This window comes from Spongiactinospora sp. 9N601, assembly GCF_044326295.1.
GTDB classification, from domain to species: domain Bacteria; phylum Actinomycetota; class Actinomycetes; order Streptosporangiales; family Streptosporangiaceae; genus Spongiactinospora; species Spongiactinospora gelatinilytica.
Genome location: NZ_JBIRBB010000009.1, coordinates 227,086 through 342,428 on the forward strand (window position 1 = coordinate 227,086; position 115,343 = coordinate 342,428).

85 protein-coding genes (2 of these 85 only partly in view) are annotated in these 115,343 nt (G+C 71.8%); 24 read left to right on the forward strand and 61 right to left on the reverse strand.

All coding sequences use genetic code 11. From position 1 onward, the window contains the following. The 4 genes in view from ACH34R_RS23265 to ACH34R_RS23280 are tightly spaced (at most 31 nt apart) and all read left to right on the forward strand, a layout consistent with a single transcriptional unit that may run on beyond the window. A protein-coding gene (locus ACH34R_RS23265) for a type I polyketide synthase (RefSeq protein WP_397563610.1) crosses the window boundary here: on the forward strand, nt 1-400 show its final stretch. It extends 2,684 nt beyond the left edge of the window; the window shows 400 of its 3,084 coding nt (coding positions 2,685-3,084); the start codon falls outside the window, past its left edge; the stop codon is at nt 398-400. Next, nucleotides 397-1,407 (forward strand): methyltransferase, encoded by a 1,011-nt coding sequence (locus ACH34R_RS23270; protein WP_397563611.1) that lies wholly within the window; start codon nt 397-399, stop codon nt 1,405-1,407. The genes ACH34R_RS23265 and ACH34R_RS23270 overlap by 4 nt, the downstream gene beginning before the upstream one ends. A gap of 22 nt (nt 1,408-1,429) precedes the next feature. Further along, the gene (locus tag ACH34R_RS23275; protein WP_397563612.1) at nt 1,430-3,076 is read left to right on the forward strand and encodes a (2,3-dihydroxybenzoyl)adenylate synthase; all 1,647 of its coding nucleotides are present in this window, start codon (nt 1,430-1,432) and stop codon (nt 3,074-3,076) included. A gap of 31 nt (nt 3,077-3,107) precedes the next feature. Then, nucleotides 3,108-4,682 carry a salicylate synthase gene (locus ACH34R_RS23280; RefSeq protein WP_397563613.1) on the forward strand — a complete coding sequence of 525 codons (1,575 nt, stop codon included), beginning with the start codon at nt 3,108-3,110 and terminating at the stop codon, nt 4,680-4,682. 71 nt (nt 4,683-4,753) lie between these two features. Here ACH34R_RS23280 and ACH34R_RS23285 read toward each other — a convergent pair whose 3' ends face one another. From ACH34R_RS23285 to ACH34R_RS23295, 3 genes are all read right to left on the reverse strand, one after another. Then, the gene (locus ACH34R_RS23285; protein WP_397563614.1) at nt 4,754-6,502 is read right to left on the reverse strand and encodes an ABC transporter ATP-binding protein; all 1,749 of its coding nucleotides are present in this window, start codon (nt 6,500-6,502) and stop codon (nt 4,754-4,756) included. Next, complete coding sequence (locus tag ACH34R_RS23290; RefSeq protein ID WP_397563615.1) at nt 6,499-8,328, reverse strand: ABC transporter ATP-binding protein; 1,830 nt, start codon at nt 8,326-8,328, stop codon at nt 6,499-6,501. Before ACH34R_RS23290 ends, ACH34R_RS23285 begins: the two co-directional genes overlap by 4 nt. Nucleotides 8,329-8,463: 135 nt before the next feature. Next, complete coding sequence (locus ACH34R_RS23295) at nt 8,464-11,838, reverse strand: indolepyruvate ferredoxin oxidoreductase family protein (RefSeq protein ID WP_397563616.1); 3,375 nt, start codon at nt 11,836-11,838, stop codon at nt 8,464-8,466. A 66-nt stretch (nt 11,839-11,904) separates the two neighbouring features. Between ACH34R_RS23295 and ACH34R_RS23300 the strand changes: the two genes are divergently transcribed. The 3 genes from ACH34R_RS23300 to ACH34R_RS23310 all read left to right on the forward strand — a co-directional run bounded on the left by ACH34R_RS23300 (nt 11,905) and on the right by ACH34R_RS23310 (nt 15,433). After that, nucleotides 11,905-12,462 (forward strand): Lrp/AsnC family transcriptional regulator, encoded by a 558-nt coding sequence (locus ACH34R_RS23300; RefSeq protein WP_397563617.1) that lies wholly within the window; start codon nt 11,905-11,907, stop codon nt 12,460-12,462. Between the two features lie 237 nt (nt 12,463-12,699). Then, entirely contained in the window at nt 12,700-13,521 is an 822-nt protein-coding gene (locus ACH34R_RS23305) for a hypothetical protein (protein WP_397563618.1), read from the forward strand. A gap of 1,198 nt (nt 13,522-14,719) precedes the next feature. After that, complete coding sequence (locus ACH34R_RS23310) at nt 14,720-15,433, forward strand: TIGR02569 family protein (protein ID WP_397563619.1); 714 nt, start codon at nt 14,720-14,722, stop codon at nt 15,431-15,433. 553 nt (nt 15,434-15,986) lie between these two features. On the opposite strand, the gene ACH34R_RS23315 is transcribed toward ACH34R_RS23310, so the two are convergent. Beyond that, a complete protein-coding gene (locus tag ACH34R_RS23315; RefSeq protein ID WP_397563620.1) occupies nt 15,987-16,802 on the reverse strand; it encodes a hypothetical protein in 816 nt (271 codons plus the stop codon). After that, nucleotides 16,799-17,344, reverse strand: a complete 546-nt coding sequence (locus tag ACH34R_RS23320; RefSeq protein ID WP_397563621.1) for a papain-like cysteine protease family protein — start codon at nt 17,342-17,344, stop codon at nt 16,799-16,801. The genes ACH34R_RS23315 and ACH34R_RS23320 overlap by 4 nt, the downstream gene beginning before the upstream one ends. Before the next feature lie 211 nt (nt 17,345-17,555). Here ACH34R_RS23320 and ACH34R_RS23325 point away from each other — a divergent pair, with 211 nt between their 5' ends. Next, nucleotides 17,556-17,903, forward strand: coding sequence for a hypothetical protein (locus ACH34R_RS23325; RefSeq protein ID WP_397563622.1), 348 nt, complete (start codon nt 17,556-17,558; stop codon nt 17,901-17,903). On the opposite strand, the gene ACH34R_RS23330 is transcribed toward ACH34R_RS23325, so the two are convergent. The 3 genes from ACH34R_RS23330 to ACH34R_RS23340 form a co-directional block, all read right to left on the reverse strand. Continuing rightward, a complete protein-coding gene (locus ACH34R_RS23330) occupies nt 17,890-19,101 on the reverse strand; it encodes a cytochrome P450 (protein WP_397563623.1) in 1,212 nt (403 codons plus the stop codon). The two genes, ACH34R_RS23325 and ACH34R_RS23330, sit on opposite strands and share 14 nt — an antisense overlap. Before the next feature lie 100 nt (nt 19,102-19,201). Next, nucleotides 19,202-20,050, reverse strand: coding sequence for a polysaccharide deacetylase family protein (locus ACH34R_RS23335; protein WP_397563624.1), 849 nt, complete (start codon nt 20,048-20,050; stop codon nt 19,202-19,204). A gap of 98 nt (nt 20,051-20,148) precedes the next feature. Next, nucleotides 20,149-21,075, reverse strand: a complete 927-nt coding sequence (locus ACH34R_RS23340) for a hypothetical protein (protein WP_397563625.1) — start codon at nt 21,073-21,075, stop codon at nt 20,149-20,151. A gap of 176 nt (nt 21,076-21,251) precedes the next feature. Here ACH34R_RS23340 and ACH34R_RS23345 point away from each other — a divergent pair, with 176 nt between their 5' ends. Next, nucleotides 21,252-21,860 carry a hypothetical protein gene (locus ACH34R_RS23345; RefSeq protein ID WP_397563626.1) on the forward strand — a complete coding sequence of 203 codons (609 nt, stop codon included), beginning with the start codon at nt 21,252-21,254 and terminating at the stop codon, nt 21,858-21,860. A gap of 19 nt (nt 21,861-21,879) precedes the next feature. On the opposite strand, the gene ACH34R_RS23350 is transcribed toward ACH34R_RS23345, so the two are convergent. Then, nucleotides 21,880-22,485: a TetR/AcrR family transcriptional regulator gene (locus ACH34R_RS23350; RefSeq protein WP_397563627.1), complete on the reverse strand. Its 606-nt coding sequence runs from the start codon at nt 22,483-22,485 to the stop codon at nt 21,880-21,882. A gap of 42 nt (nt 22,486-22,527) precedes the next feature. Further along, nucleotides 22,528-23,112 carry a TetR/AcrR family transcriptional regulator gene (locus ACH34R_RS23355; RefSeq protein ID WP_397563628.1) on the reverse strand — a complete coding sequence of 195 codons (585 nt, stop codon included), beginning with the start codon at nt 23,110-23,112 and terminating at the stop codon, nt 22,528-22,530. A gap of 82 nt (nt 23,113-23,194) precedes the next feature. Between ACH34R_RS23355 and ACH34R_RS23360 the strand changes: the two genes are divergently transcribed. Beyond that, nucleotides 23,195-24,139: an aldo/keto reductase gene (locus ACH34R_RS23360; protein ID WP_397563629.1), complete on the forward strand. Its 945-nt coding sequence runs from the start codon at nt 23,195-23,197 to the stop codon at nt 24,137-24,139. A gap of 6 nt (nt 24,140-24,145) precedes the next feature. Here ACH34R_RS23360 and ACH34R_RS23365 read toward each other — a convergent pair whose 3' ends face one another. The 3 genes from ACH34R_RS23365 to ACH34R_RS23375 all read right to left on the reverse strand — a co-directional run bounded on the left by ACH34R_RS23365 (nt 24,146) and on the right by ACH34R_RS23375 (nt 26,804). Continuing rightward, complete coding sequence (locus ACH34R_RS23365; RefSeq protein ID WP_397563630.1) at nt 24,146-25,399, reverse strand: cytochrome P450; 1,254 nt, start codon at nt 25,397-25,399, stop codon at nt 24,146-24,148. Between the two features lie 75 nt (nt 25,400-25,474). Further along, a complete protein-coding gene (locus ACH34R_RS23370; protein WP_397563631.1) occupies nt 25,475-26,104 on the reverse strand; it encodes a hemerythrin domain-containing protein in 630 nt (209 codons plus the stop codon). A gap of 52 nt (nt 26,105-26,156) precedes the next feature. Continuing rightward, a complete protein-coding gene (locus ACH34R_RS23375) occupies nt 26,157-26,804 on the reverse strand; it encodes an FMN-dependent NADH-azoreductase (RefSeq protein ID WP_397563632.1) in 648 nt (215 codons plus the stop codon). Nucleotides 26,805-26,896: 92 nt separating this feature from the next. On the opposite strand from ACH34R_RS23375, the gene ACH34R_RS23380 reads away from it, so the two are divergent. Continuing rightward, nucleotides 26,897-27,394 (forward strand): MarR family winged helix-turn-helix transcriptional regulator, encoded by a 498-nt coding sequence (locus ACH34R_RS23380; RefSeq protein ID WP_397563633.1) that lies wholly within the window; start codon nt 26,897-26,899, stop codon nt 27,392-27,394. Between the two features lie 98 nt (nt 27,395-27,492). On the opposite strand, the gene rox is transcribed toward ACH34R_RS23380, so the two are convergent. The 28 genes from rox to ACH34R_RS23520 form a co-directional block, all read right to left on the reverse strand. Next, on the reverse strand, nt 27,493-28,917 hold the full coding sequence (gene rox / locus ACH34R_RS23385; protein WP_397563634.1) for a rifampin monooxygenase: 1,425 nt from the start codon (nt 28,915-28,917) through the stop codon (nt 27,493-27,495). 168 nt (nt 28,918-29,085) lie between these two features. Further along, on the reverse strand, nt 29,086-29,646 hold the full coding sequence (locus ACH34R_RS23390) for an NAD(P)H-dependent oxidoreductase (RefSeq protein ID WP_397563635.1): 561 nt from the start codon (nt 29,644-29,646) through the stop codon (nt 29,086-29,088). Beyond that, nucleotides 29,643-30,590 (reverse strand): pseudouridine-5'-phosphate glycosidase, encoded by a 948-nt coding sequence (locus ACH34R_RS23395; RefSeq protein WP_397563636.1) that lies wholly within the window; start codon nt 30,588-30,590, stop codon nt 29,643-29,645. Before ACH34R_RS23395 ends, ACH34R_RS23390 begins: the two co-directional genes overlap by 4 nt. A 30-nt stretch (nt 30,591-30,620) precedes the next feature. Next, nucleotides 30,621-31,532, reverse strand: a complete 912-nt coding sequence (locus ACH34R_RS23400) for an EamA family transporter (protein WP_397563637.1) — start codon at nt 31,530-31,532, stop codon at nt 30,621-30,623. A 108-nt stretch (nt 31,533-31,640) separates the two neighbouring features. After that, entirely contained in the window at nt 31,641-32,312 is a 672-nt protein-coding gene (gene upp / locus ACH34R_RS23405) for a uracil phosphoribosyltransferase (RefSeq protein ID WP_397563638.1), read from the reverse strand. After that, nucleotides 32,309-32,986, reverse strand: a complete 678-nt coding sequence (locus ACH34R_RS23410) for an HAD family hydrolase (RefSeq protein WP_397563639.1) — start codon at nt 32,984-32,986, stop codon at nt 32,309-32,311. Before ACH34R_RS23410 ends, upp begins: the two co-directional genes overlap by 4 nt. Beyond that, on the reverse strand, nt 32,986-33,906 hold the full coding sequence (locus ACH34R_RS23415) for a shikimate dehydrogenase (protein WP_397563640.1): 921 nt from the start codon (nt 33,904-33,906) through the stop codon (nt 32,986-32,988). The genes ACH34R_RS23410 and ACH34R_RS23415 overlap by 1 nt, the downstream gene beginning before the upstream one ends. Continuing rightward, on the reverse strand, nt 33,899-34,705 hold the full coding sequence (locus tag ACH34R_RS23420) for a 4'-phosphopantetheinyl transferase family protein (RefSeq protein WP_397563641.1): 807 nt from the start codon (nt 34,703-34,705) through the stop codon (nt 33,899-33,901). Before ACH34R_RS23420 ends, ACH34R_RS23415 begins: the two co-directional genes overlap by 8 nt. Nucleotides 34,706-34,791: 86 nt before the next feature. Further along, on the reverse strand, nt 34,792-36,477 hold the full coding sequence (locus ACH34R_RS23425) for a class I adenylate-forming enzyme family protein (protein ID WP_397563642.1): 1,686 nt from the start codon (nt 36,475-36,477) through the stop codon (nt 34,792-34,794). A 3-nt stretch (nt 36,478-36,480) separates the two neighbouring features. After that, on the reverse strand, nt 36,481-38,340 hold the full coding sequence (locus ACH34R_RS23430) for an AMP-binding protein (RefSeq protein WP_397563643.1): 1,860 nt from the start codon (nt 38,338-38,340) through the stop codon (nt 36,481-36,483). Nucleotides 38,341-38,363: 23 nt separating this feature from the next. After that, nucleotides 38,364-39,686, reverse strand: a complete 1,323-nt coding sequence (locus ACH34R_RS23435; RefSeq protein WP_397563644.1) for an aspartate aminotransferase family protein — start codon at nt 39,684-39,686, stop codon at nt 38,364-38,366. Next, nucleotides 39,683-40,732: an HAD-IIIC family phosphatase gene (locus tag ACH34R_RS23440; protein WP_397563645.1), complete on the reverse strand. Its 1,050-nt coding sequence runs from the start codon at nt 40,730-40,732 to the stop codon at nt 39,683-39,685. Before ACH34R_RS23440 ends, ACH34R_RS23435 begins: the two co-directional genes overlap by 4 nt. Beyond that, on the reverse strand, nt 40,729-41,880 hold the full coding sequence (locus ACH34R_RS23445) for an acyl-CoA dehydrogenase family protein (RefSeq protein WP_397563646.1): 1,152 nt from the start codon (nt 41,878-41,880) through the stop codon (nt 40,729-40,731). Before ACH34R_RS23445 ends, ACH34R_RS23440 begins: the two co-directional genes overlap by 4 nt. Nucleotides 41,881-41,894: 14 nt before the next feature. Continuing rightward, the gene (locus ACH34R_RS23450; protein WP_111167523.1) at nt 41,895-42,146 is read right to left on the reverse strand and encodes an acyl carrier protein; all 252 of its coding nucleotides are present in this window, start codon (nt 42,144-42,146) and stop codon (nt 41,895-41,897) included. 11 nt (nt 42,147-42,157) lie between these two features. Continuing rightward, nucleotides 42,158-43,042, reverse strand: coding sequence for a 3-hydroxyacyl-CoA dehydrogenase family protein (locus tag ACH34R_RS23455; protein WP_397563647.1), 885 nt, complete (start codon nt 43,040-43,042; stop codon nt 42,158-42,160). An 18-nt stretch (nt 43,043-43,060) separates the two neighbouring features. Continuing rightward, nucleotides 43,061-48,541, reverse strand: a complete 5,481-nt coding sequence (locus ACH34R_RS23460; protein ID WP_397563648.1) for an SDR family NAD(P)-dependent oxidoreductase — start codon at nt 48,539-48,541, stop codon at nt 43,061-43,063. A 47-nt stretch (nt 48,542-48,588) separates the two neighbouring features. Beyond that, nucleotides 48,589-49,821, reverse strand: a complete 1,233-nt coding sequence (locus ACH34R_RS23465; protein WP_397563649.1) for an MFS transporter — start codon at nt 49,819-49,821, stop codon at nt 48,589-48,591. Then, nucleotides 49,818-51,134: an acetyl-CoA carboxylase biotin carboxylase subunit family protein gene (locus ACH34R_RS23470; RefSeq protein ID WP_397563650.1), complete on the reverse strand. Its 1,317-nt coding sequence runs from the start codon at nt 51,132-51,134 to the stop codon at nt 49,818-49,820. The genes ACH34R_RS23465 and ACH34R_RS23470 overlap by 4 nt, the downstream gene beginning before the upstream one ends. A 24-nt stretch (nt 51,135-51,158) precedes the next feature. Continuing rightward, nucleotides 51,159-55,010, reverse strand: coding sequence for an amino acid adenylation domain-containing protein (locus ACH34R_RS23475; protein WP_397563651.1), 3,852 nt, complete (start codon nt 55,008-55,010; stop codon nt 51,159-51,161). A gap of 9 nt (nt 55,011-55,019) precedes the next feature. Continuing rightward, a complete protein-coding gene (locus ACH34R_RS23480) occupies nt 55,020-56,354 on the reverse strand; it encodes an MFS transporter (RefSeq protein ID WP_397563652.1) in 1,335 nt (444 codons plus the stop codon). Then, nucleotides 56,351-57,805: an FAD-dependent oxidoreductase gene (locus ACH34R_RS23485; protein WP_397563653.1), complete on the reverse strand. Its 1,455-nt coding sequence runs from the start codon at nt 57,803-57,805 to the stop codon at nt 56,351-56,353. Before ACH34R_RS23485 ends, ACH34R_RS23480 begins: the two co-directional genes overlap by 4 nt. Beyond that, nucleotides 57,802-59,904, reverse strand: coding sequence for a molybdopterin oxidoreductase family protein (locus tag ACH34R_RS23490; protein WP_397563654.1), 2,103 nt, complete (start codon nt 59,902-59,904; stop codon nt 57,802-57,804). The genes ACH34R_RS23485 and ACH34R_RS23490 overlap by 4 nt, the downstream gene beginning before the upstream one ends. A 34-nt stretch (nt 59,905-59,938) precedes the next feature. Continuing rightward, the gene (gene aroF / locus ACH34R_RS23495; protein WP_397563655.1) at nt 59,939-61,012 is read right to left on the reverse strand and encodes a 3-deoxy-7-phosphoheptulonate synthase; all 1,074 of its coding nucleotides are present in this window, start codon (nt 61,010-61,012) and stop codon (nt 59,939-59,941) included. Nucleotides 61,013-61,098: 86 nt separating this feature from the next. After that, nucleotides 61,099-61,728: a DsbA family protein gene (locus ACH34R_RS23500; RefSeq protein ID WP_397563656.1), complete on the reverse strand. Its 630-nt coding sequence runs from the start codon at nt 61,726-61,728 to the stop codon at nt 61,099-61,101. Further along, nucleotides 61,725-62,792, reverse strand: coding sequence for a histidinol-phosphate transaminase (gene hisC, locus ACH34R_RS23505; RefSeq protein ID WP_397563657.1), 1,068 nt, complete (start codon nt 62,790-62,792; stop codon nt 61,725-61,727). Before hisC ends, ACH34R_RS23500 begins: the two co-directional genes overlap by 4 nt. Before the next feature lie 241 nt (nt 62,793-63,033). Beyond that, the gene (locus ACH34R_RS23510) at nt 63,034-63,237 is read right to left on the reverse strand and encodes a MerR family transcriptional regulator (protein WP_397563658.1); all 204 of its coding nucleotides are present in this window, start codon (nt 63,235-63,237) and stop codon (nt 63,034-63,036) included. After that, on the reverse strand, nt 63,234-63,755 hold the full coding sequence (locus tag ACH34R_RS23515; protein ID WP_397563659.1) for a hypothetical protein: 522 nt from the start codon (nt 63,753-63,755) through the stop codon (nt 63,234-63,236). Before ACH34R_RS23515 ends, ACH34R_RS23510 begins: the two co-directional genes overlap by 4 nt. A 100-nt stretch (nt 63,756-63,855) precedes the next feature. Beyond that, nucleotides 63,856-64,779, reverse strand: coding sequence for a hypothetical protein (locus ACH34R_RS23520; protein WP_397563660.1), 924 nt, complete (start codon nt 64,777-64,779; stop codon nt 63,856-63,858). 167 nt (nt 64,780-64,946) lie between these two features. Here ACH34R_RS23520 and ACH34R_RS23525 point away from each other — a divergent pair, with 167 nt between their 5' ends. Continuing rightward, nucleotides 64,947-65,099 carry a hypothetical protein gene (locus ACH34R_RS23525; protein WP_397563661.1) on the forward strand — a complete coding sequence of 51 codons (153 nt, stop codon included), beginning with the start codon at nt 64,947-64,949 and terminating at the stop codon, nt 65,097-65,099. A gap of 84 nt (nt 65,100-65,183) precedes the next feature. Here ACH34R_RS23525 and ACH34R_RS23530 read toward each other — a convergent pair whose 3' ends face one another. The 5 genes from ACH34R_RS23530 to ACH34R_RS23550 form a co-directional block, all read right to left on the reverse strand. Next, on the reverse strand, nt 65,184-68,285 hold the full coding sequence (locus ACH34R_RS23530; protein WP_397563662.1) for a BTAD domain-containing putative transcriptional regulator: 3,102 nt from the start codon (nt 68,283-68,285) through the stop codon (nt 65,184-65,186). 354 nt (nt 68,286-68,639) lie between these two features. Then, nucleotides 68,640-72,935 carry a hypothetical protein gene (locus ACH34R_RS23535; RefSeq protein ID WP_397563663.1) on the reverse strand — a complete coding sequence of 1,432 codons (4,296 nt, stop codon included), beginning with the start codon at nt 72,933-72,935 and terminating at the stop codon, nt 68,640-68,642. Nucleotides 72,936-73,049: 114 nt separating this feature from the next. Next, complete coding sequence (locus ACH34R_RS23540) at nt 73,050-73,436, reverse strand: hypothetical protein (protein WP_397563664.1); 387 nt, start codon at nt 73,434-73,436, stop codon at nt 73,050-73,052. Between the two features lie 262 nt (nt 73,437-73,698). Continuing rightward, nucleotides 73,699-74,643 carry a methionyl-tRNA formyltransferase gene (locus ACH34R_RS23545; RefSeq protein WP_397563665.1) on the reverse strand — a complete coding sequence of 315 codons (945 nt, stop codon included), beginning with the start codon at nt 74,641-74,643 and terminating at the stop codon, nt 73,699-73,701. A gap of 66 nt (nt 74,644-74,709) precedes the next feature. After that, nucleotides 74,710-75,807, reverse strand: coding sequence for an alpha/beta hydrolase-fold protein (locus ACH34R_RS23550; protein ID WP_397563666.1), 1,098 nt, complete (start codon nt 75,805-75,807; stop codon nt 74,710-74,712). A 36-nt stretch (nt 75,808-75,843) separates the two neighbouring features. Between ACH34R_RS23550 and ACH34R_RS23555 the strand changes: the two genes are divergently transcribed. The 7 genes from ACH34R_RS23555 to ACH34R_RS23585 all read left to right on the forward strand — a co-directional run bounded on the left by ACH34R_RS23555 (nt 75,844) and on the right by ACH34R_RS23585 (nt 94,588). Next, a complete protein-coding gene (locus tag ACH34R_RS23555; RefSeq protein ID WP_397563667.1) occupies nt 75,844-76,899 on the forward strand; it encodes a FecCD family ABC transporter permease in 1,056 nt (351 codons plus the stop codon). Continuing rightward, entirely contained in the window at nt 76,896-77,954 is a 1,059-nt protein-coding gene (locus ACH34R_RS23560; protein ID WP_397563668.1) for a FecCD family ABC transporter permease, read from the forward strand. The genes ACH34R_RS23555 and ACH34R_RS23560 overlap by 4 nt, the downstream gene beginning before the upstream one ends. A 32-nt stretch (nt 77,955-77,986) precedes the next feature. Continuing rightward, nucleotides 77,987-78,802 carry an ABC transporter ATP-binding protein gene (locus tag ACH34R_RS23565; protein WP_397563669.1) on the forward strand — a complete coding sequence of 272 codons (816 nt, stop codon included), beginning with the start codon at nt 77,987-77,989 and terminating at the stop codon, nt 78,800-78,802. Between the two features lie 93 nt (nt 78,803-78,895). Then, nucleotides 78,896-79,960, forward strand: a complete 1,065-nt coding sequence (locus tag ACH34R_RS23570) for an iron-siderophore ABC transporter substrate-binding protein (protein ID WP_397563670.1) — start codon at nt 78,896-78,898, stop codon at nt 79,958-79,960. A 2-nt stretch (nt 79,961-79,962) separates the two neighbouring features. After that, nucleotides 79,963-81,735 carry an ABC transporter ATP-binding protein gene (locus tag ACH34R_RS23575; RefSeq protein WP_397563671.1) on the forward strand — a complete coding sequence of 591 codons (1,773 nt, stop codon included), beginning with the start codon at nt 79,963-79,965 and terminating at the stop codon, nt 81,733-81,735. 54 nt (nt 81,736-81,789) lie between these two features. Beyond that, complete coding sequence (locus ACH34R_RS23580) at nt 81,790-92,901, forward strand: amino acid adenylation domain-containing protein (RefSeq protein WP_397563672.1); 11,112 nt, start codon at nt 81,790-81,792, stop codon at nt 92,899-92,901. After that, nucleotides 92,888-94,588, forward strand: coding sequence for an ABC transporter ATP-binding protein (locus tag ACH34R_RS23585; protein ID WP_397563673.1), 1,701 nt, complete (start codon nt 92,888-92,890; stop codon nt 94,586-94,588). Before ACH34R_RS23580 ends, ACH34R_RS23585 begins: the two co-directional genes overlap by 14 nt. Before the next feature lie 22 nt (nt 94,589-94,610). Here the strand turns inward: ACH34R_RS23585 and ACH34R_RS23590 are convergent, their stop codons facing one another. Beyond that, nucleotides 94,611-95,108 carry a MarR family winged helix-turn-helix transcriptional regulator gene (locus ACH34R_RS23590; protein ID WP_397563674.1) on the reverse strand — a complete coding sequence of 166 codons (498 nt, stop codon included), beginning with the start codon at nt 95,106-95,108 and terminating at the stop codon, nt 94,611-94,613. Nucleotides 95,109-95,241: 133 nt separating this feature from the next. Between ACH34R_RS23590 and ACH34R_RS23595 the strand changes: the two genes are divergently transcribed. Further along, nucleotides 95,242-96,195, forward strand: coding sequence for an alpha/beta hydrolase (locus ACH34R_RS23595; RefSeq protein ID WP_397563675.1), 954 nt, complete (start codon nt 95,242-95,244; stop codon nt 96,193-96,195). 120 nt (nt 96,196-96,315) lie between these two features. Continuing rightward, nucleotides 96,316-97,101, forward strand: a complete 786-nt coding sequence (locus ACH34R_RS23600) for an FMN-dependent NADH-azoreductase (protein WP_397563676.1) — start codon at nt 96,316-96,318, stop codon at nt 97,099-97,101. Between the two features lie 332 nt (nt 97,102-97,433). On the opposite strand, the gene ACH34R_RS23605 is transcribed toward ACH34R_RS23600, so the two are convergent. The 10 genes from ACH34R_RS23605 to ACH34R_RS23650 all read right to left on the reverse strand — a co-directional run bounded on the left by ACH34R_RS23605 (nt 97,434) and on the right by ACH34R_RS23650 (nt 107,966). Further along, a complete protein-coding gene (locus tag ACH34R_RS23605; RefSeq protein WP_397563677.1) occupies nt 97,434-98,642 on the reverse strand; it encodes an FAD-dependent monooxygenase in 1,209 nt (402 codons plus the stop codon). 109 nt (nt 98,643-98,751) lie between these two features. Continuing rightward, complete coding sequence (locus ACH34R_RS23610) at nt 98,752-99,078, reverse strand: antibiotic biosynthesis monooxygenase family protein (RefSeq protein ID WP_397563678.1); 327 nt, start codon at nt 99,076-99,078, stop codon at nt 98,752-98,754. A gap of 164 nt (nt 99,079-99,242) precedes the next feature. Further along, nucleotides 99,243-100,871 carry a flavin-containing monooxygenase gene (locus tag ACH34R_RS23615; protein ID WP_397563679.1) on the reverse strand — a complete coding sequence of 543 codons (1,629 nt, stop codon included), beginning with the start codon at nt 100,869-100,871 and terminating at the stop codon, nt 99,243-99,245. A 57-nt stretch (nt 100,872-100,928) separates the two neighbouring features. Then, nucleotides 100,929-101,573: a phenazine biosynthesis FMN-dependent oxidase PhzG gene (gene phzG / locus ACH34R_RS23620; protein WP_397563680.1), complete on the reverse strand. Its 645-nt coding sequence runs from the start codon at nt 101,571-101,573 to the stop codon at nt 100,929-100,931. A 32-nt stretch (nt 101,574-101,605) separates the two neighbouring features. Next, entirely contained in the window at nt 101,606-102,469 is an 864-nt protein-coding gene (locus tag ACH34R_RS23625) for a PhzF family phenazine biosynthesis isomerase (RefSeq protein WP_397563681.1), read from the reverse strand. Next, nucleotides 102,466-104,370: an anthranilate synthase family protein gene (locus ACH34R_RS23630; RefSeq protein ID WP_397563682.1), complete on the reverse strand. Its 1,905-nt coding sequence runs from the start codon at nt 104,368-104,370 to the stop codon at nt 102,466-102,468. Before ACH34R_RS23630 ends, ACH34R_RS23625 begins: the two co-directional genes overlap by 4 nt. Continuing rightward, nucleotides 104,367-104,990 carry an isochorismatase family protein gene (locus ACH34R_RS23635; protein ID WP_397563683.1) on the reverse strand — a complete coding sequence of 208 codons (624 nt, stop codon included), beginning with the start codon at nt 104,988-104,990 and terminating at the stop codon, nt 104,367-104,369. Before ACH34R_RS23635 ends, ACH34R_RS23630 begins: the two co-directional genes overlap by 4 nt. 29 nt (nt 104,991-105,019) lie before the next feature. Continuing rightward, nucleotides 105,020-106,192 (reverse strand): 3-deoxy-7-phosphoheptulonate synthase, encoded by a 1,173-nt coding sequence (locus tag ACH34R_RS23640; RefSeq protein ID WP_397563684.1) that lies wholly within the window; start codon nt 106,190-106,192, stop codon nt 105,020-105,022. A gap of 100 nt (nt 106,193-106,292) precedes the next feature. After that, the gene (locus ACH34R_RS23645; RefSeq protein WP_111170293.1) at nt 106,293-106,781 is read right to left on the reverse strand and encodes a PhzA/PhzB family protein; all 489 of its coding nucleotides are present in this window, start codon (nt 106,779-106,781) and stop codon (nt 106,293-106,295) included. 120 nt (nt 106,782-106,901) lie between these two features. After that, entirely contained in the window at nt 106,902-107,966 is a 1,065-nt protein-coding gene (locus ACH34R_RS23650; protein WP_397563685.1) for a winged helix-turn-helix transcriptional regulator, read from the reverse strand. Between the two features lie 696 nt (nt 107,967-108,662). On the opposite strand from ACH34R_RS23650, the gene ACH34R_RS23655 reads away from it, so the two are divergent. Both ACH34R_RS23655 and ACH34R_RS23660 read left to right on the forward strand, forming a co-directional pair. Beyond that, on the forward strand, nt 108,663-109,556 hold the full coding sequence (locus ACH34R_RS23655) for a sigma-70 family RNA polymerase sigma factor (RefSeq protein WP_397563686.1): 894 nt from the start codon (nt 108,663-108,665) through the stop codon (nt 109,554-109,556). A 42-nt stretch (nt 109,557-109,598) separates the two neighbouring features. Beyond that, nucleotides 109,599-109,994 carry a VOC family protein gene (locus ACH34R_RS23660; RefSeq protein WP_397563687.1) on the forward strand — a complete coding sequence of 132 codons (396 nt, stop codon included), beginning with the start codon at nt 109,599-109,601 and terminating at the stop codon, nt 109,992-109,994. 127 nt (nt 109,995-110,121) lie between these two features. Here ACH34R_RS23660 and ACH34R_RS23665 read toward each other — a convergent pair whose 3' ends face one another. Further along, on the reverse strand, nt 110,122-110,661 hold the full coding sequence (locus tag ACH34R_RS23665) for a sigma factor-like helix-turn-helix DNA-binding protein (protein WP_397563688.1): 540 nt from the start codon (nt 110,659-110,661) through the stop codon (nt 110,122-110,124). A gap of 372 nt (nt 110,662-111,033) precedes the next feature. Here ACH34R_RS23665 and ACH34R_RS23670 point away from each other — a divergent pair, with 372 nt between their 5' ends. Next, nucleotides 111,034-111,552 (forward strand): hypothetical protein, encoded by a 519-nt coding sequence (locus ACH34R_RS23670; RefSeq protein ID WP_111169896.1) that lies wholly within the window; start codon nt 111,034-111,036, stop codon nt 111,550-111,552. Nucleotides 111,553-111,647: 95 nt separating this feature from the next. Here ACH34R_RS23670 and ACH34R_RS23675 read toward each other — a convergent pair whose 3' ends face one another. The 3 genes in view from ACH34R_RS23675 to sigJ are tightly spaced (each overlapping or abutting the next) and all read right to left on the reverse strand, a layout consistent with a single transcriptional unit that may run on beyond the window. Further along, nucleotides 111,648-113,336: a cytochrome bc complex cytochrome b subunit gene (locus tag ACH34R_RS23675; protein ID WP_397563689.1), complete on the reverse strand. Its 1,689-nt coding sequence runs from the start codon at nt 113,334-113,336 to the stop codon at nt 111,648-111,650. After that, nucleotides 113,333-114,448, reverse strand: coding sequence for a Rieske 2Fe-2S domain-containing protein (locus ACH34R_RS23680; RefSeq protein WP_397563690.1), 1,116 nt, complete (start codon nt 114,446-114,448; stop codon nt 113,333-113,335). Before ACH34R_RS23680 ends, ACH34R_RS23675 begins: the two co-directional genes overlap by 4 nt. Beyond that, on the reverse strand, nt 114,445-115,343 hold the 3' portion of the coding sequence (gene sigJ, locus ACH34R_RS23685) for an RNA polymerase sigma factor SigJ (RefSeq protein WP_397563691.1). Its footprint extends 64 nt past the window's final position; 899 of the gene's 963 nt are visible here — the last part of the coding sequence; its start codon lies beyond the right edge, outside the window — the gene reads right to left on this strand; its stop codon occupies nt 114,445-114,447. Before sigJ ends, ACH34R_RS23680 begins: the two co-directional genes overlap by 4 nt.

The following is a 115,343-nucleotide window of genomic DNA, read 5'->3' on the forward strand; positions in this document are numbered from 1 at the left end:
GATCGACCCGCCGCCGCGCGGCGGTGTGCCGGCGGGCGGCCCGGTACCGGTCCGCGACGACGCCCAGCCGGACGCCGGCCCTGTAGCAGTGGCCCAGCCTGTGAACCCCGCCGCCACCGACCCGATGGGCCAGGTCACCGCGCTGTGGGAACGGGCCCTCGGCATCGACGGCATCGCCCCCGACGACAACTTCTTCGACCTCGGCGGCGACTCGCTGCTGCTGATGCGGCTCACCGCCCAGGTACGGGACCTGCTCGGCACGGACCTCTCGGTACGCCGCCTGTTCCTCACCCAGCGGCTCACCGTCGCCGGTTTCCTCACCGAGGCCGCCGAGGTCGCCGAAGCCGCCAAGGTCGGCGAAGCCGACCCCGCAGTGCCCACAGGAAAGGACCACGGATGACCGACGCCATCGCCCCCCGGCTGCGCCTGATCGAGATCGTCTCCGCCGCCTGGATCTCCTCCGCCGTCTCCGCGCTCGCCGAACTCGGGGTCGCCGACCACCTGGACCGCCCCCGTACCGCCGCCGACCTGGCCGCCCTGACCGGCGGCGACGCCGACGCGCTGGCCCGCTTCCTGCACGCGGCCGGTACCGCGGGCCTGTTCACCGCGCTGGACGACGGCCGCTTCGCGCTCACCGAGGTCGGCGAGGTGCTGCGCGACGACCACCCGCAGAGCATGCGGCAGATGTGCCGGCTGACGGGAATGGAGGAGTTCGCCCGGACCTGGGCGCATGCCGCGCACACCGCCCGCACCGGCGAGCCCGCCTTCGACGCCGCGCACGGACGTCCGGTGTGGGAGTACATGGCCGACCCGGCGAACGCCGCGTTCTCCCGCGTCTTCCACGGGGCCATGGCCGAGTCGGCCGCCGGGCAGACGGTCAGCGCCCTGTACGACTTCCCCGAGGGCGCCCACGTCGTGGACGTCGGCGGCGGGCGCGGCGCGATGCTGGCCAGGCTGCTCACCGAGCACCCGCACCTGACCGGGACCGTGCTCGACCTGCCCAACGCCGTGCGCGGCGCGGACAAACTGCTGGCCGACGCAGGGGTGGGCGCGCGGGCGGCCGTCGTGGCGGGCAGCTTCTTCGACGAGGTGCCGGAGGGCGGCGACGTCTATCTGCTGTCCCGGGTGATCGGCAACTGGAACGACGAGAACGCGGTACGCATCCTGCGGACCGTCCGCGCGGCGATGCGGCCCGAGGCGCGGGTGGTCATCGTCGGCCACATGCCCACCGGCGAGGACCGCACGCACTACGTCCGCGCCCTCGACCTCTACATGTTCGTGCTGCTCCAGGCCCGGCTGCGCACGCCGGAGCAGTACCAGGAGCTGTTCGCGCGCTCCGGCCTGGAACTCTCCCGCGCCGAACTCCGCCCGGACGGCGAGTCGCTGGTCGAGGCCGGACCGGTCTGACCCTCCAGTCGAAAGGAACCGCATGCCCATGCCGAACGGCTTCGTTCCGTGGCCCGCCGGGGAGGCCGCCCGCTACCGCGCGGCGGGCTACTGGCGGGGCGAGCCGCTGGGCCGGCTGCTGCGCGCGGCGGCGGCCGAGCACGGCGGCAGGACCGCCCTCGCGGACCCGCACGCCCGGCTCACGTTCGCCGGCTGGGACGCCGCGGCCGACCGGCTGGCGGCCGGCCTGACCGAGCTGGGGGTGCGATCCGGTGACCGGGTGCTCGTCCAGCTTCCCAACCGGATCGAGTTCGCGGTGCTGTGCTTCGCGCTGCTGCGGATCGGCGCGCTGCCGGTTCTGGCCCTCCCCGGGCACCGGGAGAGCGAACTGCGGCACCTGTGCGACCTGTCCGAGGCCGTCGCGTACGTCACCGTGGACGAACTCGACGGGCACGACCACCGGCCCGCCGCGCGCACGTTGCGCGCGACCTGCCCCTCGCTGCGGCACGTGGTGATCGTGGGCGAGCCCGGCGGGGCCGGCGTCGCCTACCGCGACCTGGCCGAGGGCCGCGAACCGGCGGACCTGCCCGACCCCGACCCGTCCGCCCCGGCGCTGCTGCTGCTGTCCGGCGGCTCCACCGGCCTGCCCAAGCTGATCCCGCGCACCCACGACGACTACGCCTACAACGCCCGCACGATGGCCGCGATCTGCGGGCTGACCGCCGAAGACGTCCATCTCGCGGTGCTGCCCATCGCGCACAACTTCCCGCTGGCCTGCCCCGGCCTGCTCGGCGCGCTGGGCGCGGGCGCGGCCACCGTGCTCGCGCCCAACCCGAGCCCGCCCGAGGTCTTCCCGCTCATCGAACGCGAGCGGGTGACCGTCACCGCGCTGGTGCCGCCGCTGGCCGCGCTGTGGACCAGGGCCGTGGAGTGGGTCCGCGCCGACCTGTCCAGCCTGCGCCTGATCCAGGTCGGCGGGGCCCGGCTGCCGGTGGAGACCGCCCGCGCGCTGCCCGGCGCGCTCGGCTGCGGCCTTCAGCAGGTGTTCGGCATGGCCGAGGGACTGCTGTGCGCCACCCGTCCCGGCGACCCCGACGCGGTGGTGACCACCACCCAGGGCCGTCCCGTCTCGCCCGGCGACGAGATCCGGATCGTCGGACCCGGCGACGTGGACGTGCCGCCGGGGGAGACCGGGGAACTGCTCACCCGCGGGCCGTACACGCTGCGCGGCTACTACCGCGCCGCCGAGCACAACGCCCGCGCCTTCACCCCCGACGGCTACTACCGCTCCGGCGACCTGGTCAGGCGGGTGGCGAGCGGTGACCTCGTGGTGGAGGGCCGGGTCAAGGAGCAGATCAACCGGGGCGGCGAGAAGATCTCCCCGGAGGAGGTGGAGCGGCACCTGCTCGCGCACCCGGCCATCGCCCAGGCCGCGGTGATCGGGGTTCCGGACGACGTGCTCGGCGAGCGGGTCTGCGCCTTCCTGCTGCCCACGCCGGAGTACCCCGCCGGACCCGGCGACCTCGCCCCGGCCGCCCTCGCGGACTTCCTGCGCGCCCGCGGGCTGGCCGGCTTCAAGCGGCCCGAGCAGGTGGAGACCGTCACCGCCTGGCCGCTCACCGGCGTCGGCAAGATCGACCGCCGTGCCCTGGCCGCGATCGCGGTGGATCGCGCCCGGACCGCACGCTGACTCACCAGAGCCCACATTCGAGGAGCCGGAAATGTCGCATGCCCAGCACTATCAGAGCAGTTCGGTCCCGGTCCACGGTGATCCGATGGCCGCCGCCGTACGGGTGGCCCGCGGGGCCGGGGGCCTGCCCTTCGTCCTGTACGAGCGGCACGGGACCTGGTCGGTGGCGCTCGGCGCGGCGGTGGAGATCGCCGTCACGCCGGACGCCGTACGGCGGAAAGGCCCAGGCGGTGAGCGGGTCGTCCCCTGGCGCGGTCATCCCGGCCCCGCCCTGCGCGAACTGACCGCCGATCTGCCGGTCGAGGACTGGACGGCGTACGGCACGGCCGCGTTCGAGCTGGCCTACGCGGGCACTCCCGCGCACGCCGAACTGCCTCCGGACGCCGTCCTGCTGCGGCTGATCGTGCCCCGGACCGAGGTCCGCGTACACGGCGACACCGCCGTCGTACGGGCCCTCGATCCCGGCGACCGGACCACCGCCGCGGCCGTTGCCGCGCTCGCCGACACCGCCGAGGAGGCCGGGCCCGAGCTGGTGGCCGTCGATCCCGAGGCGGGCGACGGCGAGTTGTACCGCAAGGCCGTCCACACCGCCGTGCGCGAGATCCAGGACGGCGGCCTGCGCAAGGTGATCCTGTCCCGGGTCGTGCCGGTGCCCGAGCCGGTGGACCTGCCCGCGACCTACCTGCACGGCAGGCGGCGCAACACGCCCGCGCGGTCCTTCCTGCTGGGGATCGGCGGGCTGCGCGCGGCGGGCTTCAGCCCGGAGATCGTGGTGGCCGTGGACACCGCCGGCCGGGTGAGCACGCAGCCGCTGGCCGGGACCCGCGCGCTGACCGGCGAGCCGGAGCAGGACGCCAGGCTGCGCGGGGACCTGCTCGGCGACGCCAAGGAGGTCTACGAGCACGCCGTCACCGTCCACACCGCCTTCGAGGAACTGGGCGAGGTGTGCGCGGCGGGGTCGGTACGGGTGCGTGAGTACATGGCGGTCAAGCCGCGCGGCTCGGCGCAGCACCTCGGCTCGGAGCTGTACGGCACGCTCGCCCCCGGCAAGGACGGCTGGGACGCGCTCGCCGCACTCTTCCCCGCCGTGACCGTCTCGGGCATCCCCAAGCCCGAGGCGTACGACGCCATCCGCAGACTGGAGACCGAGCCGCGCGGGCTGTACGGCGGGGCGGTGTTCACCCTCGCCGCCGACGGCGGCTTCGACGCGGCCCTGGTGCTCCGCTCGATCTTCCAGTGCGCCGGCCGGACCTGGCTGCGCGCGGGCGCGGGCGTCGTCGGGCAGTCGCGGCCGGCCCGGGAGTTCGCCGAGACCTGCGAGAAGCTGCGCAGCGTCGCGGGGAGCGTCGTGCGCGCCGCCCCGCCGGACGTGCTCGGCCTGGACCTGATGCGCCGGGACATCGCGGAGGCCCTGCGGGTGCCGGAGTCGGCGGTCGATGACGAGACGAGCCTGATCGTGCAGGGGCTGGACTCGGTCGGGCTGATGACCGTGGTCAGCAAGTGGAGCGCGTACGGCGTGCGGCTCAAGCTGGCCGACCTGGCCCGCGATCCGCGGCTGGCCGCCTGGGCGAGGCTGGTCCGCGACCGGCAGGCCGCGGCGGGCTGAAGCCGCTCGATCCGCTCGATCCGGTCGCCCGTGGCCCGGCGGACGCGCCGCGGGCGTCCGCCGGGCCACGCTCAGCGGCCCGCTTCGGCGGGGGCGAGCCGCCAGTCGTGGGCGCGGGAGCGCTCGCGCCAGAAGTCGGCGTACCGGCCGCCGCGGGCGAGCAGTTCGTCGTGCGTGCCGGTCTCGGCGATGCGGCCCCCGTCCAGGACGAGGATGCGGTCGGCGCTGACCACCGTCTGGAGCCGGTGCGCCACCACCACGAGGGTGCGGTGGCCGGACAGCGCGTCGAGCGTCTGCTGGACGGCCGCCTCGTTGGCCGGGTCGAGGGAGGAGGTGGCCTCGTCCAGCAGCATCACCGGGGCGTCCTTGAGCAGGGCCCGGGCCAGCGAGACCCGCTGCCGCTCGCCGCCGGACAGGGCCGTGCCGCCCTCGCCGACCTGGGTGTCCCAGCCCTGCGGCAGCCGCTGCACGATCTCATCGACCCTGGCCAGCCGCGCGGCCTCCGCCACCTCGGCGTCGGTCGCGCCGGGACGGCCCAGCCGGACGTTCTCCCTGATGCTCGTGTCGAACAGGTAGACGTCCTGGAAGACCAGCGAGAAGTGGTCCATCATCGACTCGGCGGGGATCTCCCGGACGTCGGTGCCGCCCAGCAGCACCGCGCCCTCATCGACGTCCCAGAACCTCGCCAGCAGCCGGAGCAGCGTCGTCTTGCCGGAGCCGGACGGGCCGATCACCGCCGTCGTGGTGCGGTCGGGCAGCGTCACGGACACCCCGTCGAGCACCGGTCCGGTGGCGCCCTCGTAGCCGAACCGCACGTCGCGAAGTTCGAGCGAGGCATCGGCGGGCGGCGGGCCCGGCCGGGCCGGCTCGGGCAGCGGACGGGCCGCCAGCACCGCGTCGATCCTGGCCAGGGCGTTGCGCGCGGACCGCAGGCTGCCGCCCAGCTCGGCCATCCCGGACACCGGCTCGGCGAACCGCACCACCAGCACCAGCAGCGCCACCACCTCGGCCACGCCCACCGAGCCGCCCAGGCCCAGGGCCGCGCCGACGACCACCACGGCCGCCACCGCGAGGTGCACCACCGCGATGAACGCCGTACGCCCCGGCGCCATCGCCGCCGACTGCCGCCGCCCCGCGGAGTCCTGTTCCTGGAGGGCCGCCTCCAGCAGTGCCCGGCCACGCTCCCCGCTGCCGGTGCTGCGCAGCACCGGCTGGGTGCGCACGAACTCCACGACCCGGTCGTTGGCCTCGGCGGCGGCGGAGTCCACCGCCTCGTCGGCGCGGGCCACCGTGCTCACCGCCCAGCGGTAGGCGAGGTACATGAACGGCGCGCCGAGCGCGGTCGCCAGGGCCAGCCGCCAGTCCAGGAAGGCCATCGCCACCACAACGGTCAGCGGCGTCACCACCGCCGTGCACAACGGCTGGAGCAGGTGCGCCAGCAGCGACCTGACCTGCGGCACGCCGCGCGAGGCGAGCTGGCCGAGCCGCCCCACCTGCTCGCCGGAGAACCAGCCGAGCGGCAGCGCCGAGACATGGTCGCCGAGCCGGTGGTAGAGGCGGTGGGAGGCGGTGAGGGCCACCCGGAAGGCGAGCATCTGCTGGGCGTAGTAGGCCACGGCGGTGGCCAGCGCCACGGCGGCCAGCGCGCCCGCCCACGGCCACACCCCGGCGACGTCGCCCGCCAGCAGCCGCTGCAACACCGGCACGACCAGCACGAACGCCACGCCCTGGAGCACGCTGTAGCCGAGCAGCACGACGAGCTGGAAGGTCAGCGCGCCGCGCAGCGCGGGGCCGACCACATGGTAGAGCCGCCTGATCACGGGGTCACTCCGATCTGCTCGTACGTGCCGCCGAGGCGGCCCGCCGCCCGGCCGTCGGCGTCTTCGGTGTGCCGCCGGTAAGTCCGCCACATCGAGGCGTACAGGCCGCCCGCGGCGACCAGCGCGTCGTGGCGGCCCTGCTCCACGACCCGGCCCTGATCCAGCACGATGATGTTGTCGGCCCCGACGATGCTGCCCAGCCGGTGCGCGATGACCAGCACCGTACGCCCGGCGATCAGCCGGGTCAGGGCCCGCTGCACGGTCGCCTCGGACTCGGGGTCGGCGTACGCGGTGGCCTCGTCCAGCACCAGGACCGGGGTGTCGGCGAGCAGCGCCCGCGCGATGGACAGCCGCTGGGCCTCGCCGCCGGACAGCAGCGCGTCCTCGCCGATCAGCGAGTCCAGGCCGCGGGGCAGCGTGTCGATCCGCTCGCGCAGGCCGACCGCCGCGACCGCCTCGGCGAGGTCGGCGTCGGTGGCCCCCGGCCGGGCCAGCCGCAGGTTGTCGGCGACGGACGCGCGCAGGAACCGCACGTCCTGGAGGACGAAGCCGATGTGCCGGTACAGCTCGCCGGGGGCGATGTCCCTGACGTCCACGCCGCCGAGCAGCACCTGGCCGCGCTGCGGGTCGGCGAACCGCGGCAGCAGCCCCGCCAGCGTGGACTTGCCCGCGCCGGACGGCCCGACCAGGGCGGTCACCGTGCCCTCCGGCAGGACCGCGCTCACCTCGTGCAGCACCGGCGCGTCCGCGTCGTACCCGAAGGTGACCTCGCGCAGCTCCACCCGGTTGCCGGACGGCGAGCGCGGCGCGGCCGGCTCGGGCAGCGGATCGACCGCCAGCAGCTCGCCGACCCGCCCGGCCGCCTGCCGGGCCGCGCGCAGCGAGTTGCCCGCGAGACCGACCGCGAGCACGGGCGCGGTCAGGCCCAGCCCGAGGGTCAGGAACGGCACGACGTCGATGGCCGCCGTCCAGCCCTGGCCGACGAACACCGTGCCCGCGAGCGCGACCACCAGCAGGGTCGCGGCGGGGGACAGGATGCCGGTGCTCACCGACTGGATGCGCAGGATCGGCCGGTTGGCGGAGCTGAAGGTCTCCAGGTAGTCGTCGGCGGCGGCGGCGAACCGGCTGTGCGCCCGCTGGGTCTGCCCGAACGCCTTCACCACGGCGATGCCCTGCACGAACTCCACGACCGCGCTGTTCAGCCGTCCCATCGCCGCGCCGATCGCGCCCATCCGCGACCCGGCCACCCGCATCATCGCGCGGTAGCCCACCAGGTAGCAGGGGATGCCGACCAGGCACACCAGGGTCAGCCGCCAGTCCACGAACGCGAGGTAGACGGCGGCGGCCAGCGGCGTGGACACCGCCACCACGAAGTCGGGCACCGCGTGCGCCACCAGGTAGTGCATGTCCTCCACGTCGTCCTGGAGGGTGTTCTTGAGCCGCCCCGCGCCGCGCTCGGCGATCCAGCCGAGCGGGGCGCCGGCCAGCCGTTCGGCCATCGACCGGCGCAGCCGCAACTGGAGGTCCATGTCGGCGGCGTGGGACAGCGACACGGCGGCCCCGTGGCACAGGAACTGCGCCACGACGGCGGCGACCGTCACCGCGACGATCGTCCACACCCGGGCCGGATCGGGCTCGGCGGCGCTGAGCGCGACCGCCAGCAGGTACACCGCGACGAACGGCACCAGCGAGGCGAGCCCCGCGGTGGCCGCGAGCACGGACGCGGCGATGACCTTCGGCCGCACGGCGGCGGTCAGCGCCCCCAGCGTGCGCGGCGCGGCGCTCCCCGGGGGCGCACCTGCGGGCGGGGCTGTCTGCTCGGGCATGCGGACACTCCTCGGACTCCTCGCGGAACACGGCGGTTCCGTGACCCGGCCAGTTTGCAACAGCATGTCATTAATAAGCAAGGTTACCCTTGCCTGCTGCCGTGCCCGCAGGAGGAGCGCCGTAAGGCGGGGGTGCTATCCGGTGATCGCGACTCGCGAGGTCAGGTCCGCGCGCAGGGCGGCCAGCCGTTCGCGGTAGCGCTCGACGTTGCCCAGCTTCACGTCCTCGTAGCCGCGGACTATGTCCGGCAGGCCGGCGATCTCCACGGCGACGTCGAAGGTCCGCTCGTCGAGGCGGTCGGTGAGCACGTTGAGCAGGTCCAGGTACTCGCGGACCAGCTCGCGTTCGACGACCCGGACCTTCGCCCTGCCGAACGGGTCGAGCGCGGTGCCCCGGAGCCTGCGCATCGCGTACAGCGCGTGGAAGCCCGGCCGGAACCAGCCGCCCAGCCTCAGCTTGCGGGACATGCCCATACCGCGCAGCAGCGGCGGGTGCAGGTGCCAGGAGGCTCGGGCCTCGGTACCGAACAGCTCGGTGACCTGGGCGGAGACCGTGGGGTCGAGACAGAGCCTGGCGACCTCGTACTCGTCCTTGTAGGCCATCAGCTTGTGCAGGTTGCGCGCCACGGCCTCGGTGAGCACCGTCGATCCGGGGGACACGGCGGCCTCGCGGCGGCGGACGGCCTCGACGGCGGCCAGGTACCGGGAGGCGTAGGCCGCGTTCTGGTAGGCGGTCAGCTCGGCGACGCGGATGCGCAGCACGCGGTCGAGTCCGGGCGCTTCTTCCGCGTCCTCGGCGGTGAACGCGGCCGGGTCGGCGACGTACCGCCGTCCGGCGCGGAACGCCCGCAGGTTCACCGCCACGGCCACCCCGTTGGCGGTGATGGCGTCCTCGATCGCGGTGGCGGGCAGCGGCAGCGCGCCCGCCTGGAAGGCCACGCCGATCATCAGCAGGTTCGCGTACTGGTCGTCGCCGAAGAGCCGGGTGGACAGCTCCCGCGCGTCGAGCGCGTGTCCCGCGCGCACCTGGTCCATGACGGCGGCCGTGGTGTCCGGTACCGAGGGGAAGGTGGCGGTGGGATCGCTGACCATGCGGCCGGTGGGCACCCGCGAGGTGGATACCACCGCGAACGTCCGGTCGGGGGAGGCCACGGCGAGGTTGCGGGGGTCGGCCGCCACCAGCAGGTCGCAGCCCAGGTAGAGATCGCACTCCCCGGCGGCCAGCTTGTTGGACCCGCCGCCCTCGCGGCGGAGGCGGACGTCGGAGACGACCGCGCCGCCCTTCTGCGCCAGGCCGGTCTGGTCCAGGGAACGTACGTCCCAACCGGCGATGAGCCCGGCCGTCGCCAGGATCTGGGAGGCGGTGACCACGCCCGTGCCGCCGATGCCGGTCAGCCGCACGCCGAACTCCGCGCCGGACACCACGCCCTCCGGGTCCGGAAGGTCTGCGGTGTCCGGGGCCTCGGGCCGGCCCTTCGGCCGGGTGCCCGCCGGGACCCGCACGGACATGAACGCCGGGCAGTCGCCATTCAGGCAACTGTGGTCGAGGTTGCACGAACCCTGGTGGACGGCCGTCTTGCGGCCGAACTCGGTCTCCACCGGCTGAACCGACAGGCAGTTGGACTTACGGCCGCAATCGCCGCAGCCCTCGCACACCCGCTCGTTGATGAAGATCCGCGTCTCCGGCTTGGGCGTCTTGTCCCGCTTGCGCCTGCGCCGCTGCTCGGTCGCGCACTCCTGGTCGTGCAGCAGCACGGTCACGCCGGGGGTGGCGGCCAGCACCTCCTGCGCCTGGGCGATCCGGGAGCGGTCCCAGACGGCGACGCCCCGGGGCAGCCGGACGCCTCGGTACCTGGCCTGGTCCTCGGTGGTCACGATCACCTTGGCCACGCCCTCGGCGAGCAGGATGTCCACGATCTGCGGCACGCCCATGCCGCCGGTCGCCTGCTGGCCGCCGGTCATGGCCACGGCCGAGTTGTAGAGCAGCTTGTAGGTGATGTTGACGCCGGCGGCGACCGCGGCCCTTACGGCGAGCGAGCCGGAGTGGTCGAAGGTGCCGTCGCCGAGGTTCTGCACGTAGTGGTTCCGGTCGAGGAACGGGGCCATCCCGATCCACTGGAGCCCTTCGCCGCCCATCTGGGACAGGCCGGTGACCGTGCCCACCTGGGCCTCGTCCATCAGCAGCACCATCGCGTGACAGCCGATGCCGCCGCCGACCAGGGAGCCCTCCAGCGGCTTGGTGGAGGTGTTGTGCGGGCAGCCGGAGCAGAAGTACGGCGTGCGCGGGACCAGCGGCAGCTCGATCCGGCGGGATCGGAGGTTCTTGGTGGGGATGCCGTGGGCGGTCAGGCGGCGGCGCAGCTTCGGGGTGATCGCGTCCACGTCCAGCTCGCCGTACGCCGGGATCAGCTCCGCGCCGCCGGGCTCGGACTTGCCGGTGAGCACGGGCGCGGCGGGGGTGCCGTACAGGATGTCGCGGACGGCGCTCTCCAGGAACGACCGCTTCTCCTCGATGACCAGGATCTCCTCCAGGCCCTCGGCGAACTCGCGGACCACCGTCTCCTCCAGCGGGAACGGCATGCCGACCTTGAGCAGCCGCAGCGGCGACCCGGCCAGCTCCGATTCGGCGATGCCCAGCCGTTCCAGCGCGGAGAGGAGGCTGAGCCAGGTGCGTCCGGCGGCGACGATGCCGAGCCGGTCGGCGCGGCCCCGGCCGGCGATCCGGTTCAGGCCGTTGAGCCGCGCGTACTCGCGTGCGATGCGGAGCCGGTTGGTGACCAGGTCGCGTTCGAGCGGGCCGAGCGTGGGCTGGAGCAGGTGGGCGGTGGGGACGTGCTTCTTCGCGCCGTCGGGCAGCAGCGGGAGCGGCCGGTCGGCGGCCAGATCGACCGTGGAGGAGCCGTCGGCCACCGCGGTCACGATCTTCAGCCCGGTCCACAGGCCGGAGGCGCGGGACAGCTCGACGGCGTGCAGGCCGAGGTCCAGGATGTCGCCGCTGTCGGCCGGGTAGAGGAAGGGCGTCGCCAGGTCGGCGAAGGAGAAGTCCGACGAGCAGGGGACGCTGGAGGACTTGGCGCCGGGGTCGTCCCCGACCAGCAGCACCACGCCGCCGTTCGGGTGCGCGCCCATCAGGTTGCCGTGCCGCAGCGCGTCCGTGGCGCGGTCCAGGCCGGGCGCCTTGCCGTACCAGATGCCGAGCACGCCGTCCCGGGTGCTGTCCTGGAACGTGCCGGCGAGCTGGCTGCCCTGCACCGCCGTGGCCGCGGACTCCTCGTTGAGCCCGGGGACGAAGGTGACGTCGGCGGTGGCCAGGAGTTCGCGCATGCGGCCGAGTTCGAGGTCGTACCCGGCCAGCGGCGAACCCTCGTAACCGGAGACGAACGTGCCGACCCGCAGACCCGCCGCGGTGTCGCGGCGGTGCTGGTCGATGGGCAGGCGCGCGAGCGCCTGGATGCCGGTCAGTTGGACCCGGCCCACTGTGGCGACATATCGGTCGCTGGAAATCGCCATTTCGGCCCGCTTTCGTATGCCGACTGTGCACCCATTTAGGGCGTTCGGCGGCCTATGGCGCAAGAGTTGGCCGATAAGGTGGGCCAATGGCTCGATTTCACTGCCGTCCGTCCCGCCGCGACCGGGCAACTGGCCATGCCTGACGCCCTCGACGAGCTGGACCTGTCGATCTTGAACCTCGCCATCGACCGGCCCCGGGCCGGGGTGCGGGAGTACGCCCGCCTGCTCGGCGTGGCCAGGGGCACCGTGCAGGCCCGGCTGGACAAGATGGCCCGCATCGGCGTGATCGCGGGCTACGCGCCGACGGTCTCCCCGGCGGCGATGGGCTTCACCGCATTCGCGTACGTGCGGCTGAACCTCTCGCAGGGGGTGCTCGACCAGGTCACCGAACACCTGGCCGCCATCCCCGAGGTCATCGAGGCCGACTCGATCGCCGGGGACAGCGACCTGCTCTGCCAGGTGGTGTCCACCGGGCCGGAAAACCTCGAAGAGGTGATCCAGCGCATCGTGGCCGTCCCCGGCGTGATCCGCAGCCGTACCGAGCCGGTCCTGCGCCGCCGCATTCCCCGCCGCATCAAGCCCTTGATCGAACGCGTCGCCCGCGACCTCGCCCGCCGACGCTGACTTTGAATTACCTAAACCCTGCGGTGGGGCCGGGGTCGTTCAAACGCTGGAAATATGCGCGACAAAAAACGGACACCGATATTGTCAGAACGGCCATGGAGGAACACACTCGGTGAGCAGAACACCCCGCGCCCCCCACGTTTGGAGCCCTTCGTGGACCGATCCGTCACCGCAATCCGCAGACGTGGATTATCGACGATCCGCCGCCTCGCGTCCGCCGCCGTGGCATTACTGGCCGTGCTATTCCTGGTGACCCCGCCCGCCACCGCCGCGGCCGTTCCCTCGCCCAAGGAGTACGTCTCCTACCTGGACCTGGAATGCTTCGCCACCGACCCCTACCAGCCGCCCGCCACGAGGCTCACCATCCAGCATCTCAACCCCGTGTTCAGCGGCCTGCCGGCCGAGACCGTCACCCTCGGCCCGCGTGAGCAACTGTGCACCCCGGTCGCCAAGAACCGTGTCATCCCGCCGAAGACGGTCCTCGACTACATCAGCTTCACCGACCTCGCCTGCTACCGGACCACCGGGGCCGCGATCAACAAGTCGCTCGTGCTGAGCCACCTCAACCCGGTGCTCGCCGACCTGCCGCGCCAGCAGGTGAACGTCACCGGCCTGCAACAACTCTGCGTACCCGTGCTGAAGAACAACGCCACGCCGCCCACCAAGGAGGCGCTGGAGTTCATTTCGCACATCGACCTCGCCTGCTACGCGATCACCCCCAACACGCCGATGAACCGGGCGCTCAACCTCACCCAGCTCAACCCCATCGTCGCCCGCGCGATCCGGCCCCGTGACACCCGCGTCACCGAGGCGCGCCAGCTCTGCGTGCCCGTCCAGAAGAAGGGCGACGAGATCCCGAAGGAACTCCTGGAGGTCATCCGGTGGATCGACCTGGAGAAGTACGACATCGTCTCCGGCACCGCCATCCAGAACGTGCCGCTGACCCTGCAACACATCAACCCGGTCCTCCGCGGCCTCCCCGCTGAGCGCGCCACCCTCCTCGGCCGCAGCCAACTCGCGGTCCCGGTCGCCAAGAACGGCGCCTTCCCGCCCGGCTGAGTTTCCGGCCCGCGGGCGACTTAATTACAGCCCGCGATAGACCACCCAATACCGGAACGCGCCGAATTAATAAGGCGAACGCCGGCCGGCGTTCGCCTTTCGACGCATTTGCCGAACGCTCTACGGTATTGCGACGGCGACCAATAGAGCTACGCCGGGGCGACTGGCACGGAGACCGGCGAGGGAAACGGCGTGGGGCCGATGGGGTACGGCGGGACGAACACATGCGGGGGTCGATGCGCGGATCGGTGTCGGACACGATGTGGTGAGCCGCGTCGGAGCCGGTGGTGTCCGGCGGGGAAGACCGGCTGGGGTACGGCGTGGGGCACGGTGAGGTGCGCGGTTCCGGAGCCGTTCGAGGTACGGCGGGGTGAGCGGCATAGGGACCGACGCAGGGGCTCGTGTGGAGACCGGCGTGGGCCGGTGAAGGTTACGGCGCGCGAGCAGACCTGGGAGTCGATGCGGGGAGCGGCGTGAGGGCCGGTGAAGGGATGGTGCGGGGCACGGTGAGGTGAGCTGCGTCGGAGCCGGTGGCGGTACGGCGGGGCGAGCGACACGGAAACCGGCAGGGGACCAGTGCGGGCCGCAGGCGGTACGGCGAGGCGAGGCGCACGGGGACCGGCTGGGTGTAGGGCACGGGCCCGAGCCGTTTGGGGTACAGGGGCGAGCAGCTTGGGGGCCGATGCAGGGACTCATGTGGAGACCGGCGTGGGGACCGGTGGGGGATCGACGTGGGGCCGGTACAGGGATGGCGTGGGGAGCGGCGGGGCGAGCGACGCGGAAACCGGGGGACCGGTGCGGGATGGTGCGGGATACGGCGTGGGGCCGGTGGAGGTACGGCAGGGGGAGGCACACGGGGGGCCGGCTGGGGGTAGGGCGTGGGGGATGGTGAGGGGTGCGGCGCTGGAGCCATTTTGGGGAGGGCGGGAGAGTGGATGCGGGAATCGGTGCGTGGATCGGTCTAGGACGCGCTGAGGTGGGCCGCGTCGGAGCCGCTGGCGGTACGGCGGGGCCGGTGCGGGGTGGTGTGGGGATTGTGAGGGGAACGGTGTTGGAGTCGGTGGGGGACGATGGGGGGATGGTATTGCGGGCGGTGGGTGGGCCTCCGGGGAGTGTGCTTGCGGCGTTTGGGCTGACAGGAAGCGTTCGGCCGCTTGCCGGAGGGCAGGGGGAGAGCTTCCGGGTCGGGGACGCGGTGGTGAAGCGGGTGGATATGGCGGAGGCCGAGTACTGCGCCGGGGTGCTGGCGGGCGTGCCCTCCTCGGCCGGGTTCCGGGTTCCGCGGCCTTGTCGGGCGGAGGGCGGCGGCCATGTGGTGGCGGGATGGGCGGCCTTTGAGTACGTACCGGGTACGTCGGGGCCCGCTGGTGAATGGGCGGCGCTGGTCGCCGCAGGCCGGGCCTTTCACCGTGCCCTACGCCATCTGCCCCGGCCGGACCTGCTCGACCGCCGCCACCACCAATGGGCGGTCGCCGACCGGATCGCGTGGGGCGAATCCGCCCCGGTGGCCTCGGCCGATGTGGGCTGGCTGCTGGAGAGGTTGGAGAGCATCCGGCGTCCCGTTGACGCGCCGAGTCAACTCATCCACGGAGACCTCACCGGCAACGTACTGTTCCACCCGGGCCTGCCCCCCGCCGTGATCGACTTCTCGCCGTACTGGCGGCCGGTGGGGTACGCCGACGCCATCATCGTCACCGACGGGCTCCTGTACCACGACGCCACCCCGGCGTTGATCGAGGAAGTGCTTCCCGGCCGCGACGGACCCCAGATGCTGATCCGGGCGATCATCTTCCGGCTGATGGCACTGGCCGTTCACGAAGGCCCCGGCGGGACCCTCCCCCAGGATGAGCCGGCCCACTTCGCCCGCGTCACCCACCTGGCGGAGCAGGCCGCCGCCCACCACGCCCCCTGACACCGGCCGCCCTGCGGCGCGGGCCGCCCCACGGTGTGGGCGGGGCGGCCCGCTGGGATAGGTGTCGGACTGCACGCGAGGACGCGTTGTGCGCGGATATGCGGATATGGGGATTTGTCCGGGCTTGTGGGTCCACCGGTTCGACCGGATCCATCCGATGGATCTAGTGGAACGCCCAGGGTCTACTGGGTCGCCGGGATCCGGCTCCCCGGCGTCTGCCCCGACCTGCCGGTTCTGTCGAGCCTATTCGGCGATGCGAGGTTTCTCACCCTCGCCGGATCTGCGGGTTTGCCGAGTGCCGGTTGGTTCGGTGGCGGGTCTCCGGGTTTGTCCCGGTCTGCCTGATCTGTCGGGGCTGCCGGGGTGCCGGAGGTTTTGGATCTATCGGTTTGTCGGGATCTATGGGTATCAGGGGTCGCCGGTATCAGGTTTCCCCGGCGTCTGCCCGGTCTGCCCGGTCTGCCCGGAGCCTGCCGGGTCTAGCGGGTACCAGATCAGCCGGTATCTGGTTCCCTGGTGTGCCGGTTCGTCCGGTGTCGGGCTGTCCTTGGGCCTACTTGGGTGCTTCAGGGGTGCGGCGTTTGCGGGTGATGGCTATGCCGGTGGTGAGGCCGGCGGCCAGTAGGGTCCCGGCGAGGATGGCCGGGGTGGGTGAGGTGTTGTCGTGGGTGGTGGGGGCGGTGGCGGTGAAGCCGCCGAGCTTGCCTTCCCGTTGGTAGGGCGAGCCCGCCTGTTTGTCGGCGTACCGGCCGTGGACGAGGGTCTGGTACTCGGCGAGCGACAGGCCCTGGGAGCCGATCGAGGCGGTGGCCTCGGGGTTGAGCGGGGTCACCCGGCCGTCGGCGAGCCGGTACCACGCGTGGATCTGGGGCTCGGTGAAGACCTGGCCGCCGGTCCCGGACTGGGCCGGGTAGGTCGCGTCGTACGGGCTGGAGACGATGTTGACGACCTGCCAGTCGCCCTGGACGCCCTTCTTCAGCCACAGGGACGCCTGCTGCCCGGTGGCCGACCGCGCGCCCGTCGCCAGGTAAACGAACTTCGCCACCGGAGCGCCCGCGTCGCCGCGCACGAACTCCGGGCTCAGCGAGTACACCGGGTGGACCGAGCCGGTGAGCTGCGGGGCCTTGGCCGCCGCCGCGGAATCGCTCACCTCGCCGCTGGTGAACTTACCGGCCTGGTGCCGGTCCAGGCGGACGAAGAACCGCGCGAGCCGGTCGTACGTCGCCGGCTGCGCCGCCGAGGTACGGGCCGCGGAGATGTCGGCGGCCGAGGGCGCGCCGGGGGGCGGCGACGCCGCCATTGCGGCCCCGCCGGACAGCACGGTCACGCCGACCGCGAGCAGGCACCCGCCCAGGAACGACCTTCTCACCGCACACCTCCGATCTGCGAGAGCGCCTCGGCCCAGCGGAACTCGTAGTTGCTGCGGTATTCGCTGTACCTCATCTCGCTGTACGTCGGGCTGGACGGCCACGGGTCGCCGAACGAGATGGACTGGGAGGCGTCGTCATAGCCGTAGATCACCTGGGAGTGACCACCGCCCGCCGTCCAGTAGATTCCGGTCTGGATGGGCTTGCCCGCGTCGATCTGCGACTTGACCGACGCGTACGACAGCGCGCCGCCCACCACACCCGGCGAGATGCCGAGCGCCTGGAACCCCCGCTGCACCCACTGGAGGTAGCCCGGCTGGTTGGGGCAGTAGCCGCTCTGCGGACGCCCGCGGGAGATGTTGCAGAAGCCGTTCTGGTCGATGTTGCCCTTGCCGAGGAACTTCGCGATCGTCAGACCGCTCGCGGCCCAGCACCACTGGTTCTGCTGCTGGACCTCCTGCTGGATGTTCAGCTCGCCGGCCCAGGCGGCCCCGGGGGCCATGGTGACGGCGACACCGACGGCCACCGCGGCGAGCCCGGACACCGCGCCCCGCCTTAATCGAGCGGCGCGCGCGCCTTCGCCCTGCGCTTTGATTCGCATTCTCCCTGCCTTTCCTCTGTAGCCGGTGGTACTTCACTTTCATAGTCACCTGACTTGACAGGGGAGGGTAATCTCACTTGGCCCATAATGCGAGGTTAGGATCGCTGGCGCTCGGAATGCTGAATACCTGCTCATACTTTTTCGGAGAGAGTGTATGGAGATTCCCCGCCTCGACGACCTGATCCGGCTGTTCGAGGACGTACCGGAAGGGCCGGACGGCGGGGCCGTCACCTGGCCGTTCGGGCTGCATTCGTTCGCTCTCGGCCGGGGTTCGGCCGGTGTGCTGTTCTCCATCGACCCGGCGGCGGGAGAGGCGTTCGTCAGCCTTTACGCCGATGACGCGGAAATCGCCACCCTCGGAAACCTGTGCGGCCTTATCCGGCTTTCCTTCGACCGGGAGGACGGGCGGGAAGGGCTCACGATATGGCTGGAAGACGCGGGACCGATACGCCTTCAGACCAGGCCGGCGATCCGCCTGACATGGGAGTTCAGGCGGTGGTGACGGGGAGGGTGAGGGGGCGGAGGACGAGGCCGGTGGTCCAGGGGATGGTGTCGGGTGGGGTGGTGAGGCGGAGGGTCGGGCGGTGGGCGGCCAGGGTCCTGATGGCCTCGGTCAGCTCGATCTTGGCGAGGGCCGCGCCCAGGCAGCGGTGCGGGCCGTAGCCGAAGGCCACGTGGGGGCGGTGGGCGTGGCCGGCGAACCGGTGGATGTCGAATCTCGACGGGTCGGGGAAGGCGCGCGGGTCGTGGTTGGCCGCGTTCATCAGCGGGAGCACGACCGTGCCCGCGGACAGGGGGCCGCTCGGGATGTCGGTGTCCTCGGTCATCCGGCGCATGAAGGGGTTGGCGGGCGGCCCGTCATAACGTAAGACCTCTTCCACCGCCGTGGCGGTCAGCTCCGGGTCGGCGACGAGTTCGGCCCACTGGGCGGGGTGCAGCAGCAGCCGCAGCACGCCCCGGGAGATCATCGCGGCCGTCGTCTCGTACCCCGCCGTGATCAGCGAGTACACGGCGTTGACCACTTCGGCCTCGGTCAGCCGGTCGTGCTCGTCGCTGGCCGCGATCAGCATGTCCACCAGGTCGCCGCCGGGCCTGCGGCGGTGCTCGGCGACCAGCTCGGCCGCGTACCCCATCAGGTCGGTGTAACCCTGGTAACGGGCCTGCTCGGTGGCCGTGGACGTGCTGAGGAACATGTCGGTCCACCGGATGAACTGCGTGTGGTGGTCCGCGGGCACGCCCAGCAGTTCGCAGATGACCCGGCCGGGGATCTTCATCGCGTACGCCTGGACCAGCTCGAACTCCTCGCCGAGGCCGTCCAGCAGGGCCCGCGCGACCGTGGCCACGCGCGGTCGCCACGGTTCGGTGTGCCGTGGGCTGAACGGGCCGGACAGGATGCGGCGGTAGCGCGTGTGGACCGGCGGGTCCTGGTTGATCAGGGAGACCGGGTCGTCGTCCATGGCGGTGCCGCTGACCATCCGGGGCAGCCCCGGCCCGCGCAGGTCGCGGCTGGACGTGGGCGCGCTCAGCACCGCCCGCACGTCGTCGTACCCGACGGCGACCGGGACGCTGTCGCCGCTGGGCATGGTCGCGGGCGCGAGCGGCCCCGACTCCCGCCTGCGGGCGAACTCCGGAGACGGTGTCCCCACCGGGCCGGGCACGATGTCCGGCCAGGTCGCTTCCCGATCAGGTTCGCCGGTCATCGCCAGCCCTCCACGATCCCTGGACGCACACAGCACGTCACCCTGCGTGGAACGTACGAAACGCGGCGACGCCCGTCAACACCGAGGTGGTCCGTGACCGTCAGCAGGGGCCGAGGTCGTGCCAGACCCACCGGGCGGCGGCCGGGTTGTCGAGCTTGGTCCACCAGCGGGCCTGGTACACCCGGCCGCCGTGGGAGACCCGCCGGTCCTTGGCGTAGACGGTGTGCGGGCGCCAGGCCGGGGCGGTGCACGCGGGCGGGTAGGGGCCGCCGGTCAGCGCGGGCAGGTCGAAGGACCAGCCCGCCTTGCGCCACTGCGGGATCACCTGCTCGTAGGCGGCCAGGGTGGGGCCGCGGTCGCCGCCGCCGTCGTGGGACAGGATGACGGCGGTCGGGCGGAGCTGGGCGTTGAGCCGCTGGATGATGACGTCGCTCGGCGAACCGTCCCAGTCGGTCGGGTCCACGGCCCAGCCCAGCGACGTCATGCCGAGGCTCGCGGCGGTCTGCGGGGTCGCGCCCCAGGCCCCGTACGGCGCGCGGAAGTACCGGATCGGCAGGTCCGGATCGCCCGCGGCGGCGCGGATCTCGTCGTTGGTGGCGGTCAGGTCGGCCTGGATCTGCTCAGGTGTCCAGGTGGACATGAAGTCGTGCTTGTAGCTGTGATTGCACAGGGCGTGCCCGTCGGCGGCGATGTCGCGCACCAGGCCGGGATCGGCCTTGGCCTGGCCGCCGATCAGGCAGAACGTCGCGCGCACGCGCAGCCGGCGCAGCAGGTCCAGCAGCCCCGGGGTCCAGGCGGACGGGCCGTCGTCGAAGGTGAGCGCGACGACCTGGCCGCTGGTGCGGGTGGCCTTGACGATCTCGCCGGTGGGGCCGTCGGCGTACGCGGGCGCGGCCGGAGTCAGAAACAGGGCGGTGGTCGCACATAACGCGAGTACGCGCAGTCGCATGGCGAGGGCCTTTCGCTGGGGGGACCGAGGCGCTCTGAATAGGAAAGCTTCCTAACTATAAGCGGCCAAGCGATCTCCGGCCAGGGGCCCGCGGGCCTTCAGGTGGTGCAGTGCTTCTGCGCGTCGGTACGGACCTTCCTGCCGGTGAACTCCTCAAGAACGGCCAGGTTCTCCGGGGCGTAGTTGGTCGCGGTGATCTTGTCGGCGTCGGGGCCGCCCAGCTTGCCGGTGTAGGGGGCCGACTTCTCCAGCCAGTACGCCGTGCGCAGGAACTGGGTCAGCACCAGCTCGCGCAGCTTCGGCTCGTTCTTGATCGTCGCCCAGTAGGCGGGGTGCCGGTCCCTCGCCACCCGCAGGTACAGCAGCAGGTATCGCAGGTTGGTGGCGGCGATGTCGCGTGCGTTGCTCGCCCCGACACCTTTGATGTACTCCTGGAGCACCGTCACCGCGGGCAGCCCGGTCAGCCCGGCGTTCAACTCCGCGAGCACGCCCTGGAGGTGGTACTCGCCCTGGGTCCGGTCGCGCAGGTAGATGCCGTCCATGGAGTCGCTGTACCGGTCCTTGATCAGCGGCAGGATCTCCTTGCGCGGGAAGCCGTCGTGCAGCGGGATCGCCGTGTCCTGCCGGGAGGCGTTGATCCAGGCCGCGGTGTGGACGTTCCACCGGGTCCGCGACGGGTCGAGGTCCCACATGTGGGTCTCCTCGTGGATGGCCACCATCATCGACTCGGCGAACGCCTCGAAGCTGTTCTTGCGCACGAACTGGTTCCAGTACGGGTCCCTGGCCTGGGCCACGGCCAGCGCCTGGCCGCTGGGCCAGCGCCGCTGGTACACGGCCTGGAGGGTCTGCATCCAGTTGGCGGACGTGAACCTCGCCCTGAGGTCGCTCACGTCGGCGGTGGGCTGCGACGGTTCCTCGTAGCAGTACGGCTCGGCGGCGGCTGCGGACGACGCGGCGGCCGGCGCCGCCACTGGCGACAGCGCGAGGAGTGCGGTCATGAACGACAGGACGCGAGTTCGACTCACCGGAACCTCATTCCCCGAGCGGGCGTGCCACCGGCAGGCAGGGCACGGGTGGCCACCGCTCGTTTCGGCATCACGGTGGATCGTATGGGCGTCACTTTCCGACGCCTACTCTCACTTGCGGTATAACATCCGGTTAACCCTCGGAGTTGTCCCCCGGTATGCGCGAAGATGAGGGCATGCGCCAGGGAAGTTACCACTATCAGGCGGTCCGCGAGCGTGGACTGGGCCGGCGGTGGCGATTAGCGGTCAAGAAAGAGCGGCTTTGCCTGGTGGTGTCCGGCAGTCCGTACAACAACGCGCCCGGCACCGAGTACGTCTGGATCGTGCCCGCGGCGCCCGGGGGCGACGGGCTGGCCGTGGAGGCGCTCGAGCACGCCGCCCGGAGCGACCTCGACGAAGAGGAACTCGACGAGCCCGACCAGGACTACGTGCGCCGCGTCCTGGACTTCGTGCGGTGGGGCATCTGGGGCAAGGAGCCCTTCTACGCCGCCCCCGAACCCGTGCTCGTCGCGCATCGGGCGGCGCTGGACCGGCCGGCCCGGTTCGACCAGGGGGACATCGTCCACGATGGCCGGAACGCCTTCATCGTGGTCTCCGGGCGGGCCTTCAACACCGTTCCGGAGACCGGCGTCATCTGGACCGTGCCGCTCGGCCCCGGGAACACGGTCCAGCCCGACCGGGTCACCACCCTCGACACCGGCCGCCTCGACACCTCGCGGCACCGGATTCCCCCCGACGATCTGGACGCCCTGCTGAGCATGATCGAGGGCATCCTCGACGCCTGACCGCCCGGCGCCGCCGGGATCAGGGCGTCAGCCACCGCCGGGCGAGATCGCGTACGGACTCCAGCCAGGGCTCCGGCCGCTGCCCGGCGGCGATCGCGTCGGCCGCGCCGTGCAGCACGGTGAACAGAACGGTGGCCGCGATGCGCGGATCGACCTGGCGCAGCGCGCCGTCGTCCATGCCGCGCCGCAGCGCCTTGGCCATGGCGGGGATGATGTCCTGCCCCATGTCCACGTCGGCGGGCGCGGGGGCGGGGGCCACGGTGTGCCTGCCGCCGGTGTGGAAGACGGCGGCGTGCAGCCCGCCGGGCTTGGCGATGGAGTCGAGGGCCGCGGCGAACTCGGCGTCGAGGACCGCCCACCAGTCGATCGGGCCGGTGGCCTCGGCCAGTTCGTGGAAGCGGTCCACATAGCCGCGCAGCACGCGTTCGCGTACCGCGGCGAGCATGTCATCCCAGGAGGAGAAGTACACGTAGAACGTGCCTTTGGCGGCGTCGGCCTCCGAAGTGACGGCCTGGACCCAGTTGGTCACCTCTTGCCCGGAGTCCAGGAGCCGGATGGCGGCGTCGATGAGTTCGCCGCGCCGGGCCTCAGGAGAAAGGCGGCGGCGGCTCCTGGAGGTGGCCACCGCAACAGGTTAGCCGACCTCCCGCCCCCCACCAGGGCCCCGCTACGGGCGCAGCGAGTCGATCACCAGGCCGAGCAGCCGTTCGGCCCGCTCCGGCGGGTCACCGGGCTCCGCGGACAGGAACACCCCGAACAGCAGCGAGGTGATGTCGTCGGGGTCGACGTCCGCGCGCAGCGAACCCGTCCGGGCCCCCTCGGCGAGGATCGCCGCGATGGCGGCGGTGATGCGCTCCCGGGTGGCCGGTGTGGCGATCCGCCCCGAGGCCCAGCCGGCCCGCAGCGTGTCGATCATTCCGCGCTTCGTCGCGACGAAGCCCGCGTAGCGCTGGATCCACTCGCGCATCGCGATCTCGGGCGGGAACCGCGCGAGCAGGACGGGCACGGCGGAGGTGACGTCGTCGAGTTCGGCGGCGTAGACCGCTTCGACCAGCGCCTCGCGGGTGGGGAAGTGGCGGTAGAGGGTGCCGATCCCGACGCCGGCCTCGCGGGCGATCCCCTCCAGCGGGACGGCGCCGTCGGCCGTCGCGAAGGCGCGGCGCGCGACGGCGATGAGGTTGTCGCGGTTGCGGCGCGCGTCGGCACGGGCGGGGCGGGCGGCGCCAGGAGGCGCCGGTTCTTCGGAAGCCAAAACGGAGGTACCTCCGGTAGTGCTATGGTCGGCGTTACGGAGGTCCCTCCGTTTTCTCTCTCTTACGAGAAGGGTAGCCCCCATGCTGGGTACCGGCACCTCGTCCACCGATCTCACGGCCATCGGCTTACCGCGCGCCGGGGGCGCGGGCACGCTCGCCGGGCACACCGTCTCGCGCATCGGGTTCGGGGCGATGCAACTGGAGCGGCTGCACGCCGACCGCAGTGCCGCCCTCGCGCTCGTCCGCCGCGCCGTCGAGCTGGGCGCCGATCACATCGACACGGCGCAGTTCTACGGAAACGGCTTCGCCAACGAGGTCATCAGGGAGGCGATCCGGCCCGGGGACGGGGTCCTCGTCGTGACCAAGGTCGGCGGCGACCCGAACCCAGGCGGCCATTTCCCGATCCGCCCCGCGCAGCGGCCCGAGGAACTGCGGGCGAGCGTGGAGGACAATCTCAGGAGCCTCGGCCTCGACCGGCTGCCGGTCGTGAACCTCCGGCGGCTCGACATGGGCCCGGGGCTGATCGCCGAGGGCGACCAGGTGGTCGGCCTCGACGATCAGCTCGCCGTGCTGACCGCGATGCGCGACGAGGGCAAGATCGGCGCGATCGGGCTGAGCAACGTGACCTTCAGCACGCTGCGCCGGGCGCTCCCCGCGGGCGTCGTGTGCGTGCAGAACGCCTACAACCTGCTGGCCCGTGGCGATGACGACATGCTCGTGGCGTGCGCCGCCGAGGGCATCGCCTGGGTTCCGTTCTTCCCGCTCGGCGGCACGTTCGCGCTGCTCCCCAGCGTGACCGACGAACCGGCGGTCCGCGAGGCGGCGCGTTCCCTGGGCCGCACCCCGGCGCAGGTCGGCCTGGCCTGGCTGCTCAGGCGTGCCCCCAACGTGCTGCTCATCCCCGGTACGGCCGACGCGGGCCACCTCGCGGAGAACGTCGCCGCGGGCTCGATCACGTTCGACGCCGCGACGCTCGCCGCGCTCAACGCCGTCCCGTCCCGCTCGGCCGACGTGCCGCTGCGCTGACCGGGGTCAGCGGGTCAGGCCCGCGTGGGTGACGAGGAGTTCGCCGACGCCGCGCAGGTTGATGTGGTCGCGGTACGGGGGCGGGTCGGTGACGAGGGCCGGGGCCTGGAGGCGGCGGGCGAAGGCGGTGAGCGCCAGTCGGCCCTGTAGCCGGGCCAGCGGCGCGCCGAGGCAGAAGTGCGGGCCGAAGCCGAAGCCCAGGTGCCGGATGTGCGTACGCCCGGGGTCGAAGCGGTCCGGGTCCGGGTTGGCCGCCGGGTCGCGGTGCGCCGCGGCCAGCAGCAGGATGACCAGCGCGCCCTCGGGCACCTTCGCCGCGCCGACCCGCATGTCCTCGGTGGCGACCCGGGCGGTGAGCTGGACCGGCGGGTCGTAGCGCAGGACCTCCTCCACGACGGCGGGCGCGGTGGCGGGATCGGCGCGCAGCGCGGCGAGCCGGCCGGGGTGCCGTAGCAGGGCCAGTACGCCGTTGGCGATCAGGTTGACCGTCGTCTCGTGCCCGGCCACCAGCAACAGCACGATCGTGGCGACCAGCTCGTCATGGCCGAGCACGTCGCCGCCGTCCTCCACGGCCAGTAGCTCGGAGATCAGGTCCTCCCGGCCGGGACGCCCGCGCCGGTCGGCGACCAGCTCGTTGACGTACCGATGCAGCTCGACCATGCCGTGGATCGACTCCGCGGCCTCGCCGTCGCCGTCGTCCGGGCCGGAGAACCCGTCGAGCATCCGGCCGAGCCCGGTCGACCAGCGGTGGAACAACCGCTCGTCGGCCGGCGGGACGCCGAGCATGCGGCAGATGACCGTCACCGGCAGCGGGTACGCGAGGCCGGACAGCATGTCGAACGGCTCCCGCCCGGGGACCTGGTCCAGGAGGTCATCGACCAGCCGGGCGATGGAATCCTCCATCCGGGCGATGGTCCGGGCGGTGAAGGCGCTGCTGACCAGGCGGCGCAGCCGGGTGTGGTCGGGAGGGTCCAGGGACAGGAACCACGGCTGCCGTACCGAGGGCGGGGCGTCCGGAGGATAGTGGTCGCCCGCCTGGCCGGGCGGGTCGAGCCGGCGGCGCTCGGCGCTGAGCCGCGGGTCGCGCAGCAGTGCCTCGCAGTCGCGAAAGCCGGTCACCACCAGCGAGGAGATCTCCTCGACCCACACCGGGCCGAGGGCGCGGAACTCGGCGTAGACGGGGTACGGGTCGGGCCTGGACATGGGCGAGAGCAGCCTGCCGACCAGCTCGAAGCCGGATGTCTCGCGGTCGGTCGCCATGGGGTCCGCCTCCTTGGGACGAGCGTTACTGACCTTGGGTCATTAATACTGACCCAAGGTCAATAAGTCAACCGCTCAGATGAAGCCGAGCCGGGCCAGGGGCTCGACCAGTTCGCGCTCCTCGTAGGACAGGTGGGACAGCAGGGTGTCGGTGAGCAGATCGACCGCCGATCGCAGGTGGTCCTGACCGTCGGTGGCGGTCATATGGGCCACCAGCGCCCGGTCGATCTCCTCAAGGACTCCGTGGATCGCCTGGTGCTCCTGCTCAAGCCGATCGACCACGGGCGCGAGCCGCGGGTCGGCGCGCCGCAGGTACGGGAACAGCGCCTGGTCCTCCAGGGTGTGGTGGGCGGCCACGACGCGGCAGTAGGAGGCGCAGTAGGCGCTGAGCCGCCAGGCGTCCTGCCGCATGGTCATCGCGTTGATCTCCGAACGCGCGGTCGCCGGGTCCGTGGCCCCGGCGATGACCTGCTCCATGAGCGCGCGCACCTGGGCCAGCTCGTGGCGCAGGTGGTCGTGGACGTCGATGAGGTGCCGGCCGCTCGCCTGCTCGTGCCGGGTGTAGCGGCGGCCCGGCTCCGGCGCGGGCCCGGTGGGGCGGGCGGCCTCGTCCCAGATGCGCCGGTCGCTCAGCCGTACGCCGTCGTCGGGTGTCGGCGAGACCGCGAACGGCGTGCGCGCCACCTTCCCCGGCATCCGGAGCATGGGCGACCCGCCTGCGGCCGGTGCGCGCCGATCATGCCCGCGATCGGTCATCTCAGGCGACTCCGGCCGCCACCTGCGCCGCCAGGAAGTCGCCGTGCCGGCGGGCCGAGCGATGGGCCGCCTCCAGCGACTCGGCGGCCAGGCCGCGGAAGGGGGCCAATGCGGGGTTGACCTCGGCCAGGGTGAGTTCGGCCTCGCTGACCTGGAGGTTCAGCCCGAAGACGTCCCGGAGCATGCGGACCAGCCAGGGTGTGGAGTGGTCCCAGCCCCACCTGGGCGTGCCGGGCCCATAGCCGCCGCCGCGCGCGGTGACCAGTACGGCGGGGCGGCCGGTGAGCGGGCCGGACGCGCCGGGGGCGAGGCGGGGGTCAGTGAGCACCAGGTCCATCCAGGTCTTGAAGTGCTGGGAGGGCCCGAAGTTGTAGAGCGGGACCGCGAACAGGTAGGCGTCGGCCTCGATCAGCTCGTCCGCCAGCTTCGCGGCCAGCGCGCGGGCCTGGTCGGCCTCGTGCGGCGGCGCGGCCGGGGAGCCGGCCAGGCTCTGCCAGGCCGAGGCCGGGACCGGGTCGGCCCGCAGGTCCCTGCGGGTCAGAGTGCCTTCCGCGTGTGCCTCGCGCCAGACGCTCAGCACCGTGTCGGCCACTCCCCGGGTGACCGACCCCTCCGCGCGGATGCTCGCATCGATCCTGAACAGGCGCATGCCGGTTCCTCCATCATCGCCGAAGTGTGTGGTCGTACAGATATGTTGTATAGCAGATGATCGGCGAAACAGAAAATGGTAGGATGAAACGCATGGCGGACGAAACTCTGGTCGAAGGGGATCTCGGCTGGATGCTCGGCGCGTCCTTCCGTGGCTACGCCAAGGCGGCGGGCCATGTGCTGGGCGGCATCCCCGGCGGTCCCCGCGGCTACCAGCTCCTCACCGAGGCCACCAGTGACACCCCCGCCAACCAGGGCACGCTCGCGCAGCGGCTGGGCATCGACCGCACCGTCCTGACCTACCTCATCGACGACCTGGAGAAGGCCGGGCTGGTCGAGCGCCACCCCGACCCGGCCGACCGCCGCCAGCGCCGCATCGTCGCCACCGCCAAGGGCCGCGCCCTGCGCGAAGACCGCCACACCGCGCTGCGCACCATGGAGACCCACCTGCTCGCGGTCCTCGGCGACGACGCGGGCACCTTCCAGGCCCTGCTGTGCACCCTCGCCCGCCACCTCAACTCCGCCGACCACCACCTCGACCTCTGCACCCTCGCCGAAGACCTCGAAAGGTCCTCGCCCACCCCCCGGTAGGCGGGTCGTGGCCGGCCTGCTGGAACGTTCCAATCGTGAGAGCGGGCCCGGTGTGGTGGCGCGCTTCGCGCGACCGCACCGGGCGGGGGTGGGTGAGGTCAGGTGGTGGGGTCGCCGAACCAGCGGGAGAGGTGGGTGTTCAGGTCGTGCTGGTCGTCGCCGATCCAGGCGATGTGGCCGTCGGGGCGTAGCAGGACGCACGGGACATCGAGGGCCGCGGTCGGGTCAGAGAGGTGATCGACCCGGTCTGACCAGCCGCCGGCGGTCAGCCGCTCGGTGCGGTCGAGGAGCAGGCCGCGCCCGTGATGCAGCAGGCCGTACAGGTGGCCCTGTTTCAGGTCGATGTCGGGCATGCGGCGGCCGAGCAGGTCGGGGCCCTCGCCGAAGTCGTAGCGGATGCCGATCGCGGTGATCTTCTCCATCAGGTGGCGGTTCACCTCCTCGAAGTCCATCAGCTCGGTGAGCAGCCTGCGTACGGCCTGCGGGCCCGGTTCGGTGGACTGGAGTTCCATCTGGGCGCGGGTGTTGTCCAGTACGGCAGCGGCGACCGGATGACGTTCGGCCTGGTAGGTGTCCAGCAGTGTTTCCGGGGCCCAGCCGCGGATCTGTGCGGCCAGTTTCCAGCCCAGGTTGAACGCGTCCTGGACGCCCAGGTTGAGGCCCTGCCCGCCGAGGGGCGGATGGATGTGCGCCGCGTCGCCGGCCAGCAGCACCCGCCCGGCCCGATAGCGTTCGGCCAGCCGGGTGGCGTCCCCGAAACGGGACAGCCAGCGCGGGGAGTGCACACCGAAATCGGTTCCGGCGATGGCACGCAACTGTCGCTGGAAATCCGCGAGGGTGGGCGGTTCGGCACGGTCGCCGATCCCCGCGGCGGGGACCAGCACGCTGTAAATCCCTCCGCCGAAAGGCCGGAGCCAGAATCGCTGATGGGACTGCTGGATTTCGGCCACCTTGGCGACGATCTCCTCCTGCGGCACGCCCACTTCCATCTCGCCCATCAGCGTTTCGGTCCGTGAGGGCTCGCCGGGGAAGCCGACGCCGAGCAGTTTGCGCACCGTACTGCGCCCGCCGTCACAGCCGACGAGGTAGCGCGAACGCAGCTTTTCCCCATCGGCCAGTTCGACGGTCACCCCTTCGTCGTCCTGCGCGAAACCGGTCACCGCGCTCCCGCGCCGGACCTGCGCGCCCAGTTCGGTCGCGTGCTCTTCGAGCAGGCGCTCGATGACCGGCTGCGGGAGGCCCAGCAGATACGAGTAGGCCGAATCCAGGCCCGTGGGCGCGGGTTTGGGGATGGCGGCGAAGAAACCGGCGGCCGGACGCCGTCTGCCGTGCGGGAGAACGCGATCCAGCAGCCCGCGCATCGCCATCAGCTCAAGGCTGCGGATATGCAGACCGACGATGCGGACGAACGACGTGGGCTCGGTTTCCTTTTCCAGAATGAGCACGCGCACATCGTGCAGCCGTAGTTCGGCGGCGAGCATCGCACCGGTCGGCCCGCATCCGGCGATCATCACATCGAACATGGAGGTGTTGCCTTTCGGGAGTGCCTTTGTCGGCAGGGCGCTCCCGGCGACACCTACGTCGATCGCCCGGCCGTGACGGCAAGGGGGAGCACCCACATCGCTACAGCGTTCATGGGTCTCACCTCCTTGGGCGGCGTCACGGCCAACGGCAAGCTACAAGCCCGGACATCATCCCGTCCAGCCCTTTTTCAGCGCGGCGGCGACACGTACCACGCGGCGGGCCTGGTGGCGGGCGGCGTCGCGGGTCTGGTCGCCGACGGGGACGGTGCCCTTGACGGTGGCGTGCGAGGTGCCGTACGGGTTGCCGTCGGCGAACTTCACCGGGTCCGTGTAGCCGGGGGCGACGATCACGCCGCCGAAGTGGTGGATCGACGTGTAGAGCGCCAGCAGTGTGGACTCGTGGCCGCCGTGGTGGGTCGAGGTGGTGACGAAGCCGCTGTAGACCTTGTCCGCCAGCGCCCCGCGCCCCCACAGGCCGCCGAGCCCGTCGATGAACTGCTTGAGCTGCGCCGAGACGTTGCCGAACCGGGTCGGGGTGCCGAACACCACCGCGTCCGCCCACTCGACGTCCTCCGGCGTGGCGGCCCGTTCCGCCGGGCGCTCGGCCAAGCCGAGCAGCCGCGCCTCGGCGCCCGCCTTCTCCGCCGTCTCGGCGATCTCCCTGGCGATCTCGGCGCAGTGCCCGGTCGCGGAGTAGTAGATGACCGCCAGCCGCACGGGGGCGTTCATGGCACCGGTACCAGGTCACGGACGTGGCGGGCGTAGGCCGCGGCCAGCCGGCCGCCGGCCTCGGCGGTGCTGATCAGCACCGCCATGTTGGCCTCCGCCGTACGCCCGCCGGTCAGCTCGTCCACCGCCCGCATCAGGTACTTGGTGATCGCGTTGCCGGTCACCCCGTCCCGCCGCGCGGTCACCAGCGCCTGCTCGATGGCGGCCTCCGCCTCGTCCCGGTCGATCGCGTCCTCCTCGCGCGGCGGGGTCGCGATGACCACGCCGCCCGCGCCGCCCAGTGCCCAGTGGAAGTCCACGGTCCGCGCGATGACGTCCTCGTCATCGATCCGGTGCGGCGCGCGCAGCCCGCTCGACATGCAGTAGAACGCCGGGAAGTCGTCCGCCCGGTACGTGATCAGCGGCACGCAGTGCGTCTCCAGGAACTCCAGGGTGAGCTTGAGGTCCAGGATGTTCTTGGCCCCCGCGCACACCACGGCCACCTTGGACCGGGTGAACTGGACGAGGTCGGAGGAGATGTCCATCGTGGTCTCCGCGCCGCGATGCACGCCGCCGATGCCCGCCGAGGAGAAGAACGTTATCCCGGCGAGTTCGGCCGCGACCAGCGAGGAGGCGACCGTCGTGGCGCCGGTGCCGCCCCGGGCGAGGATCACCGGCAGGTCCCTGCTGCTGACCTTCGGGATGCCGGGGGTGGCCGCGAAGCGGTCGATGTCCCGCGCGCCCATGCCCACGATGATCCGGCCCGCGTCGATGCCGATGGTGGCGGGGACCGCGCCACCGGCGCGTACCGCGTCCTCGACCTTCCGGGCCGTCAGGGCGTTGTCCGGGTAGGGCAGCCCGTGGGTGATGACGTTGGACTCCAGCGCGACGATCGGGTCCCCGGCGGCCAGTGCCGCCGCCACCTCTTCACCGAGTTCGATCGGAAGGGGGGTGTGGGTTGTCACGCGTCACCTCCTTTTATTCGTGGTTCTGTTTCATCCGGCGCGCTGGGAAACGGGCCCGTCCGCCGAGACCGGCTCGCTCGTCCGTTTCTTTCTGGGCTGCACCAGCACGACCGCGAAAATGATGGCCAGCGCCCCGATGATCTGTACCGGGCCGAGCGCCTGGCCCAGAATGAAATAGCCCAGAGCGGTGGCCGCCAGCGGGCTCACGAAACCCAGGAACGGCATCACCAGCGCGGGCAGCCGTTCGATTCCGCGAAACCAGATCGAGTAGGCGAACAGCGCGCCGACGACGCCCAGATAGGCGAATCCGATGGCGTTCTCGCGGGTGAGCGTGGTGGGCAGGTCCTCGGCCAGCAGGGTGACCGGCACCAGGACGACGCCGCCGACCGACAGTTGCCAGCCGGTGAACGTGAGCACCCCCATCCCGGGCGGCCGGCCCCACCGTTTGGTGAGGACGATCCCCGCGGCCATGCTGCACGCGCCGACCAGGCCGGCCAGCACGCCCATCGTGTCCAGCGCGGCCTCCGGCTGGAGCACCAGCAGGCCGACGCCGGCCGAGCCGACCGCGCAGGCGATCAGGTGATGCGCGCGGATGCGGTCCTTCAGCAGGAGCGCGCCCAGGATCAGCACCAGCAGCGGCTGTACCGAACCGACCAGGGCGGCCACCCCGCCGGGCAGGTGGTAGGCCGCGACGAACAGGAAATAGAAAAAGGCGCCGATGTTCAGCACCCCGAGGACGATGGTCCGTAACCACCAGATGCCGTGCGGCGCGGCCCGGCCGATGGCCAGCAGCAGCAGCCCGGCGGGTAAGGCGCGCATGGTGGAGGCCAGTAATGGGCGATCCGGCGGTAACAGCTCGGTGGTAACGATATAGGTGCTTCCCCAGACGGCGGGGGCGAGGGCCGTCACGACCGAGGTCGAAGCGATCCGGTCTTTGAGCATCGCGTCACCTGAAATCCATGGTGGAGTGGTTATCGGTACCTTTATGCGCGGCCGGTGATCCCGGAAAACGGTGATCCGGAAAACGGTGATCCCGGAAACCGGGGCCGATCAGGCCGGTGCCGGCACCGGCATGACCGCCGTACCGAAATAGCGGTCCCCGAAGTCGCCGATGCCGGGGACCATGTAGGCGCTCTCGTTCAGCCGCTCCTCGATGGAGGACGTCACGACCCGCACCCGCGGATGGGCCTGGGAGAGCGCGGCCAGGCCCTCCGGGGAGGCCAGCAGGTTGACGAAGACGACGTGCTCTTCGCGGACGCCGTGGTCCAGCAGGACCTCGATGGCCGCCGCCGCCGATCCGCCGGTGGCCAGCATCGGCTCCAGCAGCAGTACGTGCCGGCCGGCGATGTCGGGGGGCAGGTGCGTGTAGTACAGGTGCGGAAGCTTGGTGGTCTTGTCGCGCTGGATGAGGATCTTGCCGATGCGGATGCCGGGGTACATCGCGCGCAGTTCGGGTTCCATGCTCTCCCCGGCCCGGATCACCGGCACCGCGCACACCTCGGCGGCCGGTCGCAGCCCGGCGTAGGTCGCGCCGACCGGCGTGGTGACCTCGTGCGGCTCGACGGGGATCAGGTCCATCGCGGCCTCCAGGAGGAGGCGGATGATCCGGTTGGAGTAGTGGACGAAGTCCGCCTGCGTGGCGTGCCGGTCGCGGATGACGGTGTGCAGGGCCCGCAGGTGGCCGGTCTGCGGGAGCAGGGTCACATTGTCGGGAATCTTCACGGTAGCGGGCTCCGTATCTCGGCGCCCGCGTACCGGACCACCTCACCGAACGTGTCGGCGATCAGCTCGGGCCCGGCCGTGGCCAGCAGCTCCCGCCCGTGTACGCCGTACGTCACCGCCACCGACCTGATGCCCGCGGCCCGCGCCATCAGCAGGTCGTGCGTCGTGTCGCCGACCACCAGCGCGTCCTCCGGCGAAGCGCCCAGCGCCTCCAGGATGATCACGCTGGACTCCGCGTCCGGCTTGGGCTGCGTCACCTGGTCGGCCCCGACGACCATCTCGAAGTGGTCGCGCAGGCCCGCGGCGGTGAGTATGTCCACCGCGCTGCGGTGGAACTTGCTGGTCGCCACGGTCAGGGTGATGCCGAGCCCGGCCAGCCGGGTCAGGCCGTCCGCCACGCCGGGGAACACCAGCGCCGCCGCCTTCGGCAGGATCGTGCCCCGGAAGTGCGCCTGGTAGCCCGCCACGAAGCCGGCGATGGCCGGATCGGTGAGCGGCACTCCGGTCAGGTCGCTGAAGGCGCGTTCGAGGGGCAGGCCGATCGTCTTGCGGATGGCGGCGGCCTCCCGCTCCGGCAGGCCCGCGCCGGTGAACGTCGCGTTGAACGCCGCCACGATCGCGTTCGGCGTGTCGATGAGCGTTCCGTCCAGGTCGAAGATCACGACTTTTGCCATCAGCGGTGTCCATCCGCGGACAGGGACAGCGCGCGAGGCCGTGCCGTACGGGACAGGAAATGGGCGAGCATGCGTTCGGCGTCCGCCCGGATGCCGGTGAAGTGACGGAACGCCTCGGCGGCCTGGTGAACGAGCATGCCGCCGCCGTTGATCGTGCGGCAGCCCAGCTTCGCGGCCTCGTGCAGCAGCCGCGTCTCGGCGGGGGCGTAGATGAGGTCGGTCACCCACTGGCCGGACCGCAGCAGCCGCGGCGAGAACGGCACGCCGGGGTGGGCGGCCATGCCGATGGGCGTGGCGTTGACCACTCCGTCGGCCCGCGAGATCAGCGCCGCCAGGTCGGAGGTGAGGCCCGCGTGGACGCGCGATCCGCCGAACCGGCCGTCCATCTTGCGCGCCAGCAGCTCGGCCCGCCGGGGCTCCACATCGACCACGGTCAGCCGCTCGGCACCCAGGTTGAGCAGGGCGTACGCCACCGCGGCCCCCGCGCCGCCCGCGCCCACCAGGACGACGTCACCGAGGCCCGCGCCGGGCAGCCCGTGTTCCAGCCCCCGGGCGAACCCGGCCCAGTCGGTGTTGTGGCCGATCGCCCGCATGCCGCCCGAACCGCGCACCCCGTCGAAGACGACGGTGTTCACCGCCCCGATGGCGGCGGCCTCGGGGGACAGTTCGTCCAGGTGGTCCAGTACGGCCTGCTTGCAGGGATGGGTGATGTTGAGGCCGGAGTACCCCATGCGCAGGGCCTCGGCGAGCAGGTCGGGGGTCCGGTCGGGGCCGAGCCCGAGTTCGTCGATGTCGATCAGCCGGTAGACGAGCCGCAGCCCGTGCCGTTCGGCCTCGTGCTCGTGCAGGGCCGGGCTGAGCGAGCCCTGGATGCCCGCTCCGATCAGCCCCGCGAGCACCGAGTGCGTGCCCTCAGCCATCGTGATCACTCCTTGCCGTGAACGTGGACGTCGCGTCGAGTTCGACGAGGTGGTGGGGCGGTTCCCCGATGACCGCGAGAGCCGCGACCGCGGGGCCGAGGAACCGCCCGGCGGGCCCGCGCAGCGTCACCATGGACAGGCTCTCCGGCTCCGGGCCCTGTTCCCAGCGGATCACGCGGGGGTCCTCCCTCGGCCCGGTCACCTCGATCCTGCGCATGGGCACCCGCAGGCCGTCCCCGGTGGCCTTGAGCAGCGCCTCCTTCCTGGTCCAGTACGTCAGCAGGGCCGCGCGCCGCCCGGCGGGCGGCAGGTCCCGGTAGGCGGTCTCCTCGCCGGGGGCGAGGACCATGCCGGCGACCGCGTCGCCGTCCAGCAGCGCGGCGCCGTCCTCGACGTCCACGCCGATCGGCGTACGGCGGGCGACCGCGCAGACGACCAGCGCGTCGGTGTGCGAAAGGGAGATCTCCAGCCCGGAGCCGCCGGGGATCGCGGGCTTGCCGTGCGGCTTGCCGCAGGTGGCGCACCGGCGGTCCACGACCACGCGTTCGGGCGGCAGGCCCAGGTGGTGGCCCGCCGCGGACCGCATCAGCGCGGACCCCAGGACGAACCGGTCCCGGGCCGCGGCCCGGCGCATCGCGGCGAGCCGCGACGTCTCCTCGGCGCTCATCGCGTTCCTGGCGAGGTACGCCGCGGCGAGGTCGGACCGCACGCGCGACCACCACACCCACACCTCCCCCTGCGCCGGCAGGCGTCCCGGGGGCGCGGCGCCGGCGGGCGCCGGCAACTGGATCTGCGCCATATACGTCTCCTATCCGTCGTCCCCGGCGTGGGCGCGGGCGGGCGGGAAAGTGCCCGCGCCCACGGTCCGGTGGCGGGGTGAACCCGTCAGACGGTCACCACGGCCCGGCCGGCTACCGCCGTCCGTCCGGGGCCCGTCCGCTCGACCAGTTCGTCCAGTTCGGCGTACCGCTCGCGGAGCTTGCGCTTGAGCACCTTGCCGGTCACGCCGACGGGCAGCGCGTCGATGATCTCCAGCACCGTGACGGCGGGGTGGCCCGCGGTCTTGAGCGCGGCGTTCGCCGCGTCCAGGACCTTCTGCGGGTCCGCGCCGCCGGCCTCGGAGGTCGCCGCGGCCACGGCCACCGTCTCGCCGCCGAGCCGGGCGGCGACCACCGCGACGTCCTGGATCTCCGGGACCTCGGCCAGCAGGGTCTCCTCCATCAGCACCGAGTACCCCGGCCCCTCGGCCGTCTCGATGGTGTCCACGGCCCGGTCCACGTGGTAGAAGTTGTCGTCCGCGTCCCGGTAGACCATGTCGCCGGGGCACCAGTAGCCGCCGAGCCGGCTGCGGTAGGTGGTGTCGGCGTCGTTCCAGTAGCCGGCGGTGATCGCCGGGCCGGCCGCGCCGAGCAGGCCGATCTCGCCGACCTCGCAGGGCGTGCCGTCCTTGCGCAGCACGGCCACCTCCGAGACGCCGACCGGCTTGCCCACGCAGCGGTCGTTCCGCTCCGAGGCGAGGGTGGTGACCTTGAGCAGCACCGCCCAGCCCAGTTCGGTGGTGCCGAGCCGGTCCAGCCAGGCCGCCGGGGGCAGGCCGGGCGCGCGCTGCGCGAGCACCTTGCGGATGTGCTCGTAGTGGACGGCGTCGGCAGTGGTCACCCAGTGGCCGACCGAGTCCAGCGCGCCGGGCTCCAGGTCCAGCCCGGCCAGGTCGCTACAGGTGTGCCCGAACCCCATGACCGCGCTGGGCCGGTAGGTGCGGATGGCCTCGACCAGCTCCTCGGGGGAGGGGTCGAAGGCCGGGATGATCGGGGTGCCCGCGAAGATCGCGTAGGTGGAGTAGTGGATGTTGCCGAGGTGCGACTGCGGCATCGCGGCGAGCATGACGGCGCCCGGCACGAGCGTCGGGTCCTCGGTGGTGAGCCGGAACTTCGGCCCGGCGACGCTGGAGCGGTGGGTCTGCGTGACCGGCTTGGGCAGGCCCGTGGTGCCGGACGAGTGCATGATCGACACCGGATCGTCCGGGGCGTGCTTCCAGCGCGCCTCCTTCGGCAGCTCGGCGGCCGGAGGCGCGGGCAGCTCCTCGCTGAGCTGCACCCACTGGACGCTGCTCAGGTCGCCCAGCTCGTCGCCGAGCCGGGCCAGGTGCTCGCGGTCGGTGTAGAGGCCGACCGGGGTGGTCTTGCGGATCAGCGAGACCGCGATCTCCTGCGGCGACTTGCTGTTGACCAGCAGCGCGATGGCGCCGATCGAGGCGAGCGCGCAGTAGTGGACGAAGTAGGCGAAGGAGTCGCGCATGTAGACCGCGACCCGGTCGCGGGGCTTGACGCCCTTGCCCAGGTACCAGACCGCCCAGCTCTGCGCCAGCTCGTCCAGTTCCAGGAGGTTGAAGTCGGTCTGCTCGGAGCCGTCCGGCATGGTGATCGGGCGGGCCGAGCGAATGAACCGGGCCTCCGGGTGCGGGTTGAACTCGATGGCCGAGGCCAGCAGGTTGCCCCCGCCGACATCGGGCTTCGCGGCGAACTCCCGGCGTTGCTCCATGTTCAGCAGCGCCTTTTCTGACAACGTCATGACTTACCTTCCAGAAGCGGGATTGACGGACTCCAGCGAGCGGGCGCGTTCGCGCAACACGGTCCGGTCGAGCTTGCCGACGCCGATGACGGGCAGCGCGTCGAGGACCTCCAGGCGTTCCGGCAGCTTGTGCCCGGCCAGCCCGCACGAGGTGAGGTACCTGCGCACGTCCCGGAGGTCGGGAGGCCGCGGACCGGCGGGCACCACGAAGAGGCAGACGGTCTCGCCGTACACCGGATGCGGCGCCGGCGCCACACCGGCCGCCGCCACCTCCGGCATCTGCCTGACGAACTCCTCCAGTTCCTCGGCGCAGACCTTCTCTCCGCCGCGGTTGATCAGGTTCTTGACCCGGCCGGTGACCTGGACGTTGCCGTCCGGAAGCAGCTTCACCAGGTCGCCGGTGCGGTAGAAGCCGTCGGCGGTGAACGCCTTGGCGGTGGCCTCCGGATCGCGGTAGTAGCCGGCGATGGTGTACGGCCCGCGGGTCAGCAACTGGCCCACCTCGCCGGGCGGCACCGGCCGCTCGTCCTCGTCCACGATCCTGATCTCGTCGTGCGGCGTGGCCGGGCGGCCCTGGGTGGTGAGGATGGTCTGGAGCGGGTCGTCCAGCCGGGTGAAGTTGGTCAGGCCCTCGCTCATCCCGTACACCTGTTGCAGCGTGCAGGGCAGTACCTTGACCGCCTGCTCGGCCAGGTCCGGGTCCAGCTTGGCCCCGCCGACCTGGAGCACCTTCAGGCTGGACAGGTCGTACCGCTCGCCGCGCAGCACCCCCAGCCACTGGGCGACCAGGCCGGGCACGGCCGCCGTGTGGGTGACCCGCTCGCGCTGGATCAGCTCCAGCGCCCGGCGCGGGTCCTCCGGTCCGGCCAGCACGACCGTGCCGCCGGCCGAGAGCGTGCCGAGGATGCCGGGGTAGGCGAGCGTGAAGGTGTGGGTGCCGGGGAGCGCCGCCAGGTAGACGGTGTCCGCGTCCACGCCCGCGACCTCCGTGGTGCTGCGCACCACGTAGCCGTAGTCCTCGTGGGTGCGGACCATCACCTTCGGCGGCCCGGTGGTGCCGCTGGACAGCAGCATCAGCGCCGGGTCGGCGGCGTCCGCGCCGGGCGGCGGGACGTCGCCCGGCCCGGGTTCGGGGGCGCACAGCCGGACCAGGTCCGACGGCCCCTCGCCACCGCTGATCAGCACCGTGGCCAGCTTCGGGTGCCGGTCGCGCAGCGCGGCCACCATGGCGGGGTGGTCGGCGCGGCGCTGCCGGGCGGGCACGGCGATGGCGGTGGCCTGGGTGAGTTCCAGGATGCGGTCCAGCTCGTACGCGCGCAGGGTCGGCAGCGTCAGCACCGGCGGCGTGCCGAGCCGCATCAGGGCCAGCACCAGCACGACGTACTCGATCGTGTTGGGAAGCTGCACGACCACCGGCTCGGGCCCGGACACGCCGAGTTCGCGCAGCCGCCCGGCCGCGCCCTCGACGGCGGTGGCCAGCTCGCCGTAGGTCATCCGGCGGGCCCCGTACACCAGCGCCACCGCGCCCGGACGGGTGACCGCCTGGCGCAGGATCACCGCGTCGAGCGTCTCGGGACGCCACAGCCCCAGCTCGCGGTACCGGTCGGCGGCGGGCACCCGCGGAATGTCGAGCCGGGGCCTGTCGCTCGCCTGACGGACCAGCTCGGCCAGTTCCTCCAGCCGGTAGTCCTTGGCGTCCCACAGGTCCACCCTGACCCCGAACCCGCGGTCCAGCTCCAGTTCCAGCTCGGTGGTCTCCACCGAGCTGAGTTCCAGGTCGGCGCGCAGCCGGGCCTCGGGCGTGATCTCATCACGCGTCACGCCGAGGCTTTGCAGCACGTCGCGGAGGACGTCAACACTCATGACGGTTCGACTCCCGCTCAGCGTCACAGCCGGGCCAGCGAGTCCTTGACCGTGGCCACCACCGAGTCCAGGACGTCGGGCGTGTGCGCGGTGCTCAGGAACCACGGCTCCAGCGGGTTGGGGTGGAAGTACAGGCCGGCCCGCTGGCACAGGATCTGGAGCCGGCGGTGGGCGGCGAAGTCGATCAGCGGGACGGCCGCGTCGTAGTCGGACTCGGTCTCCTGCGGCCGGGTCAGCAGCGCCACCGACAGCACCGAGCCGGCCCGGGTGATCCGCACCGGCCGCCCGGCCTCGGCGAAGACGTCGGCCAGCCGCTGCTCGGCGTACGAGGACAGCACGTCCAGCGTGCCGTACACCGACGGGTCGCCGGTGAGCTTGGTCAGCATCGCCACCACGGCGGACATCGCCGCGTGGTTGCCGGCGAACACCCCGGCGTGGAACGCCTCGTTGCGGGCCAGCGGGGCCATCAGCTCCCGGCTGCCGCCGAACGCGGCGACCGGAAAGCCGCCGCCCAGCACCTTGGACACGATCGTCAGGTCCGGCTGCACGCCGAGCACGCCCTGCGCGCCGTGCAGGCCGACCCGAAAGCCGGTGATGACCTCGTCGAACACCAGCAGCGCGCCGTGCCGGGCGGTCAGGTCGGCGATCTTCTCCACGAAGCCGGGCAGCGGGTGGACCATGCCCGCGTTGCCGCAGATCGGCTCCAGGATCACGGCCGCGATCTCGGTGCCGTGCGCGGCGAACAGCGCGTCCAGCGCGGCCTCGTCGTTCCAGGGGAGCTGGTAGGTGAAGTCCAGCGCGCCGGGGATCATGCCGGGCGCGCCGGGCACCGCGCCGGTCGGGTCGGAGCCGTTGTTGGTGATCGCCGACTTGCGCAGGACGGTCTCGCTCCACCCGTGGTAGTGGCCCTCGAAGGTCACCACATGGGCGCGGCCGGTCAGGAAGCGGGCCAGGCGCAGCGCCGAGGTGATCGCCTCGGTGCCGGAGTTGGCGAACCTGACCTGCTCGATGGACGGCACCGTGGCCGCGATCAGCTCGGCGGCCTGGTGGTCCAGCCGGTGCGTGATGCCGGTGATCGCGCCCAGCCGGAGCTGCTGGGCCACCACGCCGAGCACGTCCGGGTCGGCGTACCCGAACAGGTGCGGGCCGTACCCCATGTTCACGTCGATGAGTTCATTGCCCTCGACGTCCCACAGGCGGCAGCCCGCCGACCGGTCCAGCACCAGCGGGTCGGTGACGCCCATGTTGCGCATGTTGCTGCTGCCGCCGCCGGCGATGACCGCCCTGGTGGCCTCCAGCAGTTGCTCGCTCGTCGCATGCGTGAGGTTGACAGAGGTCTGCGTCATGAGTTCGAACTCCTCATCGGAATGGTGACCTGCACGTGGTCGGGGTCCGCCGGGATGGCGTCGAGGTCGGCTTCGAACAGCACCAGTTCACCGCGGCGTTCGGCCTCGGTGAACCGGTTGAACTTGTAGGTGATGAGCATCTGGCGGTTGCGCCCGGTCTGGACGAACTCGCCGAGCAGCCGCGCGCCGGCGTCGCGGGCCAGCCGCTTGATGTGGTTGATCAGGATGGTGCCGACACCACGCGACATCACCCGGCAGGACATGAGCAGCAGCTTGATCGTCCAGTCGGCGTCCGACTTCTCGATCAACGCCAGGCCGATCGTGCCGTAGGGGCCGTACCGGTCCTCCAGCGCGGCGGTGAGCAGCAGGTGCCGGTCGGAGTCCAGGAAGGACTCCAGCTCGGCGTAGGAGTAGGTGTAGCCGGTGGTGTTGAGCTGGTTGGTGCGCAGGGTCAGCTCTTCGGCCCGCTGGAGGTCGTCGCGCACCGCCTCCTTGATCGTGAACCGCATGTCCAGGCTGCGCAGGAACGCCTCCTGGGCGCCCTCGAAGTCGGCCTCGGCGGTCTTCCGGTGCTGGTCGGCCTGGTACATCTCGCGCCGCCGCCGCGAGTCGGCGGTGACGAACCGCTGGGTGAACTCCGGCATGCCGGGAATGTCGGCCACCTGGACGGCGTCCAGGACCAGCACCTCCGGCAGCGAGAACGCGACCTCCTCCCGCTCGAACGGCTGGTCGTCCACGAACGCCAGCGCGTCCACGCCGATGTTGATGTCGGCGGCGATGGCCTTCAGCGACGCCGACTTCGGCTGCCAGCCGATCTGCGGGTACAGGAAGTACTCCTCCAGCCCGAACTCGCGCAGTTTGGCCAGCGTCGGCTCCGGCTCGTTGCGGCTGGCGATCGAGTGCAGCACGCCCCGCTCGTCCAGGGCCTTGAGGGTCGCGACGGCCTGCGGGAAGGGGCGCACGTCGTCGCCCTCCAGCAGCACGCCGTCCCAGAGGGTGTTGTCCAGGTCCCAGACCAGGCACTTGACGGGCTTGCGGTCGCTCATGATCGCTTCTCCTCGTACGGCACCAGGCGCGCGATCATGGTCTGCTGGATCTGGGTGCTGCCCTCGATGATCTCCATGACCTTCGCGTCTCTGAACAGTCGCTGCGGGGAGCCGTCCGGGTCGCAGCCGTAGGCCCCGTGGATCTGCACGGTGTCCGAGGCGGCCCGGAACGCGCTGGTGGAGGCGAAATACTTGGCCATCCACACGCCGGCGACGGCAGTGGGCGCGCCGCCCTGTACCAGCTCCCCGGCCTGGAGGCACAGCAGCCGGGCCGCGGACACGCCGGTCGCCATGTCGGTGATCAGCCGCTGCACGAGCTGGTGGTCGAAGACCGGGCCGCCGAAGGCCCGGCGCTCCCTGGCGTGGCCGAGGGACAGTTCCAGGCACGACTGGGCCAGGCCCACCGAGCCCCAGGCCACGCTGTACCTGCCCACGTCCAGGGCCGCCGCGGCGATCGGGGCCAGCCCGAACCCCGGACGGCCGAGCAGCGCCGAACGGGGCACCCGGCACTTGTCGAACCGCACCTCGGCCAGCATCGAGGCCCGGGTCCCGAGCATGCCGTCGATGGGGACGACGGTCAGGCCGGGGGTGTCCCGGCCGACCACGAAGGCGCTGTGCCGGCCGTTGTGCCGGGCGAACACCAGGAACACGTCCGCGCCCTGGCCGTAGGTGATCCACCGCTTGGTGCCGGAAAGGAGGTATCCGTCCCCGTCGTTCTCGGCGACCGTGGCGATCTGGGCGACGTCGCTGCCCGCCTCGGCCTCGCTGAGCGCGAACGCGCCGACCTGCTCGCCGGTCGCCAGTCCGGGCAGCCAGGCCCGGCGCTGCTCCGGGTTGCCCCACCGGGTGACGGCCTGGCTGACCATGCTGTGCACGGTCAGCACGCTGCGCACCGAGGAGCAGCCGAACCCGATCGCCTCGTTGAGCAGCCCGAACTCGGTCATGTCCAGCTCGGTGCCGCCGTACTCGGCAGGGATCAGCGCGCCCAGGTAGCCGGCCGCGCCCATCGCGGCGACGACCTCGCGGGGCACCCGGCCCTCGCGGTCCCAGGCGTTGGCGTACGGCGCGATCTCGTCTTCGGTGAACCGCCGGTGGCTTTGCAGGATCTTGTTCTGTACGTCGGTGAGTGAATGCACACCCGCGCGCATGACCCTCTCCCGCGTCAGGTGCCCGCGGGCACGGCCGACTTGGCGGTGACCAGGCGGGCCACCGCGTCGATCGACCGGAAGTTGTCGAACTCCAGGTCCTCGTCGCCCACGGTGATCTGGAACTCCCGCTCCACCATGTAGATCAGTTGCATGACGAACAGCGAGTTGGCGTAGCCGGAGGCGAAGATGTCCTCGTCGTCGGCGAACTCGTGGTCGGCGATGTAGCCGCGCAGAAACTCCCTGACCTTGGCCTTGACCGTTTCCATGGATTGCTCTCCTACTGGTAGACGTGGAAGCCGCGACCGCTCTTGCGCCCGTGCAGACCGGCGTCGACGAGCTGCTTCAGCAGCGGGCACGGCCGGTACTTGCTGTCGCCGAACGCCTGGTACAGGCCCTCGATGGACAGCAGGATCGTGTCCAGTCCGATGAGGTCGGCGGTCTCCAGCGGGCCCATCGTGTGACCGAAGCAGCCCTTGAAGATCCGGTCGACCTCGGTGGCGTCGGCCACCCGCTCGTGTACGAGGTAGGCGGCCTCGTTGACGGTGAGCATCAGCACGCGGTTGGAGACGAAACCGGGGGAGTCGGCGACCACGACGCCCTCCTTGCCGATGGCGGCGAGGAGGTCGAGCATGGTCTGCACGGTCTCGTCGGAGGTGTGGAAGCCCCGGATGACCTCCACCATCGGCTTGAGCGAGACGGGGTTCATGAAGTGCGCGCCGATGATCTTGCTGGGCCGGTTGGTCACCCCGCCGACCCGGGTGATCGGGATGCAGGAGGTGTTCACCGCGAAGACCACGTCGGGCTTGCACACCTCGTCCAGCTCCTCGAAGACCGGGCGCTTGAGGTTCCAGTCCTCGGTGACGTTCTCCACCACGAAGTCGGCGTCGGCGGCGTCGGCGAGCCGGGTGGTGAAGCGGATGCGGGCCAGTACCGCGGCCCGGTCCACGGTGGGCGGCGCGGCCAGCCCGCGCTGCGCGCCCAGCATCCTCTGGAAGCGCAGGTTGCGCTCGATGGTCTGCCGGGCCCGGTCCAAAGCCTGGTCGGTGACGTCCACGAGCACGACGTCGAAGCCCGACTGGGCGAAGACCTGGGCGACCTCGCTGCCCATCACCCCGGCGCCGATGACGCCGATCGTGCGGATGCCGCTGTCGTTGTCAGGCATGCTGCCTCCAGTCCGTCGTTACGTGTTGGCGACCGCGCCGGCCGTGCGGAGTACGTCGGCCAGGCCGGCCACGGTCAGTGCGTCGAAGATCGTGCCGATCGGCAGGTCCACGCCGAAGCCCTCGCGCAGCCGCGGCGCGAGCTGGAGCCCGAGCAGCGAGTGGCCGCCCAGCTCGAAGAAGTTGTCGTGGACGCCGACCTTCTCCACGCCGAGCAGTTCCTGCCAGACCTCGGCCAGGGACTCCTCCAGCGCGTCGCGCGGCGCCTCGTAGGGCACCAGCAGGGCGGGGCGGGGGTGCAGCGCGCCGGTCGCGGCGTCCTCGCGGCGCTCGGTCGCGTCGGGGGCCGCGCGGCCGGCCGCCGCCTCCCGAAGTACCGCGTCCAGCGCGCGGGTGCTGACCATGACCTGCGGGGCCGCGCCCGAGGTGAGGATCTTGACGAACGCCGCGGTGCCCTCCTCGGCGCTCATGCCGTGGTCCAGCGCGGCGCGCAGGAACCCGGTGGACTCCGGGCGGTCCTCGTCCGGCAGCGGCGGCAGGTCGTACAGTTCGACCCGGCCGGGCGTGGCGTCGTGCGCCACCCGCAGCCGGTCGTCCAGGTCGTGGACCCGCTTGAGCACGAACCGGTCGGCGTGGACCAGCACGTTCCCGTCCTCGTCGGTGATCGTCACATCGGAGGTCACCGTCTCCTTCCTGGCGCGGTCGCCGTCCAGGTACTCCTGGAAGCTGTAGAGGGAGGCGGTCAGCGGGGCGAACATCCGCAGCCGCCCGTAGTGGATCGGGATGCGGAACTCCTCGGCGTGGTGGACGCCGACGAACGCGGTCGCGATGTCCATCAGCGCCGGGTGCAGCGGCAGGTCACCGACCTCGCCGCGGTAGGGGGCGGCGAGGTCGAGCCGGGCCAGGAAGCGGCCGTCCCCGGCGTACATCCGGCTCAGGCACTGCGAGCGCGCGCCGAAGCCCATCGGGCCGGTGCCGTCCGGGCGGCCGAGGTCGCGCATGCCCGCGCGGGCCGCCTCGACGTCCAGCCTGGGCGGGCGCTCGCCGGTCGGCTCGCCGACCCGGCCCGTGGAGTGCAACTGCCAGCGCGGCGCCGCGGAGCCGTCGTCGTGCGCGCTGACCACCGAGAACGTCGTGCCGTCCGGGGTGCGCTCAAGGACGACGCGGACCTCCTTGGCCGCCGCGTCCGGCACCACGATCGGGGTGTAGAAGGTGACGCCGGTCAGCTCCACGCCCTGCCCGGCGTGGCCGGCCGCGTGCGCGTAGGCGGCCCTGACCAGCTCCAGGTGGCCGACGCCCGGCACGACCGGGCGGCCGAGCATGCGGTGCTCGTCCACCAGCCAGGACCGCTCGGGGTGGAAGTGCGCCACGTACACCGACAGGCGGTCATCGCCCAGCCGCCGCTCCAGGAACGGGTGGTCCACCGGCCGCGTGGCCGGGGCGATGGACTTGGCCGCCATGCCGATGTCGCGCCAGGCGTCCCAGTTCACCGACACGGTCTCCGGCTCGCGGTGGGCGAGCGCGTCCAGGAAGGAGTTGGCCGCGGCGTAGTCCACCTGGCCGACGCCGCCGGTGACCGCGATGCCCGACGAGCAGTGCAGCACGAAGTCCAGCGGCTGCCCGGCGCACGCGGCGCGCAGCGCCAGGGCCCCGGCGACCTTGGGCGCGAGCACCTTGGCCGCCGCGGTGGGGTCCTTGAGCTGGATCAGCCCGCCGCCGGGCACGCCGGCCGCGTGGACGACGCCGTGCAGCGCGCCGAACCGCTTGACGGCCTGCCGCACCACGTCGGTGACCTGGGCGGCGTCGGTGACGTCGGCGGCGGCGAACAGGACGGTGCCGCCGCGTTCCTCCAGCCCGCGCAGCGCCCTGATCCGCTGGGAGCCGGCGGCCAGGGCGTTCCATTCGGTGCGCGGCGGCAGCGGGGTGCGGCCGACCAGCACCAGGTTGGCCTGGTAGTGCTCGGCCAGGTGGGCGGCCACGGACAGGCCGATGCCGCCCAGCCCGCCGGTGATCAGGTACGTGCCGCCCTGCCGGAACCGCGGCCCGTCGCCGGGGCCTTCCAGGTCGGCGGGCCGGAACGTCTGCCGCAGGTGCAGCCGCCCGCGGATCGCCACCACCTCGGCCCCGGTACCGGCCGCGACGCCCCGGCCCAGCTCGCGCAGCAGTGCTTCCGCGCTGCCCGGACCGGGCTCGGCCAGGTCGATGCTCCGGCAGGTGATCGACGGGTTCTCCAGCGGCCACACCCGGACCGGGCCGAGCGCGAGCGCCTTGGCGGGCTGCGCGTCGTCGCCCGGGACGATGGCGTGCATCTCGCTGGAGACGACCGTGACCTCCACCGGTTCGGTGAGCCTGATCCCGCCGAGCGCCTGGGCGAGCGCGATCAGGCCGGTCAGGCCGTCGCGGGTGGCCGCTTCGACCGCCTCGGCGGCGAACGGGTCGGCCGGGCGCGGGCCGGTCAGCCACAGGTGGGCGATCCTGGCCGGTACACCGCCGCCGGACTCCAGCGCGCGCAGCAGCGCCGCGTAGTCCGCGGCGCCGGCCGGATCGACGGTGAAGGACCCGTCCGGGAGTTCGGCGAACCCGTCGCCGGGCCGGACCAGCACCGGGGTCGCGCCGCGCTCGGCCAGCAGTCCGGCCAGCCGCTCGCCGACCCCGGCGGCGTCGGCGAACAGCAGCCAGCGCTGCCCGGTCGCCGCGAGGGGCGGCGCGGGCGGCAGCGACTCCCAATGCGGGGTGTAGAACCAGTCGGCGGGCTTTCGCCGCCCGCCGTCCGGTTCGGCCGGGCCGCTCTGCCGTACGGCGGGGCCGCCGGAGGGCCAGTACCGGCGGCGCTGGAACGGGTAGGTGGGCAGCTCGGCCTTACGCCGCTGGGGCTGGACCCCGTCCCAGTCCGTGTCCACGCCGCAGACCCACAGCTTGGCCGTGGTCGCCGCGATGGACTGCGTGTCGGAGACGGTGTCGCCCGAGCCCGGCAGCGAACCGAGCACCAGCGAACCGGCGTCGGCGGTGCGCGGCCGGGACTGAAGGGCCAGCGAACCGAGCGACTGGCCGACGCCGACCTCCAGCAGCAGCCGGCCGGGCTCCTCCCACAGGCGGCGCACGCCGTCCCAGAAGCGCACGGTGTGCCGCAGGTGGCGGGCGTAGTAGGTGGGGTCCTGGGCCTCGGCGTCGGTGATCCAGTCGCCGGTGACGTTGGACAGGTAGCGCCGGGCCGGGCGGTTGCGCGGCACGGCGGCGACCAGTTCGGTGAACCGGTCGATGATCGGGTCCATCATGACGGAGTGGAAGGCGTGCGTGGTGCGCAGCCGCCGGGCCGCGACGCCGTCGGCCTTCAGCCGTTCCTGGACCTCCGTGATCGCTCCGGGCGGCCCGGCGAGGACGCACAGGTCCCGGCCGTTGACCGCGGCGAGCGACACCTCCGGCCCGAGCAGGGCCGCGACCTCCGGCTCGGGAAGCTGCACGGCCAGCATCGCCCCGCCGGGCAGCTCGTCGATCAGCTTGGCCCGCTCGGCGACCAGCCACAGCACGTCGGAAAGGGTGAAGACCCCGGCCAGCGTGGCGGCGACGAACTCGCCGAGGCTGTAGCCGAGCAGCCCGTCCGGCGTGATGCCGCGCGCCGCCCAGGTCCGGGCCAGCGCGTACTCCACGACGAACATCGCGGGCTGCGCGTAGCGGGTCTGGTCCAGCGCGGACGCGGCGTCCGCCCGGCCGAGCAGGGCCCGCAGGTCCACCTTGCCGGAACCGCCGCCGGTGGCGCGCTGCCGGTGCGGCGGGAACAGCACCGGGCGCAGGTCGAGCCCCGCGCGTTCGAGCAGGACGGCGAAGCAGTGGTCCAGGTGCTCGCGGAACACCGGGTCGCGCTCGTACAGCTCCGCGCCCATGTGCTCGTACTGCTCGCCGAGTCCGGGCAGCAGGAACCCCACCTTGCGCTCGGTGGCGGGCACGGTGAAGGTGAGCACTCGCTGCGGCGTGCGGTCGCGCAGCGCGGCCACGGCGTCGTCGCGGTCGCGTACGGCGAGCGCGCGCCGGTGCGGGAAGGCGTGCCGGCCGGTCTGGAGGGTGCGGGCCACCTGGTCCAGCGGGACCTCGGGGTGACCCTCCAGGTGGTCGGCCAGCCGGTCGGTGGCCGACTCCAGCGCCTCGGGACCGGCCGCCGCCAGCGGCAGCACCTGCCACCCGTCGGCCGTCTCGGCAGGCGCGGGCGGTTCCGGCGCCTCCTCCAGGATGACGTGCACCCCGGTGCCGCCCATGCCGAAGGAGCTGACCCCGGCCCGGCGCGGCCCGTCGGCGGCCCACTCGGTCAGCGCCGCGGCCACCCGGAAGGGCGACTCGGCGAACCGGATGCGCGGGTTCGGCCGGTCGAAGTGCAGGCTGGGCGGGATCTCCCGGTTCTCCAGGCTCAGGATGGCCTTGATCAGCCCGGCGATGCCCGCCGCCGCGTGCGTGTGCCCGATGTTGGTCTTGACCGAGCCGATCAGGCGGGAGCCCGCCGTCCAGCCCGCCGCGCGGTAGGCGCGGGTCAGCGCGTCGATCTCGATGCGGTCGCCGAGCGGGGTGCCGCTGCCGTGCGTCTCGACGTACCCGATGCTGTCGGGGTGTACGGCGGCGCGGCGCAGCGCGGCCTCGACGATCCGCGACTGGCCCGCCACGCCCGGCGCGGAGAACCCGACCCGCTCGGCCCCGTCGTTGCCCATCGCCGAACCCTTGATCACCGCGCGGATGCGGTCGCCGTCGGCCAGCGCGTCGGACAGCCGCTTGAGCACGACGATGCCCGCGCCCTCGCCGATGACCGTGCCCTCGGCGTCGGCGTCGAACGCCCGGCAGTGGCCGTCGGGGGAGTAGATCCCGCCCTTGTGGTACTGGTAGCCGGGCACCTCGCCGGAGCGGATGGTCACCCCGCCCGCCAGGGCGAGGTCGCTGGAGCCGTTCTGGAGCGACTCGCAGGCCATGTGGACCGCGACCAGGGCGGTGGAGCAGGCGGTCTGCACCGTCACCGAGGGGCCGTTCAGGTTGAGCTTGAAGGAGATCCTGGTGGCCAGGTAGTCGTCGTCGGTGGACACCCCGGCCAGGAACGCCTCGGCCGGCTCGGTGAACGTGCCGAGCAGGCCGCGGTAGGCGTTCTTGTAGGCCCCGGCGAAGACGCCGACCCGGCCGGGCGGGCTCTTGGGGTCGTGCCCGCTGTCCTCAAGGGCCTCCCACGCGCACTCCAGCATGACCCGGTGCTGCGGGTCCATGAGCGTGGCTTCCTTGGGGTTCAGCGCGAACAGCCCGGCGTCGAAGGCGTCGGAATCGGCCACGACTCCCGCGGCAGGCACGTAGTCGGGGCTTTCGATCAGGTGCGCCGGCGCGCCGGCGGCGGCGAGTTCGGCGTCGGTGAAGACCGTGACCGGCTCGGTACCGGACCGCAGCATCCGCCAGAACTCGGCCGTGCCGGTGGCTCCGGGGAAGCGGCAGGCGGTGCCGATCACCGCGATGTCGTGAGCGTCAACGTTTTCGGGCATGACGAAGGCGTCCCTCCGGCCTTTGGCGGGGTTTTCGGCGTTTACGGCTAGGTGGTCTGGCCTGTCAGGGCGTTCTCGGGCGTGGGCTGCGGCCTGCGGATGGCCGTGACGACGACGAGGCTGGCCGCCACCGACACGATCGCCAGCGGGATCCAGACGCCGTGGCCGAGCTTCACCAGCAGCCAGCCGCCGACGACCGGGCCGATGGCCGAGCCCAGGCCGAAGACGAAGTGGAAACCGCCCAGGTAGTGGCTCTTGGCCCGCGCGGGGGCGATCAGGGCGGGGTAGGCGAAGATGGCGGGGCCGCCGATGATCTCGCCCACCGACCACACCAGGGTGCCGATGACGATCACCGCGGGGCCCATCGGCAGCGCGTACACCGCGATGCCCGCGCCCATCAGCGCGAAGCTGATCCCGATCGTCACCCGCATCGGCCAGCTCTGGGTGACCTTGGTGGTGAGCAGTTCAAAGGCGATGACGATGAATCCGTTGAGCGAGACGGCAACCGTGTACCAGACGATGTCCACCCCCGACGCCTTCACGTCCAGCGGCAGGGTGGACAGGTACTGGCCGTAGACGACCGTGTGGACCAGCGTGGAGATCAGGTAGACGAGGTACCTGCGGTCGCGGAGCACGTCCAGGTAGCTCCCGGACGCCTCCCCGCCCTCGTCCGCCGCCGGCCGTTCGGCCGCGCGGCCGGGGAGCGTGAACAGGGCCACCGCGGCGAACACCAGCGCGATCAGCGCCTCCCCCCAGAACAGCAGGTCGTACTGCTGGCGCTGGAGGTTGTAGAGGCCGAAGCCGATCAGCGGCGCGGCCGTCGCGCCCAGGTTGATCCCGAAGCGGGACATGGCGAAGACCATGACCTGCCGGTCGTCGGGGGTGAGCTGGGACAGGAGGGTGGCCGAGGCCGGGCGGAACATCTGCGCGGTCAGCCCGGCCAGCGCGACCGCCGCCAGCAGCACGCCGTAGCTGTTCAGGTACAGCAGCGAGGCGATCATGACGCTGGACCCGGCCATGCCGATCACGACGGTGTTCCTGGTGCCGAGGCGCGCGGCCAGCGACCCGCCGAGCAGCGTGCCGACCATCGCGCCCGCGCCGTACGCGCCGAGCGCGAAGGCGGCGGCGTCCGGGGAGTACCCCAGGGTGGTCAGGTACAGCACCAGGAAGATGTTGAGGAAGCCGCTGAGCCGGTTGACGAAGATCCCGGCCAGCAGCGTCTTGACCGCGAGCGGCGACTCCCGCCAGGTGGCCAGGACCGAGCCGGTGCCCGCGCTCATCGCGGGCCTTCTAAGGGGCGGATCTCGACGGTCAGCGCGGCCCGGACCCGCTGTTCGAGTTCGTCCAGCCCGGCCAGGGTGGGCGCGTCGATGAGGAAGCTCGCCACCCGGTCGGCCGAACTCAGCAGCGGGCCCAGCGTCGCGCCGCGGTCCTGCTGCACGAACACCGCGCGCAGCGCGGGCGGGTCGCCGGGCTCGCCCGGCCGCAGCTCCGGCCAGGGCGCGGTGTCGCCCACCCACTCCGGGGTGACGCCGGGCCAGTCCAGCCGCACGTCCAGCAGTTCGCCGGGGGTGTGCTCGGGGTAGACCTCCCGGGCGTGCCGGGCGAGCGGCGGGTAGATCGCGGTCTCGCCCAGCGCGATCCGGACGACCTCCGGTTCGATCGGCCGGCCGGTGGCCAGGTGGTAGAGCACGGTGATGCCGTCGCCCGGGGTACGGGCGGCGACCTCCATCAGGTATGGCGTGCCGTCGTCGGTCAGCCGCCACTCGGAGTGCGCGATGCCGTCCTGGAAGTCCAGTTTCTCCAGCATTCGCCGGCTGGCGTCCAGCAGGGCGTTCCGCTCCCGGCCCGGCTGCGCGGTGACGGTGTGGGCCAGTTCGACGAAGGTGTCGGCGTCCTGGTCGGTGGTGCGCTTGAAGGTGACCGAGGCGAAGATCACCTTGCCGTCCTGGACCAGGGTCTCCACCGAGTACTCCGGCCCGATCACCTTCTCCTCGACCAGCAGGGTCTCGTAGTCGGGATATTCGGCCAGCCGCTCGCGTAACTCGGCCTCGTCGTGCGCGGTCCACACGCCGGAACTGGAGTGCCGCGAGGCGGGCTTGACCACGACCGGGTAGCGGGCGGCGGCGGGCTCTCGGCCGCCCGGCGGGAGCACCTGCGAGGCCGGGCTGAACTCGGGCAGGTAGAGCCGCTGGAGGTACTTGCTGCGGCAGGCGCGGGTGGCGCGCAGGCCGGGCGAGCGCAGCCCGAGGGCGTCCGCCACCACGCCGGTCGGCTCGACCATGGTCTCGCCCACCGCGCAGATGCCCACGATCGTGTGCTCGTCGAGCCAGCGCCGCACGGCCGCGATCGAACCGGGCAGGAAGGAACCGTCCTTCTTGACGTCACCCTCGACGAAGGCGAAGTCGGCGACCGCCGTGGCCGGGTTGCCCGGCTCCGCCGCCGCCGCCAGCGCCGCCGCCCGCCCGCTCGCGGGGGTCATGACCAGGATCTTCAGGCCCCTGGCGCGCAGCTCCGAAAGGTACCGCGGGTTGCGGCTGATGACGTGGAAGGACCCGGTGAGGACGAACGCCTCCGCTTTCTGGAGTGGCACTGTGGCCTCCTCTCGATGGGTGCGTCAGTGGATGAGCCGGTCCCTGACGGCCTGGATGAGTTCGTCCAGGCCGGGGCCGGTGAGCGTGCCGTAGTGGTCGGCCGCCAGGTCGACCAGGACGGGGGAGCGGCATTCGATGAACGAAGGCTCGTCGCCGCGCGCCCGCAGCACCGTCACGGGGGCCGCGACGGGCCGGGCGGCGAGGTCCGCCGGGGTGTACGTGAGGTTGTACGTCAGGTGGACGATCCGGACGATCCGCCGGATGAGGTCGGCCCCCAGCGCGGGGAAGGCCCGCGCGGTGAACGCGACGAAGCCGTCTTCGTCGTGGACCGCGTCCAGGCACTCCTCCAGCATGGGGCCGCTGACCGAGGCGGCGAAGACCGACCACAGGATTGTCACGAACACGGGGTCGCGGTAGCCCGGACCGTCGGGCGGCCGGCTCGTCACGCGCGGGCTGCCCGGCGCGACGAGCAGCAGGTCGGCGACCTTCTCCCCGGCCCGCTCAAGCCGGTGCGCCACCTCGTACGCGACCCGCGCGCCGAAGGAGTAGCCGACCAGCGTGTACGGCCCGGCCGGCTGCACCGCGCGGATCAGCTCGATGTCGGCCGCCGCCATCTCCGCGATGGACGCGTACGGCGTCTCGCCCTCGTTGATGCCGTGCGCCTGCACGCCGTACACCGGCCGGTCCAGCCCGGCCCGCCCGGCCAGGCCGCGCAGGTTCATCGGGTAGCCGCCGAGACCGGGCCACATGTAGACCGGCGGGCCGCCGCCCGCGCTCTGGAGCGGGATCAGCCGGGACACGGCCCGCCGGTCCGCGCCGATCCGCAGCGCGAGCTGTTCGACGGTCGGCGCCTCGAACACCACCTGGAGCGGCAGCGCCCGGCCGAACTTCTCATTGAGGGTGTTGACCAGGGCCATCGCCACCATGGAGTCGCCGCCGATGTAGAAGAAGTCGTCGTGGACGGAGACCTCCTCCACGCGCATGATCCGCTGCCACACCTCGGCGACCCGCCGTTCGGCGGGGGTGCGCGGCGGGACGACCTGCCGGTTCGCGTCGGCGGCGGTGGTGAGGTCCAGCGCGGCCAGCGCCCGGGTGTCGATCTTGCCGCTGGGGGTGAGCGGCAGCCGTTCCAGGATCTCGACCCGGCCGGGGACCATGTACTCGGGCAGCAGCGCGACCAGGTCGTCCCTGATCAGCTCCCTGGGGCCCTTCATGTGGACGCTGTCCTCGCGCATGCCCGTGTCGCGGACCTGCTCGTCGCTGACCCGGCCGCCGACGCAGAAGTAGGACGGGCCGGTCCGCAGGCCCGCGCCGCGCAGGATGGCCGACAGGCGGGTCGCGGACGGCAGGTCGTGGCCGGTCTTGGAGCTGTACCCCGACGACATGAAGCCGAGGTTCAGGTCGTTCATCTGGAGCCGTTGCAGCGCCCTGCCCAGGTCGATGTAGCCGAGCCAGCCGGGCCCCCGGGTGGCGACCATGGAGATGCCGAAGCCGGCCAGCCGGTACACCCGCTGGTTGATCGCGATCACGTGCCTGCGTTCCACGACCTCCGGCGAGACGAAGGAGAACTCGCCGCCCGCGAATCGGTACAGGCCCGCGGGCAGCCCGCCGACGCCGCCAGGGTGGGCCTGGACGTAGAAGTCAACGGCGTGGTCGCCGGGCCGGTCCGGGTCGTACCGCACCACCTCGAACGTGCCGAGGTAGTCGTGGCCGGGCCCGCACTCCAGGTGCGCCATGACCCCGGGCGTGTGGCCGGACGGGCGTACGTCCAGCCCGTGGCCGGGCAGGATCTCCTCCAGCATGCCGACCATGTGGCCGGTCTCAATCTCCAGGACCTCGCCGACGTTGTTGTGGTAGACGGGCTCGATGGCAGGCCGCTTGCCGGCGAAGTGCAAGCGCAGCACGGGCCGCTCCGCGTCGGGGCGGGGCTGGATGCGCACCAGCCGGTGGTGTACCGGGTGGTAGTAGTAAAAGCCCGGGTCGAGTCCGGCGATCCCGGCGAGTTCCAGGTAGAGCTGGGTGGCGTACAGCGCGCCCGGTGAGGCGTAGCCGTATTTCGGCAGCAGCCGTTCGCCGCTGTGGAACTGCCCGAAGTACCGCAGGATCGCGCCGAGTTCGGCCAGGTCCAGCGCCGCAGGGGAGCGCGGCGGCGCGGCGGGCGTACGCCGGGCCAGCAGCCGGGCCAGGTCGTCCTTGGTGACCCGCCCGCCCTCGTAGAACCGGTACGTCTTGCGGGCGAACACCCGCCGCCACTGCTCGGCGGTGGGCTCGCGGCCGGGCAGGTCCACCGCGGGGCGGCCGGCCACCTCGGCGTCCTCCCGGCAGCCGCCGTTGGAGAGCTGGGCCCGCACCTGGAGCCTGCTCGCCTTGGACAGGTGGTGCGCCGAGTGCCGGTCCTGGTCCATCAGGGCCGCCTCCTGGGAGTCCAGCTCGACGAAGGCGACGAGCTGGTCGGCGGCGGTGCGCGGGTCCTGCCGGACGATGACAGCGGCATTGCGCACCCAGTCGTGCGCCTCGATGGTCCGGCTGACCTCGTCCAGCTCCACCCGGAAGCCGCGGACCTTCACCTGGTTGTCCACCCGGCCGACGAACTCGGCGGTGCCGTCGGCGGTCCAGGTGGCGAGGTCGCCGGTCCGGTACAGCTTGGGGGAGCCGTGATCCAGCGGGAACGGGTTGTCGATGAACCGCTCGGCGGTCAGGCCGGGGCGGTTCAGGTAGCCCCGGGCGAGCTGGACTCCTCCGACGTACAGCTCGCCCACCTCGTCGATGGACACCGGGGCCAGGTCCTCGTCCAGGATGTAGAAGCGGGTGTTGTGGACGGGCTTGCCGATGGGCACGGTCTGCGGTCCGTCGGCGACGTCCTGCCTGGTGACGACGTGTGCGGAGGCGTTGATGGCGCACTCGGTGGGGCCGTAGAGGTTGGTCAGGTTCGCGCCGGGCAGCGCGTCCAGGCAGCGCCGGGCCAGCGGCCGGGACAGCGCCTCGCCACCGCTGAAGACCTGCCGCAGCGAGCCGCAGGCGGTCAGCCTGCCGGTCTCCAGCAGCGCCTTGAGCAGGGTGGGCACGCACTGGAGGGTGGTGACGCCGTGCTCGATGATCGTGTCGATCAGCCGCTCCGGGTCCCGGTACAGGCCGGGCTCGCCCATCACGACCGTGCTGCCGCAGCCGGTGGCCAGGATCTCCCACTGCGCGGCGTCGAAGCTGATCGGCGTCTTCTGCAACACGACCCGGTCGCGGTCCAGCCGGTGGACGGTGTTCAGCCAGCGCATCTGGTTCACGATCGCGCGGTGCTCGATCATCACGCCCTTGGGCCTGCCGGTGCTGCCGGAGGTGTAGATGACGTACGCGAGGCCGCCGGGCCGGGCCGCGCCGCGTAACTCCCACTCCTCGACGGGCTCGCGGCGGGCGGCGAACCGGGCCGCGCCCGCCGGGGTGACCGCGCGTACGTCGGTCAGCTCGGCGAGCATCGACGACAGCGCGTCCTGGGCCACGATCAGCTCGATGCCGCTGTCGTCGATCATGTACCGCAGCCGCTCGGCCGGGTAGTCCGGCGACAGCGGCACATACGCGCCGCCCGCCAGAAGAATGCCCCATACCGCGACCGTCATGTCGATCGACGGATGGGCGAAAAGTCCCACTCTGGCGTCCGAGGCGACGCCGAGGCCGCGCAGGTAGACGGCCATGCCGGCGGCCCGCTGGGCCAGCTCGCGGAAGGTCAGCCGCCGGTCGCCCGAGACGACCGCGACGGCGTCCGGCTGCGCCCAGACCTGCTCCCACAGCAGGTCGGGGAGGCATTCGCCGCCCCTGGGCACGGTCGTATGGTGGTCTTCTGCGTACGGCAAGCCCGCACGATGCACGATGGCCTCCTTGGTCATCCAGGTGTCCTAGACCTTGGCGTGCGCCAGGCTGGGCGAACGCTCGGCGGCCAGGGCGGTGCGCAGGTAGTACCACCAGGTGATCGCCATGCAGGCCGCGTAGAAGAGCAGGAACGCGGCCAGCGCCGGGCCGAGCGTGCCCGCCGCCTGGCGGGAGAAGGTGAAGCCCAGGTTGATCAGGACGCCGCCCGCCGCGCCCACCGCCCCGACGATGCCCACCGCCGCCGCGGCCTGCCGCCTGGCGGCCCGCACGCTGCCGCCGGGCCGCGCCCGCTCCTGCGCCGAGAAGATCAGCGGGATCATCCGGTAGGTGGCGCCGTTGCCCAGCCCGGCCAGCACGAACAGCCAGATGAAGGCGCCGAAGAACAGCCAGAAGGTCGCCTCCCGCAGGCTGACCAGCACCCCGGCCACCCCCGCCGCCATCGCGGCGAACGTCCACAGGGTCACCCGGGCCCCGCCCAGCCGGTCGGCCAGCCACCCGCCGAGCGGCCGGGACAGTGAACCGATCAGCGGGCCCAGGAAGGCCAGGCCCACCCAGCCCGCCCGGCCCGCGAACTCCTGCTGGACCAGCAGCGGGAAGGTGAACGAGAAGCCGATGAAGGACCCGAAGGTGCCGATGTAGAGGAAGGACATCACCCAGGTCTGCCGGGCGCGCACGGCCAGCCTGTAGGAGACCCCGTCCGGTTTGGCCGAGGTGAGGCTGTCCATCCGCAGCCAGGCCGCCGCCGCGGCGACGATCAGCAGCGGCATCCACATCAGGGCCGCGTACGCGAGCTGGAGGCCGGTGCCCAGGTGGATGACCACCGGCACGACGAGCTGGGCGACGGCCACCCCCAGGTTGCCCGCGGCGGCGTTGATCCCGAGCGCCACCCCCTTCCTGCTTTCGGGGAAGAAGAAGGAGATGTTGGCCATGGAGGCGGAGAAGTTCCCGCCGCCGAGGCCCATCAGGGCCGCGGTCAGCAGGAAGAACCAGTACGGCGTGCGCGGGTCGCTGACCGCGACCGCGAGCATCCCGGTGGGCACCAGCAGCACCAGCGCGCTGACGGCCGTGAAGCCGCGCCCGCCGAACCGCGGCACCGCGAACGTGTAGGGGATGCGCAGCGCCGCCCCGACCAGGTTGGGCACGATCAGCAGCCAGAAGGTCTGCGTGACGTCGAAGCGGAACCCGGCCTGGCCGAGGTAGGTCACCACGACGCTCATCAGGATCCACACCGAGAACCCGAGGTTCTCCGCGAGGATCGACAGCGCCAGGTTGCGGACCGCGATCGGCCTGCCGGTACGCCGCCAGAACGCCGGGTCGTCGGGCTCCCAGTCGTCGATCCACCGACCGCCGTGCCGATTCATGATGCCTCCCGTTCCCGGCCGGCCAGCCAGCCGGCGATGCCGCGCAGCAGCGGCACGCAGGTGCCGCAGCCCGTGCCTGCCCTGGTCCTGGCGGACAGGTCGGCCGCGTCGGCCGCGCCCGTCCGCCAGGCGGCGGTGAGCTGGGCCTTGGTGACGTGGTTGCACCGGCAGACCGTCGCGGTGTCCGCGAGCGCCGCCGGATCCTGCGCCGGGGCGGCGGGCGGCAGCGCCCGGCCCAGCAGCACGGCCAGCCGGTCTTCGGGCACCGGCACGTCGTTGGTGTAGTAGTAGGCGGCGGACGCGGCGGCGTCGGGCAGCCCGAGCATGATCGCGGCGCGCACCCGGTCGTCGCGCAGCACGAGCTTGGCGTACCGGCCGCGGGCCGGGTCGGACAGCCGCAGCGCCTCGTCGATCTCGTCGTCGGGGTCGGTGGTCGTCTCGCCCATCGCGGTCAGGTCCACGCCGCGGGCCTTCAGCCGGGTCACCACGGTGGTGCCCCGGTACCTGGCCTGCGGGTCCGTGCCGGTCAGCAGCCCGGCCAGTACGTCGGCCTGCTCCCAGGCGGGTTCCACCAGCCCGGGTGTCGCGCCGGGGTGCCGGGCGACGTCGCCGATCGCGTACACGGCCGGGTGGGCGGTGCGCAGCGTGTCGTCCACGACGACGCCGCCCGCCACCGGCAGCCCGGCGGCCTCGGCCAGGCCGGTCCGTGCCCGCACCCCGGCCGCCACGACCACCAGTTCGGCGGGGACGTGGCTGCCGTCGTCGAGTTTGAGCCCGTCGCCGGGCAGGTAGCGGGCGGCGGTCCGGCCGATCCGGAACCTGACCCCGTGCCGGGTCAGCGTCTTGGCGAGGACGGCTCCGGCCTCGGTGTCGAGCTGGCGTTCCATCAGGTGACCCACCGGGTGGACCACGGTGACCGCACAGCCCCGGACGGCCAGCGAACGGGCCGCCTCCAGGCCGAGCAGGCCGCCGCCGATGACGGTGATCGGCACGCCGGGCCGGGCGCCGGCGGAGATCCGCAGGCAGTCGGCCAGCGTGCGGAACGCCACCACGCCCCGGGCGGGCGTGCCGTCCTCGCCGGACAGGCCCTCGGTGGGCGGGATGCGCGGCTCCGCGCCGGTGGCCAGCACCAGCGCGTCGAAGGGGATCTCTGTCCCGCATTCGGTGGTCACCGTGCGGGCGGCGGTGTCGATCGCGCGGGCCTCGACGCCTTCGCGCAGGTCGATGTGGTGGTCCTCGGCCCAGCCCGGCGGGTACAGCGTCACCGACGCGGCGCTCATCGTGCCGGCCAGCACACCGGACAGCAGCACCCGGTTGTAGGCGGGGCCGGGTTCGGCCCCGAGCACGGTCACGCTTACTCGCTCGCCGTCCGGGTCGCGCCGCCTGATCTCGTCGGCCAGCCGCATCCCGGCCATGCCCGCGCCGACGATCACCACCGCGCGCGGGCTCACGCCGCACTCCCAGTGTCAGGCGGTACGGCGGCCTCCAGTCGCACGGCGCAGACCTTGAACTCCGGCATCCGGCTCACCGGGTCCAGCGCCGGGTTGGTCACCAGGTTGGCCCGGTGGTCGCCGGGAAAGTGGAACGGCAGGAACACCGTGTCCACCCGGGCCGTGGGCGTGAACCGTACCGTGGCGCGCACCTGCCCGCGCCGCGAGACGACCATCGCGGGGTCGCCCTCGTCCAGCCCGTGCCGCCGGGCGGTGTCCGGGTGGACCTCGACGAACATCTCCGGCTCCGCCGCCACCAGCGCGTCGATGTTCCTGGTCTGCGCGCCGGACTGGTAGTGCGCCAGCACCCGGCCCGTGGTGGCGGTCAGCGGATAGTCCGCGTCGGCGGGCTCGGCCGCCGGCCGGTGGGTCACCGGGACGAACCGCGCCCGCCCATCGGGGTGGGCGAAGCGGTCCAGGAACGGCCGCGGCGTCCCGGGGTGGCCGGTGTCCGGTACCGGCCAGTGCAACTGCTCCCCGGCCCGCAGTCGGTCGTAGGTGACGCCGTGGTAGTCGGCGACGCCGCCGCGGGCGGCCTCGCGCAGCTCGGCGAAGACGGTCTCGGGGTCGGTGGGGAAGCGCTCGGCGGGCTGCCCCAGGCGGGTGGCCAGGCCGTGCAGCACCGCGAGGTCCGAGCGCACGCCCGGCGGCGGCGCGACGGCGCGGCGGCGCAGCAGTACCCGGCCCTCCAGGTTCGTCATGGTGCCCCCCTCCTCGGCCCACTGGGTCACCGGCAGCACGACGTCGGCCAGGGCCGCCGTCTCCGAACGCACGATGTCGGCGACGACCAGCAGGTCCAGCGCCGCGAGCCGGTCGCGCACCCGCGTGGAGCGGGGCGCCGACACCGCGACGTTGCTGCCGAACACCAGCAGCGCGCGCGGCCCGTCCGCGGTGCCCAGGGCGTCCAGCAGCTCGTAGGCCGACCGGCCGGGACCGGGCAGCGTGCCGGGATCGACCCCCCAGACGCGGGCGACGTGCTCGCGGGCCGCGGGGTCGCGGATCGAGCGGTACCCGGGCAGTTGGTCGGCCTTCTGCCCGTGCTCCCGGCCGCCCTGGCCGTTGCCCTGCCCGGTCAGGCAGCCGTGGCCGGAACCGGCCCGGCCGGGCAGGCCGAGGGCGAGCGCCAGGTTGATCCAGGCGCTGACCGTGTCGGTGCCCTTGGCGTGCTGCTCGGCCCCGCGCCCGGTCAGGATGTAGGCGTTGCGGGCCCCGGCCAGCCGTCCGGCCACCGCGCGCTGGTCGGCCACCGCCACACCGGTGACCCGCTCCACCCGCTCCGGCCACCAGGCCGCCGCCGCGCGCCAGGCGTCGGCGAACCCGGTGGTGCGTTCGGCCAGGTAGTCCTGGTCGAGATGGCCGTCCTCGACGACGCAGTGCAGGATGCCCAGCGCCAGCGCCAGGTCCGTGCCGGGGGCGGGCCGCAGGTGCAGGGCGGCCCGTTCGGCGGTCGGGGTGGCGCGCGGGTCGATGACGATCAGCCCGCCCGAGTCGGCGCAGGGGGCCAGGTGCCGCATGAACGGCGGCATGGTCTCGGCCGGATTGGACCCGGCCAGGACGATGGTGTCGGCCGCGCGCAGATCGGCGACCGGGAACGGCAGTCCCCGGTCCATGCCGTACGCCCGGTTCGCCGCGGCGGCGGCCGACGACATGCAGAACCGGCCGTTGTAGTCGATCTGCGACGTGCCGAGCGCGACCCTGGCGAACTTCCCGAGCAGGTAGCAGACCTCGTTGGTCAGCCCGCCGCCGCCGAAGACGGCCACGCCGTCCGGGCCGTGCTCGGCGCGCAGCCGGGTCAGCTCGGCGGCGATCAGGTCCAGCGCCGCGTCCCAGCTCGCCGGTCGCAGCCCGGTGCGATCACGGACCAGCGGCGTGGTGAGCCGCGCGGGCGAACGTAACAGGTCGGCGGACGTCCAGCCCTTCACGCACAGGGCGCCGTCGTTGACCGGGAAACGCCTGGCCTCGATGCTCGGCGGCCCGCCGGCGGTGGTGGCGATCCCCATTCCGCATTGCAGGGCGCAGTAAGGGCAGTGCGTGGGGGCGACGGTGGTCGTACCGGTCACGATGGCCTCCAGGGCGCATCCGGGGGTACGGACTTTAGGCGATGCCGGCGACCGTCGCGTCGCGGACGTCCACGTCCATCACCACGCTGACGTCCCGGCCCAGGCCGAGGACCAGCATCTCCAGCCGGCCCATCAGCTCGTGGAAACCGGACGGCCGCAGCGCCTGCGCGCCGTCGCAGAGCGCCTGCTCCGGCTGCGCGTGCACGTCGATGAGCAGCGCGTCCGCGCCCGCCGCCACGGCGGCCAGCGAGACCGGCGCGACCAGGTTGGGCCGGCCGGTGGAGTGGCTGGGGTCCACCATGACCGGCAGGTGGGAGCGCTGCTTGAGCAGGGCGACGGCGGAGATGTCCAGGGTGAAGCGGGTGGCGTGCTCGAAGGTCCTGATCCCGCGCTCGCACAGGATCACCTGGTCGTTGCCGGCCGCGAGGATGTACTCCGCGGCGGACAGCGTCTCGTCCACCGTGCAGCCGAAGCCCCGCTTGAGCACCACGGGCCGCCCCGTCTCGCCCACCTCGCGCAGCAGCTCGAAGTTCTGCATGTTGCGCGCGCCGATCTGGAACGCGTCGGCGATCTCGGCGACGCGCTCGACGTGGCGGGTGTCCACGACCTCGGTGAGGATGGGCAGGCCGGTCTTCTCCCTGGCCTCCTGGAGGAGGTCAAGGCCCGACCACTTCAGGCCGTGGAAGGCGTACGGCGAGGTACGGGGCTTGAACGCGCCGCCGCGCAGGCCGACCACGCCGTTGCCGGCGGCGACGGCTCCGACCACGGCGTCCATCTGCTCGCGGCTCTCCACGGCGCACGGGCCGGCGAAGACCGCCAGCCTGCCGTCCCCGATCCGCGCCGGGCCGATGGACACGACGGTGCCTTCCGGCCGGATCTCGCGCCTGGTCAGGCGTACGCCGCCGCCGGCGCGTACCGTGGCGACCGGGCGCGGCAGCCCGGCCGGGGCCGTGATCTCGGCCGTCTCGGCCGCCGCGATCACCGGGGTGGGGCCGAGCCGGAGCAGCGACGGGCCGCCGCCGCGCGCGGCCAGCAGCGCGAGCCATTCGTCCAGCTCGGCGGGCTGCGCGGAGGGCTGAAAGACATAGAGCATCTCGGAACTGGGCATGGCGTGGCCTTTCCTGCCAGGGCGGGGAAACGCAGAAGGGGCAGGCGTCGGGCCTGCCCCCTCGGGGTCCGTGGAGGTGCCGGGGTCTAGGTGAAGTCGAACCCGCCCGTCCGCGAACGCTTGAGCTCGAAGAACTTGGGATAGGAGGCCAGCTCTCTGGCCGCGTCGAACAGGCGGCCGGCCTGCTCGCCCCGGGGGATCGCGGTCAGCACGGGCCCGAAGTAGGCGGTGCCGTCGATGTGGATGGTCGGGGTGCCGACCTCGTCGCCGACGGGTTCCATGCCTTCGAGGTGGCTCTTGCGCAGGGCCTCGTCGTACTCCTCGGACGTGGCGGCCTCGGCCAGCTCGGCGGGCAGCCCGACCTCGGCCAGCGCCTCGGCGACCACTGCGGTGAGGTCGCCGTTGTCCTGGTTGTGGATACGCGTGCCCATGGCCGTGTAGAGGTCGCGCAGCACCTCCTCGCCGTGGTGGCGGGCGGCGGCGATGCACACGCGCACCGGCCCCCAGGCCCGGTCGCACAGGTCGCGGTACCACGGTTCGAGCTCCCGGTGCTCGTTGAGCACCGAAAGGCTCATCACCCGGAAGCGCAGGTCGATGTCGCGGATCCGCTCGACCTCCAAGATCCACCGGGAGGTGATCCAGGCGAACGGGCAGACCGGGTCGAAGTAGAAGTCGACCCGCGCCCTCGTCGCGGTGTTCCCGGAGTCATCGGTCATAGTGCTCCAATCAGCTTCAAAAACGCGTCGCCGGCCTCGGGAAGGCCGATCGTCACCCGCACGCCGTCGCCGGGGTAGGCGCGGACATGTACATTTTCCGCCGCGCAGGCGGCGGCGAAGGCGGCGGTGCGCTCTTTCAGCGGCGCCCAGACGAAATTGGCCTCGCTCGGCGCGACCGGCACGCCGTGCGCCAGCAGGGCGGCGCGGACCCGCTCGCGCTCGGCGATCGTCTGGTCCACCCGGGCCATCAGCTCGTCGTGGGCGCGCAGCGACGCGCGGGCGGCCACCTGGGCCAGGTGGCTCACGGTGTACGGCAGGCGGGTCTTGCGTATCTCGGCCGCCACCGCCGGGTGGCCGACCAGATAGCCCACCCGCAGCCCGGCCAGCCCGAACGCCTTGCTGAACGTGCGGACCACCACGACGTTGGGGTGGGCGGCGAGCAGGCCGAGGCCGTCGGGCACGCCCGGGTCCCTGACGTACTCGTGGTACGCCTCGTCCAGGACCACCAGGCAGTCGCGCGGCACCCGGTCCAGGAAGCCCTTCAGCTCCTCCTCCCGCACGGTGGTGCCGGTGGGGTTGTTCGGATTGCAGACGACGACGATCCGGGTGTCCGGGGTGATCGCGTCGGCCATCGCGGCCAGGTCGTGCCGCTCCTCCTGAAGCGGCACGGTGACCGGACGCAGGCCGGCCAGTTTGGCGAGGGTGGGGTAGGCGTCGAACGAGCGCCAGGCGTAGAGGATGTCGGTGCCCGGCTCGCCCGCCGCCTGGAACAGCATCTGCAGGACGCCGACCGAGCCGCAGCCGACCGCCACCTGATCGGTCTCCACCCCCAGCCAGGCGGCGATGTCGGCGGTGAGGGCGGCCACGCCGTAGTCGGGGTAACGGTTGACCTCGCCGGCCGCCTCCGCTATCGCGGCCACCACGGAAGGCAGCGGCCCGAACGGCGACTCGTTGTTGGCCAGCAGAATGGGCGCGCGGTCGTTATCCAGGCCGGCGGGCGCGGCCCGATGGCCGCTGACCTCGGTCAGCACGGAACGCAATCTGGGTAATATGACGCTCATCATCGCTCCTTGGAGCGGAATTGGCTCCCTGGTGGAAATGCGGGGCTTTTGGGGCCCCGGCGGGGAGGCGGGCACAATGGTGCCACGGGAAAAGTGTGACACTACGCCGGGCGGCGGGTCAACACCCTCTTCAGGGTTATTTGCGGGTTTTGTTCGGAGGGCTGCCGGAGAAATGCGGATATCCCGCCCGGCAATTTCGCCGGGCGGGTCGAGCGTGCCGCGCTAGCCTATTTCTCTATTTCGATCAGTGTCCGCCGGTCCGCTGGCGTGATTCGTGCATGATGCCGAATATCTCGTCCAAGTCGTATTCCGCGCGGCCCGGCGTGCCATATCTCCGCAGTTTCCCGCGGCTGGCCCATTTCCTGATGGTGGCCTCGGTCACGCCCGCGGCCAGGGCGGCGAGTTCGGTCGGCACGGTACGCGGCCTGCGTGCGCGCGCGTTCGTCATGCCACGTACTCCTGGCGCTCGTGCCGCTCTGGGCGGGCCAGGCGGGAGCTGAGCGACAGCCACTCGTGCGGCTGCCAGACGTGCCCGGAGCCGCAGCCGACCCGGCCGCCGGAGTCGGGGCGCAGCGCCACGACGGCGGTGCATCCCGGGCGCGGGCAGGGGCCGAGGCCCCGCGCCCGGCCGCGCCGGGGGTCCAGCGCCTCGTTCGCGCCTTCGGCCAGCTCGGCGATCTCCTCGGCGAACTCCCCGGCCGCCGGGTGGGCGGCCAGCCAGTCCAGCCGCCCCGCGAGGAAGCCGGCCAGGGCGGGCACGTCCCGCTCGGCGGGCGCGGGGACCCCGCAGCCTTCGGCGGCCAGCGCGCACCAGGACGACAGGGTGTCCCGCATCCGGCCGCGCGCCTCCACCACCGTCTCATCCAGTGTGATGCCGGTCGATGATCTGGTCGAGCTGATTCGTTCGGTCAGGCCGGTATGCGCGGGCGTCAGCATCCGCTCGCATTCCTTGTACAGCCCGGGCAACGTGCGCAGGCTCGTTCTCAGCGAGTTCAGGCAGGGCGCGCAGAGGCGCGTGTCCGGGGTGGCTAGGTCAGTGCAGATTGCCGATTCGCAGTGCATGCGATCACTCTCCGTGCTGCCGCGGTCGTGGGTTTTCGATCCTTTGGCCCAATCCGAGGTTGAGAGCCGCCCGCCCGATGCCGAGGGCGAACCTCCGGCTGATCGTGCCGACGCTGAGCAGTTCGACGAGGACGAACCTCGCCGGGAAGGGCGGAGCGCACCGGTCGCCCCGCAGCAGGGTCTTGAGGTCGCCGATGTCGGGGGCGGCGCGGTGGCCGCGCGGCCGGCCTCTGGGCCGGCCGTTGGACGAGGCGCAGCCCGTCCGGTTCCGCCGGACGAAGTCCCGGTGCTGGTGCTCGGGGAGCAGCCGGAGATCGTCCACGTACACGGTCGCCGCCCGCTCCACCACCGCGGCGGGCAGGTCCTGCCCGCTCGTGTTGACGATCACGGCTCGCGGCGACGCCCAGTCCACCCGTAGTTCGACGCCCGCGGTGTCGATGACCACCAGGTTGGCGCCGAACAGTGCCTCGTTGACGTTGTTGCCGACGCTGAGGCTGACCCCCGCCATGAACAGGTCGTCCAGTGTGCCCGGCGCGACGGATCGGTCCGCCGCGTCCCCCAGTACGCACGCGGCCACGTGGGCGACGTTCTCCAGGCGTTTGGCGAGCATCGTCATGTGCACCGTCGCGCTCTCCCGCGACCCGACGATGCAGATGGTCGCGGCGGTCGGCCCGACCAGCCGCCGGGCGACCGCGGCGGTCAGCCCGGCCCGCTGGATCCGGTGTACCGCGCGCCGCGACAGGACGAAGCTGACCGCCATCGCGGGATCCTCGACGATCAGCACCTCTTGTCCCCTGTACGATCCGGTCGCCGCCGGCGGCTGCCCGCCGTCGCCTGCCAGGAGTTCCTCGACGAGCGGAGTGACGGGCTCGAACGCGTCCAGCGCGCCGTGCACGTCATCGCCGTTGAGCCAGAGGGCCGAAGTCATCCGTCCTTCCTCACAGCCGGGGGTGCTCCCCTCACACTGCTCAGGACGGCTACCGATCCGCTTCCTCTCCGCTTTCTCCCCGCGCGAAGCCGGTCAGGGCCGATCGCGTAGCGGCAGGCGGTCGAATACAGGCATCAAGCAGTGAACGACCTCGGGAGGATGCAGCGATGACCATTCACAGGACCGCCGCCATATTCGTGACCGCCCTGTCCTGCGCCGCCTTCGCCGCCCTCGTGCCGGCGCAGGCCGCCTCCGCCGACACGCACTGGGGCGGCACTTCGGGCGACACCACCACCGTCCCCGCGGATACCCACTGGTAAATCCTGGTAACCCTGGAAATTCTGGAAACCCTGGAAATTCTGGAAAGAAGACGGACGGGCTCGGTACGCGGTCCGTGCTTCCGGTCAGCCGTCCACCGGGAGCACGGATTTCACCTTGCTCACCTCGTTCAGCATGCCGCGCGCCTCCGGCGAGCCGTCCGCGGTCAGAAAGTCGATGGCGTCGTTCAGCTCCAGGCGGGCCAGGGTGAGATCGCCGCCGGTGACGTAGGAGTCGGACAGCAGCAGCGCGGCCTTGGCCGCCCACACGGTCGAGCCGAGTTCCAGGAAGGTCCGCCTGGCCGCCACGATGTGCCGGTTGGCCTGGGCGGCGTTGCCCCTGGCCAGCGCGATCTCGCCGAGGGAGTAGAGGGCCTTGCCCTCGATCAGGCGTTCGCGCATGTTCCTGGCCAGCTCGATGGCGTGCGCCATGGTGGTCTCGGCGCTGTCCAGCCGGCCCTCGCGCAGGCGGACCATGCCGAGGCCGTACAGCGCGTGCGCCTCGCCCAGCCGGTCGCCGCTGTCGCGTACGACGCGCAGCACCCGGTCGAGCTCGTGCCGGGCCTGCTCCAGCTCGCCGGTCATGACGTGCAGCTCGGCGTACGTGTGCAGCACCTGGGCCTCGACCCGGACGCAGCCCTGCTCGCGGCAGATCCGCAGCGCCTCCTCAAGCAGCTTCTGCGCCCGGTCGGTCTCGCCGAGCGGCAGCCAGTGCTTGGCCCGGGTGCGCATCACGTGCGCCGCCCCGATCCGGTCGCCGACCCGTTCCAGCAGGTCCAGCGCCCGGTCGTACTTGGCGATCATCTGCTCCCTGTCGCCGCGCAGCCCGTCCACGTTGGCGTAGTTGCGCAGGACGAGCGCGTAACCGTGGTCGTTGCCGACCGACTCGAACAGTTCCAGCGCGGTGCGGAAGTTCTTCTCGGCCTCGGCCAGCCGTCCCTGGGACATGTGCAGCGTGCCCATCGAGTACGTCATGGCCGCGATGCCGGTGACGTTGCCCGCCTTGAGCACCGCGTCCAGGGCGGCCCGGGTGACCACGTACCAGTCGTCGAAGTACGCCTTGGCCTCGAACAGCGTCACGCAGGTGAGGGCCAGCTCCCAGGCCAGTTCGTCGAGCCCGGCGTCGGCCGCCTGCCGTACCGCGGCCACCAGCGCCGCCCGCTCGCTGTCCCACCAGTCCATGGGCGAGCCCATCAGGTCGGCCGGCTCCGCGTCCGGGGGCCGCCAGCGGGCCGCGCGGCCGTGGATGATGGTGAAGTCGCCGCCGTACTCCTGCCGGTGCGCCTCCTGCGCCAGGGCCAGCCACATGCCGAGCACGCGTTCCAGGGCCTTGGCGCGGGCCTCGCCGCCGTCGGTCTCGGCGAGCTTCTCCCGGGCGTAGACGCGCACCAGGTCGTGGAAGCGGTAGCGCAGCACCCGGGCGTTGCGGTAGTCCACCGACTCCAGCACATGCGCGTCGACCAGGCGTTCCAGCACGTCTTCCGCGCGCATCAGGTCGATGTCGAGCAGCGCGGAGGCCGTCCACGACGGTACGTCCGGGGCCTGGATCAGGGCCAGCAGCCGGACCAGCCGCTTGGCCGCCTCGTCCAGGCTGTGGTAGGTCATCCCGATGCTGGAGCGCAGCTCCCAGCCGCGGTGCTCCAGCTCGTCCAGCCGCCGCACCTCGTTGCGCAGCCGCTCGACCAGCCGCCCGATCCGCCAGGTCCGGCGGGAGGCCAGCCGCGCCCCGGCGATGCGCAGCGCCAGCGGCAGGCCGTCGCACATCTGGTACAGCTCGGTGACCGCGCCCTCTTCGGCGGTGACCCGCTTGACGCCGAGGATCTTCGTCAGCATCTCCACCGACTCGTCCGGGGCGAACGCGTCGATGCCGATGTGGTAGGCCCCCGGCAGGCCGGTCAGCCCGTGCCGGCTGGTGATGATCACCGCGCAGGTCGAGCTGCCCGGCAGCAGCGGGCGTACCTGCTCCTCGTTCACGGCGTCGTCGAGCAGCACGAGCACCCGGCGCGCGGCCAGCGTGCTGCGGTACAGCTCGACGCGTTCCTCCAGGCTCTCGGGGATGGCGTTGCCCGCGACGCCGAGCGCGCGCAGGAAACGGGCGAGCTGCCGGTAGGTCCGCTCGGCGCTCACCGGGCCCTCCAACTGGGCGTACAGCGCCCCGTCGGGGAACTCCTGATACAGCTCGTGCGCCACCCGGATGGCCAGGCTGGATTTGCCGACGCCGCCCCGGCCGGAGATCGCCACGATCGGGACCGCGTAGTCGGCCGCCTGCGCGCCGGGCCCGCGGGTGAGCAGCTCTTTGATCTCGGCGATCTGCCCGGCGCGGCCGGTGAAGTCGGCGATGCTGGCGGGCAACTGCCAGGGGGAGGCCCAGACCTGGAAGTCCTTGGCGGCCTCGGGCTGCGGGGGCGTCTCGATCGGCTCCTGCCTGGCCGGCTGCGGGAGGTCGAGAGACGGATCACGGGTGAGGATGGCCTGGTGGAGGGCCTGCAACTCCTGGCCGGGCTCCACGCCGATCTCCTCGATCAGGATGGCCCGGGCGCGCTGGTACGCCTCCAGCGCCTCGGCCTGCCGGCCGGACCGGTAGAGCGCCAGCATCAGATAGCCGTGCAGCTTCTCGCGCAGCTCGTACTCGGCCACCAGCGGGCCCAGCTCGGCGGTGAGCCCTTCGTGCAGGCCGAGCTTGAGCTGTAATCGGATCAGCTCCTCGATGGCCGCCGTGCGCCTCTCGTCGAGCGCCGCCGCGGCCCGGCGTACCAGGCCGCTCTCCAGCCCGGCCAGCGCCGGCCCGCGCCACAGCGCGAGCGCGACGCGCAGCGTCCCCACCGCCTCCGCCGGGTCGCCGGTCTCCATCTGCCGCTTGGCGAGGTCGAGCTTGGCGTCGAACATCAAAGTGTCCACGTGCTCCGCGTCCAGTTGCAGGCAGTATCCGGCGCTCAGCGTACGGATCGCCCCGGGCAGCCCCGCCTCGGCGAACAGCTTGCGGATATTGGACATGCACACCTGGATCTGCCCACGCGCGGACTGCGGCGCCTCCTCGTCCCAGACCGCCCGGATCAACTGATCGACGGTGGTCACCTTGCCGTGGTTGAGGCCGAGCACCGCCAGGATCACCTGCTGCCGGAAACCACCTATATTGAGCGAGCGACCTTGCGCGATGAACTCAAGCGGCCCCAGCAGACGAAGTGTCATGGCTACCTCTCCCCAACGTGCCGAAGTGATCCTTTGGGCGGATGGATATGCCGATCGATCGCTCCCCTATGTCATCGGCTCAGCCCAACACCGCCGGGCTCCTTCACGAAGAGATAACCACGAGGCCCCCGCATTGCCGGATCCGCCGATCCGGCGCCGCTTTCTTGTTCATTACACCACTATCCTGGTGCGTTCCGATACCTCGTTGTGGCGTCCCGGAGTATTTCGACGATCTTCGTAGCGTGTACATCCATTTCAGAGGTTCAGAAACAGGGGTTTCAAGCATCGCCGCACCTCGGCGCCTGGCCGCTACCGGCCACGCCGACGCCCGTTCCTCACTTCGTGTTCCACGGTTCAGGAACAGGTCGCCGTGAAGGCTTCACCCGCAGGTATGTACTGGGCATGCTCTTGTGCGGTCAGAGAACGGCCGGCCAAGGCGCATATCTCGGTATATGGATCATGAGGAGGCCGAAGCCGCCACGTCTGCGTGATTCCGTCTCGGGTGGTCGAGGTGAGGGTGGTCGTGTCCGCGCTGAACGCCAGGGCCACCGGAGGCTCCGATTCGTCGTTGGTGAGCGGGGTGGGGATCTCCCGGCGGGTTGCGGTGTCCCACAGACGTATGACGCCATTGTCGTCGCTGGTGGCCAGGTAGTCGCCGGCGGAACTGAGCGCCGCCGCGCTGACATGGCCCGGATGTGCGAAGGGGTTGCCGGTCCGTCGCCAGGTCCTGGCGTCCCAGGCGTGGATGGTTCCTACATCCGCGCTGTTGTGCTCCACCGTCAGCAGGGTCTTGCCGTCGGCGCCGAAGGTCAGGACGTCGTGGCCCGCCGAGCCGGTCACGGTGGCGATCCGGCGCATCGTCGCACTCTCCCACAGCGTGAGCGCCGACCCGCCGGCGGCGAGCGTCCGCCCGTCCGGGCTGAAGGCGGCCGAGGTGAACGCGTTCTCCCGGTCGTGCAGATCGTCGACTACTTTCCGGTCCCATAGGTCGATGACCTCCAATCCATCGCCGTCGGAGCGCTGCGTGGCGTTGTAGACGAATGCGGCGAGCGCCAGATATCTGCCGTCCGAGCTGATCGCGGCGGCGTTCGGTACACCACCGAGGTCATCGAGCCGGAACGGGCGGTTCTTCAGCCGGCCGGTCGCGATATCGAACACGCGTTGGACTGTAGGGAGACGGCCTGCATCGTCGTAGAGTTGATGCTCCGCGACGGCCAGGCTTTTGCCGTCCCGGCTCAGGGTGGCGATTCTTCCGCCCACCGATTTCGGCAGGACGGTCCTGCTGATCTGCCGCCATTGCCCGATGTCCCAGATCCGCGCGGTGTTGTCATCGCTGTTGCTGACCAGGTGGCGGCCGTCGGCGCTGAACGCCATGTCGGCGACGCCCCCGGTGTGCCCGCGTAGGATGGCTCCGCTGGGAGCGTGAGTGCGCAGGTCGAACATCCGTATCGAGCCGTCACTTCCGCCGACGGCGAAGGCCCGCCCGTCGGGGGCGAACGCCACCGACGCCACGTCGCCTGGCAGCTTCAGGGCGCCGCCGATCGGGCGCCGGGTGGCGACATCGTGGACGCGGATGATTCCCTGACCATGCTCGTAGTCGTCCTTCCAGGTGAGCAACCGCGTGCCGCGCCGGTTGAACACCACGCCCTCCACCTCCAGCGGCGGCCCCAGCGCCCGGCGGTGCCGGTGATCCCAAAGTTGCCAGGTGCCGAGCGTGCCGGTGGTGCCGATCCCGACCGCCAGCGTCTTCCCGTCCGGACTGAGGACGGCGGCCGGGTCGATCCCGGTACGCAGGCCCCCGGCCCGGCGATCGATCGCTCGCCACGTCCGGGTGTCCCATATCCGGCTGCCCTGGTGTTGGTCGACGCTGGTCAACCGGGTGCCGTCCGCGTTGAAGGCGAGGGCGTGCAGGTCGCCGCGGTGACCGGTGAGCGGCCCGGCCACCCGCCGCCGGGTGGCCACGTCCCAGATTCGGACCACTCCGTCGCGCTCGCCGTCGCCGTCGCCAGTGGCCAGCCGGGTGCCGTCCGGGCTGAAGACGACCGGCCAGGCGCCTCCGGCGTGCCCGGTGAGCGTTCCTTGCGGCCGGCCGCTGGCAGTGTCGAAGAGCCGGACCGTTCCATCGAATCCCCCGGTCGCCACCATCGCGCCATCCGGGCTGAAGGTGATCGCCGAGAACCCGTCAGTGTGGCCGTTCAGGACCCGATTCGCCGGAGTGGTCAGCGCCGCGATCATGCTGTAGCGGGCCTCATCGGTATGGGCGTGCCGCCAGCCCTCCGCGGCCAGCAGCCCCGACAAGATCGGATCTTGTCCCCGCAGCAGGTCGCCGCGGGCCGACAGCAACCGCGACAGCGTCTCCTGACGACGGGATTCGGCGGCGCTCGCGTTCATGATCGCTGCTCCCGCTGCCGACAGCGCCACGATCGAGAGTACGACGAGGCTGGCTGCGGTCCACCGCCGCCGGCGCCCCGCCCGTGCCTCGGCTCGTGCACCGGCCTGGAGGAACTCCGCCGCCGCGGCCGGAAGCGGCGCGAAGTGCTGCGGGGCTTCTCGCCACACGAGACCCGCCTTCTGGGCAAGGGCCAGGCGCGTCCCCTTGTACAGATAGGCGGGGTCACGGCCATTGGCCTGCCATTCGGCGGCGTCCTCGACCACTTGGCCGTAGAGCACCCGGTCGGCCTGGCCCTCCTCCAGCCAGCCGCGCAGCCTCGGCCAGCCCGCCACCAGGACGTCGTGGGCCAGTTCCATTGTCCGGTCGCCGACTACCACGAGGCGCTGCCCGGTGAAGACCTCCAGCACTTTCTCTGTGTCGCGGACCCTGCCGGGCGCGAGCCCGTGGATCGCCTCCTCGCGCGGGATCCGCCGGCGCACGTGCTGACCGTCCTCCTGGGTCGCGGTCAGCCGCAGCAGGAGCGTCCTGGCCGCGTGCCGCTCGCTGGGGGTGAGGCCGGCGTAGGCGTCCTCGGCGGTGGCCTCCACAGCCGAGGCGATCCCCCCGGCAAGGTCATAGCCGCGCCGGGTCATCCGGCCGGCTTCGCGGTTGTCCCAGGTGCGCACCATCGCCTGCGACAACAGCGGCAGGGCGCCCACCTCCAGCCTGTGGCGTTCGCGACCGGCCAGCTCCGCCAGGATCTGCTCGGCCAGCCCCGCCTCCAGCGGGACGCGGGCGGCGGCGGCCGGGCCGGTGATGGCCCGGTGCAGCTCTTGGGGGGACATCGGCCCCAGTACGTGGGCACGTTCCTCAAGCGCCTGCGCCAGTTCGGGATGGATGGCGCACCGGTCGACATAGTCTCCGCGCACCGCCACGAGCACCACGCCCGCCGGGTCGCCGCCCCGGCTCACCGGCAGCGTGGCGATCGCCTGCAACGCCGCCACGAACTGCGCCTGCTCCTCGCCATTCTCCGCCTCCTCGCCGATGGGGCGAGAGAACGCCTCCTCGAACTGGTCGACCACCACCAGTAATCGCCTCGGGTCCGGCGCGGGGGGCGCGCCCTGCTCCGCCCGCCGTACCGCGTCGGCCACCAGTACGTCCCGAGCGTGTTCCGCGGCCGACCACGGATCTCGCGCGAGCTGCTCCCACACCCGGCCGGGCTCGGCCCCGCAGCGCACCGCGAGTTGTACGGCCAGCTCCCGCAGCGGCCGTACAGCCGGGGTGAACACCAAGTACGGCCAGTGGCGCGCGGCGGGCACACCGGGCAGCAGCCCGCGCGGCAGGCCGGGGAGCAGCCCGGCCCGCAGCAAGGACGACTTTCCCGCCCCAGACGCGCCGGTCAGCAGAACCAGCCCGGGATCGTGTACCCGCGCGGCCAGCATCGCGGCCAGACGTACCGTGGCCTGCCCACGGCCATGGAACACCGTCGCGTGCTCGGGGCCGAACGGCAGCAGCCCCTGGTAGGGGCACCCTGCGAGCCACGGCGCCTCCCCGCCGCCCGGCAGGCTCCGCCCTTCGCCTGTGACCGGCGGCTCCAGGCGGTCGTGCAGGGCCTGGACCTGCTCGCGCAGCAGGCCGAGCAGCATCAGTTGCTGGTCGATGCGGTGCCGGTCGTGGCGGTGCTCGGCGTCCTGACGTCCCAGCGTCCGCTGGATCTCCTCGGCCGCCAGGCCGAGCTGGTCCAGCAGCGGAGCGAAACCGCCCACCGCCCCGCCCAGCTCGGCGAACCCCAGTGCCAGGCGCTCGGCCAGGTGCGCGTCGCCCGCTCGTACCGCCTCCTCCAGCACCACGCGGGCGGCGTCCACCTCCGTGAGCACGCGGGCTAGCTGGCCGGTCACCTCCTCCGCGCGGCGGTCACCGGTCCGTAGCGCCGCCTCCAGCCCGGCGGCGAGCTCGCCTTCGACCACGAACATCGGTGGCGTCACCTGTCCGCTGCGTTCGCGCGCCGCCTGCAAGGCGCTGCCCAGCATGTCGCTTAGCAGGTTGGCGCCCACCGACCCCAGAATCCCGGTGCTCACGATCAGTAGTTCCTCGCCCGCCACGGCCAGTGGCGCCAGAGCGCTCGCGCACATGCCGAGCAGCAGTGCCCGCGGAGCCACCCGTGCGGCACCGTGGCCCACCTGCCGGGCCCAGTTCCGGATGCCGCCCTGCGCCCGGCGCCGGGCCACCGCGCGCCGTTCGCCGCCCTCTTCCTCCATGCCCATGGCCTGCGCCGCCATCCGAACCACCATCCCAAAGCGGGTGCGTGCATCAGCCGATACCTATTCCACCGGCCGCGCCGGGAACCTGCCACCCGCGCCGAACAACCGAACGATTCCGGCTTCGTCTACCGCTCAGCGCGTCAGGGCACCGCGCAGCTCGCCCAGGAGCGTGGCGGCGTCCGGGCGGCAGGTGAGCACCACCATGGCGGGCAGCACGGGCAGGTTCGCGCAGAGGAACTCCAGCCGGCTCAGCGACTCCTCGTCCAGCCAGTGCGCGTCACCGACGGCCGGCAGCAGCGCCTTCTCTCCGTGCTCAGGTTCGGTGGCATTGATCAGGAGCTGGTACAGGGCCTCGGTCAGGCCGATCACCGAGCCTGGCCCGGTGTGCGGCAGGCCGAGCGGCACCCGCGCGAACGCCACCGTGCCGGCGAACAGCCGCTGCTGATCCCGGCCGCCGTAGAACGTCGTCGTCTGGTCGAGCAGGTTGCCACGGGTCGTCAGGGGCGTGATCCTGTACACGGCGTTCTCCGTACACGCGCGCCAGCAGTTCGGATTTTCCGATCTCCGCCGGACCCTCTATCACGATCACGGTCCCGGCCCTTCTGCGCACGCGGTCGAATGACGCTGAAATGGAATTCAGCTCATCGTCGCGTTCGTAGATGCCGTCGTCCGCGGCGGTGTGCCTGGGCAGGCGCAGCGCCTGCAATGCGTGCTGTTCGTCGAGGACGACCCGTCCCGCGACGTGGCCGCCGCGACGGAATTATTTCAACCCGCATTCGGGTCATGGGTGGCGGGAAAGGTAACCGCCCATTGTGGTGAACACCTCGGTGGCGGGGAGATCGGTGTCGTCGTCGGTGCGGACGCGTTCGATCACCAGGCCGTGGCTGCGGCCTCGGCGGGCTTCGGCGCCCGCGACGATGACCACGCCGGCGCCCTCGCGGATGAAGACGCGGCCGGGGGTGCCGCCGTAGACGCCCTGGGAGACGGAGGCGGAAAGAATGCGGATGCGCCGGCCGCGGTAGTAGGTGAAGGCGTTGGGGTAGGGGTCGGACTGGGCGCGTACCAGGCGTTCGATGTCCTCGGCGGGCCAGGTCCAGTCGATGTTCCCGTCCTCTTCCGCGCGTTTATGGAAGAAGCTGGCCTTGGAACGGTCCTGGGGGGTCCAGTCGGTACGGCCGGAGGCGATGAGGGAAAGGGCCTCGGTGACGATCGGGGCGATGAGATCGACGGTGCGGTGGAAAAGGTCGGTCGTGGTGTCGCGGGGGCCGACCGGAATGGCGCGCTGGACCACGATGTCGCCGGCGTCGAGTTCGGCGTTCATCATGTGGGCGGTGACGCCGACCTCTTTCTCGCCGTTGATGAGCGCCCAGATCAGCGGGGAGAAGCCCGCGTAGGCCGGCAGCAGCGAGTCGTGGACGTTGAGGATGCCGCGGCGGGGGAGGGCGAGGAATTCCGGCGGGATCCAGGTGCGCCAGTTGTTGGCGACGATCAGGTCCGGGGCGAGGTCCTTGAGGGTGCGCAGGAGGTCGTCGTCGGGGCGGTTGCGGATCACGGTCGGTACGCCGTGCGCCTGCGCCAGGTCGGCCACCGAGTCGTCCCAGATCTTCTCGTACGCGTGGTCGCTCCGGGGGTGGGTGACCGCCAGCACCACCTCGTGCTCGGAGCCCAGTAGCGCCGCGAGAGTGCGATGTCCCCAGGTCTGGTAGCCGAACATGACGACCCGCATCGCTGTTCTCCTCAATGGTGGACGAAGTTAAGGCCCGGCACATCGAATTAGGTGAGCCTAACCTAATTAGTTCCGGGCTTCCAGTCCGAGCGCCCAGGCCACGTCCCTGAGCAGGGCGTGCCGCCAGCTCGCCCGGTCGTGGCCCGCCGCCGACCGCGACACCCGCACGGTCGCCCCGGCCCGCCCGGTCAGCGACTCGACCGCCTCGCAGTGCGGCAGCATCCGCCGCTCGTGCGCGCCGACGTCGAAGGCGGCGCGCAGCCCCGACAGGTCCGGGCGGCGTTCCCGCAGGTAGGCGGCGATGGCACCGCCGGTCGGGCCGCCCATCGGGTCCGGCAGGCCCGCCGCGCCGGGCGTCCACCAGAACGACCCTGACTGGCAGGCGATGCCCGACAGCAGGCCGGGGAACGCGAGCGCCGCGTACATCGCGCTCAGCCCGCCGAGGCTCTGCCCGGCGGCCACCAGCCGGCCGGGGTCGGCGGGCACGCCGGTACCGGCCAGCAGCGGCAGCAGTTCGTCCCTGATCGCCGTCCACAGCGCGGGCGCGCAGCCGAACTCGGCCTCGCGGTCCCTGGCGGGCAGGAAGACCAGCGTGACCGGGGGCAGCGCGTCGTCGGCGACGGCCGCGTCGAACGCGGTCATGGCCGGGTGCAGGTGCAGCCAGTCATCGCCGTCGAGCAGCAGGACCACCGGCCCGCCGCCGCCCGCCGGGTGGACCCGCACGGTACGGCGTCCGCCGAGCCGCTCGCTCGCCCAGCGCAGCCGGACCTCGGGCAGCGGCAGCACGTCGGCGGGGCCGGCCGCGGGCCAGTACGGCTGGGCGGGCGCGTCCGGGACCGCCGCGATGGACCGGTCCCCGCCCGCGCCCACCGGGTTGAACGGGTCGGCGTACGCTGCGTCGCCGGTGCGGATCTGGTACGTCACCCGCAGCCCGGCGGGCATGGCCACCTCGGCGTACCAGCAGTCCGTGCCGCCCCACCGGCGCATCGGCACCGGCTCCGACCAGCTCTCGAAGACGATCTCCGCCGCCGGACCCCGCCACAGGAACAATGCGGCCCAGCCGCCGTCACCGTGGGGCACCGCCGCCGGTGTCCGCGCCGCCGCCCAGAACGCGTCGCTGCCAGGCTCGCCGCCGAGCCCGAACCTGGCGAAGGTGTCCCTCATGCCCCCAGTGGTACCAAAGGGATAACGTACCTCGCCATGGGCACGACTGTGGAGAAGCGCCCCGCCCCCGGGGCCACGGCTGCTCACCGGCGGCGGGTCGTGGGCGCGGGCGCGCTGGTGGCGGGGCTGCTGCTCGCCGCGGCGCTGTCGCTGGCCGTCGGCGCGCGGGCGCTGAGCCCGGCGGAGGTGTGGCAGGGGCTGTTCGGCGAGCCGGGCGCGGACCAGCGGCTCACCGAGATCACGCTCATCGTGCAGACCGTGCGGGTGCCGCGGACCGTGCTCGCGGTCGTGGCGGGCATCGCCCTGGGGATCAGCGGGGCGCTGATCCAGGGGTTCACCCGCAACCCGATCGCCGACACCGGGTTACTCGGGGTGAACGCGGGGGCGTCGTTCGCCGTGGTGACGATGATCCTGCTGTTCGGGCTCGCCAGTCCGTTCCAGTACGTCTGGTTCGCCTTCGTGGGGGCGGCGGTCGCCGGGGTCATCGTGTTCGGGCTGGCGAGCATCGGCCGGGGGGCGGGCAGCCCGCTGACGCTCGCGCTGACCGGGCAGGGCGTCACGGTGTTCCTGGCCGCCATGACCACGGCGGTCGCGCTGTCGGACAAGGCGTCGCTGAACGCGCTGCGCTTCTGGAAGGCGGGCTCCGTGGCGGGCGTCGGGTTCGACACCATCTGGCCGGCGACCGTGTTCATCGCCATCGGGCTGGCGCTGGCGCTGATCATGCTCCCCGCCATCAACCTGCTCAACCTGGGCGATGACGTGGCGCGCGGGCTGGGCGTGAAGATCGGCCTCAGCCGGACCATGGGCGTCGTCGCGATCACCCTGCTGGCGGGCGCGGCGACGGCGGCGTGCGGGCCGATCGCGTTCCTCGGCCTCATGGTGACCCACGTCGCCCGGTACCTCACCGGGCCGGACTACCGCTGGCTGGTGCCGTACGCCGGGCTGCTCGGCGCGCTGGTCCTGCTGGTCTGTGACATCGTGGGGCGCGTGGTGACCCGGCCGGGCGAGTTGCAGGCGGGCGTGGTCGTGGCTCTGGCCGGTGCGCCGTTCTTCGCGGTGCTGGTGTGGCGCGGAAAGTTCAAGAACGCATGAGCGAGACGAAGATGGCCCCCGGTGTGCGGCTCGGGCGCGCGTCGTTCGTGTGGCGGCCCTGGATGGTGCTGGTCACGCTGCTGCTGGCGGGGGCGGCGTTCCTGGTGTTCTGCCTGTCCATCGCGGTCGGGGACTTCCCGATCGGGCTGCCCCAGGTGATCGCCACGCTGTTCGGGCGGGGCGAGCGGGTGGACGAGTTCGTGATCATGGATCTGCGGATGCCGCGCGCGCTCGCCGGGCTCGTGGTGGGCGTGGCCCTCGGGGTGTCCGGGGCGATCACGCAGTCCGTCGCGCGCAACGCGCTGGCCAGCCCCGACGTGCTGGGGATCACCGGTGGCGCGGGCGCGGTCGCGGCCTTCCTGGTGACGGTGTCGGGCGGGGCCGCCGCGGCGATCACCACCTCCGTGGGGCTGCCGGCGGCGGCGCTCGCGGGCGGTCTCGGCACAGGGCTGCTGGTGTACTTCCTGGCGTGGCGGCGCGGGATCGACGGCCTGCGGCTCATCCTGATCGGCATCTCGGTGAGCGCGGTGATGGAGGCGATCACGGTCTGGCTGCTGGTCACGGCCGACATCCGGGACGTGGCGCGGGCCCAGGCGTGGCTGGTCGGCTCGCTGGACAGCAGGTCGTGGGGCGAGGTCTGGATCGCTTTGTGGGGCACGCTCGCCCTGATGGCCGTCGTCGGGTACGTCTCGTTCCAGTTGCGGCCGATGCACTTCGGCGACGACATCGCGGCCGGGCTGGGGGTGCGGTACTCGATGGTGCGGGCGGTCCTGCTGCTCAGCGCGGTGCTGCTGGCCGGTGTGGCGGTGAGCGCGGCGGGCCCGGTCCCGTTCGTGGCGCTGGTGGCGCCGCAGGTGGCGATGCGCCTGGTGCGGTACCCGACGCCGCCGCTGGTGGCCTCCGGGCTGGTCGGCGCGCTGCTGCTGATCGGCTCTGACCTGGTGGCGCGTACGGCGCTGCCGATCACCCTCCCGGTCGGCGTGGTCACCGCCGCGATCGGCGGCCCGTTCCTCGTCTACCTGCTGGTACGCGCGAACCTGAAGAGGGGGATGTGAAGGCTAGGCTTGCCTAAGTAGAGTGGGTAGGCGTGACCGTTCAACACATCGCCGACGTAGCGCCGCTGGCGGCCGAAGGCATCACCGTCGGGTACGGCGGCCGGCCCGTCATCGACGACCTCGACGTGGTGATCCCGCCGGGGGTGATCACGACGATAATCGGCCCCAACGGCTGCGGCAAGTCCACCTTGCTGCGCACGCTTTCCCGGCTGCTCAAGCCGGCCAAGGGCACGGTGGTGCTGGACGGCCAGGACATCGTCAAACTCAAGACCAAAGACGTCGCCAAGAAGCTCGGCCTGCTCCCGCAGGCCCCCGTCGCCCCCGAGGGGCTGACCGTGGCCGACCTGGTCGCCCGGGGCCGCCATCCGCACCAGAGCTGGCTGCGGCAGTGGTCGTCCGACGACGCCGCCGTGGTCGAGCGCGCGCTGGCCATGACCGGGGTGTCCGACCTCGCCGACCGCCCGATCGACGCGCTGTCCGGCGGGCAGCGCCAGCGCGTGTGGATCTCGATGACCCTGGCCCAGGGCACCGACCTGCTGCTACTGGACGAGCCGACCACCTACCTGGACCTGGCCCACGCGCTCGAAGTGATCGACCTGGTGGACGACCTGCACGAGTCGGGCTGCACGGTGGTCATGGTGCTGCACGACCTCAACCTGGCCACGCGCTACAGCGACAACCTGATCGTGATGCGGTCGGGGTCGATCCTGGCGCAGGGGCATCCGCGTGAGGTGATCACCGCCGAACTGCTGCACGAGGCGTTCGGGCTGCGGGCCAGGGTGATCGACGATCCGGTGAGCGACCGGCCGCTGATCGTGCCGATCGGCCGCACACACGCCTTCCAGTAAAAGTAAGGTTAGCCTTACCTAATGTCAGCGTGTTACGGTTTGCCTGCCCTCAGTAGGGTTCGCAGCGAAACGCACTAAAGCAAGGGATTCCGGATGCTTCTCCAACGAACGACAGTCGCGAAGGCCGTGCGGCGGGTCGCGGTGGCACTGTCCGTCGCGACGCTCGGCGCGGGCCTGCTCGCGGGGTGCGGTTCCGGCTCTGGTTCCACCACCGCTCAGCCGAGCGGAAAGGCCACTCCGGCCGCCACCCCCGGTGGCGCGTTCCCGGTCACCGTTGAGCACGCGTTCGGGTCCACCGAGATCACCAAGGCCCCGGAGCGGGTCGTGTCCGTCGGCTACACCGACGACCAGGCCATCCTGGCGTTCGGCGTGAAGCCGGTCGGCATGGTCGACCAGTACCCCAACCCGCCCGGCAAGACCCCCGACATCAACACCCAGTGGCCCTGGGTGAAGGACAAGTGGGGGGACACCCGCCCCGAGGTCATCATGACCAACGGCGACTCGGGCCCCAACTACGAGAAGATCGCCGCGCTGCGCCCCGACCTGATCATCGCGGTCTACTCCGAGATCGACCAGGCCGCCTACGACCGGCTGTCCAAGATCGCCCCGACGGTGGGCCGCACCAAGGGCGAGGCCGAGCCGTTCAGCGCGCCCTGGCAGGACAACGCGCTGCACATCGCCAAGGCGCTGGGCAAGGCCGACGAGGGCGCCAAGCTGGTGGCCGACATCGACGCCAAGCTGAAGGCCGCCGCCGAGGCGCACCCCGAGTTCGCCGACCAGACCGCCGTCGCGGTGTCCTGGTACAAGAACTCCGTCGCCCCCTTCACCACCACCGACGTGCGCGGACGCCTGGTGTCGGGGATCGGCTTCAAGGGCGCCACGGAGATCGACAAGATCGCCGGCGGCAAGTTCTACACCGTGCTGTCCCCCGAGCGCATCGACCTGGTGGACGTCGATCGCATCTTCGTCATCGCCGACAAGGCCGACCAGGACGCGCTGAAGAACTTCAAGCTGTTCGCCAACCTGGCCGCGGTCAAGGCGGGCAAGGTCTCGTACCTGCTGGACAGCGAGGGCCCGGCGATCGGCGCGGCCATGTCGCAGAGCACGCTGCTCTCCCTGCCGTACGCCATCGACGAGCTCGTCAAGTCGGCAAGCTGACCATGCAGCCGCCCCCCGCCCCGGCCACGCTGCGCACCGCCACCGGCCGCGAGGCCGCGCGGTGGGTCGCGGCACACTGCCGCGAGGTGCCGTGGCTGACCACCGCGACCGTCCTCACCTCGGTCGCCGGGGCGGCGCTCCAGGTCGTGCCGGTGTTCCTGCTCGGCCGGGTGGTGGACGGCGTGGTGGCGCGCGAACCGCATTCGATCCTGGTCACGATCGGCGCGCTGCTGGTGGTGGCCGCGCTGCTCGGCGCGGCGGCCACCGCCGCGGCCACGTACCTGATCGGGAAGCTGGGCGCGGACCTGCTCGCCAGGCTGCGCGAGGCCGCGGTCCGGGCGGTGCTGGGCATGCCCAGCGCGCGGATCGAGCAGGTCGGGGCCGGTGACGTGCTGTCCCGGGTGGGCGACGACGTGGCCGTGGTGTCCAGGGGCATCCAGAAGGCGATCCCCATGTTGTTCTCCTCGGCGGTGCTGGTCGCCATCGCCACCGCCGGCATGTTCGGGCTGGACTGGCGGCTCGGCCTGGCGGGGGCGGGCGCGCTGCCCGCGTACGCGCTGGCCCTGCGCTGGTACCTGCCCCGGTCCGCGCCGCTGTACCGCAGGCAGCGGGAGGCCCAGGCCGACCGCGCGCAGGCGCTGATCAGCGGCCTGAACGGGATCGGCACCGTGCGGGCCTACCGCCTTGAGGGGGCCTTCCGGGAGAAGGTCACCCGCGAGTCCTGGCGGGTGCGCGACCTCGGCATCGAGGTGTTCCGTTTCTTCGGCCGGTTCGTCGGCCGGGAGAACCGCGCCGAGTTCATCGGGCTGGTGCTCATCATCGTGGTCGGGTACGCGCTGCTGGAGGCCGGTGCGGCGAGCCTGGGCGAGGTCGCGGCGGCCCCGCTGCTGTTCCACCGGCTGTTCGGCCCGCTGGGCCTGATCATGTTCACCTTCGACGAGGCGCAGAAGTCCGGGGCGAGCCTGACCCGGCTGGTCGGGGTGGTACGCGAGCCCACCGAGGCACGGCTGGTCGGCAGCGTCGCGCCCACGGACACCGGGCCGTACCCGGTGACGGTCGAGGGGCTGACCTTCGGCTACCCCGACTCCGAGCGGCCGGTCCTGCACGACGTCGATCTGGAGATCCCCGCGGGCGGCTCGCTCGCGCTGGTCGGGGCCACGGGCGCGGGCAAGACCACGCTGGCCACGCTGATCGCGGGCATCGGCACCCCGCAGACCGGCTCGATCCGCATCGGCCCGACGCCCATCGCCGACCTGGACGAGGCCGGGGCGCGGGTCCTGGTGGGCATCCTGACGCAGGAGACCCATGTGTTCGCCGGTCCGCTCGCCGATGACCTGCGGCTGGCCGCGCCGCACGCGACCGACGCCGAGCTGATGGACGCGCTGCGCGTCGCCGGGGCCGGCACCTGGGTCGCGGCGCTGCCCGACGGGCTGGACACCATGGTCGGCGAGGGCGGCGAACGCCTGGACGGCACCAAGGTCGCCCAGCTCGCCCTGGCCCGGCTGATCCTGGGCCGGGCGCCGGTGGTGGTGCTGGACGAATCGACGGCGGAGGCGGGCAGCCAGGGCGCCGCCGAGCTGGAACGGGCCACGCTGGCCGCGTGCCGGGGCCGTACCGCGCTGTTCGTGGCGCACCGGCTGACCCAGGCGATGGCCGCCGACCGGATCGCCGTACTGGACGCGGGGCGCGTCGTGGAGCAGGGCACGCACGAGGAACTGGTCGCCTCGGGGGGCCGGTACGCCCGGCTGTGGCGGGCGTGGCGGGAAAGCGGTTAGGATCGCGAATTAGGTTAGCCTAACCTAATAGCTTGGAAGGAACGGCTGTCTTCGATGGCTTCGACGACCGAACCCGGCACTCGTCTCCTACCGCTCACCTCCGCCAACCTGACCGACCTGCGCCGGCGCGCCGGTGACCACCCCGACGCCGCGTTCGCGCGGGCGTGCGCCATCGGCCTGGCGTACTGGGCGACCGGCGAATGCCCCGACGGCCTCGACCTCACCCCCAAGACCCCGTTCGCCGACGTCCTCGGCTGGGCCGCCGGCGGCGGGCTCCCCACCTGGGAGATCGGCGCGGACGGCCGGAGCATCTCCGTTCCCGAGGGGGTCGCGCCGGACGAGGCGCGGCTCGCGCTGGACGACCTGGCCGCCTTCCCCGACCGGCCGGTCGGCACCATCCGCCCCGACAGCGTGGCCGCCCGGCTCGCCGTCCTGGCCGAGTGGAACGACACCCAGGCCGCCCGGGACCGCCCGACCATCGTGGAGATGTTCCGCGAGCAGGCGCGTACCAGGCCCGACGCCGTCGCCATCGTGGACGAGAGCCGGTCGCTGACCTACCGCGAGGCCGCCGCGCTGTCCAACCAGCTCGCCCGTCACCTGATCGACCGCGGGCTCACCGCCGAACAGACCGTCGGCATCTCGCTCGGCCGTTCCGCCGAGATGGTGATCGGCCTGCTGGGCGTGCTCCAGGCCGGAGGCGCGTTCGTGCCGCTCGACCCGCGCTGGCCCGCCGCCCGCCGCGCGGCCGTCATCGACGACGCCCGGATCACGATCCAGCTCAACGCCACCGGCGAGCAGGAAGCGGGCGAACCGGACGCCTTGGCCGTCGATCTCGGCGACTGGCGGTACGGCTCGTACCCCGCCGAGTGGACCGACGTCGCCATTCCCGGCCCGGCCCTGGCGTACGTGATCTTCACGTCCGGCTCGACCGGACGCCCCAAGGGCGCGATGATCCGGCACGAGGCGATCAGCGAGCGCCTGCTGTGGCAGTCCGGCGAGATCCTGGGCTTCGGCCCGGACGACGCGTCGCTGTTCAAGGCCCCGCTGTCGTTCGACATCTCGATCAACGAGATCTTCCTGCCGCTGGTGCGCGGCGGCAGGCTGGTGATCCTGCGGCCCGGCGGCGAACGCGACCCGCACCACCTGCTCGGCGTGATCGCCGAACAGCGGGTCACCTTCACCTACCTGGTGTCGTCCATGCTGGACGTACTGCTGGAGATCGAGGGCGGCTCCGGGCGGCTGGACAGCCTGCGGCACGTCTGGTGCGGCGGCGAGGTGCTGACCCCCGAGCTGTACGAGCGGTACCGCACCCGCCTCGGCATCCCCCTCTACCACGGCTACGGCCCCGCCGAGGCGACGATCGGCGTCTCCCACGTCATCTACCGCGGCGCGGCCGAACGCCTCACCACGTCCATCGGCAGGGCCAACCCCAACACCCGGCTTTACGTGCTGGACGACGAACTGCGCCCGGTCCCGGCCGGCGTCGGCGGCGAGCTGTACGCCGGCGGGTTCCTGCTCGGCCGCGGATACGTCAACGCGCCTGGCCTGACCGCCTCCCGCTTCGTGGCCGACCCGTTCGCCGCGGACGGGTCCCGGCTGTACCGGACCGGCGACCTCGCCCGGTTCGCCCCGGACGGCTCACTGGACTTCCTGGGCCGGGCCGACAACCAGGTCAAGATCCGCGGCATGCGGCTGGAGATCGAGGACGTCGAGGCCGGCCTCGCCGAGCACCCCCGCGTGCGGCACACCTGCGTGGTGGCCAAGAAGAACACGGCGGACGGCACGTACCTGGTGGGGTACGTGATCCCGGCGACCGGGAGCGAGGACCTGCGCGCCGACGAGGTCAAGGCGTGGGCCGCCGAGCACCTGGTCGAGTACATGGTCCCCGCGCACATCGTGGTGCTGCCGGAGTTCCCGCTCACCCCGAACGGCAAGCTGGACCGGCGCGCGCTGCCCGAGCCGGTGATCGAGACCGCCGCCGTCGTCCCGCCCGCCACCGAGAACGAGCGCCTGGTGTGCGCGGCGGTCGCGTCGGTGCTGAAGCTGGAGCGGGTCGGCGTGGACCAGGACTTCTTCCTGCTCGGCGGGGACAGCATCCTGGTGATCTCGCTGCTGGCCGCGCTGCGCGGGGCCGGCCTGTACGTCACCGTGCGGCAGATCTTCACCAACAGTACGATCGGCGCGCTGGCCGCGGTGGCGAGCCGCGAGGACGTCGCCACCGCGGATCACCGCGACATCGCCACCGGCCCCGTCACCGGGTCGCCCATCGTGCGGTGGCTCGGCGAGACCACGGACGCGATCGACGGCTTCGTGCAGTCCGTCGCGCTGAACACCCCGGCGGACCTGACCCCCGATGCCCTCACCGAGATCCTGAACGCCCTGGTCAGGCGGCACGACATGCTGCGCGCCCGGCTGGTTCGCGGCGACCTCTGGGGCTTTGACGTACCGGCCGCGGACGGGGCCGTCGCCGGGTGGCGGGAGAGCGACCGGCCGCTGGACGAGTGCGTCGACCTGGCCATCGACGGGCTAGACCCGGACGGCGGCGTGATGCTGCGCGCGGTCTGGCGGCGCGCGGCGCGGCAGTTGGTGCTGGCCGTCCACCATGTGGTGGTCGACGGCGTGTCCTGGCGGGTCCTGATGGAGGACCTGGCCACGGCCTGGCGGCAGGTCGGCGCGGGGGAGCCGATCGAGCTGCCCGCGCCCGGCACGTCGTTCCGGCGCTGGACGCAGTTGCTGGAACGGGCGGCGGCCGACGCGGACCCGGCCTACTACCGGCGTCCGCTCCCGGGGCCGGACGTACGGCTGGGCAGGCGTGAACTGTCGGCGGCCGACACCGTCGCGCGGGAGCGGGTGCTGGCCGTACCGGCCGATCCCAAGGTCACCGCCGCGCTGCTGGGCGAGATCCCGGCGCGGTTCCACGCGGGCGTCAACGACGTACTGCTGACCGGGCTCGCCGTCGCCCTCGCCCGGTGGCGGCGCGACCTCGGGCAGGAGCAGACCTTCGCGCACATCGAACTCGAAGGCCACGGCCGCGAGGGCCGGTTCGTGGCGGAGCCGGCGGAGCCCGAGCTGTCACGGACCGTCGGCTGGTTCACGACCCTGTTCCCGGTGGTCGTGGACCCGGGCCCGGCGGCCGACTTCACCGCGCCGGAGTACCTGGCCGCCGCGCTCAAGGCGGTCAAGGAAGACCTCGCCCGGGTGCCGGACAACGGCGTGTCCTACGGCGCGCTGCGCTACCTGGCCGGCGTCCGGTTCGACGCGCCTGCCCCGCAGGTGCTGTTCAACTACCTGGGCCGCTTCGACGCGGGCGAGGAGGGCGACTGGCGGCCCGCCGGCACGACCGGGCAGCTCGGCGAACGACGCGACCCGAAGATGCGCCTGCCGCGCCCGCTGGAGTTCAACGCCATCGCCGAACCCGGCCCGACCGGCGAATACGAGCTGGTCACGAACATCTCCTGGCCCGAGGGGCTGTTCACCGGCGAGGACGTCGCCACGCTCGGCGAGTACTTCCTGGCGGCCCTGACCGGCCTCGCCGCGCTGGAGCACGGCGGCCACTCGCCCAGCGACTTTCCTCTCGTGCGGCTGACCCAGGCCGACGTGGACGCCCTGGACGGCCCGGCGCTGCGCGACATCCTGCCGCTGACCCCGTTGCAGGAGGGCCTGTACTTCCACTCGGTCTTCGACGACGACTCGGCGGGCAGCTACGTCGAACAGCAACTGCTGACGCTGGACGGCGACGTGGACGCCGACCGGCTCGCGGCGGCGGCGACCCGGCTGCTCGCCTTGTATCCGAACCTCGCCGCCCGGTTCGTCGCGCTCGCCGACGGGCGGGTGGTGTCGGTGCTGGAGAGCGGCGCGCGGGCCCCGTTCACGACGCTGGACCGGCCGGGCATCACCGACGAGGAGATCCGCGACCTCGCCGAGCGGGACCGCCTGTCCGGGTTCGACCTGGCGGCCGGGCCGCTGATGCGGTACACGCTCGTCCGCACGGGCCCCGGCCGGTCCGTATTGGTGCAGACCGTGCATCACATCGTGGCCGACGGATGGTCCGTGCCGCCGATGCTGCGCGCGCTGCTGGCGGAGTACCACGCGCCGGGGTCGGTGTACCCGAGGGGCGGCTTCGCCGACTATGTGCGCTGGCTCGCCGAACGCGACGCCGCCGCGAGCGACGAGGTGTGGCGCGACCGGCTCGCCGGGCTGCCCGGCCCCTCGCTGGTCGCCGAGGGGCACACGCCGAGCGGCCGGTTCGCCGACACCGCCGTGGTGCCCGACGCCGACATCGACGGGGCCGCCCGTACGGCGGGCGTGCCGCTGAGCGTCGCCGTGCACGCGGCGTGGGCGGTGACGCTGGGCACGATCCTGCCCGGCACGGACGTGGTATTCGGTTCGACGGTGTCCGGGCGGGACGCGGACGTTCCCGGCATCGAGGACATGGTGGGCCTGTTCATCAACACGATCCCGGTGCGGGTCCGGTGGGCGGGCGGCACCACGGCGCGCGACCTGCTGGCCTCGGTACGGGACCATCAGGGCGCGGTGCTGCCGCACCAGCACGTCTCGCTGACCAGGATCGGCCGCCAGGCGGGCGGCGGGCCGCTGTTCGACACGCTGGTGGTGTTCGACGTCGCGGCCGACGTGGCCGGGCTGCGCCGTCCCGGCGACGAGTTCGCGATCACCGGCATCGGGAACGAGGGCGCGCCGCACTACCCGCTGACGCTGGTGGTGGAACGCGCCCCCGGCGGCCGGCCGCGGTTCAACCTGATCTACGACGGCGAACTGCTGCGGGAGCCGGGCGCGCGGGCCGTGCTGGACACCTTCGTCCGGGCCCTGACCGGCCTGCTCACCCGGCCGGACGCCTTGGCCGGCTCTTTGGTGCGGCCCTCCGCCCGGATCACGCCGATCACCCTGGGCGGGCTCTTCGACGCCGCCGCCGGGCGCGACCCGGCCGCCACCGCCGTCACCCAGTGCGCGCTGGACGGCACCACCCGGTCCCTGACCTACGGGGAGCTGGCGGAGGCCAAGGACCGGCTGGCCGCGACGTTGCGCGCGGCGGGTGTCGGGCCGGGGGAGCGGGTCGCCGTCGCCGTGCCGCGATCGGCCGAGCAGGTCGTGGCGCTGGTCGGGATCGTCAGCGCGGGCGGCGCTTACGTGCCGCTGGACCTCGCGTACCCGGACGAACGGCTCGCGTACCTCCTCACCGACTCCGCGCCCCGGGTCGTGCTGGTGGCCCCCGACCAGCGGGACCGTTTCACGGAGCTGGTGTCCAGGGCGGGCGTGGGGGCGCGCGTTCTGGTCCAGGGCGACGAACCGCCTTCGGCTGCCGCCGGGCCCGAGGCCGGGTGGCACGATCCGGCGTACGTGATCTACACCTCCGGCTCGACCGGGCGGCCCAAGGGCGTGGTGGTCCCGCACTCAAGCGTGGTGACCCTGCTCGCCAACACCCGGCCCGATCTGGACTTCGGCCCGCGCGACGTGTGGGTCCAGTTCCACTCCTACTCGTTCGACTTCGCGGTGTGGGAGCTGTGGGGGGCGCTGGCGCACGGCGGCGAGCTGCTGGTGCCGGAGTACGCGCTGACCCGCTCCCCGGTGGACTTCCACCGGCTGGTCCGCGAGCGCGGCGTGACCGTGCTGAACCAGACCCCGTCGGCGTTCTACCAGTTCATCGAGGCGGACCGGCACGTCGGCGAGCCGCTGCCCGCGCTGCGCCTGGTCGTCTTCGGCGGCGAGGCGCTGGACCTCGGACGGCTGCGCGGCTGGGTCGAGCGGCACGGCACCGGCTCGCCCGCGCTGGTCAACATGTACGGCATCACCGAGACCACCGTCCACGTCACGCACCGGGCGCTGACCGACGCCGACTTCGAGGGGACCGCCAGCCCGATCGGCGGCCCGATCCCCGGCCTGGTCACCCACCTGCTCGACGACCGGCTCCGCCCGGTCCCGCCCGGCCGGGTCGGCGCGATCTACGTCGCCGGCGCCCAGGTCTCCCTCGGCTACCTGGGCCGGCCGGGGCTCACCGCGAGCCGGTTCGTGGCCGACCCCTTCGCGGGCGACGGCTCCCGGATGTACCACACCGGCGACCTCGCCCGCCGCACCCTGGACGGCTCACTGGAGTTCGTCGGCCGGGCCGACGACCAGGTGCAGCTCAAGGGCTTCCGGATCGAACTGGGCGAGGTGGAGTCCGCGATCCGACGCCTCGACGGCGTGGTGGACGTCGCCGTCACCGTCGCCGAAACCGGCGACCACCTGACGGCCCACATCGTCGGCCACCCCCCATCCGACCTCCCCGCACTCCTGGCCACCACCCTCCCCTCTCACATGATCCCGGCCCAAGTCCTCCCCATCCCCGCCCTCCCTCTGACCATCAACGGCAAACTGGACCGCCGATCCCTCACCCACCGCCCCACCTGGGAAGGGGAGCCGGGCCCCGGTGCCCCCGCCGGGCAGGCAGCGGCCGGGAAGGTCGTCCCCGGCCCGGAGGACAGGGACGGGAAGCAGGGGACCGATCCCCGCGCCGCACGGCAAGCCACACCGCCCGGGTCCGGAGCCGCGCCGTTCGCAGCCGAGGCCGCCGCTGCGCGGCAGGCCGGCGTTTGGGGCGGGGGGCCTGGGGCGGAGCCCGCCGCGCGGCCGGTCGGGGCCGAATTCGCGGCGGGGGCTGCCGCCGCGCCGAAGGGCGCGGGCGGGGCCCATTCCGCCGGTCGGCCGCTTGCGGCCGAGGCAGTGTTGGCGGGGATTTTTGGGGAGGTGTTGCCGGGGGGTGAGGTGGGCGGGGAGACGGACTTCTTTGCCGCTGGAGGGGACAGCATCGTGGCGATAGCCCTGGTCAACCAGGCCAGGGCGCGGGGGTTGGCGATCACGCCGCGGGATGTGTTCCTGTACCGGACGCCGCGGGCGCTCGCCGGGCGGGTGGGGGTCGAAGTGCCGCGCGTACCCGAACCCGTCCGGCCCGCGGACGGGCCGCTGACGCCGACGCCGATCATTTTGCGGCAGCGTGAGATCGGCGGCTCGCTCAGCAGGTTCGCCCAGGCCAGGGTGCTACCGGGGCCCGGGTTCGCCGAGGCCGAGCGGGCCGTGAACGCCGTTGTGGCCGCGCACCCCGCGTTGCGGATGCGCCTGCGGGCCGAGCACGGGGTCTGGGCCCTGCGTACCGAACCCGCCCGTGCCGTGACCCTCGTCCGGGCGGACACGGACGACCCCGCCGCCGCCGCGGACGAGGCCGCCGACCGGCTGGACCCCGAGGCGGGCGAGGTGGTCGCGTTCACCTGGCTGGACGCGACCCGCACACTCGTCGTCACCGCGCACCACATCGCCATCGACGCGGTGTCCTGGCTGATCCTGCTGGACGACCTCGCCACCGCCATGCGCGGCGCGCCCCTGCCGCCGCCCACCACCTCCTACGCCGAGTACGCCGACGCCCTGGCCACCGCGTCCGCGCACGACATCGACGGCCTCGGGCACTGGATCCACACCCTCCAAGCCCCCGCCCCGCTGCCCACGACCGGCGGGCGGCACGAGATCACCGTGGACCTCCCGCCCGCCCTGACCGCGAGCGTGACCCGTACCGCGCCCGGCGTACTCGGCACCGGCCTCACCGAACTCCTGTGCGGCGCGCTGCGCACCGCCCTGACCCACATCCAGCCCGACCCCACCGACCTGGCGATCGACCTGGAACGGCACGGCCGGGTCCCGATGCTCGAACACCACGACTACACCCGCACCCTCGGCTGGTTCACCGCCATCGCGCCGGTCCGGCTCACCGCGCACACCGACCCCGTCGCCGCGGCCCGCGAGGTCACCGAACGCCAACCCGACGAACACCGCCACATCGCCTACGGCCGCCTCAGGTACCTCAACCCGCAGACCGCCCCCCTCCTCAAAACCCGCCCCCAGGTCCTGTTCAACTACCTGGGCCGGGCCACCGAGGCCCAGGCCCTGCCCATCACCGGCGGCGACCGGCACCGGCAAAGCCCGTACGCCGTCGAGGTCAACGCATGGCTCGACGCCGAAACCCTGCGCGCCACCTTCACCCTCGCCGAGGGCGTCCCCGACGAGCTGACCGGCCACTGGCTCGACGCGCTGAAGCAGATCGCCGACGCCACCGCCGTACGCACCGCACCGGTCACCCCCCTCCAGAAGGGCCTGTACTACCAGGCCCAACTGACCGGCTCGACCGGCCACTACGTCGCCCAGAGCTACTTCGCCTTCGACCGGCGGCTGGACACCGCCGCCCTGGCCGAGGCGATGGCCTACGTGATCGCCCGGCACCCGGTCGTCGGCGCCGGTTTCGCCACCGCCGACGACGGGACCCCGGTGCAGGTCCTCGCGGCGGGCCGCCGGGTGGACGTCCGCACGGCCGTACTCTCGTCAGACGCCGACGTCGAAGAACTGCGCGCCCGCGACCGCGCCACCGGCTTCGACCCCGCCGAACCGCCGCTGGTCCGGCTGACCGTGGTACGCCTGCCGGACGACCGTGACGGCCTGCTGCTCAGCTACCACCTGCTGCTGTGGGACGGCTGGTCACGGGAGATCGTGCTGCGCGACCTGTTCGACGCCTACCAGGCCGTCCTCGACGGAGATCCACTCGACCCGGTCCCCGCCGCCCCGAGTTTCGAGGACCACACGCGGGCGCTCGCCGCCAGGGACGCCTCGGCCGCCGAACGCTTCTGGGCCGGCCACCTGACCGGCCTGTCCGGCCCGACGCTGCTCGCCGGGCCCGCGCCCACGCTCTCGGAAGACCTGCCGCCCGCGCTCGTCCGCACCCTGTCCGCCGAAGACTCCGAACGCCTGCGCACCACGGCCAAGGCCCACGGCGTCACCCTCAACTCCGTCCTGACCGGCGCGTTCGGCCTGCTGCTCGGCGCACGGACCGGCCGCGGCGACGCCGTGTTCGGCGTGACCGTGTCCGGCCGCGAGGGCGAGGGCCTGGCCGAGGTCGTCGGCGTACTGCTCAACACGGTCCCCATGTGGACCCGCCCACGGCCCGTTGACACGGTGGCGGAGTACCTCTCCGCCGTGCAGGCCGACCGGGTCGCCGCGATGGAACACGAGCACCTGGGGCTCGGCGAGATCCAGCGCGCCGGCGGGCACGACACCCTGTTCGACAACCTGTTCGTGCTCCAGAACTTCCTGGACCTCGACGCGTTCGCGCGGATGAACGCCAGGCACGGCATCACCGCCGTGCGGGCCGACGACTCCACGCACTACCCGTTCACCTGGGTCGTCACGCCCGGCGACCGGCTCACGGTCAAGCTGGAGTACCGGTACGGCGACGCCGCCCACGCCCACCGCCTGCTGGACGACTACCTGCGCGTACTCGGCGACCTGGCCCGATCCACCGGCCCGCTGGGCGCGCTGCCCGGCCTCGCCCCCGCGCCCGCCCCGGGGCCGCGCACGGACGTCGGCACCGACACCGTGGTGGACCGGTTCGACCGGGCCGCCGACCGCCATCCGGAGCGGGTCGCGCTGGTGGCGGACGGCCGGAGCATGACGTTCGCCGCGCTGCGCGACCGCAGCCGCGCGGTGGCGGGCGTGCTCGCCGGGCGCGGCATCGGCCCGGAAAGGACCGTGGGCATCGCGATCCCGCGTTCGCTCGACTCGATCGTGGCGCTGTTCGCGGTGCTGCGGACCGGCGCGGCGTACGTCCCGCTGGAACTCGACCACCCCGACGAGCGGATCGACGCCATCGTCGCGGACGCCCGCCCGGACGTGATCCTCACCGTGAGCGCGGTGACCCCCCGCCTGACCGGCGACCTGATCGAGCTGGACCGCCCGCTGCCGCCCGCCGACCCGTACGTCACGTTCGCGCCCGGCGACCCCGCCCGGCTGCGCCATCCCGCGTACACGATCTACACCTCCGGATCGACCGGCCGCCCCAAGGGCGTGGTCACCGAGTACGCCGGGCTGACCAACATGCTGATCAACCACCAGCGCCGGATCTTCGAGCCGGTGCTCGCCGAGCACGGCCACCGGGTCTTCCGGATCGCGCACACGGTGTCGTTCGCGTTCGACATGTCGTGGGAGGAGCTGCTGTGGCTCGCCGACGGCCACGAGGTGCACATCTGCGACGAGGAACTGCGCCGCGACGCGCCCCGGCTGGTCGGGTACTGCCTCGCGCACCGGATCGACGTGATCAACGTGACCCCCACCTACGCTCAGCAACTGGTGGCCGAAGGGCTGCTCGACGACCCCGCGCGGCGGCCCCCGCTGGCGCTGCTCGGCGGCGAGGCGGTCACCCCGGCGCTGTGGCGGCGGCTGGCCGAGACCCCGGGGACGGCCGGCTACAACCTGTACGGGCCCACCGAGTACACCATCAACACCCTCGGCGTCGGCACCTTCGAGTGCGCGGACCCGGTGGTGGGCGTGCCGATCGACAACACCGACGTGTACGTACTTGACCCATGGCTGCGGCCGGTGCCGGACGGCGTGCCCGGCGAGCTGTACGTGACCGGGATCGGCATCGCCCGCGGCTACCTCGGGCAGCCCGGCCAGACCGCGCACCGGTTCGTGGCCTGCCCGTTCGGCCGTCCGGGGATGCGCATGTACCGCACCGGCGACCTCGTCGCCCGCCGCCCCGACGGCAACCTCACCTACCTGGGCCGTACCGACCAGCAGGTCAAGATCCGCGGCCACCGGGTCGAGCCCGGCGAGGTCGAGGCGGCGTTCGCGGCGCATCCGGCGGTGCGGTTCGCCGCCGCGGTCGCCCAGTCCGACCCGCAGGTGGACGGCGCGTACCGGCTGGCCGCCTACCTGGTGCTGGCCGGCTCGGACCTCGCGGCCGTCGCCGCCGAGGTCGGCGCCGGGCTGCCCGACTACCTGCGCCCCACGCACTACGCCCAGGTCGATCACATCCCGCTGACCGTGAACGGCAAGGCCGACACCAAGGCCCTGCCGCCCGCCAGGCCGCTCGGCGCGCTGACCACGGGCGGTGAGCGCGGCCCGGCGACCGAGACCGAGACCGTGGTGTGCGAGTACTTCGCCGAGGCCCTGGACCTGGACGACGACGAGGTGAGCGCGGTGAGCGACTTCGGGGCCCTCGGCGGGCATTCCATGCTGGCGGTACGGTTGGTCGGGCTGCTCCGCCGCGAGTACGGCCCCGTGATCACCATCCGCGACCTGCTCACCCTGCGAACCCCCGAAGCGATTGCCCGGCACCTCGATGACCACTCCTGACCGGCCAGAGCCCCGCACCGGGGCGGCCATCCTGCGGACCGCGCTGCGCCGCAACGCCGGCGCGATGGCCTGGGGCACCCTGCTCATGGGCATGTACCAGGCGGGCGAGACCGCCTTCCCCATCGCGCTCGGCCTGATCGTCGAGCACACCATGCGGGAGCGCGGCCTGGGCTCGCTGGCCCTGTCGATCGCCGCGCTGGCCGTGATCATCACGACCGTTTCGCTGTCGTGGCGGTTCGGCATGCGCATCCTGCAGAAGGCCAACACGACCGAGGCGCACCGCTGGCGGGTGCGGGTCGCGGCCTGCGGGCTCCAGCCGGTGGCCAGGAAGACCGGCCTGAAGTCCGGCGAGGTGCTGACCATCGCCACCGAGGACGCCGACCAGACCGCCGACATCATCGAGGTGGTGCCGCTGCTGATCAGCTCACTGGTCGCGGTGCTGATCACGGCGGTGGCGCTGGGCATCGCCAGCGTCCGGCTCGGCCTGCTGGTGATCGTGGGGACCGTCGCGATCCTGTCGATCCTGAGCGTGATGTCCAAACGGATCGGCGACGGCACGCGCGAGCAGCAGGCCCGGGTGGCGCGGGCCGGCGCGAAGGTCGCCGACCTGATCAGCGGCCTGCGCCCGCTGCACGGCTTCGGCGGCAACCACGCGGCCTTTCTGTCCTACCGCAGGCTCAGCGCCGAGGCCAGGAACCAGGCGGTCGCGGTCGCCAAGGTCAACGGCGCGTACGCCGGTACCGCGCTGACCCTCAACGCGATCCTCGCCGCCGCGGTCACCCTGACCGCCGGCTGGGAGGCGCTGAGCGGCGACATCACCATCGGGCAGCTCGTGATGGCCGTGGGGCTGGCGCAGTTCATCATGGAACCGCTCAAACTGTTCTCGGAGATGCCGAAGTACGTGGTGGTGGCGCGGGCGTCGGCCGAGCGGATGGCGCTGGTGCTGGCCGCGCCGCCGGTCCTCACCCCGGGGTCGGCCCGGCCGTCCGGGGACGGCGGGCTTGAGCTGGACGGCGTGCGGTACGGCGCGCTGCGCGACCTGAAGTTCCATGTGTCGGCGGGCGAGTTCGTGGCCATCGCCGCCTACCAGGCCCGGGAGGCGGCCGACCTGGTGTCCATCCTGGCGGCGAACGTGCCGCCGGACGCGTACGAGGGCGTGGTGCGCGTCGGCGGCCACCCGCTCACGGACCTGTCGATCGACGCGGTACGCGAGCATCTGCTGGTCAACCCGTACGACGCGGAGATCTTCGCCGGCACCCTGCGCACCAACATCGACCCGGCCGACGCCGGCCGCATGATCCCCGAGGCCGTCGAGGCGTCCATGCTGACCGACGTCGTCGCCCTCCACCGCGACGGACTCGACCACGCCGTCCGCGACCGCGGCGCCAACCTGTCCGGCGGCCAGCGCCAACGCCTCTCCCTGGCCCGCGCCCTGGCCGCCGACCCCGCCGTCCTGGTCCTCCACGACCCGACCACGGCCGTGGACGCGGTCACCGAACAACTCATCGCCCGCAACCTCACCGGCCTCCGCCACGACCGCACCACCATCGTGATCACCAGCAGCCCGGCCATCCTGGACGCCGCCGACCGCGTCCTCGTCCTCGACGGCGGCACCATCACCGCCGAGGACACCCACAGAAACCTCCTCACCTCCGACGAAACCTACCGCCAGGCGGTGGCCCGCTGACTACAGGTCGCGGGGCGGTGGGTCAGGCGGTGGCGCCGGTGTGCGCGGCGACGTTGGCGGTCATCCGCCGCAGCAGCGTCTTGACCTGATCCAGCTCCGCGTCGGTCAGGCCCAGGGCGAAGTCCAGGGACGGGACGATCTCGTTGGCCTGGAAGCGCAGCGCGACGCCCTCGTCGGTGAGGGAGACCTCGACCAGGCGCTCGTCATCGGAGCGGCGGCGGCGGGTGACGAGGCCGGCCGCCTCCAGCCGCTTGAGCAGCGGGGTGAGGGTGCCGTAGTCGAGGTGGAGCTTCGCGCCCAGGCCCTTGACCAGGGACGGGCCGTTCTCGTGGAGGGCGACCAGGACCAGGTACTGGGGGTAGGTGAGGCCGACCTTGTCCAGCAGCGGGCGGTAGGCCGACATCACGGCGCGCTGGGCGGAGTACAGGGTGAAGCAGACGAACTCGTCCAGGCGGCGGAACTCCTCCTGGCCGTCGAGCGGGGGTGGCGGGGCGGCGGGTGTGGTGTCGATGGAGGTCATATGGGCATGCTACCTCCAGAGCGCTCAAAAGTTAATTGATTCTGATTAGCTTGCGCACGAGGGAAACGTGTTCTAGTGTCTTGCTCGTACGAAGAACCACCCCCACCGGGGGACCGAGCAAGGGAGCACTCCGATGACCGCCGTTGTCCTCGAACCGGCCGCCGCCGCGTTCGCCGAGGCCACCGCCAACCCGCCCTACCTCTTCCAGATCCCTGTGGACCAGGGCCGCGCCACCGTCGACGACGTCCAGGCCGGCGACGTCGCCAAGCCGGAAGTGGACGAGGAATGGGTCACCCTGGCCGGCGGCCCGACCGGATCGGTCCAGGCCCGCATCGTCAAGCCGCAAGGGGCCACCGGCCCGCTGCCGGTCATCATCTACATCCACGGCGCCGGCTGGGTGTTCGGCAACGCCCACACCCACGACCGGCTGGTCCGTGAACTGGCCATCGGCACCGGGGCGGCCGTCGTCTTCCCCGAGTACGACCGCTCGCCGGAGGCGCGCTACCCCGTGGCGATCGAGCAGAACTACGCCGTGGCCCGCTGGGTCGCCGCCGAAGGCGCCGCCAGTGGGCTGGACGCCACCCGGATCGCGGTGGCCGGCGACTCGGTCGGCGGCAACATGGCCATTGCGCTGACCCTGATGGCCAAGCAGCGCGGCGACCTGCCGCCGCTGCGCGCCCAGGTGCTGTTCTACCCGGTCACCGACGCCGCCTTCGACACCGGTTCCTACCAGCAGTTCGCCGAGGGCTACTTCCTGCGCCGCGACGGCATGCAGTGGTTCTGGGACCAGTACACCACCGACCCCGCCCAGCGCGCCGAGATCACCGCCTCCCCGCTGCGGGCCACCCACGACGAGCTGGCCGGGCTGCCCCCGGCGCTGGTCATCACCGCCGAGGCCGACGTCCTGCGCGACGAGGGCGAGGCGTACGCCGCCAAGCTCCGCCAGGCCGGGGTCCCGGTGACCGCGACCCGCTACGCGGGCGTCATCCACGACTTCGTGATGCTGAACGCCCTGCGGGAGACCAATGCCGCCCAGGCGGCGATCGACCAGGCGATCCACACCCTTCGCGACGCCCTGCACGCCTGATCCCCGCCCGCGCCGGCGAGCGGGCGAGATTTTACCTGCGCTCAGGTCACCTTTCATGGTCACCCTGCGTCACCTAGATGACGGCCAACGACCAGAGACGATTACTGAGAGCAATAGGAAATGTCGGATATCTATCTCCAGCAGCACGCTCCCGGCCGGCTGCGCGAGCCCGGCGGCCCGGCCCGGTCCCTGCTGCACCTCGACTCCAGCGCCAGCCGCCCCGGCGACTCGACCAGCCGTCAGCTCACCGCCCTGTTCGCGGAGACCTGGCGTCGGCGGCACCCCGGCGCCGAATACCGGTACCGCGACCTGGCGGCCCACCCGGTGTCGTTGATCTCGTCCGACTTCGTCGCCCTCGGCCTGCGCAGCGAACGGCGCGGCAACGTTCCGCTGGGCGCGGTGTCCGCGCTGGCCGAAGGGCCGGGCGAGGCCCGGGAGTGGTCGCTCACGCTGCCGTTGATCAACGAGGTCCGCGCCGCGGGCACGGTGCTGCTCGGCGTCCCGATGTACAACTTCTCGGTGCCCGCCGCGCTGAAGGCGTGGATCGACCGGATCACCTTTCCCGGCGCCTTCACCGACGCCGTGACCGGGGAGAGCGTGCTCCGCGACACCGAGGTGGTGGTGGTCACCGCGCGGGGCGGCTGCTACCTGCCCGGCACGCCCCGCGAGGACTTCGACTTCCAGACGTGCTACCTACGCGCCTACTTCACCGAGCTGGGCGTGCCCGAGGACAACCTGCACGTGATCCACGCCGAGATGACCAGGGCGGGCGACGTGCCGAAGCTGGCCCGCTTCCAGGTGCTCGGCCGCCGATCGCTGGCGGAGGCCAGGTCCGAGATCTTGGCGCTCGCCGCGCCACGGCCCGACGCCGAGCCCTGGCCCGCCCATCCGGACGGGCGGGCCTGATCGGGCAAGAGCGGGAGGTGGGCCCGGCCGGCGGTGGGGGGGCGCCGGCCGGGCCAGGGGGGGCGGGCCAGGATGTCACCTTTTCTTGGAGCGGTACGTCATAGTCGGTGACACGATCGGTCGCGCAGAGGCCGCCGGTGACCGGCGCGGGCAATTCATTGCCACGCCGGCGGTCTCTGCTTTTTCAAATGTGGTTCCCCGACCCGGAGGTGAAGACTCGACGAGTGCCAGGGAAGTGGCGGGTGCTCTTACCGGATGCGTTCCCGGTGTGGCCGGATGAATTCGACCGCATTTATCGATGGGCTCCGGGTATTTGTCGTGCCGTCTTTTGTTCAATTAGCCGGCCGGCGCTGTTCGACCACCGCGCGATAGCTGCTGGTGATCTCGGCGAGGGCGCTTCCCTGGTCGCCGCGGTCACCCTGCGCGACCGCGCGCTCGGCGCCGTCCATGTTGCGGTTGGCGAGCACGATGGCCGTCGTCGCCGGTCGGCGGACCGCCTCGTAGCGTTGCAGGGCGGCGGGGATGTCACCTCCGGCCGCCAGCTCGGTGGCCAGGGTGGTGGCGTCCAGGATCGCCTGTGAGCCGCCGTTGGCCCCGATCGGGTACATCAGGTGCGCCGCGTCGCCGAGCAGGGTCACCCGGCCGCGGCCCCAGACCGGCAGCGGGTCGCGGTCCACCATCGGGTAGGTCAGGATCCGCTCGCTGCGGGACAGCAGGTCCGTGATGTCGAGCCACCCGAGGTCCCAGTTCGCGTAGTAGGGCAGGACCTCTTCGACGCTGCCCGCGCGGCTTTGGACGTCGTCGGCGTCGGTGCGCATGGAGACGATGCACACCCAGTTGACCAGGGCCTTTCCGCGCCGGAAGTGTCGCGCGGACATGGGGTAGGCGATGATCCTGGTGGTCTTGCGGTCGTTGACCAGGATCATGGTGCGGCCGTCGAGGAACTCGTCCATCTCGGTGACGCCGCGCCACATCCGCACGCCCCCGGGGGAGATCTTCCCGGCGCCGGGGTGGAGCTGCGCGAGGACCGCCGAGCGGGCGCCGTCGGCGCCGATCAGGGCGGCCCCTTGGAAGGCGGCGGCGCCGGTGGAGCGACTGTGGGCATGGACGCGGACGCCGCCGCCGGTCTCTTCGAAGCCGCAGACCTGGACGCCGGTGCGCACGGCGTCGTCGCCGAGCCGTTCGCGCACCGCGTTGAGCAGCATCACCTGTAGCTCGCCGCGGTGCAACGAGTACTGCGGGCTGGAGTGCCCGGCCGCGATGCCACGCGGCTCGGCCCACAGAGTCGTTCCGTGATTGTCCAGGTAGAGGTGCTCGCGGGTGGGGATGCCGGTCTCCGCGAGCGCGTCGCCCAGGCCGAGGGCGGTCAGTTCGGCGATGGCCGCGGGCTGGATGTTGATGCCCACGCCGAGCGGCCGGATGTCATCGACCGCCTCCAGCAGGAGAGCCCGGATGCCGTGGGCGTGCAGGGCGAGGGCCGCGCTCAGCCCCCCGATTCCGGCGCCGGCGATCACGATGTCAGCGGTGTCCTGGGTGCTCATGACAGAGGTGCTCCCTGCGCCGATGAGGGGCGAGGACTGGACCCCGGCGGGGCGGCCCGCCGGGGGGCTTCCTGCCCGGGAATGGCGTAAGCCCTGAGTGCCCGGGAGGTCAGGCGTGGTGGATGGCGTTCACGGAGTACAGGCCGGGACCGGGGGTGCCCAGCTCGGCGACCCTCTTGGCGAAGGCCTGCGCCTCGGGGTCGCTCAGGAGGGCCTGAACGTCGGCCGGGCTACGCCACTGTGCGTAGTTGATGACCCGCTTGCCGTCCTTGCTGGCGATGATGTTGACCGAGACGAATCCCGGCTTCTGGGAAATCACCTTTTCCGTCCCCTCGTTCAGGACGGCGATGAGCTCCTGCTGCTTCGCCGGGTCCACGTCGATGACGTTGATGAAAGTGGCGAGCTGGTCGTCGGTGCGAATCGTCGTTTCACTCATGCTCCATATGTTAACGCCCCCCCGGGGGCCCTAACAAGGAATTCGGCTTGGTGCGGATCTGTGCAATGCACACCCCCAGGACGCGGAATTAATAACTAAAGAGGACGATTCGGGCAAAACCCGAATCGTCCTCAACCGCATGGCCGAAGCCGTGCTACTCCGCACTACTGCATGGTGAAGCCTTCGTAACCGCCGGTGACCACGGCGTCGAGCTTCTCACGGTAGGACGCCAGCCCGCCGAAGTAGAACATCGCCCTGTTCTTCTTGCCCGGGATGTTGGCCCCGAAGATCCACGAATCGACCTTGGGGAAGAGCGTGAAGTCCGCCGACTGCTGGCAGGTGACCGTCCAGGTCTCCTCGGCGGCCCTGACCGCCTCGACGGCCGGCCGGCCGGCCGCCTCCGCCGCGCCGATCAGCTCGGTGAGCCACTCGACCTGGGTCTCGATGGCCGGGGGCAGGTTGCTGAACACGCTGTTCGGACCGAGGATCATGAACATGTTCGGGAAGCCGGTGACGGCCAGGCCCAGGTAGCTGGTCGGGCCGTCGGACCAGTGCTCGTTCATGCTCAGGCCGCCACGGCCCCGGATGTCCATCCGCTTGTAGCTGCCGTCCACCGCGTCGAAGCCCGTCGCGAACACCAGGACGTCCAGCGGGTGCTCGACGCCGTCCTCGGTGATCACGCCGGTGGGCGTGATCTCCCGGATCGGGTTCTCCTTGATGCTGACGAGCGTGACGTTGTCACGGTTGAAGCTCTCGTAGTAGTCCTCGTTGCAGATCGGACGCTTGGCGTACGGGTCCGTGGGGCTGAGCTTGCGCGCGGTCTCCGGGTCCCGCACGATCTCCTTGATCTTCGACCTGATGAACTCGGCCGCGGCCTCGTTGGCGGCCGGGTCGGTGGCGATGTCGGAGAACGTGCCGAACATGAACCGGAAGCCGTTGCCCTTGTCCCAGTTCTCCTGGAACACCCGCCGGCGCTCCTCCTCCGACACGCTCATGGCCGGGACGTCGCTCTCCTCGAACCCGCACGCCACCCGCGACCGGCGCACCTGCCGCCAGATCTCGTCGTAGTTGGCGCGGTACTCGGCCAGGTACTCCGGGCTCACCGGCGCGTTGCCGGACGGGACGTTGTACTGCGGCGTCCGCTGGAACACCGTCAGGTGCTCAGCGATCTTGGACGCCGCGCAGACGAACTGCGTCCCGGTCGAGCCGGTGCCGATGAGACCCACCCGCTTGCCCTCGATGGAGAGGTCGTCGGGCCAGGAGCCGGTGTGGACCAGCCGGCCCTGGAAGGTGTCCCTGCCCTTGATGTCCGGGAAGTTGGCGGCTGATAACGGGCCGAGCGCGGAGACCAGGTAGCGGGCCGAGAACGACTCGCCGCCGTCTGTTGTCACCGTCCACAGTTTGGCCTCCTCATCATAGACGGCGGCCTCGACGGTGGTGTTGAGCTGGATGTCCTTGCCCAGGTCGTACCGGTCCACGACGGCCTGTAGATAACCCAGGATGTCCCGCTGTGGAATGTAGCGCCGGTTCCAGGCGAGTTCCTGGGCCAGCTCCCGGTCGAAGGAGTACCGATATACCAGACTCTCCGTGTCGGACATGGCGCCGGGATAACGGTTCCAGTACCAGGTGCCGCCGACGCCGTCCGCCTTGTCGAAGCAGCGGACCCGCAGGCCCAGCTCGTTGCGGAGCTTGTGCACCGCGTAGATCCCGCCGAACCCGGCGCCGATGACGATCGCATCGAACCGGGCTTCGGCGCTATGGCCGCCGGCGGTGTGAGTAGTGGTTTGGGACACAGAGTTCGCCTTTCTTATCATGTGATCTGTTGGAGAGGGGTGGTCGGGGACGGACGGTCAGGGCTGGAGCCGCGCGACCTCCCAGCCGTCCGTGCGCCGCTCGTAGCGCAGCCTGCGGTGCAGCCGGTCGGACGCGGCGGCCCAGAACTCGACGACGACCGGTTCCAGGCGGAAGGCGGCGAACCGCGGCGGGCGCGGCAGCGGAAGCCCGGACGCGCCCAGGCGCTCGGCCTCCTCACGCAGCCGGGCGATGTCCGCGAAGTCGGTGAACGCCTCGCTCTGCCGCGAGGCCGTGGTCATGGAGTGCAGCGGTACCGGGCGGGCGTTCCACAGCGCCTCCTCCTCGGAGTCGCTCAGCCGTACGATCGGCCCGGAGATGCTCAACTGCTGCGCGGTCTCGCGCCAGTAGAGCATCCCCGAACCCCAGCCGGTCGCCGCGATGTCGCGCGCCTTCCTGCTGGTGAGGTGGCTGGTGAAGATCACGCCCCGGGCGGAGACGTCGACGATGGCGACCATCCGGTTGGAGGCGTGGCCGTCGCCGTCCGCGGTGGCGAGCGCGAGGGCCAGCGGCTCGCGCACGCCCAGCTCCTTCGCGGTGGAGATCCACTGCTGGGCCAGGCCGAGCGGTTCGGCAGGCGGCAGGTCGTACTCCGGAAAAGCGCGGTCCGTGCTCCCGCTGATGGTCTCGAACTTGCTGCTCACGTTCACCTCCCGGTGAGGGGCGCCGGGGCGCCTCAGACGTAGATCAGGCCGCGGGCGACGGTGACGCCCGAGCCTTCGACCCGCACCGACGCGATGTGGTCGCCCACGCCGTCCGCGCGGGCCCGCATCAGCGAGGGGCGGCCCATCTCGACCCCCTGGTGGATGTCGATCCACTGGCCGAACCGCACCCGGCCGTGCCGGGCCAGATGGATGGCGAGCGGCCCGGCGGCCGAGCCGGTCGCCGCGTCCTCGGTCACCCCGTACGCGGGCGAGAACATCCGGCTCCGCCAGCTCGTGCCGGAACCGGCGTAACAGTTGGTGGCCATGTCGGGGAACACGGCCAGCGCCCGGTGGTCGGGGTTGACCGCCGACAGCGCGGGCACGCTGGGCAGCCCCACGAACACGTGCCGCGGCCCGTTCGCGTAGATCTCCACGGGCAACTCGGGCTCGGCGACGCCGAGGGCGGCCAGCAGCTCGTCCGCGCGGTCGAACTTCGTCCACACCGGGATCGGCTGTTCCATCTCGGCGGCGACGACCTTCCCGCCGGCACGGCGCAGCGCGAAGTCGATGACCCCCATGGCGGTCTCCAGCCGGAGCCGGTCGCCGGGGAACGTCTCGCCCAGCGCGACGGCCGTGCCGAGCAGCGGGTGGCCGGCGAACGGAAGCTCGTTGACCGGGGTGAACACGCGGATGTGCGCGTCGCCGCCCTGCTTGGGGGAAAGGACGAACGTCACCTCCGACAGGTTCATCTCCCTGGCGATGCTCTGCATCCGGCCCGCGTCGAGGTCGTCGGCGTCGAAGAACACCGCGACCGGGTTGCCCTGGAGCGGGGTGTCGCTGAAGGCGTCCACGACCACGTAGGTGTGGCCGCGTTGTGCGGTCTGGTTCACCGTCATGTGCTCAGCGCCCTTTCGATGGAGGAGCCGAGGATGCGTGGTCCGTTCTGGGTGAGCACGGACTCCGCGTGGAACTGGAGGGAGGAGAAGCGCGGGCCGTGCAACGCGTGTACCTCGCCGGTCACCGGGTCACGGCAGATCCGTACCGTGCCGACGCCGCCGATCGCCGCCGTGTCCAGCTCCGAGCGGGCCGCGAAGGTGTTGTAGAAGCCGACCCGCTCGGGCTCGCCGAACAGGTCGATCTCCATTTGCAGCCCCTGGTTGGGGGCCTCCTTGCGGCGCACCTCGAAGCCGAGCCGGATGCTCAGGACCTGGTGGCTCAGGCAGACCGCGAGGAACGGCCGGCGCTCGCGCAGCAGCGCGTCCACCGCCGCCCGCAGGTAGGCGATCTTGGGATGGGTCTCGTCGCGGGGGTCGCCGGGGCCGGGTCCGAGCACCACGAAGTCGTAGCCCTCGAACGACAGGCTCTCGCCGTGCCCGCGCACGGTCACCGGCATGTCGAGCGAGCGGAGCTGGTGGTCGAGCATCGAGGTGAAGGTGTCCTCGGCGTCGATGATCAGCGTTCTGCGGCCGGCCAGCCCCGGGATCGCGGGCGTGCGCCTGGGCGTGGAGCCCAGCCAGAAGCCCGCGATGGTGGCGTTGCGCCGCTCCAGCGCGTCACGGACGTCGGGGTGCGTGCCGAGCTGCTCGGCCTGGGGCATGCGCAGGGCGGCGAGCAGGCCCGCCGCCTTGGCGTTGGTCTCGGCGACCTCCGCGAGCGGGTCGGAGTGGCGGACCAGCGTCGCCCCCACCCCGATCCGCGCCTGGCCCTGGCTGTCGATGTCGGCGGTGCGGATGAGGATGGAGGAGTCGAGCGTGCGCTCGCCGTTCGCGTCGCGGCCGATCAGCGCGGCGACGCCGCTGTAGTAGCCGCGGCCCTGCGGTTCGTGCCGGCCGATGACCCGGCAGGCGTTCTCCAGCGGGCTGCCGGTGACCGTCGGCGCGAACATCGACTCGCGCAGGATGTCGCGTACGTCCCAGCGGCTGTCGCCCTCGATGACGTACTCGGTGTGCGCGAGCCGGGACATCTCCTTCAGGCGCGGGCCGACCACCCGCACCCCGGGCTCGCAGATCCGCGTCATCATCTTCAGCTCTTCGTCCACGACCATGTAGAGCTCGTCGGACTCCTTGCGGTCGGCGAGGAAGTCCATGACGCCCGGCAGGGTCGGGCCGGAGGGCGGGTAGCGGTAGGTGCCGCTGATGGGGTTCATCGTGACGACGCCGTCGTTCAGGGTGATGTGCCGCTCCGGCGACGCGCCGACGAACGTACGGGTGCCGGTGTGGACGATGAAGGTCCAGTACGCGCCGGACTCCATTTGGAGCAGCCGGCGGAACAGGGACATGGCGCTGCGCGGCGTGTAGCCGTCGATCTCGACGACGAACGACCGCTTGATCACGAAGTTCGCGCCCTCGCCCTCGCCGATCGCCTCCTTGATCACCCGGCGCACGGTCTCGGCGTAGTCATCGTCCGCGACGTCGAAGCGCCCCTCGGAGACGGCGATCGGCAGGTCGGGGATCCGGGCGAGGGCGTCGGCGATCGGTACCGTCCGCTGGCCGGTCACGATCATCGCGATCAGCGGGGCGCCGTCGTCGGCGCAGATGAAGCCCCGCTCGCGGATCTGCCGGTAGGGGATGAGGGCCAGTACCTCGTGCCGCGGCCCGCCGTCCGCCTGCGCGGTGTCGCGGGGCAGCGGGATGTCCGCCAGCGCGGTCACGGTGGTGACCTCGCCGACGAGCACGTCGAGGAGGTCGGGACGGTTGGTCTCCGGCCGGTGCAGCAGCGCGAAGGCGGTCGCCTGGAGGTCCACCACCGTGGCGAGCAGGTCGCCCTCGGTTCGCACTCCGGGGAGCGGTCCTGTCATGGGAACACCTCCTTCGCCGTGACCACCACCGCGCAGCGTTCGGCGGCGTAGTTGAGGGTCAGCCGGTGGTACGCGGCGGTGAAGTCGCCGATCGCGTCCCCGGCGAGGAACGTCTGAAGATCGTTCGTGTAGGACTCGATCGCCGTCGCCAGGATCCCGACGTGCGCGTACACGCCGCAGATGACCAACTGGTCCCGGCCGCTCTCGCGGATGCGCGCGAGCAGGTCGGAACGGAAGAACGCGCTGTAGCGCAGCTTGCCGAACATCCAGTCGCCGGGCGCGGGGGTCAGCTCGTCCACCACGGCCTGCTCTTCCGGGGTCCGGCGCATGCCGGGGCCCCAGAAGTCCTTGAGCAGCCCGCGCTGCTCCTCGGTCATGTCGCCGGGCTGCGCCGTGTATCCGACGGGGACGCCGAGCGCGGCGGCGCGGGTTCGGAGCAGGGCGATATTTCGGATCAGTTCGGCGCGCATCTGCCCGGGGAACGGGCTGAGGAAGTACCGCTGCATGTCGTGGATCAGCAGCACCGCGCGCTCGGGGTCGGGCGTCCAGGTGGCGATGCTGCGGGGCAGGTCGCCGGCGGTGGGCAGGGGATAGGGCTCGATCGGGGGTATGCCGGGCATGGCCGTCCTTTCTGGTCGGATCGTCCGCCTCACTCGCCCCAGGCCGAGATCACCGAGACCGCCTGCCACAGCGTCAGCCGCGGATCGCACAGGCTTTCGTAGCGATCACCCAGCGAGTCCAGGCCCGCCGAGTCGGCGACGCATTCGGTGACGTCATCGGGGGTGGTCTCCAGGTGCAGGCCGCCGGCCAGGCCACCGGCGTGCTCCACCGCGCGCACGAAGTCGCGGACCTCCCGCATCAGCGTCTCCACCACGCGGGTCTTGCGGCCGTCGGCCGCGCGGACCGTGTTGGCGTGCATCGGGTCGCACAGCCAGATGACCGGGTGCCCCGCGTAGCGCACCGCCTCGACCAGCGGGGGCAGCTTCTCGGCGACCACGTCGGCGCCCATCCGGGCGATCAGGGTCAGCCGTCCGGGAACGCGGTCGGGGTCGAGCTGCTCGCACAGCGCGAGGGCCTCCTCCGGGCTGACGCCGGGCCCCACCTTGCAGGCCACCGGGTTGTCCACCTCGGCGAGCATGGCGATGTGCGGGCCGTTGACCTGGCGGGTGCGTTCGCCGATCCACGGCCAGTGCGTGGAGGTCAGGGTCAGCGCGCCGGCCGGGTCCTGGCGCAGCATCGGAAACTCATAATCCAGCAGCAGCGCCTCGTGGCTGGTCCACACCGGGGGGTCGCTCACGGCGCGGGAGAACGGGCCGCGCCAGCCCAGGTGCTCCATGATGTCGCTGGCCGCCATGTAGCCGGTGAGGAGGCGCAGCGGGTCCGGGCGCCTGCTCTCCATCGTGGGCTCGGGGCCGTTCACCAGGTGGCCGCGGTACGCGGGCAGGGTCAGGTCGCCGACCTTCTCCACCGGGCTGGACCGCGGCTTGGCGAACTGGCCGCCGATCCGGCCGACCCGGATCACCGGTTTATGACTGATCATTTTCAGGGCGCCGGCCATCACGTCCAGGGCGGCCGACTTGCGGCTGATGTGCTCCGCCGTGCACTCCTCTGGATCTTCGGCGCAGTCCCCGGCCTGGACGATCAGGGCCCTGCCCGCTGCCACTTCGGTGAGGTGGGTATGTAAGGTGCGTACGTCTTCGGCCCGCACGAGCGGGGGACGTGCCGCCAGGACCTCACTGACGCGCTTGACTTGTGAGGTGTCGCTCCACTCCGGCTGCTGCTGCGCTTCGCTGAGCCGGAGTCCTGCCATGGTGCTGTCCATGGGTCTCCACTGGTCAAAGGGACCTGGGCCGGGGCGGGGTCGAGGACGCCCGCCCGGCCAGATCGGGAGGTGCGACATGTGTGGAGCCGTTACCTCCGGCTCAGGTGGGAATGCCCTCGCGCTTGATCTCAGGTACGGGGATGCCCAGTGCGCGCAACTGCTCGAACGGGTTCATGAACTCCCGCTGAAGCTTGATCTTCCCGTTCTCCAGGAGGAAGGAGTGCAGGAAGTGGTTCTTGTAGTGGCCGTCGGGATACCCGGGGAAGAGGATGGCGCCCTCGCCGTCGCACTCCACCCAGAAGAAGTTGGGGTCCTGTGTCTCGAAGATCTGGATGTTGGTCCAGACCCAGTCAGGGAAGCAGCGCAGCGACCAGACCGCGTGCTCGCCCAGCCGGTCCCGGCCGCGGATGGCGATCGGGGCACCGGTGTCTGTGGTCCAAAGACCGCCTACGCCGTCCTCGGTGAAGAGCAGGTGCCGGCGCAGGCGGTCTTGCCCGAGAGTATGCATGTACTTTTCGACCGTCGCTCGGTTCAGTTTGCGGAGCTCGTCTTCCGCCTGGTTTCCGGACGGATAAGCGGGGCTCGTCATGATTAACCTCCTCCGGCTCTTCGGCGACGATAATTCACCGACCCGGAAAGCGGAAGAATTTCAATGGCGGCCCGTCTTCTGCGAACGGCCGGGAATGGTCCTGTGTTCGACTTGCGCGGTCTACTGAGGTACCATGTTCGCTAGTTTCTTCCAGTCCTCGCAGCGCTTGAGCACGATGGCTCGGATCAGTGGCACGCAATGCGGCGGAATCGCCTCGGCGATCTCCTCCCATTGAGTCTGGTCCATTTCGGTTGCGAGCAGAATCCGCAGAAGCATCCGGCGTGACTCGGTGGCGCGCATGGATGGGTCGCGGGCGAGTTTGCGTACCGCGGTCGCGGTCTCCACGGCGTTGGCGCAATCCCGTGGGGGCCGTCCCGGCCGGCCGCGTGCGGGACCGCCCGCGGGCACGGGAGCAGGGGAGCGATCGGGGCCGGGCGGCGGCGCCGTCCCGGCCTGGCCCATCGGCCTGGCCGGCGCGGCACGCAACTGCGCGGGGATCGGATCCTGGCCACGGCTGAGACGATCCCGCACGTCACGGACGGTGCCAACGGAGAGCCCGGTGCGCCGGGACAGCTCCCGCAAGGAGATCTCGGAGTCGTTCTTCAACAGGGCGGCGGCGCTGCGCCGGCCTTCTGCACTGCTGATCGGCCGCACCTTGCCGTCCCTGCCGACCCGGCTGCCGGAGTGCGCGTCCGCGCCGGAGCCCGCCTTGCGGCGCAAGGCCCCCACGGTGAACGGGCTCAGGCCGGTGGACTCGGCCACGGCACGGTCGGACCAATGCGGATGCGACTTAAGGATGCGCTGCGCCGCCGCCTTTCGCTCCTCCATTGTCAGCGGCAGGCCATGCCTGATGTTGAGCTGCGCGGAAAGGACGAACGCATCGGCCTCGCTGCCGTCGAAGAACTGGACGGAAATTTCGGTGCGGCCTCTTAATATGGCGGCCCGCAGGCGGTGCGCACCGTCGATCACACGCATCGTCGGGCGGTGTACGAGCAGGGGGTCGATATCGTTGCCCGACTCGACGATGAGACGGACGTGCGCGGGGTCCTCGCCCTTTTTGCGTGGCGACATCGACGGCATCAAATCCCGGATGGGGACGCTTTCGGCGGGCAGGTCGCGGAGCAGATCGGACACCTCGGGAGCAGCATTACCCGACTGCCCGATATCGGCCATCTGGATTGTCACTGCTGGAAACCTTCCTAGACAAGGGGCGGGTGGGCCGGGTGACTGCGGTGATCGCCTGGCCGGAGAATCGGCATCACCTTGATCGATCGGATCATGGTTTTTTGCAACACGAAATACCCCGCGCGGGCGGGTGTTGCGCTGAAGAACCCCCGACAGCATTTCTCGGCCGACCGGACGGCGGCACTTCACAAGGGTACGTCACACCGTCGGGCCGGGCGGAAAGCCCGTCTCGGCTTGTGATGTGACCCCAGCGACGGCGAGATTGTCAATACCTTTCTAATATCGGACGACCATTGCGGTGTGAAAGAGACGGCCATCGTGGGGTGCAGCCGGCCGCGTACTCGCCACGATTCACCTGTGGCGGGTTCGTCGGTATCCATGCAGGGTACGTCGCCGGTAGAGCCGCGCGGAGCGCCGCCGCCAAGGCGACCCCCGCGGCTCAGGCCGGCGGCATCCGGGCCTAGCGTTGTCGAGTGCGGCGGTCAATGGGTTTTCGACAGGTAGGCCACGCGCCCGCGGGTAGCATGAACGTGGTGCTGTCAGCGCGGCAATGGTGTACATACCGAACGCCCCTCGACCGCTCTACCCGTAAGTCCGCGACGATCGCCCGGTCGCCTGGTTAGCGTGTTCCTTGTCGACCGCGCGCCATTTATCGCGTTCGCTGATATGACGAACCGCGACCACGAAAGGTGACCGATGGACACTCAGACCGAGTTGGCCACGCACTTCGATAAGTCCCGCAAGCATCTGCGAGCGGTCGCGTTCCGCATGCTGGGGTCAGCCGACGAGGCGGAGGACGCGGTGCAGGACGCCTGGCTGCGGGCCTCGCACAGCGGCGCCGAGGGCGTGTCCAACGTGACCGCCTGGCTGACCACCATAGTGGCGCGCATCTGCCTGGACATGCTCCGCTCGCGGCGACGCCGCGGCGAGGAGTTCACCGACATCGCCGAGCTGGATTCGATCATCGCCCATGAGGACTGCGATCCGGCGGAGGAGGCGGTGCGCGCCGACTCCGTGGGGCTGGCGCTGCTCGTGGTCCTCAACACGCTCGGGCCCGCCGAGCGGGTGGCGTACGTGCTGCACGACCTCTTCTCCGTGCCGTTCGACGAGATCGCCGAGATCCTCCAGCGCAACACCGCCGCCGCCAAGAAGCTGGCCAGCCGGGCCCGGCACCGGGTGCTCGGCACGGACGCCGTGCCGTCCGGCGACCTGGCCAGGCAGCGGCAGGTGGTCGACGCCTTCCTGGCCGCCTCCCGCGCGGGCGACCTGACCGGCCTGCTGGCCGTACTGCACCCCGAGGTCGTACGGCGGGCGGACGCGCCGGCGCTCGCCTCGCACGGGCGCACCGAGATCCGCGGCGCGCGCGACGTCGCGCGCGAGACGCTCAGCAACACCGTACGGGCCTACCTCGCGCGTCCCATTCTGGTCAACGGCGGCGTGGGCGTGGTGGTGGCCCCGAACGGCCGGCTGCGGCTTGTCCTCGCGTTGACCATCGAGGATGATCGCATCACCGCCGTCGATGTCATCAGCGACCCGACGCGCCTGCGGGAGCTGCGGCTTTCCCTGGTGGAGCCGGTTCCCGTGTCCTGACACCGCCCGCCCGCGACCCCATCGAGGCTGTGAAGCGAAGAGATGATCACTAATCCCCGGCTCGCGGTGCTCTACGTCACCGACCAGACCGCGAGCGTAGATTTCCTGACCGGCATCCTCGGTTGCGAGCTGGTGGCCGACACCCTCGACGCCGAGGGCCGGCGCTGGGTCGAGGTCCGCCTGCCCGGGGCACGGACCTGCGTCGCGCTCGCCGCCGTGGAGCCGGAGGTGATGGAGGTCCTTGAGGCCCGCGCCGGACGGATGACCCACGGCTGGTTCGACTGCGACGACCTCGACGCGACCTCCGCCGACCTCCGCGGCAAGGGCGTGGAGATCACGGTGGAACCGCAGGCGGCGCCGTGGCGGGAGGGCGCCCGCTGGGCGCAGATCCGCGGCCACGACGGCCGTCTTTACGGACTTACCGAAACCCACCGCTAGGCCCCGCTCCGCCGGCCGGCCGCCGCCGCCCCGGGTGCGGGGCGCGGCGGCGGCGAGGGGCGTGCAACTGACAGATGCGCACAGTTGAACCCCTTCGCCGGAAATCTCATTGGAAGTCGGATCACGATCAGGAGCCGTCCCGGCGGCAGTTCGCCGACCGCGGCTCACATCGGATCTTCGCCTCGGCCCGCGCGCCGATGACCCGGACGCTCGGCTCCGCCCGCCCGGTCAGCGCCGCGATGTCCGCGTAGGGCAGCCCGAACCCGTGGTGCAGCAGGAACACTGTGCGCTCGGCGTGCTCCAGCGCGTCGAGGACGGCGGCCAGGGCCGCCGACACCGACTCGGCCAGGCTGAGGTCGGAATCGTTCCGCACCGGCTCGGGCAGCCATGGGCCGAGATGGGACTCCCCGGTGTCCTGCGCGGTCCGCAGCCGGACCAGCGACAAGACGGTGGTCAGCGCGGTGAGCCCGACCGGCCGCCCCGCCTCCTCCGGGGGCCGGGCCAGCCAGCGCGCATGGGTCTCCTGGACGACCTTCTCCGCCTCCATGGTGTCCCCGAGCATGCTGTAGGCGACCGAATAGAGCAGGGGCACATGTTGCTGGAAGGCCTCGGTCGTGTCGCGGTCCCCTTCGGGCGGCTGATTCTCGGAAGAATGTTCGGCCACCATGCGGCCTCCTTGTGGATGTGTCTCCCGACTAATGATGCCGTTCCACTACGAAATTAGCCGTGGTCGTGCTCCGCAGTCGATGAATCCGACCACCAGAGGGTCAACGCAACCGCCGCCAGGAGCGTCGCGCGGTGCGGAAAATCCGTTAACCTCTCTATATGACGTTTCGCGCGGTCTTGAAGTGACATGACCGCCGAGCCTTTCTCGACGCCGGTGAAATGACGGTAAGTGCGGGGAATCGCACGGGCCGCGCTCCTGGCCGCGCGATGTCACATTACCGGGCCGCGCTGCGTCATTACTTATAGATAAACCTATGCGGGAGGCCGCATCAAGTGCCGTCGCCCGTGCCGCCGCACAGCGAGGTGACTTCTCATGGATCTCGTTCCCGATGACCCCCAAGCCAATCCCACCGCCTGGCGGATCGCCCTGGACGCGTGTGCCGGGATGCTGTCAATGAACACCTCGAAGGGCCTGCGGCCGCTGTACGAACTGCCGCATTTTCAGGGGTCGTTTTCCATATCCCGGGAGGGGGTGCTCGCCGGATTCAGGTTACGCCTGCCGCTCCCGTCCGAGGCTCGCCTTGTGCAGGCGGGCACGGCGGCGGAGCTCTCGTGGGAGTCGATGAGCCTCGACGCCGACGGGCCGGTGAACAGCCTTGGCGGACGCGCCCGGTTGCTACTGGGGCGCAGGGAGACTTTCACTGATGTGTCGGCGCTGTGCGCGAAGATACCCGCGGAGCGTCCCTACATCAAGATTGTTCTGGAGACCGTCTTCTCACCGGTGAGCCTGCACTGGCCGACCGACGGGTGGCAGCGGCTGCGGCCGGTGACGCTCACCCTGTTCAGCGAGATCCGCCCGGCCGAGGTGGGGACACAGGAACCGCCGGCCTGACCGGCGGCTCCCACACGATCGGCCCGGACGAGTCATCGTCCGGGCCTTTCTTCGTGTCCTTACCGGCCGGGGTTCGGTGCCCTTGCCGGCCGTCCTTACCGGCCGAGGGCGTGATCGTCGTCCCCGCTGGTCACGGCCGCGTGGTCGCCCTGGCCGTTATGGCCATTGTGACCGTTATGGCCGTTGCCGTTGTGGCCGTTCGCGCCGTTGATCGGGATCTTCTCGCCGCCGTAGGCGGTGGACATCCGGCCGCGCAGGCCGCCGATCAGGCCGCGCATGGCCTTCGCCGGCACTCCTTCGCCGTTGGCGCCGGCGGGCAGTTGGGGTACCGCCTCCTTGCCGCGGATGTGCGCGTCGGCGTCTTCCGTCAGAGGTGCGTGCACCTCGATGAACTCGCCGCTCGGCAGCCGCTTGATCACACCCGACTCGACGCCGTGGCTGATCATGTCGGCGTCCCTGCGTTGCAGGCCCAGGCACATCCGGTAGGTGACGATGTAGGCCAGCACCGGCATGGTGATGATCATCACCCGGCCGGCGTACGTGGTCAGGTTCAGGCTCACGTGCAGGAAGGCCGACAGCTCGTCGTTCGCGCCGAACAGCCACAGCACGCCGTAGAACGCGATCGCCGACATGCCGATGGAGGTGCGGTGCGGGTTGTTGCGCGGGCGCTCGGCGATGTGGTGCTCCCGCCGGTCGCCGGTGATCCAGCGTTCCGCGAACGGATAGAGGATCAGCCCGACGAGGATGATGCCGAGTGGCAGCAACGCCGGGATGATCACGCTGAGCGGCACCGTGCCGATCTCCGACGTGCCGAACAGGTTGATCTCCCAGGCCGGCATGATGCGCAGCGCGCCTTCCAGGAAGGCCAGGTAGAAGTCCGGCTGGGAACCCGCCGAGATGTCCGCCGGTGTGTACGGCCCGTACAGCCAGATCGGGTTGATCTGGGCGAACGTCGCCAGACCCACCACGACGGCGAGCGTGAACAGGAAGAACGCCCCCGCCTTGGCCATGAACATCGGGTAGAACGGCGCGCCGACCACGTTGCGGTTGGTCTTGCCCTTGCCGTCCATCTGGGTGTGCTTCTGCCGCCACATGAGCACCAGGTGAGCGGTGACCAGCGCGAGCAGGATGGCCGGGATGAGCAGGATGTGGACGGAGTAGAACCGGGCGATCACGTCATCGCCTGGATACTCCCCGCCGAATATGAAGAACCGCAGGTACGTACCGATCACCGGCAGCGAGATCACGACGCCCTCGGTGACCCGCAGGCCCGCCCCGGACAGCAGGTCGTCCGGCAGCGAGTAACCGGTCAGGCCCTCGGCCAGGGCCAGCGTGAGGAGCAGGACGCCGATGATCCAGTTGAGTTCGCGCGGCTTGCGGTACGCGCCGGTGAAGAACACCCGCAGCATGTGCGCCATCATGCTGGCCACGAACAGCAGCGCGGCCCAGTGGTGCATCTGCCGCACGAGCAGGCCGCCGCGCACCTCGAAGCTCAACTCCAGCGACGAGGCGTACGCCTCCGACATCATCACGCCGTGCAACGGCCCGTAGGGGCCGTCGTAGGCGACGTGGGCCATCGACGGCTTGAACCAGAAGGTCAAGAAGGTGCCGGTGAGTAACAGGATGACGAACGAGTACAGCGCGATCTCCCCGATCAGGAACGACCAGTGATCGGGGAAGATCTTGCGCATGTTCCGCCTGAGGAAGGAAGCCCCGCCCAGGCGCGCGTCCAGGAACCCGGCCGAGTGCGAAATGCGGCTCGGGACCGTTTTCAGTTCGGTCATGACCCTCCTCCTTGGGTGTTCGCCTTGGCCTCCGCGTCGCCGCGCTCCCAGAAGCTCGGGCCGACCGGAACAGCGAAGTCGCCCTTGGCGATGAGGTATCCCTCGGCGTCGACGGTGATCGGAAGTTGCGGCAGCGGCCGGGCGGCCGGGCCGAAGACCACCCTCGCGCCGTCAGTGGCGTCGAAGGTGGACTGGTGGCACGGGCAGAGGATGTGGTGGGTGTTCTGCTCGTACAGGGCCGCCGGGCAGCCGACGTGCGTGCAGATCTTGCTGTAGGCGACGATGCCGTTGTGCATCCAGTTCTGGTTGGTGCCGGACTTGATCTCCTCGGGCCGCAGGTTGATCAGGATCACCGTGGCCTTGGCCAGGGCGTCGAGGTCGTGCTCGTGGCCCTCGGGCACCACCGACAGCAGGCCGCCGGGGGTGTTGAAGTCGGCCGCCCGGATCGGCCGGCCGCTGCCCTCGATGATCAGCCGTGGCGGCTTGCCCTCCTTGGTCTTCTCGCCCCAGACGGTGTGGCGGAGCCGGTCGGGGGTGTTCGCCGCGGCCGTCTTGGTGTTGTCGAGGTCGCGCAGCAGCACGATCGGCACCACCCCGAGCGCCGCCGCCGCCGGGAGCAGCGCGCGGCGCAGCACCTTGCGCCGTACGAAGCCGCTCTCGTTGGCGCCCTGCACGAAGTACTCCGCCACCGCCTCGCGGTCCTCCTCCTCGGAGAGCATCGGGTGGCGATCTTGCGTCAGGGTGTACTTCGGCATGATCTGGCGGGCCCAAAGGACGATGCCGATGGCGAGCGTCAGCACCGCGACCATCAGCGAGAGCCCGAGGGCGAAGTTGGAAAGGCCGGTCGCCTGGGTGCTGCCGACCTGGAACGTCACGTAGAAGTAGACGAACGCGACGACGCTCAGCGAGGTGATGCTGAAGCAGAGCACCACCTTGCGCTCGGCCCTGCGGGCCTGCCGTTCGTCCGCCGGCTTGACCCCCTCCGGCGGCGCGTACTCCGCTTCGGGGGTCTCCGGCGCGCCGAGCATCGGCGGGTCCGTCGCGGGGGTTCCGATGACGCGCTGGGGCACGCGCTCGGCCCGCTCTTCGATGGGTTGATCCTCGGCTGTCATGACCTCTGTCGCTCCTCCACCGCGGCCCCGTGGTCCGCGGAAGCGGCAATGCCGACGTCTGCGTACTCGCCGTCGATGCCGCCGAGTTTGTCCTGGTTTGCGATGATCCAGATGTGGCTGATGCGGTCGGTGGCCGGGTCGATGTCCACGACGACGACGGCGACCGGCAGCCCGGCCGCGGTGATCACCGCGGCCGGCCCGCCGTTGACGTCGAGGATCGACCCGCCCGCGACCAGTGGCGCGAGCACCCACTGGATGCCGTGCGCCAGCATGCGGCTGACCTTGAGCGCTCCTTGCACCGGGCTTTTGGCCGCGCCGCGCCGGCCGTTGCCGTCGATCCACAGGGTGACTTCGGGGGCGAGTACGTCCAGCAGGGCCTTGATGTCGGCGCCCAGGCACGCCGCCAGGAAACGCTCGGTGGCCTGCTTGCGGACCGCGCGGTCGTGCCGGAACCTGGGTTGCCGCCTGCGTACGTGACCGCGGGCGCGCCTGGCCATCTGCCGTACGGCGGGCTCGGAGCGGTCGAGCACACCGGCGATGTCGGCGAAGGAGAACTCGAACGCCTCGCGCAGCACGAAGACGACCCGTTCCAGCGGGGTGAGGGTCTCCAGCACGACCATCATGGCGATGGACACCGAGTCGGCCATCTCCGCGTGTTCCTCGGTGTCCGGCTGGGTCGGCAGGGGCTCGGGCAACCACGGCCCCACGTACGCCTCCCTGCGCACCTTGGCCCGGCGCAGCCGATCCAGGGCCAGCCTGGTCGAGACCTGCACGAGGAAGGACTGCGGATCGTCGACCATGGAGTGGTCCACGCGGTGCCAGCGCAGCCACGCCTCCTGGACGACATCTTCGGCATCGGCCACACTGCCCAGCACCCGGTAGGCCACCCCGAACA

Excerpts from the sequence above, each read along its gene's own strand:
- ACH34R_RS23270 (WP_397563611.1), top strand. The coding sequence starts at position 397 with ATGACCGACGCCATCGCCCCCCGGCTGCGCCTGATCGAGATCGTCTCC.
- ACH34R_RS23675 (WP_397563689.1), bottom strand. The coding sequence starts at position 113,336 with ATGACCGAACTGAAAACGGTCCCGAGCCGCATTTCGCACTCGGCCGGG.
- ACH34R_RS23555 (WP_397563667.1), top strand. The coding sequence starts at position 75,844 with ATGGGCACGACTGTGGAGAAGCGCCCCGCCCCCGGGGCCACGGCTGCT.
- hisC (WP_397563657.1), bottom strand. The coding sequence starts at position 62,792 with ATGATGAGCGTCATATTACCCAGATTGCGTTCCGTGCTGACCGAGGTC.
- ACH34R_RS23640 (WP_397563684.1), bottom strand. The coding sequence starts at position 106,192 with ATGGACAGCACCATGGCAGGACTCCGGCTCAGCGAAGCGCAGCAGCAG.
- ACH34R_RS23655 (WP_397563686.1), top strand. The coding sequence starts at position 108,663 with ATGGACACTCAGACCGAGTTGGCCACGCACTTCGATAAGTCCCGCAAG.
- ACH34R_RS23420 (WP_397563641.1), bottom strand. The coding sequence starts at position 34,705 with ATGGCGCAGATCCAGTTGCCGGCGCCCGCCGGCGCCGCGCCCCCGGGA.
- ACH34R_RS23465 (WP_397563649.1), bottom strand. The coding sequence starts at position 49,821 with ATGAGCGCGGGCACCGGCTCGGTCCTGGCCACCTGGCGGGAGTCGCCG.
- ACH34R_RS23390 (WP_397563635.1), bottom strand. The coding sequence starts at position 29,646 with ATGAACGCCCCCGTGCGGCTGGCGGTCATCTACTACTCCGCGACCGGG.
- ACH34R_RS23445 (WP_397563646.1), bottom strand. The coding sequence starts at position 41,880 with ATGCGCGCGGGTGTGCATTCACTCACCGACGTACAGAACAAGATCCTG.
- ACH34R_RS23575 (WP_397563671.1), top strand. The coding sequence starts at position 79,963 with ATGCAGCCGCCCCCCGCCCCGGCCACGCTGCGCACCGCCACCGGCCGC.
- ACH34R_RS23520 (WP_397563660.1), bottom strand. The coding sequence starts at position 64,779 with ATGACTTCGGCCCTCTGGCTCAACGGCGATGACGTGCACGGCGCGCTG.
- ACH34R_RS23335 (WP_397563624.1), bottom strand. The coding sequence starts at position 20,050 with ATGCGACTGCGCGTACTCGCGTTATGTGCGACCACCGCCCTGTTTCTG.
- ACH34R_RS23545 (WP_397563665.1), bottom strand. The coding sequence starts at position 74,643 with ATGCGGGTCGTCATGTTCGGCTACCAGACCTGGGGACATCGCACTCTC.
- ACH34R_RS23425 (WP_397563642.1), bottom strand. The coding sequence starts at position 36,477 with ATGACGTTGTCAGAAAAGGCGCTGCTGAACATGGAGCAACGCCGGGAG.
- ACH34R_RS23275 (WP_397563612.1), top strand. The coding sequence starts at position 1,430 with ATGCCCATGCCGAACGGCTTCGTTCCGTGGCCCGCCGGGGAGGCCGCC.
- ACH34R_RS23475 (WP_397563651.1), bottom strand. The coding sequence starts at position 55,010 with ATGACCAAGGAGGCCATCGTGCATCGTGCGGGCTTGCCGTACGCAGAA.
- ACH34R_RS23670 (WP_111169896.1), top strand. The coding sequence starts at position 111,034 with ATGGATCTCGTTCCCGATGACCCCCAAGCCAATCCCACCGCCTGGCGG.
- ACH34R_RS23665 (WP_397563688.1), bottom strand. The coding sequence starts at position 110,661 with ATGGTGGCCGAACATTCTTCCGAGAATCAGCCGCCCGAAGGGGACCGC.
- ACH34R_RS23510 (WP_397563658.1), bottom strand. The coding sequence starts at position 63,237 with ATGACGAACGCGCGCGCACGCAGGCCGCGTACCGTGCCGACCGAACTC.
- ACH34R_RS23430 (WP_397563643.1), bottom strand. The coding sequence starts at position 38,340 with ATGAGTGTTGACGTCCTCCGCGACGTGCTGCAAAGCCTCGGCGTGACG.
- ACH34R_RS23460 (WP_397563648.1), bottom strand. The coding sequence starts at position 48,541 with ATGCCCGAAAACGTTGACGCTCACGACATCGCGGTGATCGGCACCGCC.
- ACH34R_RS23370 (WP_397563631.1), bottom strand. The coding sequence starts at position 26,104 with ATGCTCCGGATGCCGGGGAAGGTGGCGCGCACGCCGTTCGCGGTCTCG.
- ACH34R_RS23550 (WP_397563666.1), bottom strand. The coding sequence starts at position 75,807 with ATGAGGGACACCTTCGCCAGGTTCGGGCTCGGCGGCGAGCCTGGCAGC.
- ACH34R_RS23570 (WP_397563670.1), top strand. The coding sequence starts at position 78,896 with ATGCTTCTCCAACGAACGACAGTCGCGAAGGCCGTGCGGCGGGTCGCG.
- ACH34R_RS23440 (WP_397563645.1), bottom strand. The coding sequence starts at position 40,732 with ATGAGCGACCGCAAGCCCGTCAAGTGCCTGGTCTGGGACCTGGACAAC.
- ACH34R_RS23500 (WP_397563656.1), bottom strand. The coding sequence starts at position 61,728 with ATGACCGATGACTCCGGGAACACCGCGACGAGGGCGCGGGTCGACTTC.
- ACH34R_RS23630 (WP_397563682.1), bottom strand. The coding sequence starts at position 104,370 with ATGACAGGACCGCTCCCCGGAGTGCGAACCGAGGGCGACCTGCTCGCC.
- ACH34R_RS23435 (WP_397563644.1), bottom strand. The coding sequence starts at position 39,686 with ATGACGCAGACCTCTGTCAACCTCACGCATGCGACGAGCGAGCAACTG.
- ACH34R_RS23365 (WP_397563630.1), bottom strand. The coding sequence starts at position 25,399 with ATGGCGACCGACCGCGAGACATCCGGCTTCGAGCTGGTCGGCAGGCTG.
- ACH34R_RS23635 (WP_397563683.1), bottom strand. The coding sequence starts at position 104,990 with ATGCCCGGCATACCCCCGATCGAGCCCTATCCCCTGCCCACCGCCGGC.
- ACH34R_RS23595 (WP_397563675.1), top strand. The coding sequence starts at position 95,242 with ATGACCGCCGTTGTCCTCGAACCGGCCGCCGCCGCGTTCGCCGAGGCC.
- ACH34R_RS23660 (WP_397563687.1), top strand. The coding sequence starts at position 109,599 with ATGATCACTAATCCCCGGCTCGCGGTGCTCTACGTCACCGACCAGACC.
- rox (WP_397563634.1), bottom strand. The coding sequence starts at position 28,917 with ATGTTCGATGTGATGATCGCCGGATGCGGGCCGACCGGTGCGATGCTC.
- ACH34R_RS23415 (WP_397563640.1), bottom strand. The coding sequence starts at position 33,906 with ATGGCTGAGGGCACGCACTCGGTGCTCGCGGGGCTGATCGGAGCGGGC.
- ACH34R_RS23290 (WP_397563615.1), bottom strand. The coding sequence starts at position 8,328 with ATGCCCGAGCAGACAGCCCCGCCCGCAGGTGCGCCCCCGGGGAGCGCC.
- ACH34R_RS23375 (WP_397563632.1), bottom strand. The coding sequence starts at position 26,804 with ATGCGCCTGTTCAGGATCGATGCGAGCATCCGCGCGGAGGGGTCGGTC.
- ACH34R_RS23600 (WP_397563676.1), top strand. The coding sequence starts at position 96,316 with ATGTCGGATATCTATCTCCAGCAGCACGCTCCCGGCCGGCTGCGCGAG.
- ACH34R_RS23480 (WP_397563652.1), bottom strand. The coding sequence starts at position 56,354 with ATGAATCGGCACGGCGGTCGGTGGATCGACGACTGGGAGCCCGACGAC.
- ACH34R_RS23625 (WP_397563681.1), bottom strand. The coding sequence starts at position 102,469 with ATGACGGTGAACCAGACCGCACAACGCGGCCACACCTACGTGGTCGTG.
- ACH34R_RS23530 (WP_397563662.1), bottom strand. The coding sequence starts at position 68,285 with ATGACACTTCGTCTGCTGGGGCCGCTTGAGTTCATCGCGCAAGGTCGC.
- ACH34R_RS23590 (WP_397563674.1), bottom strand. The coding sequence starts at position 95,108 with ATGACCTCCATCGACACCACACCCGCCGCCCCGCCACCCCCGCTCGAC.
- ACH34R_RS23360 (WP_397563629.1), top strand. The coding sequence starts at position 23,195 with ATGCTGGGTACCGGCACCTCGTCCACCGATCTCACGGCCATCGGCTTA.
- ACH34R_RS23325 (WP_397563622.1), top strand. The coding sequence starts at position 17,556 with ATGGAGATTCCCCGCCTCGACGACCTGATCCGGCTGTTCGAGGACGTA.
- ACH34R_RS23345 (WP_397563626.1), top strand. The coding sequence starts at position 21,252 with ATGCGCCAGGGAAGTTACCACTATCAGGCGGTCCGCGAGCGTGGACTG.
- ACH34R_RS23280 (WP_397563613.1), top strand. The coding sequence starts at position 3,108 with ATGTCGCATGCCCAGCACTATCAGAGCAGTTCGGTCCCGGTCCACGGT.
- ACH34R_RS23560 (WP_397563668.1), top strand. The coding sequence starts at position 76,896 with ATGAGCGAGACGAAGATGGCCCCCGGTGTGCGGCTCGGGCGCGCGTCG.
- ACH34R_RS23400 (WP_397563637.1), bottom strand. The coding sequence starts at position 31,532 with ATGCTCAAAGACCGGATCGCTTCGACCTCGGTCGTGACGGCCCTCGCC.
- ACH34R_RS23525 (WP_397563661.1), top strand. The coding sequence starts at position 64,947 with ATGACCATTCACAGGACCGCCGCCATATTCGTGACCGCCCTGTCCTGC.
- ACH34R_RS23610 (WP_397563678.1), bottom strand. The coding sequence starts at position 99,078 with ATGAGTGAAACGACGATTCGCACCGACGACCAGCTCGCCACTTTCATC.
- aroF (WP_397563655.1), bottom strand. The coding sequence starts at position 61,012 with ATGCCCAGTTCCGAGATGCTCTATGTCTTTCAGCCCTCCGCGCAGCCC.
- ACH34R_RS23380 (WP_397563633.1), top strand. The coding sequence starts at position 26,897 with ATGGCGGACGAAACTCTGGTCGAAGGGGATCTCGGCTGGATGCTCGGC.
- ACH34R_RS23450 (WP_111167523.1), bottom strand. The coding sequence starts at position 42,146 with ATGGAAACGGTCAAGGCCAAGGTCAGGGAGTTTCTGCGCGGCTACATC.
- ACH34R_RS23645 (WP_111170293.1), bottom strand. The coding sequence starts at position 106,781 with ATGACGAGCCCCGCTTATCCGTCCGGAAACCAGGCGGAAGACGAGCTC.
- ACH34R_RS23605 (WP_397563677.1), bottom strand. The coding sequence starts at position 98,642 with ATGAGCACCCAGGACACCGCTGACATCGTGATCGCCGGCGCCGGAATC.
- ACH34R_RS23330 (WP_397563623.1), bottom strand. The coding sequence starts at position 19,101 with ATGACCGGCGAACCTGATCGGGAAGCGACCTGGCCGGACATCGTGCCC.
- ACH34R_RS23680 (WP_397563690.1), bottom strand. The coding sequence starts at position 114,448 with ATGACAGCCGAGGATCAACCCATCGAAGAGCGGGCCGAGCGCGTGCCC.
- ACH34R_RS23410 (WP_397563639.1), bottom strand. The coding sequence starts at position 32,986 with ATGGCAAAAGTCGTGATCTTCGACCTGGACGGAACGCTCATCGACACG.
- ACH34R_RS23455 (WP_397563647.1), bottom strand. The coding sequence starts at position 43,042 with ATGCCTGACAACGACAGCGGCATCCGCACGATCGGCGTCATCGGCGCC.
- ACH34R_RS23535 (WP_397563663.1), bottom strand. The coding sequence starts at position 72,935 with ATGGCGGCGCAGGCCATGGGCATGGAGGAAGAGGGCGGCGAACGGCGC.
- ACH34R_RS23585 (WP_397563673.1), top strand. The coding sequence starts at position 92,888 with ATGACCACTCCTGACCGGCCAGAGCCCCGCACCGGGGCGGCCATCCTG.
- ACH34R_RS23295 (WP_397563616.1), bottom strand. The coding sequence starts at position 11,838 with ATGGCGATTTCCAGCGACCGATATGTCGCCACAGTGGGCCGGGTCCAA.
- ACH34R_RS23580 (WP_397563672.1), top strand. The coding sequence starts at position 81,790 with ATGGCTTCGACGACCGAACCCGGCACTCGTCTCCTACCGCTCACCTCC.